This window comes from Dysgonomonas sp. ZJ709 (assembly GCF_011039195.1).
Classification (GTDB): domain Bacteria; phylum Bacteroidota; class Bacteroidia; order Bacteroidales; family Dysgonomonadaceae; genus Dysgonomonas.
The window spans coordinates 57,672-155,781 of record NZ_JAAKEM010000007.1 but is presented as its reverse complement, the minus strand read 5'-3'; the positions used below and the strand labels follow the sequence as shown (position 1 = coordinate 155,781).

66 protein-coding genes and 1 pseudogene (1 of these 67 running past the window's edge) are annotated in these 98,110 nt (G+C 36.6%); 36 read left to right on the top strand and 31 right to left on the bottom strand.

Translation table 11 applies throughout. The features are described 5' to 3' along the window. The first annotated feature begins 316 nt into the window (after positions 1-316). The 3 genes from G7Y56_RS07355 (at position 317) to G7Y56_RS07345 (ending at position 2,889) form a co-directional block, all read left to right on the top strand. On the top strand, positions 317-1,048 hold the full coding sequence (locus G7Y56_RS07355) for an alpha/beta hydrolase (RefSeq protein WP_165042346.1): 732 nt from the start codon (positions 317-319) through the stop codon (positions 1,046-1,048). A 104-nt stretch (positions 1,049-1,152) separates the two neighbouring features. Further along, positions 1,153-2,100, top strand: coding sequence for a hypothetical protein (locus G7Y56_RS07350; protein ID WP_165042344.1), 948 nt, complete (start codon positions 1,153-1,155; stop codon positions 2,098-2,100). Positions 2,101-2,187: 87 nt separating this feature from the next. Then, on the top strand, positions 2,188-2,889 hold the full coding sequence (locus G7Y56_RS07345; RefSeq protein WP_165042342.1) for a hypothetical protein: 702 nt from the start codon (positions 2,188-2,190) through the stop codon (positions 2,887-2,889). A gap of 38 nt (positions 2,890-2,927) precedes the next feature. On the opposite strand, the gene G7Y56_RS07340 is transcribed toward G7Y56_RS07345, so the two are convergent. After that, positions 2,928-4,532: a sulfatase gene (locus tag G7Y56_RS07340; RefSeq protein ID WP_165042340.1), complete on the bottom strand. Its 1,605-nt coding sequence runs from the start codon at positions 4,530-4,532 to the stop codon at positions 2,928-2,930. Positions 4,533-4,771: 239 nt separating this feature from the next. Between G7Y56_RS07340 and G7Y56_RS07335 the strand changes: the two genes are divergently transcribed. The 3 genes from G7Y56_RS07335 (at position 4,772) to G7Y56_RS07325 (ending at position 7,453) form a co-directional block, all read left to right on the top strand. Further along, on the top strand, positions 4,772-5,713 hold the full coding sequence (locus tag G7Y56_RS07335) for a hypothetical protein (protein WP_165042338.1): 942 nt from the start codon (positions 4,772-4,774) through the stop codon (positions 5,711-5,713). A 248-nt stretch (positions 5,714-5,961) separates the two neighbouring features. Further along, positions 5,962-6,708 (top strand): TetR family transcriptional regulator, encoded by a 747-nt coding sequence (locus tag G7Y56_RS07330; protein WP_165024258.1) that lies wholly within the window; start codon positions 5,962-5,964, stop codon positions 6,706-6,708. Positions 6,709-6,856: 148 nt separating this feature from the next. Further along, complete coding sequence (locus G7Y56_RS07325) at positions 6,857-7,453, top strand: acetate uptake transporter family protein (RefSeq protein WP_165042336.1); 597 nt, start codon at positions 6,857-6,859, stop codon at positions 7,451-7,453. A 206-nt stretch (positions 7,454-7,659) separates the two neighbouring features. Here the strand turns inward: G7Y56_RS07325 and fumC are convergent, their stop codons facing one another. Both fumC and G7Y56_RS07315 read right to left on the bottom strand, forming a co-directional pair. Next, positions 7,660-9,054 (bottom strand): class II fumarate hydratase, encoded by a 1,395-nt coding sequence (fumC, locus tag G7Y56_RS07320; RefSeq protein WP_165042334.1) that lies wholly within the window; start codon positions 9,052-9,054, stop codon positions 7,660-7,662. A 244-nt stretch (positions 9,055-9,298) separates the two neighbouring features. After that, complete coding sequence (locus tag G7Y56_RS07315) at positions 9,299-9,949, bottom strand: hemolysin III family protein (RefSeq protein WP_165042332.1); 651 nt, start codon at positions 9,947-9,949, stop codon at positions 9,299-9,301. A 246-nt stretch (positions 9,950-10,195) separates the two neighbouring features. On the opposite strand from G7Y56_RS07315, the gene G7Y56_RS07310 reads away from it, so the two are divergent. The 9 genes from G7Y56_RS07310 to G7Y56_RS07270 all read left to right on the top strand — a co-directional run bounded on the left by G7Y56_RS07310 (position 10,196) and on the right by G7Y56_RS07270 (position 27,788). After that, positions 10,196-11,527 (top strand): TolC family protein, encoded by a 1,332-nt coding sequence (locus G7Y56_RS07310; protein ID WP_165042330.1) that lies wholly within the window; start codon positions 10,196-10,198, stop codon positions 11,525-11,527. 25 nt (positions 11,528-11,552) lie between these two features. Continuing rightward, positions 11,553-12,803 carry an efflux RND transporter periplasmic adaptor subunit gene (locus G7Y56_RS07305; RefSeq protein ID WP_165042328.1) on the top strand — a complete coding sequence of 417 codons (1,251 nt, stop codon included), beginning with the start codon at positions 11,553-11,555 and terminating at the stop codon, positions 12,801-12,803. A gap of 27 nt (positions 12,804-12,830) precedes the next feature. Further along, the gene (locus tag G7Y56_RS07300) at positions 12,831-15,170 is read left to right on the top strand and encodes an ABC transporter permease (RefSeq protein WP_165042326.1); all 2,340 of its coding nucleotides are present in this window, start codon (positions 12,831-12,833) and stop codon (positions 15,168-15,170) included. Between the two features lie 41 nt (positions 15,171-15,211). Next, complete coding sequence (locus G7Y56_RS07295) at positions 15,212-15,892, top strand: ABC transporter ATP-binding protein (RefSeq protein ID WP_165042324.1); 681 nt, start codon at positions 15,212-15,214, stop codon at positions 15,890-15,892. A gap of 51 nt (positions 15,893-15,943) precedes the next feature. After that, positions 15,944-18,274, top strand: a complete 2,331-nt coding sequence (locus tag G7Y56_RS07290) for an ABC transporter permease (RefSeq protein WP_165042322.1) — start codon at positions 15,944-15,946, stop codon at positions 18,272-18,274. Between the two features lie 61 nt (positions 18,275-18,335). Then, the gene (locus tag G7Y56_RS07285) at positions 18,336-20,663 is read left to right on the top strand and encodes an ABC transporter permease (protein WP_165042320.1); all 2,328 of its coding nucleotides are present in this window, start codon (positions 18,336-18,338) and stop codon (positions 20,661-20,663) included. Positions 20,664-20,726: 63 nt separating this feature from the next. Beyond that, positions 20,727-23,093 carry an ABC transporter permease gene (locus G7Y56_RS07280; RefSeq protein WP_165042318.1) on the top strand — a complete coding sequence of 789 codons (2,367 nt, stop codon included), beginning with the start codon at positions 20,727-20,729 and terminating at the stop codon, positions 23,091-23,093. Between the two features lie 16 nt (positions 23,094-23,109). Continuing rightward, a complete protein-coding gene (locus G7Y56_RS07275; RefSeq protein WP_165042316.1) occupies positions 23,110-25,473 on the top strand; it encodes an ABC transporter permease in 2,364 nt (787 codons plus the stop codon). A 26-nt stretch (positions 25,474-25,499) separates the two neighbouring features. Further along, the gene (locus G7Y56_RS07270; RefSeq protein ID WP_165042314.1) at positions 25,500-27,788 is read left to right on the top strand and encodes an ABC transporter permease; all 2,289 of its coding nucleotides are present in this window, start codon (positions 25,500-25,502) and stop codon (positions 27,786-27,788) included. A 242-nt stretch (positions 27,789-28,030) separates the two neighbouring features. On the opposite strand, the gene G7Y56_RS07265 is transcribed toward G7Y56_RS07270, so the two are convergent. Both G7Y56_RS07265 and G7Y56_RS07260 read right to left on the bottom strand, forming a co-directional pair. Further along, positions 28,031-29,359, bottom strand: coding sequence for a PAS domain-containing sensor histidine kinase (locus G7Y56_RS07265; protein WP_165042312.1), 1,329 nt, complete (start codon positions 29,357-29,359; stop codon positions 28,031-28,033). 24 nt (positions 29,360-29,383) lie between these two features. Further along, positions 29,384-30,751: a sigma-54 dependent transcriptional regulator gene (locus tag G7Y56_RS07260; protein WP_165042309.1), complete on the bottom strand. Its 1,368-nt coding sequence runs from the start codon at positions 30,749-30,751 to the stop codon at positions 29,384-29,386. 206 nt (positions 30,752-30,957) lie between these two features. On the opposite strand from G7Y56_RS07260, the gene G7Y56_RS07255 reads away from it, so the two are divergent. The 8 genes from G7Y56_RS07255 to G7Y56_RS07220 all read left to right on the top strand — a co-directional run bounded on the left by G7Y56_RS07255 (position 30,958) and on the right by G7Y56_RS07220 (position 39,610). Then, positions 30,958-31,578, top strand: coding sequence for a TetR/AcrR family transcriptional regulator (locus G7Y56_RS07255; protein ID WP_165042307.1), 621 nt, complete (start codon positions 30,958-30,960; stop codon positions 31,576-31,578). A 10-nt stretch (positions 31,579-31,588) separates the two neighbouring features. Continuing rightward, a complete protein-coding gene (locus tag G7Y56_RS07250; protein ID WP_165042305.1) occupies positions 31,589-32,857 on the top strand; it encodes a TolC family protein in 1,269 nt (422 codons plus the stop codon). 10 nt (positions 32,858-32,867) lie between these two features. Beyond that, positions 32,868-33,767, top strand: coding sequence for an HlyD family secretion protein (locus G7Y56_RS07245; protein WP_165042303.1), 900 nt, complete (start codon positions 32,868-32,870; stop codon positions 33,765-33,767). Then, positions 33,764-34,663: an ABC transporter ATP-binding protein gene (locus G7Y56_RS07240; RefSeq protein ID WP_165042301.1), complete on the top strand. Its 900-nt coding sequence runs from the start codon at positions 33,764-33,766 to the stop codon at positions 34,661-34,663. The genes G7Y56_RS07245 and G7Y56_RS07240 overlap by 4 nt, the downstream gene beginning before the upstream one ends. An 11-nt stretch (positions 34,664-34,674) precedes the next feature. Next, on the top strand, positions 34,675-35,418 hold the full coding sequence (locus G7Y56_RS07235) for an ABC transporter ATP-binding protein (protein WP_165042299.1): 744 nt from the start codon (positions 34,675-34,677) through the stop codon (positions 35,416-35,418). A 32-nt stretch (positions 35,419-35,450) separates the two neighbouring features. Then, positions 35,451-36,557, top strand: a complete 1,107-nt coding sequence (locus tag G7Y56_RS07230; protein WP_165042297.1) for an ABC transporter permease — start codon at positions 35,451-35,453, stop codon at positions 36,555-36,557. A gap of 6 nt (positions 36,558-36,563) precedes the next feature. Next, positions 36,564-37,676, top strand: a complete 1,113-nt coding sequence (locus G7Y56_RS07225) for an ABC transporter permease (protein ID WP_165042295.1) — start codon at positions 36,564-36,566, stop codon at positions 37,674-37,676. Between the two features lie 287 nt (positions 37,677-37,963). Next, positions 37,964-39,610, top strand: coding sequence for a DUF4980 domain-containing protein (locus G7Y56_RS07220; RefSeq protein ID WP_165042293.1), 1,647 nt, complete (start codon positions 37,964-37,966; stop codon positions 39,608-39,610). A gap of 81 nt (positions 39,611-39,691) precedes the next feature. Here the strand turns inward: G7Y56_RS07220 and G7Y56_RS07215 are convergent, their stop codons facing one another. The 4 genes from G7Y56_RS07215 to G7Y56_RS07200 form a co-directional block, all read right to left on the bottom strand. Next, entirely contained in the window at positions 39,692-41,644 is a 1,953-nt protein-coding gene (locus G7Y56_RS07215) for a fimbrial protein (RefSeq protein WP_165042291.1), read from the bottom strand. A 52-nt stretch (positions 41,645-41,696) separates the two neighbouring features. Next, positions 41,697-43,085 carry a hypothetical protein gene (locus G7Y56_RS07210; RefSeq protein WP_165042289.1) on the bottom strand — a complete coding sequence of 463 codons (1,389 nt, stop codon included), beginning with the start codon at positions 43,083-43,085 and terminating at the stop codon, positions 41,697-41,699. Between the two features lie 31 nt (positions 43,086-43,116). Continuing rightward, on the bottom strand, positions 43,117-44,049 hold the full coding sequence (locus G7Y56_RS07205; protein WP_165042286.1) for a FimB/Mfa2 family fimbrial subunit: 933 nt from the start codon (positions 44,047-44,049) through the stop codon (positions 43,117-43,119). Between the two features lie 95 nt (positions 44,050-44,144). Further along, positions 44,145-45,170, bottom strand: coding sequence for a fimbrial protein (locus tag G7Y56_RS07200; protein WP_165042284.1), 1,026 nt, complete (start codon positions 45,168-45,170; stop codon positions 44,145-44,147). Positions 45,171-45,683: 513 nt separating this feature from the next. Between G7Y56_RS07200 and G7Y56_RS07195 the strand changes: the two genes are divergently transcribed. Further along, a complete protein-coding gene (locus G7Y56_RS07195; RefSeq protein WP_165042281.1) occupies positions 45,684-48,281 on the top strand; it encodes a hypothetical protein in 2,598 nt (865 codons plus the stop codon). A gap of 87 nt (positions 48,282-48,368) precedes the next feature. Beyond that, positions 48,369-49,430 (top strand): thiamine pyrophosphate-binding protein, encoded by a 1,062-nt coding sequence (locus G7Y56_RS18845; protein WP_165042279.1) that lies wholly within the window; start codon positions 48,369-48,371, stop codon positions 49,428-49,430. A 4-nt stretch (positions 49,431-49,434) separates the two neighbouring features. On the opposite strand, the gene G7Y56_RS07185 is transcribed toward G7Y56_RS18845, so the two are convergent. Next, positions 49,435-50,208, bottom strand: a complete 774-nt coding sequence (locus G7Y56_RS07185) for a LuxR C-terminal-related transcriptional regulator (RefSeq protein WP_165042277.1) — start codon at positions 50,206-50,208, stop codon at positions 49,435-49,437. A gap of 702 nt (positions 50,209-50,910) precedes the next feature. Between G7Y56_RS07185 and G7Y56_RS07180 the strand changes: the two genes are divergently transcribed. Beyond that, on the top strand, positions 50,911-51,942 hold the full coding sequence (locus tag G7Y56_RS07180; protein ID WP_165042275.1) for a TQO small subunit DoxD: 1,032 nt from the start codon (positions 50,911-50,913) through the stop codon (positions 51,940-51,942). Between the two features lie 78 nt (positions 51,943-52,020). Here G7Y56_RS07180 and G7Y56_RS07175 read toward each other — a convergent pair whose 3' ends face one another. Both G7Y56_RS07175 and G7Y56_RS07170 read right to left on the bottom strand, forming a co-directional pair. Beyond that, on the bottom strand, positions 52,021-52,494 hold the full coding sequence (locus G7Y56_RS07175; protein ID WP_165042273.1) for a glutathione peroxidase: 474 nt from the start codon (positions 52,492-52,494) through the stop codon (positions 52,021-52,023). Position 52,495: 1 nt separating this feature from the next. Beyond that, on the bottom strand, positions 52,496-52,669 hold the full coding sequence (locus G7Y56_RS07170; protein ID WP_165024179.1) for a hypothetical protein: 174 nt from the start codon (positions 52,667-52,669) through the stop codon (positions 52,496-52,498). Positions 52,670-53,054: 385 nt separating this feature from the next. On the opposite strand from G7Y56_RS07170, the gene G7Y56_RS07165 reads away from it, so the two are divergent. Further along, entirely contained in the window at positions 53,055-53,300 is a 246-nt protein-coding gene (locus G7Y56_RS07165) for an RNA-binding protein (protein ID WP_165024176.1), read from the top strand. Positions 53,301-53,411: 111 nt separating this feature from the next. After that, positions 53,412-54,485, top strand: a complete 1,074-nt coding sequence (locus G7Y56_RS07160) for a nitronate monooxygenase family protein (protein ID WP_165042271.1) — start codon at positions 53,412-53,414, stop codon at positions 54,483-54,485. 79 nt (positions 54,486-54,564) lie between these two features. Here G7Y56_RS07160 and G7Y56_RS07155 read toward each other — a convergent pair whose 3' ends face one another. Continuing rightward, entirely contained in the window at positions 54,565-54,924 is a 360-nt protein-coding gene (locus G7Y56_RS07155; protein ID WP_255498667.1) for a hypothetical protein, read from the bottom strand. A gap of 186 nt (positions 54,925-55,110) precedes the next feature. Between G7Y56_RS07155 and G7Y56_RS07150 the strand changes: the two genes are divergently transcribed. Further along, positions 55,111-56,118 (top strand): helix-turn-helix transcriptional regulator, encoded by a 1,008-nt coding sequence (locus G7Y56_RS07150; RefSeq protein WP_165042266.1) that lies wholly within the window; start codon positions 55,111-55,113, stop codon positions 56,116-56,118. Between the two features lie 35 nt (positions 56,119-56,153). Here G7Y56_RS07150 and G7Y56_RS07145 read toward each other — a convergent pair whose 3' ends face one another. The 9 genes from G7Y56_RS07145 to G7Y56_RS07105 all read right to left on the bottom strand — a co-directional run bounded on the left by G7Y56_RS07145 (position 56,154) and on the right by G7Y56_RS07105 (position 66,469). Beyond that, the gene (locus G7Y56_RS07145; RefSeq protein WP_221412544.1) at positions 56,154-57,008 is read right to left on the bottom strand and encodes a carboxymuconolactone decarboxylase family protein; all 855 of its coding nucleotides are present in this window, start codon (positions 57,006-57,008) and stop codon (positions 56,154-56,156) included. Between the two features lie 61 nt (positions 57,009-57,069). Beyond that, positions 57,070-57,879, bottom strand: coding sequence for an AraC family transcriptional regulator (locus G7Y56_RS07140; protein WP_221412543.1), 810 nt, complete (start codon positions 57,877-57,879; stop codon positions 57,070-57,072). Continuing rightward, a complete protein-coding gene (locus tag G7Y56_RS07135; protein WP_165042264.1) occupies positions 57,880-59,196 on the bottom strand; it encodes a TolC family protein in 1,317 nt (438 codons plus the stop codon). It abuts the gene before it with no gap. A gap of 27 nt (positions 59,197-59,223) precedes the next feature. Continuing rightward, positions 59,224-62,271, bottom strand: a complete 3,048-nt coding sequence (locus tag G7Y56_RS07130) for an efflux RND transporter permease subunit (RefSeq protein WP_165042262.1) — start codon at positions 62,269-62,271, stop codon at positions 59,224-59,226. A 2-nt stretch (positions 62,272-62,273) separates the two neighbouring features. Next, a complete protein-coding gene (locus G7Y56_RS07125) occupies positions 62,274-63,359 on the bottom strand; it encodes an efflux RND transporter periplasmic adaptor subunit (protein WP_165042260.1) in 1,086 nt (361 codons plus the stop codon). Positions 63,360-63,612: 253 nt separating this feature from the next. Beyond that, positions 63,613-63,825: a hypothetical protein gene (locus tag G7Y56_RS07120; protein ID WP_165024159.1), complete on the bottom strand. Its 213-nt coding sequence runs from the start codon at positions 63,823-63,825 to the stop codon at positions 63,613-63,615. Between the two features lie 12 nt (positions 63,826-63,837). Beyond that, positions 63,838-64,818, bottom strand: coding sequence for an alpha/beta hydrolase (locus G7Y56_RS07115; RefSeq protein ID WP_165042258.1), 981 nt, complete (start codon positions 64,816-64,818; stop codon positions 63,838-63,840). Positions 64,819-64,829: 11 nt separating this feature from the next. Next, on the bottom strand, positions 64,830-65,234 hold the full coding sequence (locus G7Y56_RS07110) for a hypothetical protein (RefSeq protein WP_165042256.1): 405 nt from the start codon (positions 65,232-65,234) through the stop codon (positions 64,830-64,832). 224 nt (positions 65,235-65,458) lie between these two features. Beyond that, positions 65,459-66,469, bottom strand: coding sequence for a L,D-transpeptidase (locus tag G7Y56_RS07105; RefSeq protein ID WP_165042254.1), 1,011 nt, complete (start codon positions 66,467-66,469; stop codon positions 65,459-65,461). Between the two features lie 280 nt (positions 66,470-66,749). Between G7Y56_RS07105 and G7Y56_RS07100 the strand changes: the two genes are divergently transcribed. The 5 genes from G7Y56_RS07100 (at position 66,750) to G7Y56_RS07080 (ending at position 75,285) form a co-directional block, all read left to right on the top strand. After that, entirely contained in the window at positions 66,750-67,340 is a 591-nt protein-coding gene (locus G7Y56_RS07100; RefSeq protein ID WP_165042252.1) for an RNA polymerase sigma factor, read from the top strand. Between the two features lie 42 nt (positions 67,341-67,382). Next, the gene (locus G7Y56_RS07095; protein ID WP_165042250.1) at positions 67,383-68,576 is read left to right on the top strand and encodes a FecR family protein; all 1,194 of its coding nucleotides are present in this window, start codon (positions 67,383-67,385) and stop codon (positions 68,574-68,576) included. 140 nt (positions 68,577-68,716) lie between these two features. Then, positions 68,717-72,124 (top strand): TonB-dependent receptor, encoded by a 3,408-nt coding sequence (locus G7Y56_RS07090; protein WP_165042248.1) that lies wholly within the window; start codon positions 68,717-68,719, stop codon positions 72,122-72,124. A gap of 20 nt (positions 72,125-72,144) precedes the next feature. Beyond that, a complete protein-coding gene (locus G7Y56_RS07085) occupies positions 72,145-74,082 on the top strand; it encodes a RagB/SusD family nutrient uptake outer membrane protein (protein WP_165042246.1) in 1,938 nt (645 codons plus the stop codon). 99 nt (positions 74,083-74,181) lie between these two features. Beyond that, positions 74,182-75,285 (top strand): SusF/SusE family outer membrane protein, encoded by a 1,104-nt coding sequence (locus G7Y56_RS07080; protein WP_165042244.1) that lies wholly within the window; start codon positions 74,182-74,184, stop codon positions 75,283-75,285. A gap of 68 nt (positions 75,286-75,353) precedes the next feature. Here the strand turns inward: G7Y56_RS07080 and G7Y56_RS07075 are convergent, their stop codons facing one another. Next, the gene (locus G7Y56_RS07075; RefSeq protein WP_165042242.1) at positions 75,354-76,463 is read right to left on the bottom strand and encodes a universal stress protein; all 1,110 of its coding nucleotides are present in this window, start codon (positions 76,461-76,463) and stop codon (positions 75,354-75,356) included. 622 nt (positions 76,464-77,085) lie between these two features. On the opposite strand from G7Y56_RS07075, the gene G7Y56_RS07070 reads away from it, so the two are divergent. Further along, on the top strand, positions 77,086-85,770 hold the full coding sequence (locus G7Y56_RS07070) for a GH36-type glycosyl hydrolase domain-containing protein (protein WP_165042239.1): 8,685 nt from the start codon (positions 77,086-77,088) through the stop codon (positions 85,768-85,770). A gap of 318 nt (positions 85,771-86,088) precedes the next feature. Here G7Y56_RS07070 and G7Y56_RS07065 read toward each other — a convergent pair whose 3' ends face one another. From G7Y56_RS07065 to G7Y56_RS07030, 8 genes and pseudogenes are all read right to left on the bottom strand, one after another. Then, positions 86,089-88,374, bottom strand: coding sequence for a glycosyl hydrolase (locus G7Y56_RS07065; RefSeq protein ID WP_165042237.1), 2,286 nt, complete (start codon positions 88,372-88,374; stop codon positions 86,089-86,091). Between the two features lie 100 nt (positions 88,375-88,474). Then, entirely contained in the window at positions 88,475-89,134 is a 660-nt protein-coding gene (locus tag G7Y56_RS07060; protein ID WP_165042235.1) for an alpha/beta fold hydrolase, read from the bottom strand. 89 nt (positions 89,135-89,223) lie between these two features. Then, positions 89,224-89,769, bottom strand: a complete 546-nt coding sequence (locus G7Y56_RS07055) for a DNA-3-methyladenine glycosylase I (RefSeq protein ID WP_165042233.1) — start codon at positions 89,767-89,769, stop codon at positions 89,224-89,226. Further along, on the bottom strand, positions 89,766-91,130 hold the full coding sequence (locus G7Y56_RS07050; RefSeq protein ID WP_165042231.1) for a HAMP domain-containing sensor histidine kinase: 1,365 nt from the start codon (positions 91,128-91,130) through the stop codon (positions 89,766-89,768). Before G7Y56_RS07050 ends, G7Y56_RS07055 begins: the two co-directional genes overlap by 4 nt. Continuing rightward, positions 91,127-91,810: a response regulator transcription factor gene (locus G7Y56_RS07045; RefSeq protein ID WP_165042229.1), complete on the bottom strand. Its 684-nt coding sequence runs from the start codon at positions 91,808-91,810 to the stop codon at positions 91,127-91,129. Before G7Y56_RS07045 ends, G7Y56_RS07050 begins: the two co-directional genes overlap by 4 nt. 41 nt (positions 91,811-91,851) lie before the next feature. After that, positions 91,852-94,956: pseudogene (locus G7Y56_RS07040) on the bottom strand (efflux RND transporter permease subunit). Between the two features lie 96 nt (positions 94,957-95,052). Next, entirely contained in the window at positions 95,053-96,147 is a 1,095-nt protein-coding gene (locus G7Y56_RS07035; protein ID WP_165042227.1) for an efflux RND transporter periplasmic adaptor subunit, read from the bottom strand. 4 nt (positions 96,148-96,151) lie between these two features. After that, complete coding sequence (locus G7Y56_RS07030) at positions 96,152-97,444, bottom strand: TolC family protein (RefSeq protein ID WP_165042225.1); 1,293 nt, start codon at positions 97,442-97,444, stop codon at positions 96,152-96,154. Positions 97,445-98,097: 653 nt separating this feature from the next. On the opposite strand from G7Y56_RS07030, the gene G7Y56_RS07025 reads away from it, so the two are divergent. Further along, positions 98,098-98,110: the beginning of a DUF1080 domain-containing protein gene (locus G7Y56_RS07025; protein ID WP_165042223.1), read on the top strand. It continues 776 nt past the right edge of the window; only the first 13 of its 789 coding nucleotides appear in the window; it begins with the start codon at positions 98,098-98,100; the stop codon falls past the right edge of the window.

Genomic DNA, 98,110 nt, shown 5'->3' with positions numbered 1-98,110 from the left:
TCCCCGTTACAAAACGTTTGCGACTATGGGGTATGATCAATACCAATATCGAATATGCTTTTGGTGCCAGATATATACTTACTAAATATCTTTCGGCATCGACTCATTACGACAGTGACATGAAATTTGGTGCTGGGATTACTTTAGCATATTGACACTTAACGGTAATTTATATATTTATTGCGAGCTACGAAGTGGCTCGCATTGTTTTTGTATATGTCGGTCGTCTTTAATTATATAAGGGTGTCTTATGTCTTCTTAAGAAAATAAAAGTCTTATCTTTATAACTAATAAACCAATTATTAGGGCGGCAAATATGAGCAAAACCAATTATTCGCTAAGTCTTCTCAAATCTTTATGGAAAAGGTTAAGGAGGAATGATGAGAAAATAGACATCAATGTTTATTTCATATCGGGTATGTGTTATAATTGTGCAGTATTCGATAATATTAAACTTCCCATAGGATATAAGAAAGTATATATCGAATGGCATACTCCGCGCGCCGATGAAAGTTTGACTGAGTATGCTCATACTATGGCTCAAAAAATAGATACTTCGTCTCCTTTTGCATTGGTCGGTTACTCGTTTGGTGCGGTAATAATGCAGGAAATGAGCCTGTTTCTCCAACCCGAAAAAAGTATTATTATATCATCTTTCAAACGAGAAGAGGAGATTCCGACACTGTTTCGTGCAGTTAAAAGAGTTAATCTGACAGAAAGGCTACCAATGAGTCTCTATTATTCTACCGATTTTATAACAAATGCTTTCAATCAGTTTGTATATCAGATGCCTACAAGTGAAGTTTCGCAATTTATGATTTATACAGATCCAGTGTATGTGAAATGGGCGGTGAAGGAGATTACTAACTGGACTCCCAATAATAATTGCAAGCACCTTTATCATATCCATGGTACGGACGATCAGATATTTCCTTACGAACTGATACGGAATGCTTTTCCTGTGCAGGGAGGCGATCATTTGATGGTACTCAAAAAAGCAGATACTGTAAGCCTTATTTTGGGCAGTATTCTACTGATGAATGAATAAACAGCAATATTTACAGTCAAGATTAATCCTTAATTTGCATTGGATAGTAAAAAAGACTAGTTAAAATATTTATCTTTAGCGGATATAACACAAAGTGAATTTTGATGAAAACATTGCTATACCTTATTATCGGATTAATACTTATTGGTTTATCCCCTAACTTAAAAGCACAATCAACAATTAAACCTCTTTTTTTTCACAACAAAGACAAGACTGATTTTAATTTACCTCAATTGGGCGTAAGCTTATCATTACCTGCTTTAGCCGGTTTTAAAACAATGCCGACTTCTAAGAAGAATGTCTTTACAGATATGCAAGATGACAGAACAGACTATTTCTTCGATATTACAAATCTGGATGAGTCGAATGATAATCACATCCTTTTTTCTCTAAAAGATAATTCTGTTTTTTTCAGAATGAGTATGATGGCTGGAGAAGCTAAGTTAACAAGAATGGCAGTATCTCAGCGACCATATTTCGTGGACTTTACATCTCCACTTAAGACCAAACTCGGGAAAACTACTTCTTATAAAATAAAACAAAAAGATGAAACACATGAGGTACATCTGCTTAATTATAATGGGTATTTATATGCTTTCAGCTTCAACTTCGATATTGATAACAATACCAAGAAAGAATTTGAAAAAATAATCAAAAATTTCCGTGCCGAGAAGTATAATCTTGGATTACTCACTTATGAAAATAAATTGAGAAACGGTTATTTCGATAAGGAAAGTAAGAAAGCTGAAAATTCCGATATATTCGATGAATTAGTGAATATGGAAGGCAGTGTATCTAAAGAAACTACATTCGATTTCGAAAAACTCAATTACAGTATTACGATCCCTAAAAAATGGGAATATAAGATTTCGGGTAAGCAGGTCGATAATCTGGATAAAGTATTTAATAGAATAGAATTAGATGGTGTGGATCTAATAAAAAACTCTATGATAGTAAATTGGTTCAGAAGTCCAAATTCTGAAATTGGGTTAATCTTTCGCAGCTATTTCTATAATACTACTTTCAACGTAGAAGAATTTGCACGAAAGTAGGCTGCCGACGCAATATATTCGAAAGAGGGAAACATAGTAATTGATGGAATTGAATTTCCTGCTATAATATATGGAACAAAAGATCAGGTGGCACTGACCTTTTATTATACTGATAATGATATCAAATACATTACTGAGATATTTGGTATTACAGAGAAAAATGCTTCAACTGCAGATAATCTCTTATCTGCAATGAGGATTGAAAGCAATAGCCTACCTCGTGCAAAGAGCAATACGAACAAACCTTTTTCTTCTGTCTTTAAGTTGGCTCCTCTCTCTTCGGTCAAAATAGGAAAGGTATTATTGCCTGAACCTGATTTAACGAATACATTTAAATGCAATCTGTCAGCTTTGGGTCTGGAGATGAATCTATATGGAGCCTCTGGTGACTATCAATCTTCAATTGGAGGTAAGGATAAGCAACTCCCTAAAAATGCAATAATATCTGATTTGCCCAAAGAAAATACTCAACTGAGTCTTTATTCGTTATCCAATTCAGGGGTATCTGTTACCATAAGAAAAGATCCAAAACCTATGGATTTGAAAATAACAGCAGAGGGAATGTTCAGATCTTTTTCAAGTAATAAGAATATTTCGATCTTCGAAAGTGGAATTAGTACTATAAAGTCGAAAAACTGGCATATCCTCTTATATCAGCAGGGCACTTACTATTTGGGTTTTATGAAAACATATAAGGACGATTATGAAGTATTAGTCACAGTAAGAGCCGACAGTAAGGAAGAACTCTTGAAAAAAGCTGCTATAATAAAATCATTTACGTTCAAGTAAGTAAATTTATAAAGTTGAGAATTTTAGAAGATGATCAATCAGAACTCGTCAACTTTCAAATCTTTTCTATACTTGTTTAATGTATCTTGCAGTTCTTTTGTAATTTCCTGATAGCCATTTTGCCCGTAAAGATTGTTTAATTCATTCGGATCACTCTTGAGATCATATAGTTCATTACAATTAATGTCTTCATCATCTGCCATCTCACCTTCTCCATAAAAATGGATTAGTTTGTAACGATCGGTTCTTACGCCGTCGTGCTTTCTCACATTGTGCACTGCCGGATAGTCATAATAATGATAATAGAGGCTTTCCCTCCAATCGGCGGGTTTCTCTCCTTCAAAAAGAGTTTCGAGCGACCTTCCACTCATTTCTTCCGGTTTTTCTATTCCTGCCAATGAAAGATAAGTAGGAGCATAGTCGATATTCTGTACCAAAGCATTGGTTTTAGACCCTGCTTTTATGGCTTTCGGATAGCGGATAATAAGAGGTGTCCGGAAAGACTCTTCATACATAAAACGTTTGTCGAACCATCCATGCTCACCCATATAGAACCCTTGGTCCGATGTATAAACGATGATTGTATTCTCTAATAACCCTTCTTTTTCAAGATATTGAATGAGTCGTCCTACCTCGTCATCGATAGATTTAATACAACGAAGATAATCTCTCAAATAGCGTTGAAATTTCCAGTCAAGCAATTCATTACCCGATAGCTTATCGCTAATAAATTTTTCATTCTTTGGGTGGTAAGCATTTTCCCATGCTGTGCGTTGTGAAGGAGTCATTCTCTTAAGTGAATTTTCGAATCCTTTTATGTTTCCTTCTTTGTTATAGGGAGCAGTATCTTTTAGCTCGATCACCTTGAGGTCGTGTACAAATTCCATAGTCTTATCGACAGTCATATCCTGAGTACTTGCGGCAGAGCATCGTGTGCTATAGTCGTCGTAGAACGTAGATGGTTTAGGAAATTCCACATCCTCATACAGATCGAGATATTTCTCTTCGGGCATCCAGTTGCGATGAGGTGCTTTGTGATGTACAAGCAAACAGAATGGTTTATCTTTATCCCTTTGTTCCAAGAATTCAATCGAATGATCGGTAGTGAGAGTTGTAGCATATCCCTCTTCTTTTATATATTTTCCGTTGGAATTCTTACTTCTGAATGCCGGATTATAATAATCTCCCTGATCCCATAGTATATGATAGAAATCGAAGCCTTTAGGTTCACATTGCATATGCCATTTACCAACAACACCAGTTTCGTATCCCTGCTCGTGTAGCAGTTCGGAGAAGAATATTTTAGTAGAATCGATCCCTTTTCCCAATTGACGTTGTCCATTTTGATGACTATATAAGCCCGTTATCAGACATGCCCTGCTTGGTGTAGATAATGAATTTTCAACAAATGCTTGCTGAAAAAGCATACCTTCATTCGCTAAACGGTCGATATTAGGAGTGGGAGCAAGCTTCGAGATAGGGTGTCCGTATGCACTGATGGTCTGGAACGAGTGGTCGTCAGTCATAATATGGATAATATTAGGACGCGATTTTTTAGTTTGTACATCTTGCTGTCCATATATGTAGGGGCTGAATAGAGTAATAGGGATGATGATTAATCCTGCTTTCTTAAGGTTGTCCATGGTATATGATTTTAGATTCAGCTATAAAGCTAAAAATATGTTTTGATAATTCAAAGGATATATTCAATAGTTTATCCATCTATTTAAATAACTTTATTATTGCTGTTTTTAACTTTTGCAAACAATAACAGAAGTTAATTGTTCTGATTGTAACAGTATACTATGGAAATACGAATTTGAAACAGTGTTTACATATTTCAAAGAAATTATCCCTTTGGTCAAATAAATACTTACCACTTATGAAACGATTCCCAATTTCGAAGAATGCCAGAAATGCACTCTTTGTTTTGTTAATGGCATTCTCTGCTTTCCTAGCATTCGAGCCTTTGTTTGAAAATCTCGGTCAAAAGGCAGCGCAAGAGTTCGCAGCAGCTATTTTCGGAACTATATTCGCTGCTGTTATAACAATGGTATTGTTGACAAAACAAACCGAAACAGAGCAAGAAAAAGATCGTAATGATAAAGTCTTCGAACAGAAGATACTGCTTTACAATCAGGTAATTGATACATTGCAGACTATCTTTGAGAAAACGGAAGACGGGTCATTGAAAATTACTCGGAAAGAAATAATGCAGATCGAATTTTTGCTGGCGAAGATGATGATGATTGGCAGCGATAAAACTATTTATGAGTTCAAGAGTTTTTATGAAACAGTTACAAATAACTATTCATCGGATACAGGAATCGTAAATCTTAGTTCGAGCGATAAACAGATTGTATTTCGCTTTGCCGACTATTGCCGTGAAGAACTGGGCTTGTCTACAAAGAATATAGAGAAAGATATATTAGAAGATATTATCCTTCAAAGTGAACTGCTATCTACTATGCAGCAAGTGGATGATATTGACTCTAATGCCATTGAAACAATAAAAGATATCTATGGATATTTGGTTTTTGATTTGAATATCCGTAATCAAAATATAAGTTTTACTTCAAATGGATTTAAGGCTTATATAAATAAAAAACAGACAGACGATGGTTGCTTCTTGAAGTGCGTTATCGATCGCGATCAGGTGTATCTGGTATTGAACAAGGAATATAAGACCAAAGAGTTCGAAAAGGGTAATTTAGATAATGAACCGGCTATAATATTAAAGTCATCGGATCGTAAAAATATTGAATTGCATTTTCCTGTTATAGAGAAGTTGATTAAAGAGAGCTTGAAAGAAACCATTGTATAAATTATGCAATAGATTAGAGAATACGATAGAAGTATTTCTATCGTTTGAGGTTAACAAATATTTGAGTGTTAAGCCAACTTTTTTTACGATTATATCGTCTCCAAAGAAGACTATTACGGCTGCAATGCTCGAAGTCTGTATAGATATATTTTAGGGCTATACGTTAATTCGTTCCCTAAAATAGCTGAAAATGTCTGTTCAGGGAAATAATATATTTATCTTCGTCTAGAATTTACAAACACAACGTCATGGAAGAAAAAGATAGAGAAAAAGGCAAACGTATTCGTCGTACCAATTACGAAGTTGAGCGGGATATAATGAATGCTGTGAAAAACTTAGTTGAAGAAAGAGGTTTTGGTAACGTAACACTCTCTGCTGTTTCTCAAGAAGCTAAAGTTGAACTTCCTGTTATTTATAGTAGGTACGGTAACTTAAATGGTATGTTTGAAGCCTTTGTTGAAAAATATAATTTCTGGTTGAATAGTATTCTAGAGAATTATATTGATGATTTCAAAAGTGGGAACTACGATATCTTTCTGACTAAATTTTTAAGGGATGTTACTTTCGAGTTGTATAAGGACAAGGGAATGCAGCAATTAATTCTTTGGGAAATATCCGAAAATAATGCGATAACATCTAAAACATCGAAGCTGAGGGAGGCAAACACCAATATGTTTGTGAAATTTTACGAAAATCTGTTCAAAGATACTGACATAAACTTCAGTGCTCTTACTGCACTTGTAATGGGAGGTACTTATTATCTTGTTTTGCACCGAGACAGTTCCACTTATTGTGGGGTAGACTTTAGCACAGATGAAGGCAAGAAGGAGTTGGTAGATACAATAGATAAGATTTACTCTTGGGTGTTTTCTCTCATTCAGCCGAATAAACAAATGCAGGAGGTTGCTTCTAAATTGAAGAAAAGAGGAGTGGACTTCGAAATAATTTCTGAATCTACAGGATTAAGTATAGAGGAAATATCCGAATTAGCATAAAAGGTAAATACTGCACATTCAATATATATTACCCTATTTTCGAACAATAATTTTCATTACGAAATTATATAATTCCTGATTTTGAGTAAAAGGTATTGCCGAGTCCTTTTATTTACTATTTTTGCGCCCGAATTATAAACTAGAAATAATGGAAATTAAAAAAGTAAAGGTAGAAGTTGCCGACCCTACTACTCTTGGTCTGTTCGGCTTGGCGATAGTAACGCTTGTGGCATCAACTCAAAAGTTAGGATTAACAGATGGTCTTGCATTTGTATTGCCTTGGGCTCTGTTCTTGGGTGGAGTGGCGCAGATCATAGCATCTATATTCGATTTTAAGCATAACAATCTTTTTGGAGCAACAGCTTTTAGCGCCTATGGCTTATTTTGGATTGGGATGTCGATGAGTTGGCTGATCAAGTTAGGGTGCTTAGGTGAAACCCTCGCTGCAACAGTTGATGTAAAACAGCTAGGAGCAGTATTTGTAGGCTATATGATTCTTACGATTATTTTGCTTATATCAGGATTAAAAATGTCGAAAGCAATGTTCTTTCTGCTTTTATTAATTGTAATTCTTTTTCTAGGTCTGGCTTTAGATGCTTTTGGTTTTGGTTACATATGGCATAGTGTTGCAGCTTATGCTGAAATGGCTATTTCTTTGGTGACTTTCTATGTGCTGGCTGCAAAGTATCTGAATAGTTTTTTCGGAAAAGAATTAGTGCCTGTTGGTACTCCATTTCTAAAATAAAAATGTAGGTATATAATAATAAAGCAGGAGGATGTAGCGTAAGTAATCTTTCGTATGATTCTGTCATCCTGAACGAAGAGAAGGATCTCTCAATCAAGAGTCGGGATTCTTCTCTTCGTTCAGAATGACAAAAGAGTAACACTTTGACTGTATTATTTTAGTTATGGCATACCCTCCTGCTGTTTCATCTGTATATTTTTACTTCATCATTTCAGACTGCCCACCATATCTTCGGGTTTCACCCATTCGTCGAATTGATCACCTGAAAGAAATCCTGACTTCACAGCTTCTTCTCTGAGAGTTGTACCGTTTTTATGTGCAGCCTTTGCTATTTTTGCCGATTTCTCATAGCCAATATGTGTATTCAGTGCTGTCACAAGCATTAATGAATTATCTACTAGCTCTTTGATGCGTTTCAGATTCGGCTCTATACCCGATACACAATGGTCGGTGAATGAAATGCAAGCATCACCCAATAATTGAGCCGATTGCAGGAAGTTGGCTGCAATAACAGGTTTAAATACATTCAACTCATAATTACCATTTGCTCCGGCAAAAGTAATAGCTGTGTTATTACCCATCACTTGCACACAAACCATGGTTAGGGCTTCGTTCTGTGTAGGGTTAACCTTACCCGGCATAATGGACGAACCAGGCTCATTCTCCGGTAGATTGAGTTCTCCGATTCCCGAGCGAGGTCCCGAACCGAGAAGACGTATATCTTGTGCTATCTTAAAGAGTGCGACTGCTAATCTGTTCAATGCGCCATGAGTACCCACTATTGCATCGTTGGAGGCCAGCGCTTCAAATTTGTTGGGTGCTGTAATAAACGGATGTCCTGTAAATTGGGCTATATATTCTGCTACTTTCGTATCATAGCCTTTCGGTGTATTAAGTCCTGTTCCCACAGCTGTACCGCCTAAAGCCAACTGTGACAGATGACCTAGCGTAGCTTTTATTGCTTCAATAGAATATTGTACTTGTGCAGCGTAGCCCGAGAATTCCTGACCTAAGGTCAAAGGAGTTGCATCCTGAAGATGAGTTCTTCCTATCTTTACAATATCTTTGAATTGTTCGGCTTTTGTAGCCAGAGCTTTTTGTAATTTTTCTGCTGCAGGTATGGTATGTTCAACTATTTTCTTGTAGGCTGCAATGTGCAGAGCCGTTGGAAATGTATCGTTAGACGACTGCGATTTGTTAACATCATCATTGGGATGGATAGGACTTTTATCTCCTAGATTACCACCGCTTAAAACAAGTGCCCGATTGGATATAACTTCGTTTACATTCATGTTAGACTGAGTGCCTGACCCTGTTTGCCAGATAACCAATGGAAACTGATCGTCAAGCTTTTCTTCCAGAATCTCGTCACAAGCCTTGGCTATCAGATCCCTTTTATCGGCAGGTAGAACACCTAATTCTGCATTAGCAAATGCAGCAGCTTTTTTAAGATAACTGAAAGCATGAATAATTTCCTTAGGCATAGATGCCACAGGGCCTATTTTGAAGTTGTTTCTCGAACGTTCGGTCTGTGCTCCCCAGTATTTATCGGCAGGAACTTGCACCTCGCCCATAGTATCTTTCTCTATACGATATTTCATAAGAATAGTTATTAGTGAATTATTTATATTATAGTATAGGTAAAGATCGCGAATAGACTGTGTTTTATCAATACCTATTAATGGTGATTTATAGATAACAAAATCACTAATAGGTTTGTTTGAATTTAGAAGAATCTGTCATTCCGAAACGCAGTGAGGAATCTGCTGTCTCTGTAGCAAAATAACAGCCATAGATTCCTCACTGCGTTTCGGAATGACAAACAGAAAGATATAAAACTCATGATTACAAGATACTATATATTGCCATTATATGACATATACTACCTCCCAAGACAAATAAATGGAAAACAGTATGCATATATCTCCTCTTTTTCCAAGAGTAGAATAAAGCACCAACTACATATGAAACACCTCCTGCAATTATCCAATAAAGGGTGCTCATCAATCCCATAGGGGCTAATGTCTCTTGCAAAGGTTTGAAGGCTACAAGAATACTGGCACCCATTACTACAAAGCAGATAGTTTCGAGATGGCTATGATCTTTCAGTTTTTTGAAACTTGCAATTAGGCCCAGAATGGCAGATACCCATACAAAAGCGAATAAAGACCATCCCCATGCTCCCACATCACGTAATATAAGTAAGGTAAACGGTGCATAAGTTCCGGCAATATGTAAGTAGATAGCACTATGATCGAATTTGCGGAGTAATGCTTTTCGCTTTTCATGCCTGCAACTATGATACCAGGTAGATGTAACGTAAGAAGCGAGCATACCGAACAGGTAAATGCTGACACTGCCTATAGCCCATGGGTCGCCGTTTTGTATTGCAGCAGCAATCATAAACCATCCGGCTATCAATCCTATCAGGATACCTACACCATGCGATATGGCATTTGCAGTTTCTTCGCTCTGTGTATAATTTCTTGTTCTCATCATTTATATTTTATATAAGAAATACAAATTTAGGGTTTAAAAGTAATAAACAGTTTAAAATTTCATTAATGCTGATATTTCGTCTCAAAAGTTATATGAAAAAATATACGAATTGTAAAGAAAACACCCTATAGTGTAAAAATAATTTACACTATATAATACCTTTTGTTTTGGTAATTAATTGATTATTAAATGTATTATTGTTTTGGCATGCTATTGGCTCAATAAATAGTAAAAGCACCACTTATGAGATACATCTACATTATCGTTTTAATTTTGATTAGCCAGACAGGTAAGGCTCAGGAAAAAGAATGGACACTGGAAGAGTGTATGCAATACGCCGTAGAAAACAGTCTGGAAAAGAGGAAACAAGAAGCCCAGAATACAATCTATCATCAGAATTATCTGGAAGCCATCGGAAGGTTATTGCCATCCATAAATGCTAATACGAATGCCAATTTTAATTTTGGTCGTGGTCTCGATTCTGAGACAAATACCTATACTGATGTGAACTCATTTAGTAACAACTACAATCTTTATTCGTCTTTAATATTGTTTGATGGACTGACGAGTATCACCAGAGTAAGATTACAACGGGTAAATAAACTGATGGGTAGACAGGAGCTTGAGGCAGTAAAAGACCTTATAGCTTACGAAACAATGGAATGTTTCTTCAATGTATTATATAGTACAGAATTAGTCAAATTAGCAGAGGCACAACTCGAAGAAAGTACCGAGACGCTAAAACAAATAACACGAATGGCAGAACTCGGTGTAAAGAGTTATCCGGATGTTGCCGAAATATCGGCTCAGGAGGCTGAGAATAATTATAATCTGACTCGTCAAAAGAATATACTGGCCATTGCAGTTATAAAACTGAAAGAGAAAATGAATTTTCCTATAGAAGACGTCCTTCATGTTTCAGATTCTGCTACTACACCACTAATAGTTAAATCGCAAGATACAGCGATCAGTATCTTTGAGCAATCTAGACTATTTATCCCAAAAGCTGTGGCGGCAGAGTCGAAACTGAAGTCTCAAAAATTAGCCTATAAATCGGCAAAAGGTGTATTGTTTCCAACACTCTCTGTTGATGGTGGCTATAATACAAACTTTTCACGTTATATGGATGGGAGTAACTATTCTTCATTTAATGAACAATTTAGAAATAAGGTAGGCCGTTATGTCGGTTTTACTCTCAGCATCCCTATATTCAATGGATTCTCTCGATCGGCACAAGTAAGGCGTGGTAAGGCTGAGGTTGTAATGGCGCAGGCTGAGCGCGATAAAACACTACGAACTTTGCATAGTGAAATAGAACAGGCTGTAGCCGATATGAATGGAGAAGCGGATCAATATTATCAGGCAAAAAAACAAGTAGATGCTATGGATATTGCTCATCAGGTAAATCAGCGTAAGTATATTGAGGGACTTATAAATGCTCTCGATTTGCATATAACAGCGAATAGACTACTTCAGGCTAGAGCAGAGGAATTAAATTCTAAACTTAGATTTCAGCTGAAACATAAATTAGTCGAATATTACAAAGGTGAGCCATTTATAATTATAAACGAGTAGAAATAAAATATAACAAACAATATATATGGATACAATTATTGAACAAAAAAAAGGACTGAAAAAGAAGCATATACCTTTTCTTATTGGCGGTCTCATATTCCTAATAGTTATTATATGGCTTGTATTTGGAAATCACTCTTCCAAGCTTAATGTAGAGAAGGATAGGGTGACTGTTCAGGAAGTTACACATGGTCAGTTTAACGATTATGTCCGTATTAGTGGGCAAGTGCAGCCAATCAATACGATTCAGTTGAGTGCAATAGAAGGTGGAATGGTTGCGGAAAAACTTATAGAGGAAGGTTCGGAGGTGCGTAGAGGAGACATCGTTATACAACTTACAAATCCGATGTTGAGTCTCCATATTTTGGATAGTGAAGCTCAATTGGCAGAGAAACAGAACTTTTTACGTAATACGCAAGTTTCGATGGAACAGGAAAAATTAAACCTTAAAAAAGAAAAGCTCCAACTCGATATGGATGTTGAACGAAAGAAGCGTAAATATGAACAATATAAACAATTGTACACTGAAAAACTTTCGTCTAAAGAAGAATATCTGCAAGCTAAAGAAGATTACGAATATGCGGTTAATGGCCGCAGTTTAGTTGTGGAACGTCAGAAACAAGACTCAATTTATCGTGGTATTCAGATCGATCAGATGGAAGAAAGTTTACACAATATTCGCAAGAATCTGATCTTAGTACGCCAACGTGTCGATAATCTGAATGTTAAAGCTCCTGTTGATGGACAATTGGGTTTGCTTGATGTTGAAATTGGTCAATCGATTAATAGCGGTGGACGAGTGGGACAGATTAGCGTTTTATCCGATTATAAGGTGGAAGCGATGATCGACGAGCATTACATAGACCGTGTGAAAGCAGGATTGGATGGTACATTTGAGCGTCAGGACAAAAACTTTGCTCTTCGTGTACGCAAGGTGTATCCGGAAGTTAGAGAAAAGCAATTCAAAACCGATTTCGTATTCGAAGGTGAGCGTCCCGATAATATCAGAGCCGGACAGACCTATTATATAAATTTACAACTGGGTCAGCCTGTTGAGGCAGTGCTTATACCAAGAGGTGTTTTCTATCAGACAACTGGTGGACAGTGGATATTTGTTGTATCGGCAGATGGAAGTAAAGCCGTGAGACGGAATATAACTATCGGTCGTCAGAATCCTAATTTTTATGAAGTAATCAGCGGACTTGAACCGGGAGAGAAAGTAATCACATCAGCTTACGATTCTTATGGAGATGTACAAGAGTTAATTCTGAAATAACCTTATTAATCTAATTAAAAGTAAAATATGAATATACTTAGATCTTTTAAACGAACACGCTTCTTTTTGTGGGTAAATATTATCGGCTTGGCTATCGGGTTGGCAGTAGCTATTATGTTAATCCTATTTGTCGTGAACGAATTGAGTTATGATAAACATTTCGCTAATAGTGAACGAATTATCAGACTAAATACAGTAAGAGAAGGTGTAAGTGGCAAAAACTATAATCCGATAAACCTTCGGACAGCTTATACTGAGCTTCCGGAGAAAATTCCAGGAATAGAATCGGCAGTGCAGATATTAGCGATGGGTAAAGTCGAAGTAATTCGTAATACCGAACGTTATCAGGATGTCGATTTACTTTCCGCTGACCCTGATTTTTTTAAGGTCTTCCAAATGAAATTTATTGAAGGCACGCCTCAAACGGCATTTAGTAATATAAACTCTATTGTAATAACACGCCAGCAGGCCGATGCTATGTTTGGCGGAGCAAGTAAGGCGATGGGCAATACTTTGCTCGTTAGAGAAGTAGAGTATACAGTTTCGGCAGTGGTTGAAAAACTTCCTGTGAACACACATTTTTCATTCGATATACTGGCTAATATGCAATCTCTCGATTATATAAAGTATTATACCGGGCTAGAGTTTTATACTTATTATCTCATAAAATCGGATGTTTCGATGTCTGATGTCGTAGCGTCTATAGAGAAAGAATATACCTCAATAATGAAACCTTGGGTTGCTAATTTTAATGGAAGTGAAAAGGGGTATGGAGTTACCGAGAAACTTACTGATATATATTTACATTCAAAAGCGACTTATAGTATTGGCAAAAGCAGTGATATGACTTCTATCTGGTTGTTGTCGGCACTGGCTTTATTTATATTGCTTTTGGCTGTTATCAATTTTATCAATCTATTTATAGCTCAGGGTGAGACTCGTATGAATGAAGTGGCTATCCGTAAAGCTAATGGAGCTACTATGATCGATATCGTTCGGCAGTTTTTCTCAGAAGTGTCGCTTATTGTTTTCATTGCTTTTATAGGAGGGTTATTTTTGGCTATGATTCTCGCACCTTATTTTTCAAAACTTATAAATAAGGATATTGATCTTATTCAGTTGATGAATCCTATATTCATTTTATGTATTATTGGTCTTTTTGTGATGACTGTTATTCTTTCAGCATCTTATCCTTCATTTTATCTAAGTCGTTTCAGTCCGTTAGACATACTAGGAAAACGACTCACATTTTCGAAACGCAGATTAACTGTTGTTCTTGTAGTTTTTCAATCGGCTGTTACAATTATTCTTATTTCTTATATACTGGTAATAAACAAGCAGGCTACCTATTTAGAAAATATTCCATTGGGGTATAATCCTAAAAATGTATTGGTTGTGTCAGCTAATGAAAGTATTGGTAAAAGCTACGAAGCTTTAAAGCAAGAGTTGCTTACTATACCTGATGTGAAGACAGTTGCATGCGGACGTCATCTTATCGGTAGTGGATGGAGTGGTCAAATTGTAGGACTGTTCGAAAATAAAGAAGAAACACATCCTATAAATGAGTATAGAATATCGTCTGGCCTAAGTGAATTGATAGAGTTTCAATTAACGGAAGGGGAATTCTTTAAAGAAAATACACCTGATAGTATCCGCCAGATTATTCTGAACGAAGCTGCTGTAGATATGTTGGGTTTGCAATACCCTGTTGTCGGGAAGGTGGTCGATTATAGTGGATCGATAGAGATTGTAGGTGTAGTAAAGAATTTCTATTATGCAAAACCTTCCGACAAGATTGAGCCTTTAGCATTAAGAAGAGTGGAAATACCTTCCAGAATATATATCAAGTTCGATGAAAATGTAAGTAGAACTAAAGCTCTGGAAATGGTTTTAGGTGCATTCAGAAAATTCGATTCCGGTTTTGTTATTAACCCAACATGGAGTGAAGACGTTTATACTCAAAAATTTGATAGTATTAAAACGCAGTCAAGGATTGTATTAATAAGCTCAATATTATCCATATTCATTGCTATGTTAGGTTTAGTGGCAATACATTTATATACTACTATGCGCAGAACAAAAGAGATTGGGATAAGGAGAGTGAATGGAGCTACCCATAGCGAAGTATTTGTATTGCTCTCGCGTGATATTGTCAAATGGATTATTATCGCCGGCGTCGTAGCAATACCTGTTGTATACTATATATCTTCAAATTGGTTGAACGACTTTGCCAATCGTACATCTTTAGATTGGACTGTATTTGTATTTCCTCTACTGATTCAATGTCTGATAGCAATTTTAGTTACATCGGGAGTCAGTTTAAAAGTCTTATCACAAAATCCGGTTGACGCATTAAAAACAGAATAAATAATAGAAACAAAATAATAACAATTTTAAATAGTACAATTATGATACAAATTAATGATTTAAGAAAAGTATTCCGTACCGAAGAAGTAGAAACAGTAGCATTAAACAATATATCATTGCATGTAGATGCAGGGGAATTTATTGCTATCATGGGCCCTTCGGGTTGTGGTAAATCTACCTTGTTGAATATACTTGGTTTGTTGGACAACCCTACATCCGGAAAATATTCGCTTAATGGTAAAGAAGTAGGCAATCTGAAAGAAAAAGAACGTACCCAAGCGCGAAAAGGCAATCTGGGTTTTGTATTCCAAAGTTTCAATCTGATAGAAGAAATGACCGTGTTTGAAAATGTCGAATTACCATTGGTTTATCTCAAAGTAAAAGCATCGGAACGAAAACAACGTGTTGAAGAAACGCTCCGTAAGATGAGTATCAGCCACCGTGCCAACCATTTTCCAAATCAGTTATCGGGTGGACAACAGCAGCGTGTCGCTATTGCTCGTGCCGTAGTTGCTAATCCTAAATTGATATTAGCCGATGAGCCTACCGGTAATTTGGATTCAAAAAACGGAAAAGATGTGATGGATCTTCTTACTGAACTGAATCAGGAAGGTTCTACAATCGTAATGGTTACTCACTCTCAGCATGATGCTTCTTTTGCACACCGTGTAATCAATTTATTTGACGGGCAGGTTGTGACAGAGGTTGAGGGTAAGATGTAAATAAGCTTATCGGAAAATTCTTATATCCATTCTAAGAAAATATATACGACTATGGGTTTCATATTTAAAAACTTTGTTTATCTGCTAAAGTGCTTCAGAGTGCCGTCTATTATTAATATAGTCGGTTTATCTCTCGCATTTGCTGTTTTTATAATTATTGGTATACAAACATGCTACGATGCCACGTTCAATAGACAATTTACAAAGTCTGATAATATCTATAATTTTAGTCGTTATTATCCTTCCGATGGCATACGTATATCAACTATTAGTGTTCCTGTGGCTGAAAGTATGGTACAAGAATTTTCCGAAATAAACAATTACTGCTTATTGCAAAGTTGGGATGAAAATTCTTTCGATATCTATGGTAAAGACAATAAGCATGTCACGCATACAGAGAATTTGGTCTTTACTACAAGCGGTTTTTTAGATATTTTCACTCCTGAAATAATATTAGGAGATGTTTCAAAAACGCTTGAAATCGATAACAGGGCTTTAATATCAGAAAGTGCAGCTAAAAAGATATTTGGAGATCAAAATCCTGTCGGTCAGGTTATATACGATCATTTTTCACAACAACCTATAACTATAGATGCTGTTTATAAAGACTTTCCTGAAAATTGCAGTCTGACAAATGGCATATATACAAAACTGGTTGATTATAATCAAAACAACTGGGCATACAAAGGCTATTTTGAACTCTTACCTGGCACTTACACCCAATTACAGGAAAAATTGAATGGAGCTGAATTTCGGGGCGAAGCCACTCTTAAAGCTCAGGATGAAGATCCGACAATCCGCGAAGATTATGAGTTATCTCCCCTGACTGACTTACATTTGAATCACAACACAGCCCGGAAAACTTTATTTTTATCATTGATAGCAATTGGAGTAGTTATATTGGTAATTGTATATACCAATTATATTAACTTCTCTATAGCTATGGCATCTTCACGTATCAGGAATATTAATATCCATAAAATATTGGGTATACGTAAAATGTTGTTGAGAATATCTATTTTATTCGAAGGCTTATTTTTAACTCTCATCTCATTCATGCTTGCTCTTCTGTATCTCTATTTTTTCCAGAAAACAACTTTAAGTAGTTTATTCGATGCCGATTTATCTTTTGATCAGAATATATATGTTATTAGTGCAGTAGGTGTAATCCTTTTGTTCCTGTCGTTTCTTGTCGGATTGTACCCTACGAAATATGTGACCTCATTCAACGAAGCAGTTGCACTGAATGCTTCTTTTGCTTTATCACCAAGAGGTGTTAAATTGAGAAATGTATTGATCACCATACAGTTTACAGCAGCTATGGTACTCATCGTAGTTTCCTCTTTTATGCAAATACAGAATAAGTATATGCAGAATTATTCGATAGGAATACAGAAAGAAAATATAGTATACCTCCCTGTTGCTGGTTTGAAAACCGATCTGAAAACCTTTGCTGAAGAACTTAATAAAAATCCGAATGTAAAAGGGTTTACGGCATCGGAGCATCTTCCGGGCTACATCGGGATGAGTTGGAACAGAAATTTTGAAGGGCAATTTCTACAGAAAGTCGTTGCATGGTCAGTTACTCCCGATTTTTTAGATTTTTTTGGTGTTGATATTTTGGCGGGAAATAATTTTACAAAAAATGATACGATCGGACAGGAGCAAATTATATTTAACGAGAAGTTTCTCGAAAAATACGGATTGGATAAAAGTATTGTAGGCAAAGATTTCGAGTGTTTTAATCCGGGTATTATAGTAGGGATAGCAAAGGATATCAATTTTCAATCATTGCACTATGCCATAGAGCCGATGGGCTATGTAGTACTTAATGATCAAAAAGGCTGGATTAAATTTATGTACATCAAAATATCAGGACAGAATACACCTGAAACAATCGATTACATTGAGAAGACTTGGAGCAAATTCAATGATGAGACTTTCGATTTGAATTTTCTTGATTCTAAAATGAACGATCTTTATAAAAAGGAAGAAAATCAGTCCAAATTAATAACGCTATTTGGATTTATTACAATCGTAATTGCTGTTATGGGGGTTTATGGATTAATCTTATTTAATACGAGACAAAAAAACAAGCAAATAGCTATCCGTAAAATAAACGGAGCGAGTGAAGCACAAATTGTTTTTATGCTTAATAAAGATTTGCTTTTACTTCTTTTTATAGCCTTTCTGATAGCGATGCCGGTGGCTTACTATTTTGTCGGAAAATGGCTTGAAAATTTCGCTTATAAAACTCCAATTTATTACTGGGTATTTTTTGCCAGTGGATTTTTAGTGTTTCTGATTACGATAGCTACAGTTAGCATACAGAGCTGGAGAGCAGCAAAAGCAAATCCTGTAGATTCATTAAAAACTGAATAACCACAATTAATATAAAAATAGGCCAATTGTATAATATCACTGATTTAAGTAAAGTATAAAAATGAGAACTATTATAAGAAATTTTTTAAGTACGCTGAAACGCTTCAAAATGGCTAGCATACTCAATATTTTAGGATTGAGTGTGGCTTTTGCCTCTTTTGTTGTAATCATGATGCAGGTGGATTATGATTATAACTTTGATAATTTCGATAAAGACGCAGATAAGATCTATCGTGTCGAATGGGTGAACAACGAAGGAGGAAAACAATCCATTATATCAAGAGGTCTTGCGGATGTCTTGTTCGAGTCGTCTCCTGCTATTGAAGCCGGTACACTTAAAAGTTTTGTTAAAAAGATATATTTCAGTATCGATATTGATGGAGTTCCTGTCCATTATTGGGAAAAGGATATTGCTGTTTATCCTTCTTATACCAAGATATTCGATTTTAAAATGATAGAAGGAACTGCCGATGCTTTGAATGAACCTGATAAAATACTCGTTCCTCAGAGCCTTGCAAAGAAAATATTCGGAAAAGAATCTGCTTTGGGCAAAATATTAAAGGGGCAATCACAAAACTTTATAATCGGAGGTGTATATAAAGATTTTCCTCGCAATTCATCTGTTGAAAATGTCATAGTGCGAACTATGCCGAAGGATGAAAATTTGAATAATTGGGGTAATTCAAATTATAATGTTTTTGTGAAACTAAATTCTTCGGATATCCCGAAAGGTTTAGGAGAAAATCTGAATGTACCCGAAGAGCAAAAAAACTTTTTGGAAGGTCATTTACAATTTACTCAGCTGAAAGATTTGCACACTGTTACAGGTATACAATATGATGAAATACCTAAAACGAGCAGTCAGACTATTATAGTACTTTTTACTATAGCTATTGCGATATTAATAATTGCCGGGGTTAATTTCACAAACTTTAGTATGGCTCTAGCTCCAATGCGTATTAAAAGTATCAATACACAGAAAGTTCTTGGAGCCGGCGAATCGGATTTAAGACGTTCGCTTCTGTTAGAGACTATTATAATCAGCTTTTTCGCATTTATCCTCTCTCTGGTCTGGATTCAGCTTTTCTCGATGTTTCCTGCAATTACTAAACTGATAAACGCCGAGATTCTTTTATCTTCCTATCCTTCGTTGATCGTATTAACAGGTTTATTGTCATTATTGCTTGGCGTTGTTTCCGGTATTTATCCTGCCTATTATATGACATCTTTTGAGCCTGCACTTGTACTGAAAGGTAGTTTTGGCCTTTCACCTAAAGGTCGCCAGTTGAGAAATCTGTTGATTGGTATACAGTTCAGTGTGTCGATTGCATTGATTATTAGTGCATCGTTTATGTATTTGCAAAATTACTATATGCAAAATGCTTCCTTGGGCTTTGACAAAGATCAATTGATCGTAACGGATTTGAATACCAAGATAAACGATAACAAAAGTGCTTTTACAAACGAGTTAAAGTCTTTTGCAGGTATTGATAATGTGACATCGGGGTTCGCAGTGCTTTCTAGTAGAGATAGTTATATGGGATGGGGACGAAAGTATAAAAATGAAATTATTGACTTTCAGTGTTTTCCTGTCGATCCTTCTTTTTTGGAAGTCGTAGGTATAGATATTACTGATGGGCGAAACTTCAGGGAAGATGATGAGAAGACGAATCATGGTGTTTATATATTTAATGAGGCGGCACGGAAAAAATATAATTTGGAATTAAATAAATTTGTCGATGAGGCAGAGATAATCGGTTTTATCCCAGATGTCAAGTTTGCATCTTTCCGTAATACTGTCACTCCTATGGCTTTCTATGTATGGGGTATCCATAATTGGGGAATGAATCCTAATTATGCTTATATACGTGTAGAAGCTGGTAGTGATATGTACGCGGCTATGGAACATGTTAAAGCATCTTTGAAACGTATCGATCCTGACTATCCTTTTGATGTTCGTTTTTACGACAATGTGCTGAATAGCCTCTACGAAAAAGAACAGAACCTAACCTCTCTAATATCACTTTTCAGCCTGATAGCGATTATTATTTCTATGGTCGGTGTCTTCGGTCTGGTTCTTTTCGAGAGTGAATATCGTCGTAGAGAGATCAGTATCCGTAAGGTTTTAGGAGCATCTATCAGCGAAATACTTATAATGTTTAATAAAACATACATTATTATTCTAGGTATTTGTTTTCTCATCGCTACTCCGATAGTTTACTATGCCATAGATATCTGGCTTGAAAATTTCGCATATAAAACCCCGATGCACTGGTGGGTATTTCTGGTTAGCGGTCTGATTATATTTTTTATTACAGTTGTAACTGTTAGTGTACAAAGCTGGCGAGCAGCCAATACCAATCCGGTAGATTCACTAAAAAATGAATAACTACAGTTAATACGAAAATAAACCAATTGTATATTGTATCAATGATTTAAGTATAGGATAAATATGAGAACTATTATAAGAAATTTTTTAAGTACGCTGAAACGCTTCAAAATGGCAAGCATACTCAATATTTTAGGGTTAAGCGTAGCTTTTGCAGCCTTTGCCATTATCATGATACAATTAAATTATGAGCGGCAATTTGATAAGGTGCACCCTACATCAGACCGTATATTCCGTGTAGATTTACCTAACGAAGAAGGTGTTTTCTCTATGATTCTTCCCCGACCTTTTATCGAGGATGTGATGCGGTCTTCGCCTCATATCAAGGCAGCAACCATTATCAATCCGTTTATAGGTCAGGTTTATTTTACAGTAAATGATCGTGGTGAAAAGAGAGGTTTTAGAAAGAAATTTACAACATGTAGCTCTGATATAACCAAGGTATTCGATTTTCCGATAATAGACGGAGATATTAATTGCTTAAAAGATCCGGATAAAGTTATTATACCATTGAGTGTTGCACATGCATTGTTTGGAGAAACTTCGGCTATTGGGAAAGCTATACATTGTGAAGAGCCGGTATGGAGCAAAACACGTACAGATATGGTGGTGGGGGGTGTTTACCGGGATTTTCCCGAAAACACTCAATTAAGCAATGATATCTATACAACTATGGATCCCGATTTTTCAATGGATAATTGGAGTGCAAGTAATTATTTATGTTATCTTCTATTAGATAATGCTAAGGATAGCCAAAGCGTAGTAGATAATTTTAATAAAAACTACGATTACTCCAAACTGGAATGGAACGATAGTAAAAAAGAAATAGGACTCACTTTGTTGACGGATATTTACTATGAAAATGAAAGTAAAGATGGTAATATAGTGCGTAGCGGGAGTAAAGAGTCTGCTAATCTTATTTTAGTAATAGGTATCTTGGTTATTGTTGTAGCTACTATAAATTTCATGAATTTTAGTACATCACTTGCACCACTGCGTATTAAAAGTATTAATACACAAAAAACGTTGGGTTGCTCGGATAGTATTTTACGAATCACATTAGTTAGCGAGGCTGTAAGTCTTGCCATAATATCCTATATGATAAGCATTCTGATAATATGGATATTAAATGAAACTACTTTATTGTCATTCTTTGATGCAGATCTTAGTATTAGCCATAATATCCCGTTGTTACTGATCTGTGGATTAGTGGCATTTATAGTTGGTGTGCTAGCTGGTTTGTATCCAGCATTCTACATGACTTCTTTTTCTCCTGCTATGGTGCTGAAGGGTAGTTTTAGTGTTTCCCCTGCGGGACGGCGATTGCGTACAGCACTGATAGGTTTTCAATTTATAGTATCGATAGGATTGATAATTGCCTCTTCTTTCGTTTGGTTGCAAAACAATTATATGCAAAAATACTCATTAGGTTTTGATAGAGATCAGATTGCTATAGTTGAACTGGGTATCGATTTTTATAAAAATTATCGTGAAACTTATACAAACCAATTGAAAGCCTATTCGGGGATAGAGGATGTAGCCTTTTCTAGACAGAAGCTAGGCTCACGAGATACCTATTCATCATCGTCTACCACTTATAAAGAACAAACGTTCAATTATTATATGCTGGATGTTTCGTGGAATTTTGCCGATGTAATGGGTATACCATTAGTAGGAGGTAGAAAAGCTTCTCCGACAGATGAAAAGGGAGCGAATATGTCTTTTATTTTGAACAAAGATCTCCAGCAGAAATATAATATAGAAACCGAGACACCCATACAGCCTTTTGAGAATTCATCTATTATTGGCTTTGTCGACAACGTTAAATTTACATCTCTTCGCCAGGGAAATGATAATATAGTGCTTACAATTAATAATCCATGGAATACTTTACCTGTTTCTTATATACGATTGAAGGCTGGAACAGATTATTTTGCTGCTGTAAATCATATAAGTAAAACGATAAGTCAACTTGATCCGACATACCCTTTCGAAGTCGAATTTTATGATTCTCTGTTCAATCAGCTATACCATAAGGAGGAGAACCTGCGTAAGATGATTACTCTGTTTAGCCTATTGACGATTATTATTGCTATTGTCGGAGTATTCGGCCTCGTAATATTCGATACCGAATCGCGACGTAAGGAAATTAGTATCCGTAAAGTGCATGGTGCTACAATAGGTGAGATACTCGTAATGTTTAATAAAACATATTTTTACATTATATGTACATGTTTTGCAATAGCGATACCACTTATTTATTATGGAATAACAAAATGGCTCGAAGGCTTTGCATATAGAACACCGATTTACTGGTGGGTATTTTTAGTAGGTGGTTTAGTGATATTTTTAATTACTGCAGCTACAGTTAGCATACAAAGTTGGCGGGCAGCAAGTACAAATCCGGTAGATTCACTTAAGACAGAATAAATAAGACAAGAAAGTGATGAAACAATTTATACGTAATTTTAAGAAACAAAAGACCGTCAGCATTTTAAATATATGTGGATTGAGTCTTGGTATTATGGTGTCTCTTACAGTGGGACTGTGGGCTGTGAACGAACTGACTTTTGATGATTTCCATGTCAACGGGGATAAAATGTATAAGGTTGTACAGTCTTTCGAGCTTAATAACAAACCTCTTAGGGCTGCTACTTCTTTCGAACCTTTGGGAGAAATAGCTGCTGCCGAAATTCCTGACATAGTGCAAATGTGTAGGGTATATAAAGAAAATAATGGTGTAACAATAAATAATAAAGTCAATTTTGGCTTAACAGCTATTATGACTGATTATGACTTCTTTTCTTTCTTTACTTTCCCGATGAAAGAAGGGGATGCCAAAACAGCTTTCTCTGCTCCCGATAATGTAATCATTACCGAGTCGACAGCTAGGAAATATTTTGCGAATGAAGATCCCATCGGACAGAAAATTAGTTATCATGGATATAATTTTTCGGTAAGTGGTATTATGTACGATATGCCACGGAATTCACATATTCAGGCGGATATTGTGTTCCCTTTATTCGGCTATTTTGGCGATTGGGGGTGGAATAGTAGTTTCTCGTATGATACATATTTTATCCTGTCGAACAATGCAGATATCCCCTCGATTCAAAGCAAGCTGACTCAAATAAATAGATCAGGCGCAGCTGCATTTTTAAAAGAAACATATAACAAAGTTGAGCTTGAGCCATTGAAAGATGTGCATTTCAGTAAGACTGATCCGACTTTCGACAGCGCGGTAAAAGGAGATAAAAAACTTTTAGGGATATTTATTATTACAGCTATAACTATCCTTGTCATCGCCTGTATTAATTTTACAAATCTGTTCATCTCTACATCTTTTATCAGGGCAAAAAGCATTGGTATAAGAAAGTCGCAAGGAGCAACTAAAGCATTACTGATGATTGATTTCTATAAAGAGACACTGTCATATGTTCTAATATCAGTTATCGGAGGCCTTGTATTGGCTATTCTGACATTACCGGTATTTAATAGCTATACAAGATCGTATATAACTATAGATTTTTCATCACCTCAATTGTATATATTTATTGTAAGTCTGATAATAGTAACAACTCTTATAGCCGGTTCTTTTCCTGCATTCCGGATGACACAGTTTGGAATTATAGAAACATTGAAAAGTAAATTCCGCGGAAAAAAGATGTCGGCATTTCAAAAGGTTCTTATAATTATACAATTTACTTCGTCACTTTGCCTTCTTATAGTCGTATTCTTTTTTGGCAGGCAGATAGACCATATATTATCACAGGATCTGAGGTTCGATACTCAAAATGTGATTTATGTAAATGGATGGAGAGACTTCGGTGCTAATTACAAAACATTGCGTAATGATCTGGTCAGAGACCCGTCCATCGTCGATGTAGCTATGAAACAATACAACTTACCTATTAGGATGGGCAACGGCATAGGCGCGAAGAATATAGAAACAGGCGAACAGATAATGATGGATATGTCGGAAGTTTCTCCTAACTATTTTGATTTTTTCGGCATGACATTCGTCGCAGGCGAAAATCCTTTGACCTTGGAAAGTGCTTTCGATCTTAATTATTGTGTTATAAACGAACGCGCAGCGGAGGTTCTTGGACTTAAAAATCCTGTTGACAATTCTTTTATTCTAATTTCCATCGGTGGGGCACGTATCGAGAAAGATGGGCAATCCTTTATTGTAAAAGGAGTTGTACGTGATTCGTATGTGAAATCTTTATATCAGGAACCCGATCCTCAAATGTATTTGAACTTATCGAGGGACGATCACAATCCGATATTTTTTAAGATTGCAGGTAATCCTCAGAAAGCGATAAAAGTAATAGAAACAAAATGGAAAGAAATGGTTCCCGATACTCCTTTCGAATATCATTTCTTAAACGAAACCTATCAGAATTTATATCTGTCCGAAATGAATACTCGTCATGTATTAAGCTATGCTTTGTTTATAACTTTTGTGATTACCGTTACCGGATTGTATGCCATGATTTTTTATTCTACACAACGCAGGATAAAGGAGATAGGTATCCGTAAAATAAATGGAGCTACTATTAAAGACTTGCTATTATTGCTAAATAAAGATATTTTACTCTGGATAATAATATCCTTTGTGATAGCTTGCCCTATTTCATACCTGTATCTGACGAACTGGCTTGACACTTTTATTGTGAAAACAACCTTAAGTCCTTGGGTATTTGTTTTAGCGGGACTAATAACTTGCCTAATAGCATTATTAACAGTTTCGTTTCAAACATGGAGAGCGGCAAATGCAAATCCGGTAGATTCACTTAAAAACGAATAAAGAGTATTTTTATAATAGAGCAAAATATGTATAATATTCCACTTGTAATAAGACGTTTTCTAAAAACTAAAAATCTTCGAATTGTAAATTTGTTAGGTCTGGCTCTTATGTTTGCATGTCTCCTCGTTTCGTATACTTATGTAAAAGCAGAGCTTAGTTTTGATAAGTTTTATTCGAAATCAGACCGCATTGTTCGTATGACTGTAAGTTATGACGGGCAACAGGCTGATGGACGTATATATGGCAGTAGCTTTAATCAAATATTCCAAAGTGTTGCTGAAATTGAGGGTGATCTGAGATTGTCAAAAATAAATACTGCAATACTCACTCTCAATGGAAAAAAGCAAGTAATAACCGAAATTTATTTTTCAAGTAAAAACCTTTTTGAGATACTTGATATCTCTTTACTCAAAGGAGATAGCAAAACAGTTTTCGAGTCACCGGGAAGCGTTGTTATTAGTGAGAAGCTTGCGTATCAGTTATTTGGGGAAATAGATGTTGTAGGAGAAAAGATAGAATTAAGTGGTCGTAAGTTTAATGATATGACATGCTCTGTAAGTGGTGTTTTTAAAAATATGCCCTATAATACCCATTTTCATACTGATATTATTGTCAGGGAAACCGATTTTGATGATTCCTTTTTCTATGCTTATCTCTTGGTCGCTAAGGGGCAAAGCTATTCAGACCTGGAGAAGAAAATATCAAATATATTCTTAAAGGAAAATCCACAGATACCCAGTGCTAAGATAAATCTTATACCGATGACCGATATTCATCTGTATAGCCATGTTTTGAGAGAAATAGAACCTAATGGCAATATCTATTATATCTATCTTATTATTGGAGCGAACATACTGCTTTTTATAATAGTGATGTTCAATTTATGGCTTAATGCGAGTGTTATTTTTTCTTACAACAAAAGGTATTATCAATTACTTCGATTTAATGGAGCCTCGTCTTCTGTGGTAGCAAAAGACGAGTTTCAGGTAGTGCTTTGGCTGGCTATTGTTGGTATATTAATAGGTAAATTAATTTCAATGTTTGTCGCTGATTATTTTTCCATATCCTTTAATTTTATTTCTATTGGAGAGGAAATAATTCTCTGTCTATTCTTCTTATTTATTACTGCCTTTGTTTCATTATTACCTATTTTGTCAAATATTTCATCAACATTCTTTTTCAATGACCGTATTGATCTCAGAGCTATCCGTTTTTCATTCTCGAATGTAAAATATATGCTTGTCATACAGTATAGTATTGTAATTTTTATAGTCATAGTAACTATCGGCATAAATAGTCAGATTACTTTGATAAAGAATACGCAGATAGGTGGTACAGAGAGTAACATTCTTGTTATTGACGAACAACCAAAGGAAGTAATCAATAATTATTTCTCACTGAAAAATGAATTGTTGAAACATCCCGAAATAGAATCAGTAACCGGAGCTATGCAATTACCGGGCTCTGCGGTAAGAGATATGGTTGGGGCTACTATTGACGGTAAGGAGCAAACATATCTGCCAGTATTGCTTGTAGGTGAAGATTTCTTTTCTTTTTATGGCATTAAACTAGTAGCAGGAACGTTATTTACTCCACTGAAAATGAATCTTAAGGAAGAGGAAGAACTCATATCCAAGCGGATAAATGAAAATATATTATCGAATATAAGAGAAGATGTTATTCTCAATCGCAAAGCTTTGCAAGTACTTGGATTTGCTTCACCCGATGCGGCTATCGGCAAAGAAATAAAAATAGAACATGGTATGCTTGATTATACCCAATCGGCAGTAGTATCGGGAGTTGTGGAGGATTTTACATATACCAGTGTCTACGAAAATGCTATCCCGATGATAATATTGCAACGCAATATGTTTATGAATTGTTTTATGATACGATTTGCTCCCGAACAAGAAACGCAGGCAATAGAAACATTAGATTCGGTTTGGAAAAAAATTAATCCAGATTATCCAATCGATTATAAGTTTCTGAGCGATACATATAATGTTGTATATAAAAATGAATTAAATGCCGGAAAGGTTATCAAATTTTTCTCAGTACTATGTCTTATAATTACTATTCTTGGATTGATTGTTTTTATGGCATTTATGATAAAAACACGTACAAAGGAAATTGGTATCAGAAAGGTAAATGGAGCAACTAACCGAGAGATTGTTACAATGCTTAATTTGAGTTTGCTGAAGTGGATTTTACTTTCTGTTTGTATCGCGATGCCTTTAGCTTGGTTCATTATAGATAAATGGCTCGAAAATTTGCATATAAAGCTGACCTTCATTGGTGGATGTTTGTTGGGGTAAGCGTTTTTGTCTCTTTGCTCTCTCTCGTCGCTGTTAGTGTGCAAAGCCGGAAGGCAGCAAGGATAAATCCAGTGAATTCAATAAAGAGTGAGTAAGATAATAGGAAAAAATCACGTTTTTTTAAGTAATCAAAGACAATTAATGACATATTTTAGCCTCTTCAATGGAGTTGTTACTCCCCGTAGGGGAGATTAAGAGGGCTGTAGATTGATAATAAATAAGTTTGTGAGTTTTAGTTTAGTTCAGAACACCATGCTAAAGACAGTCCATTGGTCTGAGGTATGGTGTTTTAGATTTCCACCGTGTAGCCTCATTATGTAACGTGAAACACTTAGCCCGATTCCTGTGCCTGTCTCTTTAGTGGTGAAGAAAGGAATAAATATATGAGGTGTAATATCGTGAGGAATAGGTTCTCCGTTATTCGATATATCGATTCGTATTTTATGATCTGTGTCTGTAATCTTTATTAAGATTTTGCCACCCTCTCTCTCTCCGATAGCCTCTATCGCATTCTTTATAAGGTTTACCAGAATCTGAGTGATTTGAGATTCATCCGCATTCAGTATATAATCTCCGCTATGAGGTATTACTTGTATATCGATCTTTTTTCTTTCAATTTCGGACGACTCCAGAAAAATAACCCTGTCGAGTAAAGGGATTAGTTCAACCTGATTGAACTGTGGTTTTGATACTCCTGTAAACTTGCGATAAGAATCGACGAACGAAGCCAAACCTTTTGCTGTGGAACTGATCGTTTCAAGAGCATCTATCGTATTTGCTCTAAGCGATTCGTTCGATAATTCTGCTTGATGTGTCTTATAAGAGAATAATAAAGTCTCCGTTAGGGATGTAATAGGTGCTATCGAGTTCATTATCTCGTGAGTCATTACCCGGATAAGCCGTATCCAGGATTCCATTTCCTTTGCCTCCAGTTCGTTACCGATATTGTTGAGTGTGATAATCCTTATTTCCCCTTTTTTAGATGTTATTTTCGAGACCTGTAAACTTATTTGTATTTCTTCCCGTTCGTTGCTTATCTTTATTTGTATGTTATCATTCGTATCTAGTTTTTTGAATAATTCGGGAAAGGTTTCATCAACAGTGGCTAACTGATTAAGGTGAGTAAATACAGGCAGTCCTAATAGCTTATTCGTTGCATTATTTACCGATCGGATATTATTTCGTTCATCTAATAATATAATTCCTGTAGAAACGCTTTCGATAATAAGGCTCAGAAACTTTTCGTTTTCGATAATCTCAGTACGAGCTCTACTTAATATCTCTTTGATACGGTTGAGCATCTGATTCAATTCCTTTTCTCTCTTGGATATTTTGCTTTCGGCAAAATTGAAAGAGTAATCGCCATTATCCAAAGCATTTAATAAAAAGACGATATTCTGATTAAATTTCTTATAATGATTTTGCAAACTTTTCAGCGAAAAGAGCGATAATAGAATAAACAAGCTGCTATATATGTATGCGCCCGATACGATTAATGCAGTTGTCGTTGCTACCGATACGATCAATAGTCCGACATAGAGGATGAGTTTATATTCGATGGATCTAAACATTCGTATTCAAGGCTTTAATCAGATTTATGATAATCCGTATTTTTTCATTTTGCTATATAGGGTAGGGCGTGTAACCCCCAGTTCCAATGCAATGGCAGATATATTTCTATCGTATTTTTGCAGTGCTTTTCCGATAAGTATTCTCTCCATTTCTTCCAGAGTTATAGCTTCTATGATAGAAGCTTTATTTTCCATCGACCGCATATAAAAATCAGATGGTTGCAATTCATTGTTGTCGCTTAATATTACCGCTTTTTCAATGGTATGCTGCAATTCCCGCACATTTCCCGGCCACGAATATTCTATAAGCTTAGCAATAGCTTTATCACTCAATATCAACTCTGGCTTATTATATTTTTTCGCAAATCGTCTGAGAAAGAAATTGGCTAACGCAGCAATGTCTTCACGGCGATCGCGCAAAGGTGGAACTTCTATCTGGATTGTATTGATGCGGTATAGCAAATCTTCTCTAAACTCACCATCCTTAACCGATTTAAATAAATCCTTATTGGTAGCACATATCAGTCGTATATCAACCGATATCGGGTTATTGCTTCCCACTCTGATTATCTGTCTCGACTGCAGGGCTGTAAGCAGTTTGGCTTGTAAGACATAACTTAGGTTTCCTATCTCATCGAGAAAAAGAGTTCCTTTGTCGGCAGCTTCAAATTTTCCTGCACGATCGGTTTTAGCATCAGTAAATGAACCTTTGGTATGTCCGAATAGTTCGCTTTCGAATAATGATTCAGTCACGGCACCCATATCTACTGTTACCAAGGTTTCGTTTTCACGCAACGATAAGTGATGTATTTTTTTTGCAATCAGTTCTTTACCTGTTCCATTTTCGCCGGTTATCAGAATATTTGCATCGGTTCGGGCTACTTTCTTTATAATCGCCAGCAGATTTTGCATAATTGCCGACTCTCCCCAGCATATATCATCTTCTTTGTTTAACTCGTGATTCAGTATATTCTGTTTTTCCCGCAATTTTTTCACTTCTTTCCTTGATTGGCGTAAAGAGAAGGCCGATTGAAGCGTTGCCAATAATTTCGTATTATCCCATGGCTTAACCACAAAATCACTGGCACCTTCTTTAAGTGCTTTTACTGCCAGTTCTATGTCTGCATAAGCTGTGAACAAAACAACAGGAAGTTCAGGATCGACTTTTTTTATTTCCGATAGCCAATATAAGCCTTCATTACCTGTATTTATTCCTGCCGAAAAATTCATATCGAGCAAGACAACATCGGGACTTTTCTCTCTTAATGCTGATATTAGCATATTCGGGGAGGCTAAGAGGTGTACCTGTTCAAAATAAGTGTCTAATAAAATGCGTAAAGCATTTAAGACATTTTTATTATCGTCGACAACTAATATTGTTCCTGTTTTCATGTATGAAGTAGCTAAAACTTATATTACAAATGTAATTATTTATAAGTTACTATGCGATTCTATTAGAAGACAATTCTATCAATATAGTTCACTGTTACGATGTGATCTATTTTTATCACTGGTCAAAATGTTTAAAATAATTATTTAATCATTTGTTTAAATCAATATATTAATTACATTTGCATTATCGTAATACTTTATGCAATATGGAAAAAGATATTTCAACAGAAAAAAAAATAAAAGAAGCCGCGCGAAAAGTCTTTCACGAAAAAGGATACGGACAGGCACGTACACGTGATATAGCAGACGAAGCAGGAATAAATCTGGCACTACTCAATTACTATTTCCGTAGTAAAGAGAAGTTGTTTGATATTATAATGGAAGAAAGTCTGATAGAGATATTCTCAGTTATTATAGATATAGTGAACGATGAAAGTACGTCTTTAGATCGCAAGATCGATATAGTTGTCAATGGATACATCGATTCGCTACTTGTAAATCCCAATTTACCATTATTTGTATTAAGCGAAATACAGGCAAACCCTGAAAAGCTAATGAAAAAAGTTGGTGTGCCCAAAAGCATGATTCTTAACAGCTATTTCTATAAGCAGATGCAAGATCAGTTGGATCTGAAGGATATAAAAGATTTTACCCCTTTGCATATTTTTATCAATCTGGTGTCTATGACAGTGTTTCCTATCGTAGGTAAACCTTTGCTGATGGCATTACACCACCCAATGAACGAAGATATGTATATTACATTTATGAATGAGCGAAGAATATTTGTACCGATGTGGATCAAAGGAATGTTGAAAATAGACCAATAAGCTAAAGATTATGAAAAGGAATATGTTTATAATTGCTTGTGTGTTTGCAGTTCCGCTCGTGGTTTCTGCTCAGAATACGGCTCTAACATTAGAGATGTGCCACCAGAAGTCGAAGGAAAATTATCCGTTGATCAAGCGCTACGAGCTGATAGAGAAATCGAAAAACTACAATCTTGAGAATGCAAGCAAAGGATACTTACCGCAAGTTTCACTATCGGCAAAGGCATCTTATCAATCGGAAGTAACCGCAGTTCCAATCTCTGTTCCGGGGGTAGATATACCGAGAATCAGCAAAGATCAGTATCTGGCAACACTCGATGTTACCCAGACTATCTGGGATGGAGGAGTAATCCGTTCAAAGAAAGAGGTTACAAAGACATCGGCGCAGGCAGATCAGAAGCAACTCGATGTGGATATGTATGCGATTAACGATCGTGTAAATCAGCTGTATTTCGGCGTATTACTTCTGGATGAAAAGTTAAAGCAAAATAGTTTATTGCAAGAAGAACTTCAGCGCAATTACAATCTGATAACAAGTTATATCCAGAACGGGGTAGCCAATCAATCCGATCTTGACGAAATAAAAATAGAACAACTAAAAGCGATACAAAACCAAGGGCAATTACAATTGAGCAGAAAATCATACATGAATATGCTGGCTATATTGCTTGGCGAATCTTTCGGCGAAGGAACAGCATTGCAAAAGCCTAGCAGTAACGATTTGCTTATTCCGTCTCAAATTAAACGCCCCGAATTGGAATTATTCGATACCCAATTAAATAATCTTGAATCCCAGAAAAAAATGATTAAAACAACTTATATGCCGAAACTCGGATTGTTTGTTACGGGAGGATATGGCAGACCGGGCTTGAATATGCTGGAAGATGAATTTTCGCCTTATTACATAGGCGGTATCCGTTTATCATGGAATTTTGGTAGCCTTTACACACAAAAGAATGATAGGAGATTGATTGAAATAAGCCAGAATAATGTACTGGCTCAGCGAGAAACTTTCCTTTTTAATACTAATATAGAGACAACGCAGGAAAATAACGAAATAAAAAAGAATCGTGATTTGCTGAAATACGATGATGAAATAATATTGTTACGCAGTAATGTGAAGAAAGCCACTGAAGTGAAAGTTGCAAATGGTATATCTACGATAACTGATCTTTTGCGGGATGTAAATGCCGAAGATATGGCAAAGCAAGATAGAATACAACATGAAACAGAATTGCTGCTATCTATTTACAACTTAAAATTTACAACAAACAATTAAACGAATATATATGAAAACGATAAAGAATGTATTTTTCATCGGCTTTATACTACTTATGGTTTCGTGTGCCAACAGAAATGGCGATTACGATGCTTCGGGTGTATTTGAAGCAACAGAAGTGATTGTTTCGGCAGAGGCCAATGGTAAGATTATGCAGTTTAATCTGGAGGAAGGACAGGAAGTTTCACCCGAAAATATTCTTGGCTATATAGACACAACTCAACTGTATTTGAAGAAGATACAATTATTGACGAACGTAAAAGCCGTGAAAAGCCGACAAACGAATGTACCGCAACAAATAGCTGCTATAAAACAACAGATAGCGACTCAAAAGAATGAGCAAAAACGTTTCGAGAGTTTGGTAAAAGCCAATGCTGCCAATCAAAAGCAACTGGATGATATAAGCGCCCAGATACTTTATCTGGAAAGGCAATTATCTGCACAAACAGAAGTATTGGAAAACTCAAATAGAGGTGTAAGCGAAGAGAGCTCAAGCATAGATATACAAGTGGCACAGCTAGAAGACCAGATACAAAAATCTAAGATTACAAGCCCTATTCAAGGTATGGTGTTGACTAAATATGCAGAGCAGGGAGAACTTGCCACACAGGGCAAAGCTTTGTTTAAGGTGGCAGATATGAATAATATGTTTCTGCGTGCCTATATTACAGCCAGTCAGCTTACACAAGTGAAGATAGGGCAGGAGGTAAGAGTATTTGCCGATTTCGGAGAAAGTGGTGCTAAAGAATATACAGGTACAATCACATGGATCTCAGATAAATCGGAATTTACTCCTAAAACGATTCAGACCCGTGATGAACGTGCTAATCTTGTATATGCCGTCAAAATAGCCATAAAAAATGACGGTTATCTGAAAAAAGGAATGTACGGTGAATTGAAATTACAATGAAAGCGATATCGGTAAAAAATATAAGTAAGAAATATCGGAATGTGCAGGCTTTGAACGATATTAGTTTCGAAGTCGAACAAGGGGATATCTATGGTATTATCGGTCCTGATGGGGCAGGTAAGACCAGCCTTTTCCGTATTCTTACCACTTTGCTTTTAGCTGATAGTGGTACAGCCGTTGTAGATGGTTTTGATGTCGTGAAAGACTACAAAAAGATACGTAACAATATCGGCTATATGCCCGGCAGATTTTCGCTTTATCAGGACATGACAGTAGAAGAAAATCTGGAGTTTTTTGCGTCTGTGTTTAATACAACTATTGAAGAAAACTATTATCTGATAAAAGATATATATCAGCAAATAGAACCGTTTAAGCATCGTAGAGCAGGGAAGCTGTCGGGTGGTATGAAACAGAAATTAGCCCTTAGTTGTGCGTTGATACATAAACCGTCTGTACTTTTTTTGGATGAACCGACTACGGGGGTTGACCCTGTTTCACGTAAAGAATTTTGGGAAATGTTGCGAAAGCTGAAAGAGCAAAACATCACTATTTTAGTTTCGACCCCCTATATGGATGAAGCTACATTATGTGATCGTATAGCTTTGATTCAGAATGGCAAATTTTTGCAAGTCGATACGCCACACAATATTATCAATCGGTTCTCCGAAATCTTATGGTCTGTGAAGAGTAACGATATGTATAAATTACTCAAAGATTTAAGAGGATATAATAAAATAAAAACGTGTTTCACATTTGGCGAAACACATCATATAACGGTAGATCAGGATCTATCTGCTAATATATTAAAAATCTATCTGACTGAAAAAGGGCACACAAATATCGAGATACATACAATAGAACCAAGCATAGAAGATTGCTATATGCAATTCTCGTAAATAAAAAAACAATGAGCGAATCCGTAATACTTACAGAAAACCTGACAAAGAAATTCGGTAGTTTCACCGCTGTGGATAATATATCTTTTAGTGTCGATAAAGGCGAGATATTCGGGTTTCTCGGTGCAAACGGTGCAGGGAAGACAACGGCGATGCGTATGCTTTGCGGCTTAAGTCATCCTACTTCGGGCAAAGGTACTGTTGCAGGGTTCGATATTGCACGTCAACAGGAAAATGTAAAGAAAAACATCGGCTATATGAGTCAGCGATTTTCTTTGTATGAAGACTTGAAAGTATGGGAGAATATTCGCCTTTTTGGCGGTATCTATGGCATGAATGAGAAACTAATTACTTCTAAAACAGACGAAATATTATCCGAACTGGGTTTTCAGAGTGAAAAAAATACATTGGTAAAAGAATTGCCTTTAGGTTGGAAGCAGAAATTAGCATTTTCAGTTTCTATTTTTCATACACCGAAAATCGTTTTTTTAGATGAGCCGACAGGCGGAGTGGATCCCGTTACCCGTCGTCAGTTCTGGGAATTGATATATCAGGCAGCGGATAAGGGGATAACGATTTTTGTAACTACACATTATATGGATGAGGCGGAATATTGTCGTCGGGTTTCTATAATGGTAGACGGACGGATAGATGCACTGGATACGCCTAAGAACCTGAAAAATCAGTTTAATGCAAAGAGTATGGATGAAGTCTTTCAGCAATTGGCTCGTAAAGCAAAACGCAGTGATAACTAATCAGAATATGATAAATCTAAAGATTTAATCGAATGAAACAATTCTTATCATTTGTAAAAAAAGAGTTTTATCATATTTTCCGTGATAAACGTACCATGCTTATTGTCTTGGGTATGCCTATCGTACAGATTATTCTTTTCGGATTTGCCATTACTACCGAAGTGAAAAATACGCGTGTCGCTGTTTTCGATCCATCAAAAGATGTTTCCACACAACATATTATCGACCGATTGGAAGCCAGTGAGTATTTTACGGTAGTGGACAATCTGAATAACCCGGACGATATAGACAGGGTATTTAAAGATGGGAGAGCAACCTTAGTCGTAGTATTCAGTGATAATTTTAATGAGAATCTCATACATACAGGCGAAGCGAGCATACAATTGATATCTGATGCTACCGATCCCAATCAGGCGATAATGATTTCGGGATATGCTTCTAATATTATAGCTGCCTACCAACAGGAATTAGTGCAGCAACAGAATATACCGATTCAGATTGTTCCCGAAGTAAGGATGCTCTACAATCCGCAGATGAAAAGTGCCTATAACTTCGTGCCGGGTGTTATGGGGCTTATTCTGATGCTTATATGTGCTATGATGACGTCTATTGCCATCGTTCGAGAAAAGGAAACAGGAACAATGGAAGTGCTGTTGGCTTCGCCTATAAAACCGATCTATATTATTCTGGCAAAGATGGTTCCCTATTTTACATTATCGCTTATCAATTTGTCGACTATTCTATTGCTATCAGTCTTTGTATTGCAGGTTCCCGTAGCAGGTAGTTTGTTTTGGCTGATGATTGTTTCGTTGATGTTTATTTTTGTGGCATTGGCGTTAGGACTGTTTGTTTCCACCATTGTGGAGACTCAGGTGGCTGCCATGCTGGTTTCGGGTATGGGATTTATGATGCCCGTAATGTTGCTATCGGGTATGATATTCCCGATAGAGAGTATGCCTGTTGTACTGCAATGGTTCTCGAATATAATCCCTGCCAAGTGGTATATATCGGCTGCGAGGAAACTAATGATACAAGGGGTAGATTATATCTATATATGGAAAGAGTTGACGGTTTTGGCAGGAATGGCTATTCTTCTGGTTGCCGTTAGTCTGAAGAAGTTTAAAATAAGACTTAGTTGATTGGTTATGATAAAATTTCTGATAGAAAAAGAGTTTAAGCAAATCTTGCGGAATAAATTTATTCCCAGATTAATTGTCGGATGGCCTATTATGATGATGCTCATCATGCCTTGGGCTGCCAATCAGGAAATAAAGAATATAAACCTTAGTGTTGTAGATAATGATCACAGCACTTATTCCGAACGCTTGATACAGAAAGTCGTATCGTCGGGTTATTTTAATCTTGCCGACGTATCATCGTCTAACGATAAAGCGCTCGAAAGCATAGAATCGGCCGATGCCGATATAATTCTGGAGATTCAGCCCGATTTTGAGAAGAATCTTATTAAAGAAGGATATGCCAATGTTATGATATCTGCCAATGCCGTGAATGGTACAAAAGGTGGTGTAGGTTCTTCTTATCTTGCATCTATATTGGGTGACTATGCAAATGAAATTCGTAGCGAATGGATACAATCTTCGGACGAAAATACGATCCCTGTTATAACTATCGTTCCACAATACAAGTTCAATCCATATTTAGATTATAAAATATTTATGATACCTGCACTAATGGTTATGATGATGACTATGCTTACGGGTTTCCTTCCCGCACTGAATATTGTGGGTGAGAAAGAGGCAGGAACAATTGAGCAGATGAATGTTACTCCCGTCAGTAAATTTACATTTATACTGGCTAAACTGATTCCTTATTGGGTCATCGGTTTTATTGTGCTTACCGTCTGTTTCATATTGGCGGCATTGGTATACGGGCTGTTTCCTTCGGGAAGTTTGCTGACAATATATCTTTTTACAAGTATTTATATTCTTGTCGTATCAGGTTTGGGACTAGTTATCTCAAATTATTCGAATACGATGCAACAGGCAATGTTTGTTATGTTTTTCTTTATGATAATATTCATACTTATGAGTGGGTTGTTTACTCCTATAAATAGTATGCCCGATTGGGCGCAAAAGATTACGGTGATTAACCCGTTGAAATATTTTATTCAGGTTATGCGCATGGTTTATCTTAAAGGCAGTTCATTCGTTGATTTATCAACACAAATGTTTGCGTTGATAGGTTTTGCTTTGTTCTTTAATGTTTGGGCAATAATTAGTTATAGGAAAACTAATTAATATGAGTTTGATATACCTGCCATCCTTTCGTACATTCTGTCATCCCGAACTGAAAGGAGGGATCTATTATGAAATAAGTCAGTAGCTAATAGCCTCAAGAATGAGCAGATCCCTCCTTTCAGTTCGGGATGACAGATTTGAATGAAGATTTACTATTGAACTTAGGTAAGATAGTAAATCATGCAACATAATTACAAATATTTGCACCAATTATTATAGTGTATTCATTATCTTATTCTTAAACTTGTAAAAACTTTGAATCGAATATATACTATAAAATAATTACTATGAATCTAATTCTAAAAATTACACTTGCAGTTAATCTTATGCTGTTTGGATGCCTCTCATCATTTGCGGGAGATATTTCGATTAAAATCACTAAAAAGTATTTGAATTTACCCGTTTCTCAAAAAGAGAACAGAAGTAAAATGACGTTTGAAACCGATGGAAAACAAGAACGATCTTTTGTAATAAGGCTTGCCGGCGATGCGCCCGATTATTGGGTATTCGTTGATGTATCGGCATTGAAAGGAAAAACTATAAAGATAAGCTATGATGGAAATCCTAATGGATTGGCTAAAATATATCAGGATGATAAAAAAGCAGATGAGGATACTTTTTATAAAGAAAAGAACCGTCCACAATATCATTTTACAACCCAAAGAGGCTGGATCAACGATCCTAATGGATTAATATTCTATGAGGGTGAATACCATCTTTTCTATCAGCACAATCCATACGAAAGAGAGTGGGAAAATATGCACTGGGGACATGCCGTGAGCAAAGACCTTGTACATTGGCAACAATTGCCCGAAGCCTTATATCCCGATCATTTAGGTACTATGTTTTCAGGTTCGGCAGTGATCGATTATGATAATACAGCAGGCTTCAACAAAGGGAATACTCCGGCTATGGTTGCCTTTTATACTGCTGCTACTCCTGATAAACAAACGCAGTGTGTTGCGTACAGTTTAGATAAAGGGCTTACATGGACCAAATATAATAAAAATCCGGTAATAGATTCGAAGGCGAAATGGAATAGTGTAGATACCCGCGACCCTAAAGTATTTTGGTATAAACCGGATGGACATTGGGTAATGGCATTAAACGAACGTGATGGTCATTCTATCTATACTTCGAAAAATCTGAAAGACTGGAATTACGAAAGCCATGTTACAGGCTTCTGGGAATGCCCCGAATTGTTTGAATTACCGATAGACGGAGACAAAAATAATACAAAGTGGGTGATGTATGGGGCAACAGGTACTTATATGCTCGGCTCGTTCGATGGTAAAGTATTCACACCCGAAGCCGGAAAATATTTTTATAGCACAGGAGATATTTATGCTGCTCAGACTTTTACCAACATACCTGATAGCGATGGCAGACGCATTCAGATAGGATGGGGCAGAATACAGCAAGCCGATATGCCATTCAATGGTATGATGCTTTTACCGACTGAATTAACTCTGCGTACGACCAAAGAGGGTGTACGGCTATTTAATGTTCCGATAAAAGAAACTGAACAACTGTTCGAACCTATTCATCAATGGAAATCTCTATCGTCCGACGATGCTAATAACAAACTGAAAGAATTTTACGCTGCTGATCGTTTACGAATAAAGACTACAATCAAACTATCTCATGCCACAAGCGCAGGATTCAATCTTTTTGGTCAGCGGATAATAGATTACGATATGAATGGCAATACCATAAACGGTGTTTTCTATTCACCGCAAGATAGAACCAGTATGGAATTAACTGCCGATATTTTTATTGACAGAACCTCTATCGAAGTATTTATAGATGGAGGTATATATTCTTACTCTATGGAACGTAAACCAAATAATGACAACAAGGAAGGATTCCACTTTTGGGGTAATAATATTGAAGTGAAAAGTCTGGAAGTATATGCTGTAAAATCAATCTGGTAAAATTTTACGGATCGTAAATTATATAATACGATAACGCCCTGTATTCGATATCAGGGCGTTATTTTATTTTGATCTGATCTTTTATAAATCATGTACACATCTAACTAAAGCACCGGATGCTCTGTTAATGGGGAAAATAAGATACGTTCCATTGGCAATACTCAATATCTCTGTAACATCTCCGAGGGGATTAACATCACTTGCCCAATAATGACTGTTGCTACCTGCACTCTCTAGTCCTCCTGTTGTATTTCTCGTACCTCCGGCAGGGAAGAACAATGCATTGCCCGGATTTTCGAAAGTGGCGGCTACTGCTTCTGCCTGTGTAGGTGCAAACCAAACTCCCGGATAATTGTATTGGTCTGAAACAATCCGCCAATCTCGACCTTCAGAGTCAAGTAAAGCTTGCAGTTCTGCTCTGGTCGGGATTCTCCAACCATCCGGACAAGGGCTTGTCGACCAATCTGTACCTATAGCACCTGTTGTATCCCAGCCTGTTACTTCGCCGGTACTGGCCCATGCAACGTTTCTGTTCCATTGGTAGAATTTACCTATCTGTGTCTGGTCGGCAAAGGTATATGGTAAATCGACATTTGTTTCGGCCCATACTACGCCTCCCGGTCCCGGTTCGGGAGTCGGGTCAACCGTTTTTTGGATGATAGTAATAAGTAGTTCCAAGGCTCCTCCTCTGACTAGTACAAATCTAACCACGTCATCATCATCGTCAGCCGAATTTTCCTCGATGGCCGTGATTGATATCGTTGATCCGTCTGACGATCTAATGATTTGGAAATGGCCGTCGTCCAAGCCTGTAGAAGACGGGTCACCGGATGGATTACCTTCTACATCCGCCCAAGTCAACGTATAGGTTGATAGATCTGTCTCTGTAAGTATATCGTAAGACGATCCGGCCTCTCCTGGTAATCTTATATAGGATTCTGATACACCAAGATAGTTATTAATATCGAACACGACGTGTTTTATATAGTCTTGCCACAAAACAATTCTAGTATCCATCGATGAAGATATATTGTTTGCAGCTTCTAGCGCAGTTGCATAACCACTACGTGCCACAGAAGTTATATTAAATTCATAGCGGGTATTCCGCAGTATTTGTCCGAGCGGATTTCCCGCTGTATTAGGATTAAAATCGAGCCTGTAATAGCTTACAGTTTCCCCTTCATAGCGACCTCCAATTACAATACAAGTAGCATCGTTTACCAAGTTGCCCGACGATGGAGTAGGTGATTCCGGTAAATACAGCTCTGAAACAGAAGATGTTGTAGCAGCAGTTAGTATAGGGTCGGTATTTATAGTATAACTCGTCCCTGTAGGGACGCTGGGATCGGTAACACTCGGTGTTGTTGTAGGATCATTCGGTATGATTTGCATATTGTTTGCTACGCGAAAAGCTTGTATGCTAACCAATTCGAAGTTTGTTACAGCACTATTTACTATAACATCGACACGAGCCACAGAACGAAGCATCCGTATGTTATTAATCGTATTTTCTGTTGTGGCAGATAATCCTGATGGAAATTCGTAGGTGCCCCACATAGATAAATTGCCACTTATTGGACTTGCAGAAATTATCTTGCTCAACCGAGCCTTTACGGCAGCTTTGCTTTCGCCCGCTTGTGGCTCATTAGTATTGATTTCTGCATCTGCATTTGCAACTATATAAATAGTTGTCGGTTCGTCACTCGATAGTAAACGGGCTTTGAACGTTGCGCTATAAGTGCCGCTATTTATAATATTTGTACCATCTACACGATATAAGTAGTTATCATTTTCAAATACAAGTATTTGTATTTCATTAATAGTACTTTCTGAATCTGTTTGTCCCGATTTTACTAAAGATTTAGGAGGAGTGGCATTAGTAGTCATTACTCCGAATTGAATATAGGTCTCTGCACCGTTCCCATTGTTTTTATTTGTGATTGTTTCATCGGAACATCCATAGAATAAGCCCGCAATTACGAATAAAGATAATTGCAGGATATAGGTTTTTGTATGTTGTGAAAATATTCTCATTCTATTTATCTATAAAATTCTGTTGTTTAATTTGCTAAAGAACAGAATGGATTTATGATGTCTCTTGTATTACTTTAACAAGTATATGCGCTCTTTTAGCCACTATCAGAAAATATACTTCTATATTGGTTCCTGATGTGTTAGCTGTCAAAGCATCGACTATAATAATATTACGTGATTTGGTAATCCTGAAAAAACCGTCATCAATGTTTTCTCCCGGTGTTCCTAATGGTGTTCCAGCCGCATCAGACCATTGTATAGTATAAACAGGCACATCGGTTGATATCGAAGCATAACCATACGCAGTTATCGGTGATTTCAAAGTTATTGTCCTTGTCGATATCCTGAAATAATCTGTTCCATCCATCCCTACGTTCATATTTTCATTCGCCCAATCTTGTATGGCAACTTCGATATTAGTAGGTATATTTTCCGCCGCTTCTTCGGGTGTAGGCCAGCCGGGTGATGTCACATTTATTATACTGAATGTATAGTGATGATTGCGCAGTATTTGTCCAAGTGGATAATTGACAATGTTTGGTGCGAAGTCGAGTCGATAATAGGTTATATCACTACTGCCGTTATATCTTCCGCCTACGATGACACATGTTGCATCTGATACCTGATTGGCTACAGCCGGTGCTTCAGATTCGGGCAGATATAATTGTGATTCGGATATATTGTCTGTAATGGTAATAGGGGCAGTATTAATTGTTGCAGAACTACCTGTCGGAATACTAGGATCGGAAACCAGTAATGCACCAGTATAAGCATTGGGTGCTACTTGTAAATTATTATTGACTCTGAATGCCTGAGCACTTACCATTTCGAAGGTACTTGCGGTCTCTGTTGTGCTAATATCCACCCGTGCTACTGCCCGCAATACATTTAGCTGTACTACCGTGTTATTAAGTGTACTCGCTATCCCCGATGGTAAAAGGTATTCACCCCACATAGGAAAATTACCTGTAATATTGGCAGATGTTACCGATTGTGTAATCTTCTGTTTCACTTCGCTTTCGGTATCGCCCACCATCGGGAGGTTATTGGCAATAGCATTATTTGCATTGGCCACAATGTATATTTTAGCAGGCTGACCTACAGTATAAACAACAATATCGAAAGATGTAGAAATATTATCGTCGGAATTTATAGATGTCGCTGTTGCTCCATAACTGTATCTGTAACCGTTTCCATCGTTTATGAATACTAAGGCCTGTATTTCACTAATTTGATTTTCGCTGGCTGTTTGTGCTGCAAAGGTGATATTTTTAGTGTGGAATTCTACTTTTATAGTCTTCTTACTTGTATCTGTGGTGTTATCCTGTTCCTGATCGCTGCACGAAACTAATACGCACATTATACCCAATAGTGTATAAACCCGAAGTAAATATTTTACTTTAGGGATTACTATCGATTTATATCGGCTAATTAGTATCATGAGTATTTTTTTATTTTTATCTATCTATCAATTACCATTCAAACCAGTGATATTCATTATCCCAGTCGGTAACTTTTATATTTACAGTTAATGAACCTCGTAAATCTATCAATATATTAATAGTACCACCAATGATTGGTATAATGTCGGTTCCATCGCTGTTTGTTTCTGCTATGGCTATCAATGTATCGCCTTTATATATTGCAATTGTCAGGCGATTGCCATCTGATAAAGGATACATCGTAAACGGATAAGAAATGAACTGTGTATTTGAATCATTAAATTCACCTCCTTGATTATAGGTTATAGAATTGCCTGTTAGGTTTCCCTTAAAATTATAAGCATCTTCTTTAGTCCCGGTAATTATGAAATGATAATCGGATGCAGCTTTAGTAATCGAACTTGCGAGTACTGGTGCATCCAGACCTTTTACCATAATATTGACCAGAGCTGTTTTTCGGTGTATGGTTACATTATCTTCTATTGTTACGTCTGCATTTGCAGTTCTTTCTTTAATATTAGTAATACCATAAAATAAGTCGTCGGGATTTTGGGCGTACGCTTCAGTATCTCTTTTCAATTGTACTAGGGCTTGATCCATACTGATACCTTCATTTAAGCTACTTACTTCCTGTTTACCGTTCAAATTGCTCCACACAACAACGGAGAAACTATCTCTTCCTTTATAAAATATTTTGACCGGCACTTTATTCTGTATATCATTAGCTGATACAGCTATCTCCTGAACAAAACGCTGATTTTTGTCGAATATATAGACGTGTGCTCCACCAGCTTCACCGCTTGATGTTATATCTTGGCCGGCTGGATTAACAGCTTTTATATTCATGGAAAGCGTTGTGTCGCAAGTCGGGAAATCATCGTAAATACAAGCTGAAAAACACAAGGATACAAACAACAGAATTGTACAGTATTTGAGTTTTCGGGCAAATATTAAATATTTCATATAAGAGGTAATCTATTTTGTCTTTTGGAGCGTCTGTTTTTTATATTAAGTAGAGAGAACTATCTAATTTTCGTTCTCTCTACTTTCTTGTTTTTTTACCATTCTACTTCTTGAGTAGGTACAACAACCCAGTTTTGTGGAGTAATTGTTACAGTCAAAGTTGCAGGATCACTAGGAGTCTCAGGATCAGGAGAGCCTGTTCCTAAACGACGAAGAGTAATATCAACCGTATGTTGTGTGTTACGGGCTATAGCAGGTAGACGAAACGGGAAATACATAATTTCGCCATCGTAAGTACCTTCTAATGTAAGTAGAGTTGCTTCCTCATCATCGCCACCACCATCTGAATTTACAAAAACATAGAAAAACCTTTCGTCATGATCTGTTAAAGTAATACTCTCATACAGATAAGGTTTGATATATATCCCATCAACAGTCATACCTTCAATCCCGCTGTAAAATGGTTGTGCTGTAACAACAGAAGGTATACCTACGGAAGATAAACTTTTGGCCTTGATGATAGCTACCCCTGTTAACTCAAACAACAAAGGGTCTACTCCTGCAGCAGGATCAATTGTAATTTCGCCGAGTATAATTTTAGCGACTATACGGCTGATAGGGATAGTTACATTATTAGTACCTGTAGCCTCAGATTGAAGAGTTACATCAGCTTCGCCACTCATCACTAGATTATGAGTTGGGCCGGCTGTTTGGTTATCCAAATTAATATAATTTGCTGCATTTGCCAGATCGCTGTACGGATCACCTTCTTCGAGGATAGGGTTAGTATATCCGGCTGGCGTATTTGCAATAACAACTACTTTTTTCGTCCCTGTAGTAAGTCCATCTACAAATAACGATAAACCGGTAGATCCTATTTCTGCCTTTTCCAGTCTGTTATTGGCAAATACATAAACAGTAAAAGTATTAATTGTATTTTCTTCTACTTGGGTAGGGTTACCAACACCACGGGTTTCATTACTTTTGGTTCCACCCAAGGTAACCGTAAGAGAAGCTTTAGCTCCTGTTTCGGGCGAGCCTGGAGAACTATTGTCATCGTTGCTGCTACAAGCAGAGCACAATAGTGCTACAATGCTCGTTAAGAAAAAAAGTCGTTTCATTCTAAATTCAATTTTTAAATTACTATTCTAATTATTTCTTGTTTTTCGTTAAGTTTACCTATATTTAGTTCATTGTTTTTTGAGTTCTATTAATGTATAGTGTACATCGAAGTGCATTAGTTATTAATCCTGTTTTCGGGGAAAATCCATTGGTAAAAAAGTGGATAGATGCCAATAGGAGTGTAAGTTTATGCATTAAGATTGTTTTCATAGGAGAGAAAATATATTTCTCGTTATTTAGTGAATAATTTTTCCAGAAGCTAAGATTTAACTTCTCATCTGGGCTTTTATTAAAAACAAGTTAATGTAACTTTTGTTCATATAGAAGATATCTATCTTAGGAAAGGGTAAATGATGGGTGTTAATGAGGTTTGTGGGATAAGTTTGCTTAATTGTTAGATGAAAAATGAACTATCCTATTTTTAACAGTTAATATGTATCTGTTTAATCTATATAGCCTCTATACAGAACAATCCCTTATCTGTAGTTGTTTATATTTAAACCTTTTCCTGAATGAAAGATAAAAACAAGTTTTCTTCTAAATATATAATACTATTTCTTCTACTTATCATATTTCCTGTATTTCATGTAGATATACTGAAGGCTGCGGCATTTCCTTTGGCAAAAGATACAGCCTATACCGATACTATACCTTTATATTCGGATAATGTAATACAAAAATCTATCTATTTCCAAAAACTAAAGAAAAGGAGTAAGTTATATGACCGTCTATGGGGTAAACATTATAGAGAATTATATTCGACTCCTATTACTGTAAATTCTATATCATTAAAATATCTTTTTAGTGAAGTTACAGTAACAGGGCAAGCTAATGACTTTGGTGGGGTATATATAAAAGACAAAAATGAATATTCTTATTTACTGAAACCTTTAGGAGGATCTACAAGCTTTTTAAAATCTGATTTTTTTCAGGAAATGTATAACAAAAGGGATTTCGAAGATACTTATCTGGACGAATTTATAGGTGATGCGTATACAATCATCAATCCATATACATTTATTACATCCGACTATTTAGCTAAAAAGGTCGGTCTAAATACAAATAATCCTCATCTTTATTACATCCCTAAAAATGCGACATCAGATACTATTGCCGATGGTGGCAATATTCAAGATAAGTTGGTGAGTATAGTAGAGATGCCGGACTTGAATTCTCAAAAGAGTACCTTCGTTACAGAGGAATTATTCAAAATGCTTCAAACAGATAAATTGCAGATGGTCGATCAGCAACTCTATATAAGAGAGCGTTTGTTTGATATATTGATAGGCGACTGGAATAAAATACCGGAGAATTGGAACTGGGTATCCCAAAATGAAGGCGATAGTGTGATATACCAGCCCATTGTTATAGACAGAAGTCATGCTTTTACGCGAGTAGATGGATTGTTATTCAAACAAATGCTAAGTGTACTTGGGCTAGGTTTCATTTCTGAATATAAGGGGGAATTGAAAAATGTGAAAAAAGAAAATTCCCTTGGATTTACATTTGATGTAGCTTTGAGTGCTCAGAGTGACGAGTCTTTGTGGCTAAAGCAAGCAGATTATGTGAAGCGTGAATTGACAGATGAAGTGATTGATAACGCTTTCAACAAGTTGCCAAAAGAGATCCAAGCTGCTCCTGAAACTCTCAATCTGAAAGAGAAACTGAAAAAAAGGCGAGACTCACTAAATACTATTGCCAGAGAATATTATAAGGCATTGCAGGAAAATCCGGTTTTAGTTGGAACAACCCAAAGCGATAGTATTATTATCGATAAATATAGCTCAGATAGCCTTCAAATAAGAATGTATAGTCCACAAAATAATACACCATTATTTGATCGTAGATATGCAAAAAAAAATACAAAAGAAATCTGGATATATGGATTGGATGGAAATGATAAATTTGAGGTGAAAGGCAAAAACAAAATGCCTGTATTCTTCATAGGGGGAAAAGATGATAATACTTATAATATAGAGCAAAAAAGCAAGGTACGGATATATGGGTATCATTCGCAGAAAAATGCTTTAGATTCTGTCGATAATGCTCGGATTATTCTTTCGGATAATGATAATACTCATGATTACGATTATAATAAGAGTCGGTACAGAGACATTTCATTTAGTCCTTGGGGTTTTTATGATTCTGACTGGGGGCTAAGCCTAGGTAGTTTTGTTACTTACACACAATATGGTTTTAAGCGTGCCCCGTTTTCTTATCAGCATCGTTTGGGATACAATTACCTACAAGGATTTCTTTACAGAGGAATTTTTCCTACATACGATGAAAATAAGAGTATGCATATCGATGCCTTTATCGGTTCACCCGAAAACTTCAATAATTTCTTTGGATTTGGTAATAATACCAATGGGTACAAGGACGAAAGGAACGATTTTAACAGGGTGAATATCGGTCGATATAGCCTGACTCCCTCATATCATCTTGGTATTGATAATCAGCAAACATTTATCTTTTCAACTTCTTTCGAAATGTATAAGGTTAAATGGAAAGAAGGCCGCTTTGTCAGTCAGTTCTTTGGAAGTGATGATCATATTTTTAATATGAATTACTTTGCAGATTTTGGCGTGACTTATGATCTAGAGAAAGCGCTATCGCCTTTTATCCCTGTATTTCGTTCGACTATAACCGCCGGTTGGAAAATGAATTTGGCTGACCTTAATCGGAACTTTCCTTATTCACAGGCTGATATTATGTTAAATTTTCAGCTTATAGATCGTGTGATTCTTGCCACTAACATAAAAGCAAAAGCCATATTTAACAATAAATATGAATTTTATCAATCGGCATCTACCGAACTGAGAGGTTATCGTGATAGTCGATTTATAGGGCAGTATTCTTATTATCAATTGTTCGATGCGAGAGTGGATATGGGTAAAATAAAAAATCCGTTCACACCTCTTAAGTACGGTCTTTTTGTGGGGTCAGATTTCGGTCGTGTTTGGTATCCGGGCGAGTCGTCAAAAAAATGGCACACATCTTATGGTGGAGGCGCATGGTTAACTATAATAAACAAAATTACAACTAAGTATTCTATTTTTGGTTCGGGCGATAGTGTCCGTTTTATGTTCGAATTGGGGATGGGATTCTAGATTGTTGATCGCTATTGCAATAGTTATATATAGCTATTGTACATCTTTCTTATTGAAGATATTTTTGTCTGCATAAAAGATAGAAAGATGAATAATCCGATTACAGGTGCAGAGATATTATTACAATCCCTTTTGAATCATGATGTAAATACAATCTTCGGTTATCCGGGAAGTTGCGTTATGCAAGTATTAGATTGTTTGTATAGTCGCAAAGAATTGATGAATCATATTTTGGTACGTCACGAGCAAGGAGCTGTACATGCAGCACAAGGATATGCGGAAGTATCAAAAAAAGTTGGGGTTGCTTTATTAACTTCTGGTCCGGGTGCCACTAATACCGTGACCGGTATTGCCGATGCAATGGCGAATGCTATTCCGATTGTTGTAATAACAGGACAGGTAAATTCAAATCTATTAGGCACAGATGCTTTTCAGGAAGTTGATATTATAGGTATCACCCATTCCATTACAAAATGGGTATATCAGGTTCGTTCGGCAGGTGAAATTTCTTCGGCAATAGCACATGCTTTCTATATTGCGTCCACGGGTCGTCCCGGTCCCGTGCTTTTAGATATAACAAAAGATGCTCAATCAGAGAAAGCTATGTATATATCACAACAAACCAGTTTTATTCGAAGTTATAATCCAACTCAAGATTCGGAAAAATGTGAGAAATTAACTCCTACTGATACTGCGGACATGAACAAAAATATGCAGAACCGAATAATAGGTATTATGCAAGATATGGATGACGATTTAATCATAGTTTTAGACTTTGCTCGTCTCTCTAACCTAAATGAACCCATTTCTCATGAGATTGTAAAATCAGAAAAATTTGGAACGCTCGGATTTGGTTTACCGGCGGCAATAGGAGCAAAGTGTGCAGCTCCGGATAAAATTGTTTGTCTTATTGTTGAGGCAGCTCAATTTCAGGCTACAATTGAGGAATTAGGGGTCGTTATGCAATCGGGAATTGATATAAAAATATTCTTATTGAATCATCCGCATGAAGATAATCCGGATTTTATCCGGTTAGTTGATGCCTATAATATTAAAGGAGAGGTTGTTTTGGAGCAAAAGTATTTGAAGAAGGACATTCAAAAGGTATTATACTCAAAAGGAGCTTTTGTACTGGAAGTGAGGATATAAATAGTTATTTTAGAATGCCTAATATTCTGGCACGATTTACAGCTTCAAACGAATTGTCAGCATTCATTTTATGGAGAATATTTTGTCGATGTATGTTAACTGTATTTATGCTGATTGCTAATTGATCGGCAATTTCTTTACTTAAAAGCCCTTTTTGGATCAATTGCAAAATTTCTTTTTCACGCGAAGTTAATTGAATAGTAATTTCACCTGATGAAATAAAATCGATTCGTTCGCCTGTTTTAAGATTGATAAAAAAACTTTTGAAATCGTCTGTATTAATTTGATCAGATAGAATATTAATAATCCCAAGCATTAACCAGAGATTACCTAATTTATCTGTTTCTAATGCTTGTCGTTCCCAAGATAATCGAACATAGTTCCCTTGTATATTTTGTACTCTCAGTTCGAAGATGTGTTTATAATTTATCCTCTCGTCTTTAGGTTGTTGCATAATGAATTCTCCGACCTTTAGTTGTATTTCTTTATATTTCAGAAAATCATCAGAATGAATTCTGGAATCTAGGAATCGGTTGTCAGACGGATTTCTAAAATCATCTTTTGTCGGTACATATCCAACTATATTCTTAAAATTATCAGATGTAAATATGTATTCGAATTTATGTAAGTCTACAATAAAGAAACAGCAGTTATTCAGTTCAGACAATCGGTTTAAATCATCTTTATACTTATTCGCAATGGTATAATCTAAATCTGTTTCTTTCAGATTATGACCTGTGTAGATTTCTTGCAATATTTCTCTTATTTCTTGATTCATATCATCATTGTACTTATCACAAAAGTAAGATAATATTTGGGTGAAGTAATAATGATATTTTAATTATATTTGTTCGTTTCTCTAAATCTAATTGTGCAATAATCGGTTTTGATTAAACTTGCTATTCCATGTTGATAAAACGAATACAAAATAAAACTTAAAAAAAGTGATAATGCTCCAATGATTAGAACTAAACTATTTTACTTGTGTTAAGAATAGTAGAGTTAGACTTTTTATTTTAAATTGATTATATGTATTGTTCTAAACGGATTTATTTGATGTTCTTGCCTTTATTCATCTTGCTTTGTTTAACATGCCCGGTTAAGCAAGAGATAAAGCGATCATTAAATATTCCGATCAATATACAGCTCGATTTAGAGAAAAGCAATAATTTCAGATCGTGCATATCAACATTCCAACAGAACGATTTAACTCAAAAAAATAAAAAGCAGGCAGAAGAAAGATATTTCTTATTTACAGATAAAAATCATTTAGATTATCGGGGCAATTTTACTTCTACAAACTTATATCCGCATCAACCTGTAGAGGTTGACATTTTATCCGTTCCACTATTCATATATCACAGGAAATTAATTATTTGATTTGCACTTATACGCAACTTTATAATGTCAGATTAATTAGAGATAATTAGTTTGCCATATTCTTTATATAGAAAATATAACACTCAATATTCAAATAATTATGATACAAAATAATACGAAAGAGATGCAGCAAGCATACTCTTTATCGGGCACTTTTGCCCTTGCTTTACGCTTAGTTGTGGGTTGGACTTATTTTTCGGCTTTCTGGCGACGATTAATCCTTGAAAACAAACTGAATCCAGATGAAGCCGGATATATTGGTGAAAAATTTAATCATTTCTTACCAAATGCACTGGGAATAAAACCTATTATAGAGTATCTGGTATCTAATCCCGAATCGCTATGGTGGGCTATGGTAGCATTTACAATTATTGAAGGTATTGTCGGTCTGCTTATAATGCTGGGATTCTTTACCCGGTTGATGAGCTTGGGGGTACTGGGGCTAGCTACAGGTATATTGCTTGGGTCGGGCTGGCTTGGGACAACTTGTTTAGATGAATGGCAGATAGGTATACTTGGTATGGCTACAGGATTCACCCTGTTATTTACAGGTGGAGGAAAATATTCCATAGATAATTATTGGCTTGCTAAAAAGCCTGTTGCAAATACAAAATGGTTCAGTTGGGTTGCTTCCGGAATATTACCTATTGGCGAAAAGAAATTGAACCTGATAGTTATCTCGGGATCGGCAGTTATTTTGTTTATGACTCTCTTTACCAATCAATATTTTCACAATGGAGTCTGGGGACCACTGCATAATAAGTCTGTAAAACCGATTGTCGAAATATCTGATGCAACACTCAACAATGAAGGTTTGGTTTTTACTGTTTTCAGAACAGAAGGGGCAGATGTATATGGCTCATTCTTAATAGGTATTACATTGAAAGATCAAGATGGAAAAATTGTCTTACAACAAGATGGAGATAAATTGTCTAAATTTCCGTTGTTAAATATCGAAAACAGTTATGTAGCCAAAGTTAAGCCGGGTAAACATAGTCTGGTTATTCCCTTGGGAAGTAAGGCCAAATTAAGAATTAAAGACGAAAGTATTGTCAATCTCCGTAAAGGCGATTATGAATTAATATTGACTGATATTAGTGGTATAACATGGAGTGAAAGAATTACTTTTTAAATATAAAAATAACAGAAGCAGAAAATTCTTTCTGCTTCTGTTATTTTAGTTCTTATATAATATGGTTACTTCTTAAACTTAAAGTAGCGGTTCTATATCCTTCTCTATTTTAGATGGGTTCGTGGTAGGAGAGTAACGTTTAAGTATCTTCCCATCACGAGAAACCAGAAATTTGGTGAAGTTCCATTTTATAGCATCGAATATAAATCCACCTTTACTCTTTTTTAGTAATTTGAAAAGAGGATCAGCATCCTTGCCATTTACATCAACTTTAGCAAATGTGCGGAAAGTTGTTTTGTATTTCATCTCACAGAAACTCGCTATTTCGTCATTTGTTTCCGGAGCCTGATTCCCAAATTGATTGCAGGGGAAATCAAGGACTTCGAATCCCTGATCTTTATATTTGAGATATAAATCCTGTAAATCTTTATATTGTGGTGTAAATCCACACTGAGTGGCAGTATTGACAATTAGTAATACCTTTCCTTTATAATCTGCCATCGAAACATCGTTATCTTTGGCATCTTTTACAGTTATATCGTAAATATTCATATCAGAACATGATAATAAGTTTCCATGTTGCACTTCTGTTTGCGTGCTGAGGCATTTTATTCCCTCTGGAAACAGACATTGTTATCGACTCTAGCGTTCCAACTACTTTCCAAACACCACTCTTAGGACATTTGTCTCCTGTACGGGCAGTCATACCCAGGCGAGGCTTCATCATATATTTAGCTTTATTTAATCTTGATATTTTTACAACTGAATTGAATTTCAGCGTGTAAAGGTACAATAAATAGGCTACGTTTGAAAATAAGACTTGTATTCGCTCCTATATTAAACCGTTATTCCCTATAGAATGTTCATGTTAATAGATGTCATCCAAACTATATAAAATATAAGATATTCATTTAAAAGCAAAATAATAGAAGATAGATGAACGAGATACAACATATTAACCTTACATTTAACAGATAAAATAAATGGGTTCATTTTGCTCTCTATCTTCAGTTCTATTTTCTTGGTATTATGTATTAAGACATCTTATCGTCGAAATTGACCATCCTAGACTCCTTTGTTTAAAATCATTTACATTTTAATTTAGTATTTATATGAATATTTACATTGGAAACCTCAGCTATGAGGTAAAAGAGTCTGATTTGCACAAAATCATGGAAGAGTATGGTAAAGTAATTTCTGCAAAGCTTATTGTTGATAGAGATTCTAACAGATCGAAAGGTTTTGGATTTATCGAAATGGAAAATAATGCGGATGGTCTTAAGGCTATTCAGGAACTTAACGGAAAAGATTATTTAGGACGTCCTATCGTTATAAAAGAAGCTATTCCAAGAGATTGATGGTCTCTTGCCACCGTAAGTGCAAAGCACTATTGAAAATAAAGCCATAAACATAACATTAAACAATGCAGATGGGTTCTTGTATGAACTTATCTGCTTTTTTGCATTATTATGAAATCATTTTATCTAGGAAATATTGAAATAAAACTGCCTGTTATTCAAGGAGGAATGGGAGTTGGTGTCTCTCTCTCAGGTCTGGCTTCAGCTGTGGCCAACGAGGGTGGAATAGGTGTTATATCATGTGCCGGTTTGGGATTGATATATCATAAATCTCAAGGAAATTATCTCGAAAATTGTATTTGGGGTCTGAAGGAAGAATTACGTAAAGCCAGAGAAAAAAGTAATGGGATTATTGGAGTCAACATTATGGTTGCTCTAACCAATTATGTGGATATGGTAAAAACATCGATAGCCGAAGGAGTGGATGTTATTTTTGCAGGAGCAGGCCTTCCATTCGATCTGCCCTCATATCAGACTCCAGGTAGTAAAACAAAGCTGGTACCGATTGTTTCATCGTCGAGGGCTGCCAAGATACTTTGCGACAAATGGAAAAATAATTTTAACTATCTGCCTGATGCCATTGTAGTAGAAGGTCCAAAAGCCGGAGGGCATTTAGGTTTTAAATTAGAACAGATTGATGATGAAAAGTTTTCACTGGAGCAATTAGTACCTGAAGTTTTAGAAGTTGTAGCTCAATATAAAGATGAGAAGGTTATACCTGTTATTGCAGCGGGTGGCATATCATCTGGATACGACATGTATCGTTTTATCGAAATGGGTGCAGCCGGCGTACAGATGGGAACAATATTTGTTACTACCGAAGAATGCGATGCCGCTACCGAATTTAAAAAGATATTTATTGATGCAGAACAAGGGGATTTACAGATAATACAAAGCCCTGTCGGTATGCCGGGTAGAGCTATTACTGGTGAGTTCATTAAGAGTGTCGAAAAAGGGCTGGAAGTGCCTAAAAGTTGTCCGTTCCATTGTATTAAAACCTGCGATTATAGCAAAAGTCCTTATTGTATTATACAAGTTCTTTATCAGGCAGCGAGAGGCAATATGAAGAAAGGATATGCCTTTGCCGGAATAAATGCGCATCTAGCGAAAAAAATAATAAGTGTAAAAGAAACTATAGCTACTTTGCAAGCCGAATTTTCATTGGCGAAGCAAGGAGCGTTGTAAGAAAAACAAGAAGCAATATTCTTCATCCGAAAATGAAGAATATTGCTTTCTATAAAAGATAATAAAATGGGGCTAAGTTTTAGGTCAATTTGCTAGGGACTTGTTTAATCACCCATTTTTTCAATCCTCCAATCAGATATAGTAGCCCTATTATTAAAGCTCCCGATGAGTTTATACTTTCGAGTAAAGGGGGCGTATCTGTAATTATTATTTCCACGACACCCGCTAATGCTCTGAGTATATATATTGCAGCAATCGCAAATACAGCTACTTTTAATAAAGGTAGTTTTCTTATCTTCCCATCGGCAGACAATCCATATAGTCCAAATACGAAAAATCCTCCTGAAACTGTTACTGTAAGTATATACGGCAATAAAGGATGTATCTGATATAATTCATTTATTTCTTTGCTCAAACCATATATTTCAAAGATTTTCATTAACCATATTAATGCGATTAAATGCCCTGCTGCTAATATGAAATTTAAAGTACTCCCAATTTTGAACATGATTTTTCAGTTTTTAATTAATTATTACTAACTGATTGCAAATATAAATCTAAGGTTAGAGTTATTGATTGAAAATAAAGCCATAAATTTGTCCAAACGCGACAAGCGATATTTATTATGTATATAGCAGCTGGGTTATTTAATATTTTCTTGAAACAATTTGAAGATATCCAAATTGGTATTTCTAAAATATTTTCTGAGTTTGCAACAGATCTTAAAATATTGGATAATCCGATTGCTAAAATAGATGCCAATATATTCGGTCGATATATGGAACAGGTTGTTGCCAAGAAAAATAATCAACGAATTGGATTGGAAATCGGCTTTATTATTCCGTTTACCTTAACTGGTACAATTTTCAATTTATATCATAACAGAGCTACGGTCAGCGATATATTCGAAGACTTGGATTTATTAGATCCTACAGAGAATGATATAATTCACTATACGACAAAGACAGAAGGTGACCTATTCTATTATGAAATATCTATTAGTCAAGAATTTGTAGATAAATATCCTGTTGCTGCCAGACAATGGTACGAGATGCAATATGGTATCTCACTTCAATATAGCTATAGTTTTACGGGAAGATACCTATACCCTGTTTCAGCTCATTCTGTTTATAAAAAAGAGGGCAAAACGGATAAATTAGAAAAATATCTGAATTGTCCTGTCGAATTTGGACAGAATAAATTGGCCTTAATTTTTAACAAATCTGTTCTCGATCTACCTGTAATAACAGCAAGTAGAGATTTCTTGCCGATTTTTGAAAACTTCATAGCTGAGATACAAGATAGTAAACTTAATAATGTACTGTCGGGAGCTGTTCGAAGATATCTTTTACATAGTATCTCAACAATTAATCTGGATTTGAAATTACTTGCTGAACGGTTCAATATGAGTGAACGTAATATTCAGCGAAAACTAAAGTTAGAAGGGACTTCCTATCAACTTATTCTTAATGATCTTCGTATAGAATTATCTCGAAAATATCTAAAGGAGAAGATTTCTTTAACAGAGATTACTTTTCTTTTGGGTTTCGAAAGTCAAAGCGCTTTCAATAAGTTTTTCAAGAAACATTTCGGCTGTACACCAAGCCAATATATGAGTAAACTCAGTTCTTAGAACTGAGTTTACTATTTCGAAACAAGGTGTCTTTATTATTTGTTAGACTCGTTGACGATCTCTTTCAATATATTTGTTCCGTTTATTGCTGCCGGAAAACCTGCATATACTGACATTAGTATCATGATCTCTTTAATTTCTTCTGCTGTCAATCCGATATTTAGGCCTGCATTCATGTGAAACTTTAGTTGTGATGGTGCATTCCCTAATGTTGTCAGTACCGAAATGCTTGCTATCTGACGATATTTTTTGTCTAAACTTTCTCTGGAGTATATATCCCCATATCCATACTCAATAATAAATCTCGCTAGATCGGGGGAGAAGTCTCCGTAAGCATCTTGTATAACTTGTTCTTGATTCTTATCGAGAATCGCCAGATATTTCGAACCTAAATTATATCTGTCTGTTTCATTATTTGATAATATTTCTATTCCTTCTTCGTCAAGAATCCCATTGTTTTTTCGCTCTTGCAGCACTTCTTTCAATGTGTTCATTGCATTGATAGTTCTGGGGAACCCAAGGTAACCAGTAAGATGCAGTATTAATTCTTTTACTTCAATAATCGAACTGCCTGTATTTAAAGCACCATTCAGATGTACTTTCAATTGAGGTATTGCGCCTTGAGCAATAAGAGAAGATACAGCCGCTATTTCTTTCGATTTATTATCTAATCTGTTCAAATTGTATACATCACCAAAAGAATATTCTATGATGAATTTGCTTAACTCCGGAGAAATATCTTTCAATCCGTTTACAACATTTTCACCTGCTTCTCCGTCGATTTCCATCAATTTGTTCCAACCGCGCTCATAACGTTCCGATTTCTCCATTTGTCCGTAAGAATTTAGTACCAACAATAGTGTCAGTATAATTAATAATATCTGTTTCATATCTATCTTTATTTTTGTTTGAACAAAGGTAGATGCTTACGATACTAATGATCGAGGACTTTTAAATGTGTTTTCGGTACTTTCTTGAAAAGTTAGTTGGAGATAAAGTGGTTTTTTTCTTGAAAATTCGTGCAAAGTACGATGAATCTTCAATGCCAATTTGATTTGATATCTCATTAATATTTTGATCAGAGTATATCAGCAGGCGCTTAGCTTCCGTTATCTTAAGATTTAGTGAATATTGTTTTGCAGATACTCCTGAAATCTGTTTTGAAAGGAAATTAAGTTCATCTGCTGATATGGCTAGTTTTCGCGCATAATCTTCTATTGACTGATTCTTACTGAGATTATTCAATATAGATAGCTTGAATTTTTCAAATATCGGATTTGCTGTAACTGAGATTGTATTATTTTCTTTTGCGTAGAGCTTAATCTGCTTATAGAGGTATTGTATATCAATTCTGATCTCGTTATGGATTTCATATTCTGAAATAAGCTTTTTAAAAACGGGCTCAAGAAATAGTTTTGTAGCATTGTCTAAATCTATGTAAGGGAATTGAAAATCTATACTTAATTCGGTACCTAGCGTAGTATCAACAATTAAGATATATCCCTCACTATTTTCAGAATAGTCCCAATTATGTACTTGCTTCGGATTCACAATGAATATTCTGTTTGGTTTTATAACATATTCTTGAAAATCTATAACATAAAAACCCGAACCTTGGGTAAACCAAACCAATGAATAAAACGAATGACGGTGTGGCCATTCAACATCAGTATCTTCTGTATCCTCAAAAGTTCCTGCGTAATATGGGATATGTTGAGGCGGTACAGCTAACAGATCGGATATAGAATATTCTTGTAACACTTAATAGATATATGCTAGTATTTTACCACTTATTTGAATCAGAGATATTTCGCAGAGTTTAGTATTGTATTGGGCTTCAACAAGACGGTCTTCGGCCTCTAATAAACTATTCTGAGCTTCGCGCAATTCTATCCCCGATAAATCTCCGAGTTTATAACGTTCAAGGGCAATTCCGTAATTGTCATGTGCCGTCTGAAGATTTTCCTGTTCAAGATTTGTCAGTTCCATATTATTCTGGTACGCCATCCATATATTAGAAAGATCTGTTCGTAGAGATAATTCTAACTGTTGGTATTCCAGTATTTTATTCTCGACTTCAATTTTGGCATTTTTCTTTTTTCGTTCACGATTGAAACCGTCAAAAATATTGAAACCGACCGTAAAGCCGTAATTAAACCCCAGATTTCGCTGTCGATTATAGTTTCCTACATCATACATGTTCTGAGTATATCCATAACCGGCATTAAGTCTAAGATAAGGATAGTATTGGCTTTGTATTGATTTGAGATCGAGAACACTAATGTTTTTATCTCTTTCGTATAATTGGAGGAATACATTTGATGCTTGCAGGTTATGCCAAATATCATCTTTATTAAGTAGCGGATTGAATTCAATGATCGAATCAGGGACAAGTAGAGGTTGTTCTACATTGTCCATTGCCATCAATTGATTGATATGCACCCGAGATTTAAATATAACTTCATGTTGTTTGATCAGCATAGAACTATCAGCATTGAAATCGACCTTAGCTTGTTGCATTTCAAGCCGCGAACCGGCACCAATAGTATAACGGGCTTCAACAATCCGAAGCCGCTCTTTCGATAATTTAACTGCATATCTAAGATTGCTCAGTCTTATATTCTGTTGGATATAATTGTAGTATTCTCCTGTAATATTTAAAATGAAATTCTCAATAGCGAGGCGTGTATTCAATTCTCCTGCTTTTTGCAGTTCTTTCAGCTTACCATAATTCGCCTGAATATTAAATCCGTCAAAAACCATCCAGTCCATATTAACTCCGGCATTCAGAGCTTGATTATGCACCCCATTGTTTTTACTTATTTCCCCCGATGTAGTTCGTTGTTCGGTATCATTTATAGTTCCCGAATAACCGCTGATCAAATTGAGGTAAGGTAAATAGCCGGCATTACCTCGGGTTAGGTTATTATTCGCTATTTCTTCATCATTGCGGGTTATTCTTATTTCATAATTGCGATCAAGTCCTATTTCTATGCAGCGTTTAAGATCGAAGACTTCTTGTGCGGCAATATAGTATGGTAGTATAAAGAATAATATAATGATGTAATACTTTTTCATAATTATGTAGTTTGGGGTTATCAAACATCAGTTGTTTTCTTCCGTTTTCTTAGGTTTTTTATCTCTATCCGTCGATATATATAAATACATACAAGGAACAATGAATACAGTAAGGAATGTAGATACTAACATACCACCAATCACGGCTACACCCATTGCTATACGTCCGTTCGAACCCTCTGCACTGGCGAGAACCAGTGGTAGTAACCCAAGTATTGTAGCAAAACTGGTCATGAGGATAGGTCGTAAACGTTGCACCGATGCTCCTTGAATAGCTTCAAGTCTGGTCATTCCCGATTCTTGTCGTTGGTTGGCAAATTCAACGATCAGAATTCCATTTTTGGCTACCAGCCCGATAAGCATAATAATACCGATCTGACTGAATATGTTCATCGTTATATCGAAAATATACATAAATAAGAGTGCTCCGGCAATCGCCAAAGGTACGGTAAGCATTATTACAAATGGATCTTTGAAACTTTCGAATTGGGCAGCTAATATAAGGAATATAAGAACAATCGCTAATAAGAATGCAAACATCAGACTCGAAGAGCTTTCGCGGAAATCTTTAGAGTCTCCGGCTAATGCTGTACGGAAACTTTCGTCCAATGTTTCTTTAGCTATACGATCCATCTCGTCGAGGCCTGCTCCAATAGTTACACCCGGTGCAAGTCCCGAAGATACGGTTGCTGAATTGAAACGGTTGTATCTATAAAGTTGTGGAGGGGCAACACTCTCTTCAAGTTCGACAAGGTTATCTAGCTGAATCATATCTCCATTCAGATTTTTGAGATATATCGATTTTAAATCTAATGGTGTATTTCGTTGCTGGCGGTTTATCTCTCCTAATATCTGGTATTGTTTACCATTCATATAAAAGTATCCCATACGCTGACCACTGAGGGCGTATTGCAGCGTCTGTCCAATATCACGTGTACTTACACCGAGTAAAGCGGCTTTATCTCTATCGATCTTAATTCGTGTCTCGGGTTTTGTAAACTTGAGGTTTACATCTGCCATTTGAAACATCGGGCTTTCATTTACCTTTTGCATGAACAGAGGAATAAATTCTTCCAGTTTAGCAATGTTAGGGGCTTGTAACACATATTGGATAGGCATACTGCTTCTTCGTCCGCCGAATGTAGATTGTTGTTGGACGAAAGCTCTGGCCTCTGTTTCTTTACGAAGGATGGGAGCAAGGGCATCAGCTATTTGCATCTGACTTCGTTCGCGATCTCCGATATTGGGTAAAACAACTGTGATATTACCGCCACCACTTCTAGCCCGGACGATGTTAGATTCTCGCTCGGGTGCGATCGAGTCTACTACTTGAGCAATTTTCTCGGTATAGTCTCTGTAAAATTCGTATGTTGCCCCTTCCGGACCACTAACCCTGATCGATACTTGGGAACGGTCTTCTAAAGGAGCCATTTCAGAGGGAATATTTTTACCAAGATAACCGATTGCAATAATGGTTATTAATATAATCGGCCAAACAACTATTTTATGTCTTAAGAAAAATTGTAATGCTTTGCTGTATCCATAATTAAGTCCTTTGAAGAACGGATCGGTTTTTCTGTAAAACCACCCCGGTTTATCGTTTCTCTTTAAAAGCTTAGTTGCTAACATTGGTGTAAAGGTTAAGGCAACAAAGGACGATATGAGTACTGATCCTGCTATTACGATACTGAACTCACGGAACAAACGTCCAGTCATCCCTTCGAGGAATACGATAGGGAAAAATACAGCTACGAGTGTGATTGTGGTAGACACCACAGCGAAAAATATTTCTTTGGATCCTTCTATACCCGCTTGCAGAGGAGCCATACCATCTTCTATTTTCAGATAGATATTCTCCGTGACCACAATGGCGTCATCAACTACCAGTCCTACAGCTAAGACGACGGCAAGCATCGACAATACATTGATGGAGAATCCGGCAACGTACATTACGAAGAATGCTCCGATTAATGATATAGGGATAACGACGCATGGTACTAACGTAACACGCCAATCGCGTAGAAAGACAAATATAATTAGTACAACGAGTAAGAATGCTATATAAATAGTTTCTTCCACTTCATATATCGATGTTCTGATAAATTTTGTATTATCGAAAGCAATGCCCAATTGTACATCATCGGGTAAATCTTTCTTCATTTGCTCGATTCGGATCATTGTTTCGTCCGATATTTCGATCTGATTGGCGCCCGGTTGAGGTATAATAACGGTTGTAACCATTGGTATACCATTTTTGCGCATAATGTTTCTTGGGTTTTCGGTACCTAACTCGGCTGTTCCAATGTCCCCAAAGCGCACGACATTGTAATTGTCTTCCTTTATAACCAGATTGTTAAACTCTTCGGGAGTCTCCATCAAACCAAGTGTGCGGATCGATAATTCTATCCTGTCACCTTCTATACTTCCTGATGGTAATTCTACGTTTTCTTTGTCAATGGCATTTTTTACATCCATCGGTGTGATGCCATAAGATGCCATTTTTACAGGGTCTAGCCACAAACGCATAGAGTAGCGGTGTTGTCCCCACAATTCAACAGCACTAACATTTGGAATCGTTTGAAGACGTTCTTTGATTGTTAGCTCGGCAATCTCACTTAACTCGAGCAATGAGCGTTTTTCGCTTTGAACTGTAATCTGTATAATTGGATTGGCATCGGCATCAGCCTTCGATACTGTTGGAGGGTCGCAGTCGCGAGGGAGGTATCTTTGTGCCCGTGATACTTTGTCTCGAACATCATTGGCAGCGGTTTCGAGATCAACACTTAATTCGAACTCAACAGTGATATTACTCGATCCCTGACTACTGCTACTGACAAGCGAGCGTATACCGGGAATCCCGTTGATATTTTGTTCAAGAGGTTCTGTTATCTGGCTTTCGATAATTTCGGCATTAGCCCCCGGATAAGACACACTTACCGTAATAATAGGATTGTCGATGTTAGGATATTCACGTACTCCCAGATAGGTATAGCCAATCATCCCCAATATGAAGATAATCAATACTAATACAGTGGATAGTACAGGGCGTCGTATGCTTAATTCGGAGATTGTCATAGTTAATTTATATTGTCGAGTGTGACAGGTATTCCATCACGCAATTGCATAACACCACTTATTAATAATGTATCTCCAAGACTTAATCCGTCCAGTATTTGTACAGACGAAGCTGTTCTCATACCTTTCTTTACAGTTACCTGACGTGCTACACCATCCTTATATACATAAGCAATATCACGCCCCATTTCGGCTATTGTAGCGAGGCTTGGCACAACAAGGGTGTTGCTGATCTGTTGCAGTTTTATTTCGATATTAGCAGAATGGCCGGGTTTTAGTCTCCCTCCCGGATTCTGATAGATTGCACGGGCTTTAAGCGTAAGTGTTTGCCTGTCTAAGTTAGACTCGATAGCGTATACATTTGCCTGATATTTGTTTAAATCATTATCTAAAGAAAATGTGAGAACTGTTCCCGGTTTTATTTCATTAGCTTGTCTTTCATTCACCGAAAATTCAATTTTGAGAGGAGAAACTTTTGTTAGCTTCGAGATTATTGTAGTGGGAGATACATAAGTACCTTCGCTAATGAAGCGTAGACCAATAATTCCACTAAAAGGTGCTCTCAATTCAGTCTGAGCTATTTTCGATCGAACCAGTTCTATATCGGCATTCAGTTTTCCTAATTCAGTATTTACCGATTCATAGGCTTCCTGACTTACAGCGTCTTTTTCCAATAGGGATTTTTGACGAAAAACACGATCCTCAGCCAATGGTTTCTGTGCTTCCAGCTTTTTCAATTCGGCTTGTAGAAGTTGATCGTTTACTTTAGCCAGCAGATCTCCTTTATTAACAATGGTTCCTTCTTTGAAATAGATATTCGTGATCTTACCGGAAGTTTCAAAAGATAAATCGACTTCTTCGTCAGGCATCAGTATCCCTTTTGTTCTGAAAATGTCATCCAGATTTTCGTATTTTAATACCTGTGCATTTACATTCAGCGACCGTTGTTCTCGGTTTCCATTGCTTATTGGTATTTCTAGTTTTCCATCTTTAATTGGAAGCATGTTTTTTATATTCGGATAAAAAGCCATTCCGGCAATTATCAGTACAATAACTATTATCAGTACTATTTTCGCCTTTTTATTCATAGATGCAATTCATGGATGTGTATATTATAGATAACTGTATAACTAACGTAAGTGGTTAGACATAATAAATTGTAAAAGGTTTAATCTGAAAATAAATAATATTTAAAGTTAATAATATTATATTGAGCTTTCTAAAATATGAAAAGATTTTCGGCCGTAGAAATATATGTAGATTTATTGCTTCATACATGATATGTAATAACAAAGGAGGATAATATATCCTCCTTTGTCAATCAATCTAATTTCATTTGCATCATTTTTTTCCAACCATGTCTTCTACACGATCTTTCAAATATTCTGCTTCATTTTTTGCAACGTCTGCTACATTTTTCAGATTTCTCTTCGATTTACTGAGGAATTTGTCAGTGCAGTCGCAGATGCAGTCAAATTGTCCATCATCTTGTAGTTTTCTGATTGCATATCCAACTACCGCACCAACTGCTAAACCTAATAATACTCTTTTCATAATAATATAATTTTATTGTAAATACTGTTTCAATATTGCAGATGAATAGGTGAATAAGGATCGCGTGGTAGGAAGAGTCGCAAAACCATTCAATAAGCCAAAATCATGGATTACACCATTGTAGCGTATAGTTGTTACTTCTACTCCGGCTTCGTCCAGTTTGCGTCCAAGAGCTTCTCCTTCGTCTCTCAAAATGTCATTTTCTGCTACCTGAATAAGGGTAGGAGGCAGACCTTTTAACTCATTGAGGGACGCTTGCAAGGGTGCAACATAAATTTCTTTACGTTGTTTCGGATCTGTGGTATACTGATCGAACATCCATTTCATTAACGAAGTAGAGAGGAATCTTTGTTCTGCATAAATTTTATAAGAATCCGTATTGAAGGACGAATCTGCGACTGGCCACAATAGAATCTGGAGCTTAATATGCGGCCCTTTGTTCTTTTTAGCCAACAAACTGGTTGCTATTGCCATATTTCCACCTACACTATTGCCTACCAAAGCCAAATTCTTTCCATCCACATTAATTTCGCTACCATGTTCTGCAACCCACTTTGTAGCTGCATATATCTCATTGATAGCTTGCGGATATTTTGCTTCGGGAGAAGGTGTATAATTAACAAATACAGCTGCATAACCCGATTCAACGACTAAATCGCGAACCATACGTTTGTGCGTATCATAGTCGCCCAATATCCATCCACCTCCATGTATAAAAATAAAAACAGGTAGTTTCTCTTTTATACCTTTTGGTCGGACGATATTCAACTTAACAGGATAATCTTTATTATTAATTATCTTTTCTGATTCCTCAATTCCCGATAAGTCGACTTTCACCCCTTTTTGTACTGTAACCAATACATTACGGGCGTCTTCTTTTGATAATGCTTCAACCGGACCTCCTGAGTTTAGCACTTTCAAGTACTCTTTGACTGCCGGGCTTAGGTGCGGATCTTTCAAATAATCAGGTGCTTTTTGAACATTCTCTCCCATAATATTATATTTTAAATTGGAATTTGAAGTTCTACTTGTTTCACATCATTTCTTTTTACCGTTACAGCGGCAGTACCTTTAACGCCTTCTGTGTCACCAATAGTATAAAATACAGCAAAATAGAGTGATGTCTGAGATTCAAGAATATTTAATTCGGTAAAATTAAGTTTGAATGTCGCTACGCCGTTTTCATCAGTTACAACCTGTCTATCAGCATTGGCACTTTCTGTATTATCGTCAATAGCTTTATCTTTATACATATAAACTGTTGTACCTTTTTGAGGAGTTCCCAATAGATTTTTCACTGTAACTTGTACATTTGCTCCTAATGCAGGAGCTTCATCATCATCGCTGCTACATGAAGCGAAAGCGAGCATTGTCAAAATTGATATGCTTAAAAACAGTAACTTTTTCATAAATCTAAATTTAATTGAGCCAACAATCTTGTTTAATGTGGTTGGTTGGCATTTCCCGCAAAGACTACAATTTAAAATACAATAGAATGTACTAAATATAGTCTCTTAGGTATAAAACGCACTGGAGTTATATATAGTTCCTGTTTTTAAGAAATATACATTATTATCTAACAATTTTTATGGAAAAGCTTTTTCTATTTTAAAATATTAGGATTTTGTTTTGTTTAGTCAATTACGAATACTATTGTTGATTCTAACTCCACCCAATCGTACATAAACTTGGCATGAGATGTGGCATTTCTAACACACATATGTGAGCGGGGAGTCGTTCCCAGCGATGCACTGAACTCTATTTGCTTGGTATGTGGCACATTTACGGGAACACCATGCAGGTAGCCACCATTGGTAAAACGACTGGCATAAGGTGCATATCCCCCTGTTTCCTTCGATCCATCTGCCAGATAAACCATCTTTGTCTTTTTTTCTTGTACGACAAACATACCAAGAGGTGTCTCTTGGGCATAAGGAGGATTATGCAGCCCTGTGGTTGCAGGGTTCATACTTCTTACGACCCATTTTGAATCTTCTTTGTCAAGGGTCATAATATTTTGATTAGTGCGATCGACAATAATAGCTTTTTTGAATACGACAGTGTCTCCGATAACCTTAATATATTTTTGTGGCACAAGCCATTCTCCTGTAAAATATACAGTTGCTATTTTGGTGAAATTAGAACTGTCTTTAATAATCTTTACAAGCGCCCCATCCCTGCCATAGCGGAGTGGAGTAATTGAGTCATTTGGCAAGTATAGTGGTATACCTTGATACCGTTCTACCCCCAGTGTATCGGATATACGTTTATATTCGTCTCGTTTATAAGTTTTCACAAGAGGTGCTTCGCCGTTTTTATTCTTGTAATTTTCCAGAATAGCCCATGTAGCTGGAGTTTGTTGTATAGAATCAAGTAAAGCCAAACGTTTGCGTATCTTATCCCATTGAAACATACGTGTTGTATCTTTATAAGGATAACTGTCTTCTAGTGTATACTGATCATACAGAAAAGCTTTTTCTATTTTTATGTCTTCCGGGTTAATAGAGATTGGCTTTGAGTCTTCCACTGCCAACGAGTCTGTAGTGGCACTATTGCTTACAGGGTCTTTTTCTTTATTCTGAGAACAGTGACTAAAAAAGAATATGCTAATAAATAGAAGAATAGGGATTATTTTATTTCTCATTTGATGTTAATGTATTTATATCTTAAACGAAAAAGTTATGTTATTGTTCCCTAAAAAGCGGATTAAATGTTAAATTGAATAGATATTGATAGGAACAGCCTTCATCATTTGGTTTGTAATTCTTTTCTATTTTATCCTATATAAAATTCCATTATATTTATGTAATTTGCACCCGTCTTATTCAACCTGTGTAAAATATTGATAATGTATTGAATAAGTACTATTTATCTAGAATATGTAATAACCTTTTATTTAATGCTTAAAAACACATTGTGGACAAATGTTAACAAAAAATACTTTTGAGAATGATTCTTCATTGTGGGATAGTTTCCTTAAGGGAGATGATGATGCATACAGCTATATTTATAAAAAATACTCTAAAAAATTATTTATTCAGGGCTTACAATTTACTGCCGACAGAGAATTAATAAAAGATTGTATTCACGACGTATTTGTGAGAATATACCACAATAGAAACAATCTAAGTGCTACAAATAATATTAAACTGTACTTGTTTGTGGCATTGAAAAATAGCCTCTTGAATGCTTTTAAACTGCAAAAAAAATATACTGATTCTATTGATGATCTGGAAGCTGAAGATTTTCTTATAGAAACTGAAGATACCATCGAAGAACAATTGATAAATAAAGAAACTGAAAACCACCTTAAATATAAAGTAACTCATCTGCTTTCTACTTTGACTTCCCGTCAGAAAGAGGCTATTCATTACCGTTTTATAGAGTCAATGAGTATAGATGAAATATGCATCCTAATGGATATGAATTATCAATCGGTACAAAATCTTCTTCAGAGATCTTTAAAAAAAATAAAAGATTCTTTGATAATTGTTGAAAAAAGTGAGTATAAATAGTAAGAATGATTGTTTCCTTATATATAGAACGATATGCAAAATATGCCAGAAGAACATTTAAATAGAGATTATACCCAATATACATTCGATGATTTTTTACAGGATGATTTTTTTATATCCTCTATAAAAAATCCGACAGAAGAGTCTTTAGAGTTTTGGTGTAAACTTGAAGAAACTTGTCAAGTAAATGTAGTGGAGTATAATTTAGCTAAAGAATTTATTTGCTCAATGCAGTTAGAAGATCCCATGTCGGATACCGAGGAACTCGAACTATGGGATAGGATAGTTACTTCTAACCAAATGATTAATAAGAAAAGAAACAAACGAAGACAACTTGCCTTCGTTGTCGGCATAGCTGCATGTATTGCTATAGTTGTATTTAGCTTGCCATATATAACCGATAAATCTTATACTGAATCAAGCGATATACTGAATTATGCAGCGGAAAATCGTGTGGAAAATATTCAAACGGAAATCCAACTAATATTATCTAAGGAAAAGACAATTCAGCTAACCGAAGAATCTGATATAGCTTACGACTCCACTGAAATAAAAGTTTCAGAAAAAGGAATTTCTAAAAATGAATCAGCTGCATTTAATCAGCTTTTAGTCCCTAGAGGTAGAAGATCAAAGCTAACATTGGCCGACGGAACAAAAATGTATGTAAACTCGGGTACACGAGTTGTTTATCCGATTGAGTTTGCAGGAGAAAAGAGAGAGATTTATGTAGATGGAGAAATCTTTATAGAGGTTCATCCGGATTCTAAACGTCCGTTTATAGTGAGAACAAGCAATATTGATGTACAGGTTCTAGGAACTAAATTTAATGTTATGGCTTACGAATCAGACAAAAATAAGCAAGTTGTACTAGCAAGTGGGTCAGTCAAAATATTAGCTAGAAATAATGCTAAAGATACATTTCTATCCCCGACACAAATGTATGAGTATAGTAATGGAAAAGAACATGTGGAAACCGTAGATGTTCAGAGGCATACTTCTTGGATAAAGGGTCTTTATTATTTTGATGGTGAAAAACTAGAAGTAATTATAGCACGTCTTTCGAGATATTATGGTGTGGAAATTAACTATGAGAGTGAAATTGCAAATCTAAAATGTTCAGGAAAATTAGATATGAAAGATAATTTGGCCGATGTCTTAAACGGGCTGGCCTTTACCTTACCAATAAAAGTAGAGTATAATAATGAAAGTTATAATCTAATAAAAACCTCTATGTAAAACCTAAAATAAATACACTGCCTATGAAGAACACGTGAAATTTAAGTGCTGAAAAGATCGGGCGACATCGCCAAACACCACCCGATCAAGATTCAGAAGTTAAAAATGTATATGTCTAACCTTTAAATCATTACAAATGTATGATAAATATCAATAGATTTAGCATAAAATGTGCTAATACTAGGAGACTATTTAAAATTTTGAGGGTAATATTTTTTACCTTTTTTATCAGTATTAGTGCATGTTATGCCAGTAACAGTTATGCTCAAAATGCTCTTCTTACACTAGAAATAAAAAATAAACCAATAAAAGAAATCTTTAGCGAAATAGAAAAGAATAGCGAATATGTATTCTTTTACTATGATGAAATTTTAGATGGAAACAAAAAAGTCTCTGTTTCTATCCATAATGAACCTGTAAATAAGGTGCTGGACGAAGTTTTCAAAGATACAGACAACACATACCGTATATCTGACAAGCAGATATTCGTATCGAGAAGAGCCTCGGTTAGTGTTAATAACATAGAACAACAGAAGGATCGCCTTTCTATCAGAGGAAATGTTACAGACAAAAAAGGAGAACCACTTATCGGGGTATCTATCGTGTTGAAAAGTGATCCTAAAGTAGGTACTATAACAGATATTGATGGTAATTATTCAATTTTGGTTCCTGATAGATTTGCTGTTCTCCAATATAAATATATAGGTTTTATACAAAGAGACGAAGAGGTCGGTAATCGAAAGATTATTAATATTGTTCTCGAAGAAGACATTGGTCAGCTCGAAGAAGTGGTTGTCGTAGGTTATGGTTCCCAGAAAAAAGCATCGGTAGTAGGTGCTATATCGACTATGGAACCATCTAAACTGCAAACGGGAACTACTCGTTCATTAAGTAACAACTTAGCTGGAAACGTCGGTGGGATTATTGGTGCCCAACGCTCGGGTGAGCCCGGTAACGATCATTCCGATTATTGGATACGTGGTATAAGTACCTTTGTTGGAGGAAATGCCCGTAAACCATTGGTATTAATTGACGGTGTAGAGCGTTCGTTAGACAATATTGATGTAGAAGAAATAGAAAGTTTCTCGGTATTGAAAGATGCTTCCGCCACAGCTGTTTATGGTGTGCGTGGAGCCAACGGAGTAATTCTAATTACCACAAAACGTGGGAAAGCAGGGCGAACAAATGTGAGAGTAAATGTCGAACACGGAATTACAGAACCTGTGCAGGTGCCGGAGTTTTTAGGTGCAGCCGATTATATGCAACTATTAAACGATATTAGTACGCAGAATGGTGGTAATGTCATGTTCGATCCCCGAAGGATTGAGAATACCAGACTTGGCGTCGATCCGGATCTTTATCCGGATGTGAATTGGCTCAAAGCTATATCGAACGACCGTGGATCTAATACACGTGCATCTGTCGATATATCGGGTGGTACTGAACGCCTTCGCTATGCATTTGTTACTGCCTATTATCACGAAAATGGTATGCTGAAAAGAGATGAAGATCAGGAATGGAATTCATCGCTAAGACTGGATAGGTATAATGTGCGCTCAAATGTAGATCTTGATGTGACATCTACGACTCTCTTGAGAGTTAATATGGGTGGTTATTTACAAAAAAGGGTTTCTCCACCAGGTAGTATTGACGACTTGTTCAAGGATGCTTTCCGTACTCCACCCTTTGTGCATCCAACCCGCTATTCGTCGGGTCAGATACCAAAAGTTCCTGAGCAGACAAATCCTTGGGCTATTGCAACGCAGAGAGGTTATGAACGCGACTCTCAAAGTAAACTGGAGACGCTAATATCTGTTGATCAGGATTTGAAAGATATCTTGCCCGGACTGAGGGCAAAAGTAACTTTTGCATTCGACAACTTTTCGCGCAATGGAGTTAAGCGATCTAAAGATCCTGATTACTACGCTGTCGCAACAGGAAGAGATCCCGAGACAGGAGCATTACAGACAATTATCACTTCTTACGGGCAAGAATTTCTAGGTCAGGAACAAATAAAACATTGGGGCGATAATAGTACATATCTGGAAGGTAATATTACTTATAACCGCACCTTTGCTTCTAAACATGCAGTGGATGCACTCCTTCTTTATAATCAAAGAGATTATGATAATGGCGACAAATTGCCTTATAGAAATCAAGGGTTTGCAGGCCGTCTTTCTTATACGCTAAGTGGAAGATATATTGCAGAGTTTAACTTCGGTTATAACGGATCTGAGAATTTTGCTAAAGGACAACGCTACGGTTTTTTTCCCTCAATAGCTGCGGGTTGGATTATGTCGGAAGAACCTTTTATGCGTCCGTTAAATAAAACATTTTCCAAAATAAAGTTCAGAATATCGCATGGGTTAGTCGGAAATGATCAACTTGACGGGCGGCGTTTTGCATATATAACAACCATCAGTGATGGAGGTGGAAATGATGGTTATTATTGGGGAAATTTTGCAGATTTCCATCGGAATGGTAAATGGGAAGGAGATATAGGAGTACCCGGATTAACATGGGAAACTGTGACAAAAACCAATCTGGGTCTAGAACTTGGTTTATGGAATATGCTCGAATTGCAAGTTGACTATTTCGATGAAAAACGTCGTGATATTTTTATGCAACGCAAGAACTTCCCTAACTCAGCAGGTTTTGCAAAATTGCCTTGGGCTAACTTTGGAAAAGTAGATAACAAAGGTATTGATTTGACACTGGATGTAAATAAGCGAATTAACAAAGATTGGTTTATTTCGGTGAGAGGTACGCTGACTTACGCTAAAAATAAGATTATAGAACAAGACGAAGATATGGGAGTAATTGGTACAAACCGATCTTCTACAGGATTACCCGTAGGACAAATATTCGGTCTGATAGCTGAAGGGCTTTTTACTGAACAAGATTTCGCTGATGTAGCGGAAGGCCAATTAGCAGAAGGTATTCCTGTTCATACTTTTGGCTCGGTGCGTCCGGGAGATATAAAATATCGGGATGTAAATGGTGACGGAGTAGTAGATTCGAAAGACAGATCTCCGATAGGAGGAACTGTTGATCCTCAGTTGATATATGGATTCGGATTAAATATGAATTATAAGAATCTCGACTTTGGATTCTTATTTCAAGGCAGCGGAAAAACTTACCGGACGATTGGTCGTGGTGCTTTCTTTTTACCGGGTTCTACGCAAGGGGCAACAGGAAACATATATTCTAATGCTTATGATCGTTGGACACCTGAAAATCCGAGTCAGGACGCATTCTATCCAAGATTATCGATAGGAAGTAATGCTAATAATTCTCAAGAGTCTTCGTGGTGGCTGAGAGATATGAGTATGATGAGACTCAAGAACCTAGAGATTGGATACTCTTTCCCCAGAAAAATGCTACGTAAAGCAGCGATGCAAAATGCCAGAATATTTGCACGAGGAACAAATCTATTTTGTCTTTCTGATTTTAAACTGTGGGATCCCGAATTAAATACACCTGATGATAATGGTTTGAGATATTCTATAATGCGATCATATTCAATAGGATTGCAAGTGAGTTTTTAATAAAATAAGATGTTGAAACTATGAAATATAATATATTAACGTATTTATTGATTGTAATACTCCCTGTTTTCACGGGTGCTTGTTCCGATTATCTCGACAAGTCGCCCGATGATGAACTAACCCTTGAAATGGTTTTTAGGGACAAGACGAGGACTGAAGATTGGTTGGCCGGTGTATATTCAAAAATACCGAATCCTTATCTGGAAAAGGTAAAACATGTCGATGCTCTGGCGGATGATTATTCTCCATCTAAAGGGTGGGAAACATACGGCTGGGATTGTATCTCAAAAGCACAAGGAAACTGGAGTTCATCGAGTAGCTGGGGGGCTGGCTATTGGGGTGATTTTCCTCCTAAGATAAGAGCAGCTTATATCTTTATTAACAATGTAAAGGCTAATCCGCAACAATTGGTAACAGAGCAGGAGGTTAGCTATATGAAAGCCGAATGTCGTTTTTTGATAGCATATTACTATTATATAATGGTTACCAATTATGGAGCTATTCCGTTACAAACATGGCTGTCTGACTTCGATTCATCATCGGAAGAGCTGATGATAGGGCAAACTCCGTTTGATGAAGTAATTGCCTGGATCGATAACGAGTTGCAAGAGGTTGCTAAAATACTGCCTCCTTACTATACCGATTCTCGTAAATATGGACGGGTTACATCAGTTATGTGTATGGCGGTAAGAGCTCGCATGCTCCTTTTTGCTGCAAGCCCATTGGTTAATGGAAATCCTTATTACAAAGGATATGAGAATAATAAAGGAGTTGAAATATTTAATACGACCAGAGATGATCAAAAATGGGTAAAGGCAACTACAGCATGCAAAGAACTTATTGATTTTGCTCATGCTAATGGTCATCAGTTATACTATGAATATAATGATGATGGCTCGATCGATCCATTTTTGTCGTATCAGAATATGTCATTCAAAAGATACGATGAGGGTAATAAAGAAATTTTATTTGGTCGCCCTAGTACAGGTGAAGGGGGCTCAAATAATAATGAGTCTTATGATTACGATAAGCATGCACAGCCTAGGGGTACAGGAGGCAACGGTGGTTTAGGTGTTTCTCAGGAATTAGTGGACGCCTTCTTCATGGCAAATGGCCAAAGCCCTATAACCGGTTATAATGGGGACGGAAGCCCAATTATAAATTTGGCTTCAGGCTATAGTGAAAGTGGTTTTTCCGAAGCTAACGATGTGAGGAAAACAAAGTGGATAGAATCGAAGGGAGATATTGCGAATGTAGAAAATCCAGTTACACTGGAAGGAACATATAACATGTATTGTAATCGCGAGCCACGTTTCTATGTTTCGGTTTTATATAATGGAAGCTGGTTCAGGAGAGATAATCGTGAGACTAAGTTTTACATGAACGATGTGGACGGAGGTCCTACACACGATGCCCCTCAGAACGGGTATTTAGTGAGAAAACGTGTACACCCGGATCATGATCCTCGAAATAATATCAGACCTTATCGTCCCGGAATCCTTTATCGCTTGGGAGAAGTATATCTTAATTATGCTGAAGCGTTGAATGAATCGAATCCTGCAAATCGAGCTGAAATTTTGTTATATCTGAACAAAATCAGAGAAAGAGCCGGCATACCTATTTATGGCGGTGGAGTGGGCGAAATTCCTGTACCGACTAATCAGGATGATATGCGTGAAGCAATCCGTCGCGAGCGCCGTGTCGAATTAAATTGTGAGTTTTCTATCAGGTACGACGATTTGCGTAGGTGGATGATTGCAGAGAGTACGCTGAACCGAACATTCTATGGGATGAATTATGAAGGAACAGAAAAGAGCGATGATAAAAGTAATTCAAAAGCATTTTTTACAAGAAAACCATATTTGAAACGTGTTTTTACAAAGAAGAATTACTGGGCGCCGATTCATCAGAATCAGATTGATAAAAATCCGAATCTAAGACAACTTCCCGGATTTTGATTATGGCTAAACAATTGAAGAATGATGTAATAATGGATTTGTCTAATAGTCATTTTCCATACCAATCATTCAAATTAATTACACAGAAATATAATATATATGAGAGCAATTTATAAAATAATTTTCATTTTTTTATTGGCTGTATTTTCAATTGCTTGTAGCGATGATGACAATAATGATGGTCCAGTCGATGCTTTAGTTTTGAAATCATCGAATGATACCATTGTTTTGGATGAAGATAAAGCAGATGAAATAGCAGTTACTTTCTCTTGGAACAAAGGCATAGATAGAGGGCCTGAAAATACAATTGTCTATATTTTCAGACTGGATATATATGGTGCAGATTTCGAAACATCAACCGATCCTATTGAAATCCCTGCCGATGGCGAGCGGGCTATAGTTTATACAAATAAAGAATTAAATGATTTATTAGTAAAAAAATGGGGATATTATCCGGGCGACGAGGTAATGCTTCAGGCAAGGGTTGTAGCAAAAGTTGCAGGCCCGAAGTTTATTTATCCTGAGATATCTGTTGTCGAAGTAGACGTTAAGAGCTATATTATTGCTCCTAAGCCTTTATATTTGTTGGGGAGTGCGACTCAAGCAGGTCTAGATCCAAGTAAGGCTACTAAGATGACAGAAGCAGAGAATGGCGTATTTTACCACTGGAGAGGAAATTTGAAAACCGGTGGGTTCAAGTTCATAATGTCAACGAATAGTCTCTTACCATCTCTGAACAAAGGAACTGATGACGAAGCATTGGTAGAGAGACTTAGTGATAGCGATCCTGATAACATGTTTACAATAGAGCGCGAAGGGCTTTATGCAATTGCTCTATTTAGAGAAGAATCGAAAATTATTTACCACTATGTACCTTATCCGACTCTCTATATGATAGGCAATGCCACATCTGCCGAATGGAGTATCGATAAAGCGCTTGAGATGCAATGGGATCCTGCTAATCCGAATACTTTTACATTTGAAGGTGACTTAAAAGCCGGAGAATTAAAATTACCGACCTTGAGAAGTTGGGATGATGATACATTCAGGCCACTGGTTGCCGATGGATCGATCAACGATACTAGATTGCAGGTTTATAAAGGAGGAGATGATCTTAAATGGAAAGTGAATGATGATGAAGCAGGGAAATATAAAATCACTGTAAATACTGAGAAAATGACAATAAAATTCGAAAAACAATAATTATTTACCCTTAATTTAAAAAACGCTATCAGGCTTGAACTGATAGCGTTTTTTTTATTTTCGTAAGATTAGCCTCTTAAAACCAATAAGGCAATATTCAGATTCGAAAGTATTTTGCGAGAAACACTGGGGATGAAAATCCGTCCTAAGATATTGCGCTTGCGCGTATTTAAAGCTACTATCTGTACATTCTCTTTTGCCAAAAATTCACTAACGCCGTTTAATGCATCAGGAGTATCTATCAATTTATAATCGAATTTCAAATTTGGATATAGTCCTGTATAATAATCTCGCATTACTATTAATTCTGATTCTGCCCATTTCTCTTTTTCTTTAGCCCCTGAGTTGACATGGACTAATGAAATTCTGACATCATGAAACGGTTTTAATATTGAAACCATCGTATTAAAAGATGGGAAATCTGATTTTCTGTAATTAGAAAAGAAAGCGATATGCTTAATCGTAGACACATTGTCGAAGGGTGAGTCTTGTGGTACAGCCAAAACCGGTACATTATTCATTTCTATGATATCAGCCGTAACATTCCCTAACATGCTTGCTTTATTCTGATGTTTTCCTTTTGTCCCTATTACTACTAATGTCGGATCATACTCTTCGATGAATTCGGAAATCTCATCTTCTACAATTCCTTCCCGAATAGAATAGGAATAGTTTATCGATGGGAATTCTTTCTTCATTATCCTACTATCTATATCGCAGCATAAATCGAGCATTTGTTTTCTGACCTTATCAAGAAGGCCTACATCATCTTTATCTTTCAATTGATCAGCGAAAGGAAAAGGGGATGGATAATATATTTTATAAAATACATGAAGGATTTTTACTTTAGCATTTAAATCTTTTGCGATGTTAAATGCTACCCGGCAAGCATTGAGTGAATAGTCGGAGAAATCGACTGCAACTAAAATGCGTTTTCTTCCATCGTCTATTTTAGAAATTTGCTGATCGCTATAGTCAAACGGTTTATTCTCTTCTACAATTTGCAGGGCTTTATTTAGATCAGAGTCTTTTATGCGCACAATTATCCCTGTTGAGGGGTTATTGTTTTCTTCTATCGTTTCAAGCAAGACTTCAATGCCGTTTTCTTCCAATAGATGTTTAAGAATCTGTGCTTTTGGAGTGGTATGTATTGCGAATGTTATCAAGTTGTTTTGCATCTCTCTCTATTTTAGTTTAATAATATATTTCATGTAATATATTTGAAGTGAAAAATAAAGTATTCTACTTCGTTATCGAATAGTTGTTCTCTATTCTTAGATGTTAATTGCCAATGGCTTTCCATGTTAATGATTTGATTTTAACATGAGCTTGCGATTATAAGTGTTACCCAAATTTACATAAAAATATAGGATAAGCAATGATTCTTTAGGACTAAAATATATCGTGATATTCTCTTTGGCATAAAAATTAACAATGACTAATAATAGTTAAACGCAAAGCAAGTGATTTTCTCGTTTCCTGTTTCCATTTTGCTAATTTTATGGTTTTTAATATATTATTACGACAGTGGAAGTTCGAAAATTCGAAACAATACAAGGCGTCTGTTGTTTATATAACATAGCCTTTCCTTATTTTTTTAGGCTATTTCATTTTTTTATTGAAAACACATATTAATATTTGAAATCCATGAATAAACATTCTGCATTATTCAGGATAGGAAATTTAAAATCAATATAATGTAGGCTATAGTATAAATAAATTCCTCTCGGGCAAAATGAAAGTCTGATTAAATCACATATTATGGCAGTATTGGTTATTTAAAACGTAACTTTAAGAGATATGGACATATTAAAGTATTTAGATCGTAAATCTGTAGAACTGCCCTTGCGTGATGAACTATTCAATATTGAACAACTCATTCAGCATGCAGAAAAACTTGCAGGAGAAGAACAGCTGACAAGTGGACGAAAAGACAATTTTCTACTCGAAAAGCTTAATCGTAATGATAAGGTATTGCGTAATTTTAATAAAGCGATACTGATACAAAAGAAACCGAATAATTTAACTCCTGCGTCTAAATGGCTGGTTGACAATTTTTATTTGATAGAAGAGCATATTCAATTGGCTCGCCGACATTTTCCGGAGAAGTATAGTAGGGAGCTACCTTGTCTTGCAACTGGAGTATCCAAAGGATTACCTCGTGTTTACTGCCTCGTTTTAGAACTAATATCACATGTGGACGCTCAGATAGATAAGGAATCCCTTCGTGCATTTATTGAAGCATATCAAACAAAGTCGCCATTAACATTGGGCGAATTGTGGGCTGTTCCTATTATGCTCCGATTGGCACTTATCGAAAATTTACAACGTGTAGTTTCTCGTCTACAAGAGAATCAATCTCATCGAGATATTGCAAATCAGTGGGTTGATAAATTGCAACAAATGGCAAAGAAAAGGCCATCGCGGCTTATAGAAGTCGTAGCAGACATGGCTAAGTCTAATATACCTCTTTCCAGCTCTTTTATTTCAGAATTCTGTCAACGCCTGTCGTCTCAAAATCCGATGCTTCATATAGCACGCAGATGGCTCGAACAGCGGCTGGCTGAGGACGGCTTGTCTATTGAGGAACTTATACATGCTGATAGTCAATATCAGGCAGCAGATCAGTTATCAGTTAGTAATAGTATTAGCAGCCTTCGTGCCCTAGGTGTAACAGACTGGAAAATATTTGTAGAAACATTGAGCGTTGTGGAAAATACGCTGAAAAAAGATCCTGCGGGTATATACCATTTCATGGACTTCACCACACGTGATCATTATCGGCATACGATAGAAAGGGCTGCGAAACAGAACTCATCTTCGGAGGTAGAGGTTGCTCAAAAAGTTGTCCGTTTGGCAGAGGAAGCTCAAAGTCAGCAGCTCGATAATGTAAAAACGCATGTTGGCTTTTATTTGGTTGGGGATGGACAAATGAACCTTAATCTCGCACTTAGTGGAAGGGAATCATTCTCGACAAAATTTATAAGAGCGGTTCATCGCTATCCTCTGATCTCTTACGGAGGTGCTATTACACTACTCACTCTAATCGGTGGTGGAGCGCTTATGACCATATTACAGGCCAGAGGTGTTGCTTTTGATAACTGGAAGTCTATTACATTGTCCATTATATTTCTATTGTGTGTGAGTCAGCTGGTTGTAGATCTGGTCAATTGGCTATCTATGATACTTGTAAAACCCAATGTTCTGCCACGACTTGACTTTTCAGATGGCATACCGTCCGAATATCGTACTATGGTCGTTATCCCAACTATGCTTTCGGATGAGGACACAGTAGACAGGCTCGTCAATAATTTAGAACTTCATTATTTAAGTAATCGCGACGAACATTTACACTTTGCTTTGTTGACAGACTTTCTCGATGCAGATCAGGAGATAATGCCATCAGATGATTTTTTACTCGAGCGGGCCAGATCGGGTATCGAAGCTTTGAATAAAAAATATGTATCGATCACTAGCTCAATATTCTATTTATTACATCGCCCCCGTCGCTGGAATGCGAGCGAGAGTAAATGGATGGGCTATGAGCGTAAACGCGGAAAACTGATGGAGTTTAATGCTCTTCTCAGACGAAGAGACACGAATGCTTTTACACTTATAGAGGGCGATACTTCTTTTTTTACGTCTGTAAAATATGTAATAACACTAGACAGTGATACACAACTGCCCGGAGATACAGCTTATAAACTGGTAGGAGCAATGGCGCATCCGTTGAATCGTCCGGTTATAGATCCGAAACGAAATATTGTAACCGAAGGTTATGGTATTCTACAACCCCGAGTATCTATTAATCTGGTTAGTAGTCAACGTTCGATATTTACACGTCTTGTTTCGGGCGACCCGGGAATCGACCCTTATACCCGTGCTATTTCGGATGTATATCAGGATGTCTTTCGCGAAGGTTCTTTCGTCGGAAAAGGTATTTATGATGTAGATGCTTTCGAGCAGGTATTGGCTGATCGATTCCCTGAAAATAAAATTCTTAGTCACGATTTACTGGAATCTACATATGTTCGTTCAGCACTTATTAGCGATATAGAGATGTATGAGGCCTATCCTCCGGGTTACAATATGGACGCTATTCGTCGTCATCGTTGGATTCGTGGTGATTGGCAGATTATCCAATGGTTATTACCTTGGGTACCTGTATTTGGAGGAAAATCAGAAAGAAATCCCATATCTAGATTAGGTGTTTGGAAGATGAGCGATAATCTTCGTCGAAGTCTTATTCCACCTGCTTTATTAGTGTTTCTTATTTTATTCTATACTTGGTTTCCTCAGTCAGCATGGTTAATGCCTCTATTGGTATCAGTCATCCTAATGTCTCCTGTTATTTTAAATTTCTTCACTAATATTGTTCGCAAGCCGATAGATCAATCATGGTCAATGCACTTGGGAGAAAGTCTACATAAAGGCTGGAGACAACTAAAGCAGGTTTTGCTATCGTTAATGCTATTACCATACGAGGCTTATCTGAACCTTCATGCCATAGTATCTACTTTAGTCCGGTTGTTGATAACACATAAATATTTATTAAAATGGAAGACTTCGGTTGATACGGAACAAACTTCAAGCGATTCACTGGCGGGATTTTATTCATTAATGTGGTTTTCTCCTTTCTTTGCGCTTGTTTGTGTGGCACTATTGGCTTTTTGTGACCCAATGCTATTATTATGTTCGTCACCTATTTGGATAACATGGCTTGCAGCTCCTTGTATCGCATGGGTTATTAGTTGTCCGATAGAACCGAAAATCCCTAGTTTTACGGCTGAACAAAGTTTACTTCTGCATCGAATTGCCCGTAAGACATGGTCTTTCTTTGAAACATTTGTAACGGCTAAAGAAAATTGGCTGCCACCTGATAATTATCAGGAAATACCAGTTCCAATTGTGGCCTCGAGAACATCTCCGACCAATATAGGCTTAGCTCTCTTGGCTAATTTGTCAGCATACGATTTTGGATATATTCCTGCCGGAAAAGTAGTTGAACGTACACAACTTACGTTTGCGACTATGAATAATATGAAGAAATATCGTGGTCATTTATATAATTGGTACGATACCCGTACGCTCGAGCCATTACCTCCTCTATATGTATCGAGTGTAGATAGTGGGAATTTAGCCGGTCATTTACTTACACTAGGTCAGGGGCTAAGGGAGCTTTTAGATGCACCTGTCTATGATTCTGTCATATTTAGTGGATTATTAGATACTGTGCGTGTAATGAAGCGCTATACTGCTAAGAATACGGGAATATTGCACCTCGAAAAAGAATTGGAAATAAATAAACCCGAAACATTGCAGGCGGCATTCTCATTTCTCAAAACCATAAAACTTCAGACTGAAAAAATAATTGAATCTTTAGCTCCTTCTAATGCAGAAGTACATGCATGGGCGCAGACCTTGATTATTAATATTGAAGACCACATAGAGGAACTATTATATCTGGCCCCGTGGTTGCAGATACAAAATACATTGTCAAAAGGGCTGGATGATAATCTGGATTATATTATTAATAATATACAAGCTCTTGACAACGGTTTTACATTGCGTGAACTATCTAAACTAGGGCATGGACTTTGTCCGTTGATTGAGTCAGCTCAATTAAGACTGGTTGATATTCGTGATGCGTCTGTCAAAGAGAGATGTGCAGTATACCTTAATGCATGGTTAGCAGATATTCATACAGCGTCTAAACACGCTATTCAGCGAATACAGATTTTGGAATCATTAACGGAGCAAAGCGAATCATATGCCGAAATGGATTTCGCTTTCCTATATAATCCGTCTAAGAAATTATTTGTTATCGGATATAATGTTACTGAGCAACGTGCTGATAATTCGTCGTACGACATGTTGGCATCCGAAGCCAGGCTATGTAGTTATATCGCTATTGCCCAGAGACAAGTGCCCCAAGAGCATTGGTTTCTGTTGAGTCGTCTGTTAGTTGTTTCTCATGGAAAGCCGGTATTATTATCATGGAGTGGCTCTATGTTCGAATATCTTATGCCTTTGCTGGTAATGCCTAATTTTAAGCAAACGCTTCTTGACCAGACTTACAAAGTTGCTGTAAAAGCGCAAATAGAGTATGGTAAAACACTTGGTGTTCCATGGGGTATTTCCGAATCAGGATATAACAGAACCGATACATCATTAAATTATCAGTATAAAGCATTTGGAATTCCAAGTCTTGGTTTGAAACGAGGATTGTCCGAAGATCTCGTTATTACACCCTATGCAACAGTAATGGCTTTGATGGTTTCACCGAAAAAGGCATGTGAAAATATGCAGCGTCTTACAGCCGAAGGACACGAGGGAGCTTATGGCTACTACGAAGCTATTGATTACACACCATCACATCTGCGTCCCGATCAGACGAGTGTAAATATCCATTCGTTTATGGTACACCATCAGGGAATGAGTCTTTTATCGTTAAGTAATTTAATAAAAGACAATTCTATGCAGCGACGTTTCATGGCTTGTCCGATGCTGAAGGCATCTGAATTATTGTTGCAAGAACGTGTACCTCATAATATAACGGATAATGCTATTTCTGACGATTCTGAATTCGAAATAAAAGGCTTGCATCCGCTTCTTAACGATAGTACAGAAGTAATGCGTATTGTCGGTGATATGGATATTAAGCCCGAAGTCAATTTATTGTCTAACGGTCGTTACCACGTAATGATAAATAATGCCGGATCCGGATACAGCCGTTGGCATAACATAGCCGTTAACCGTTGGCGTGAGGATGCAACTTCCGATAGTTTGGGGATGTTTGTTTACTTGAGAGATGAAGATACAGGTGAATTCTGGTCTACGACTTATCAACCAACCTCCCGGAAGACTAAAAATGATGAGGCAATATTTACACAGGCATATGCTGAGTTTCGTCAAAGGCAATCAGATCTGGAGATCCATTCATCTATTTGCATTTCACCCGAAGATGATATTGAAATAAGGCGTATTCGACTGATTAATCACTCCAATAAGCTGCGTAAGATAGAACTAACAACTTATAGTGAGGTAGTTATTGCCCCTCAGGCTGCAGATGAAGCTCATCCTGCATTTAGTAATTTGTTTGTTCAGACAGAATTTGTACCCGAAGATTCGGCAGTATATTGTACTCGCCGAGCACGATCTGAAGATGAAATTCCCCCACATTTAGCTCATTTAATGTTAGTTCCGGATGATCAACAAGGAGGAATATCGTGTGAAACAGACAGATCACTCTTCATTGGTCGGGGACGCTCTTTGGCAAACCCTTTAGCTATGGATAATAGAGGATCGTTGTCTAATAGTAGCGGATCGGTTCTTGACCCTGTTATCTCTTTGCGCCGTACTGTCACTGTACCTGCAGGTAAAACAGTCACCGTATGTGTTTTGCTGGGAATGGCTGAAACAAAAGATACGGTGGTGGCATTAGCACATAAATATCAAAGTATACGCATGACTGATCGGGCTTTCGAACTGGCTTGGACACACAGTCAGGTTGTACTCAATCAGCTTGGTATTGCCGAAACGGAAGCACAGATATATGGTAAATTAGCAGGTGCTTTAGTTTATGCTAATTCGTTGAGGCGTGCATCGCAAATTATTTTGAAAAATAACAGACGTGGACAGGATGGTCTTTGGAGTTATAGTATTTCGGGTGATACGCCTTTGGTATTATTACGCATAGGTGATGTGTCGGGAATAGAACTAGTAAGGCAATTGGTTTTGGCTCATGCTTATTGGCGAATGAAAGGTCTTACAGTCGAACTAGTAATACTCAATGAAGATGTTTCTGTTTATCGTCAGTCTGTGCACGACGATATCGTTAATCTCATATCATCAGGTATTGAAGCTCCGTTATTAGAAAAAGCCGGAGGAATATTTGTTCGTCGTATAGAACAAGTGCCTCGCGAAGATATGCTCTTGCTGCAAGCAGCGGCACGTATTGTATTGAGTGATGAGCTGGGAACATTGAACAAGCAACTCCAATCATTGAATATTTCGGAGTTGAAAATTCCTTCTTTTCAGCCGACACATTCAGTATCGCCGAGAATTGAGAAACCTTTACCATCGCGCGATCTGATCTTTAAGAATGGTTTGGGAGGCTTTACTCCCGATGGACAGGAATACGTTATTACGCTTCAATCGGGACAAACCACACCTGCTCCTTGGAGTAATGTATTGGCTAATCAGCATTTTGGAACAGTAGTTTCAGAAAGCGGAAGTTCATATACGTGGGCAGAAAATGCCCATGAGTTTAGACTTACCCCATGGAATAATGATCCTGTAAAAGATACATCAGGCGAAGCATTCTATATCCGAGATGAGCAAACCGGAGAATTTTGGTCACCTACGCCATTACCGGCAAAGGGAGCAACTCCTTATGTTGTAAGACATGGCTTTGGATATACGGTATTTGAACATACCGAAAATGGAATCTTTTCGGAGTTGACAGTATATGTAGCAATGGATGCACCGATTAAATTCGGTGTGTTGAAACTTCGTAATATTTCGGGGAAACCTCGGAAACTATCTGTAACCGGATATTATGAATGGGTATTGGCAGATCTCCGTCAGAAGAGTTTGCTACATATTCAGACTGAAATAGATGTGAGAACAGGAGTTCTGTTCGCCCGTAATTTTTATAATATCGGTTTTGCCGGAAAAATAGCTTTTATAGATGTCGGAGAATCGCGGACACTGACAGGTGACCGAACAGAGTTTATAGGACAAAATGGTAATATTTCGCAACCTGCATCCATGAAGCGTAGCCGTCTTTCGGGCAAAGTCGGAGCAGGGCTTGATCCTTGTGGAGCTATGCAAGTAGTATTCGATTTGCAGGATGGGCAGGAGAGGGATACCCGTTTCCGTTTGGGTTTTGCGCATAATAAAGAGGAGATGCGTGATCTTGTTTTGCGTTTCCGTACAACAGGTGCTGCAAAAGAGGCTCTCAAAGGTGTATGGGATTATTGGAATCGTACACTTGGAACTGTAAATGTGGATACTCCCGATGCATCGGTAAATGTGATGGCTAACGGATGGTTATTGTATCAAACATTGAGTAGCCGTGTATGGGCACGATCTGGATATTATCAATCCGGCGGAGCCTATGGATTCCGTGATCAACTACAAGATGTTATGGCGTTGGTACATGCCGAGCCTTCTATTGTTCGCAAACAAATACTTCGTGCTGCAAGCCGTCAGTTTCTAGAAGGTGATGTGCAACATTGGTGGCATCCGCCTATGGGACGAGGGGTAAGGACACATTTCTCCGACGATTACCTATGGTTGCCATACGTAACTTGCCGATATGTGACAAGCGTTGCAGATACAGGTATTCTTGATGAAAAGGTATCCTTTATTGAAGGAAGAGCATTACGAGCTGATGAAGAATCGTATTACGACTTGCCCGGACGTTCGCAAGAATCGGCAACACTCTATGAGCATTGTGTAAGGAGTATCAAATACGGATTGAAATTTGGAGTTCATGGCCTACCTCTAATCGGTTGTGGTGATTGGAATGATGGTATGAACCTAATCGGAAAAGATGGACGTGGCGAAAGTGTTTGGCTGGGTTTCTTCTTATACGATGTATTGATTAAGTACTCTAAACTGGCAATCTTACGAAATGATACTGCATTTGCAGATCACTGTATAGAGGAAGCCCGTAAATTGAAAGAAAATATAAAAATTCATGCATGGGACGGAGAATGGTATCGCCGTGCCTATTTTGATAACGGCGAACCTTTAGGATCGAAAGTGAATGATGAATGTCATATCGATTCTTTACCGCAAAGCTGGTCAATCATAAGTGGGGCAGGAGACCCCGAGCGATCTTTGATGGCTATGGAACAAGTGGATAAACAACTTGTTCGTCGTGATGATAAACTGATCCAGTTATTTACGGCTCCGTTCGATAAGTCGGCTCTTAATCCCGGATATATTAAAGGATATATTCCGGGAGTACGCGAAAATGGAGGACAGTATACACATGGTGCCATATGGACGGTTTTGGCTTTTGCTCTTATGGGTGAAACCGAAAAGGCATGGGAGCTTTTTGGATTGCTTAATCCTGTGAATCATAGTGATAATGCTGAACGGGCAGCTATTTATAAAGTTGAACCTTACGTTATTGCAGCCGATGTATATGCAGCCGATCAACATAGAGGTCGGGGAGGATGGACTTGGTATACCGGCTCTGCAGCATGGATGTATCGTCTCTTGGTCGAAACTTTACTTGGGATAAATATCGAGGGGGATAGACTGCATTTGTCTCCTCAGTTACCGAAGAAGTGGAATGGTTATAAAATACATTATCGATATAAAGAAACTGTGTATCATATAACTTTCTCTCGTATATCGGATAAGTCATTACCACGACTCATACTTGACGGACAAGAACAAGAAAACAAAGATATCCTCTTTATGATAAATGATAACAGAGAGCACTTTGTGGAAATGTGGATAGGGTAAGAACTTAACTTAATATTTAAAATAACGTGAGTTCGCTATAAGCATCATATTATTGTGAGTTATGAATCAGCATCTATCTTTTGTCCATTCTGTCATCCCGAACTGAAAGGAGGGATCTATTATCTCTTGAGGCTATAAGCCAATAGCTATTAGCTAATGGCTTATTTCAGAGTAGATCCCTCCTTTCAGTTCGGGATGACGAATTCGGATGAAGATTTTATTGTTCCTTTTCTTACTTCGAACTCACGCTAGAATAAAGGAAGGAGATAATCGATAGACTATCTCCTTCCTTTATTCTAAATATTCTTATACACCTTATTATATCGATACTGCGAAAACAGAACTTACGGGAGATAAAACTAAATGGATACGGGTATATTTATTTCCGTCCTTATCCTTTATTGATTCAGTTTTAGACCACTCTTGTATTGAACCTGTATGAGGATTCCATTCTTCCAGATTTAATGATCCTCTAATATCGACCCATGTATCTAATGGACGATCAGTTGTGTTGGTAAAGAAAAAGATGTCTTTTCCATCTTTTTGTTTATGAATGTAATTTACATAGCCAACACTTTTGTCAGAGTGTATATCTGCGAAATTAATATCTGCGGATATATTCATCTTAGCAAATGTAGTTTCCATATTCTCTTGTGTTGTATTTGCGATAAAAGCAATTTGCCCACCCTTCATATTTGTTTTGAATATGTCGGATGGAATTCCTTGTTTCGGATCAATGCCAAATAATTCTGTTATTATGTGTTGAACTTCACTATCGGCACTAAATTCGGCAGATTTAAACGGCAAAGAAGCTGTCGCAATAACACTACCACCATTGTCATAGTATTGTTTTATACTCTTTAGTGTCGATAATGAGATCACATCACCTCCCGGCATTATCAATACTTTAAAATTCTGAATATTTGTAGTATTGTTTAGTTTCAATTCTTTACCGTTACTTGTGATTTTCCCGTTACATAAATCTTCAGGATGAACAAATGTGAAGTCTCTACGGATATCATTTGTTAGTAAATTACTTAAAACATGATGATTAACGTGTGCGGGAAGCCAATTAGCCACAGGCAGACCTGATGTAGCATCTCTATTTATATAGGTTTCACCTTGTATAGCTGTTATAGGCCACAATAAAGCTATATCTGATACCCGATTACCACCTTGCAACATCATACAAGAACGCCCGACATAAGCACTATAGTTTGGTAAACAATCTCTAAGTAAAGGATTTTCATGTGAAATAAGTGGAGGTATACGGATTTTATCGGCATCGGTTGTATACCACATGCCATGAGGCACTGCAAAATTTACTCCGCGTGCCATTGCATCCATTACGGTTCTATACAAGGTGAGGGAGTCCATATCGGCAGGGAATGCTCCGCATAATTCAGCCCCTACTATTGGTTTGTCTCCTAAATCGGCAGCCGAACTTATTTGTTTATATCCATGTATTCCACGACCGTAATAGAATATTGCATCCATTAGCGGTATTTGGGTATGTCTATAGTATTTTAAGATATCACCATGAGCTACAACCGAATTAGGACTATAATTTTCAGGCGGATGCCCCATGCTTCTCAAATTATTTTTAGCTGACCATTCGGCTACCGATTTGACATAACCTTCGGCCATTAGTTCGGAACGTATATCGAAAAATGCTACACGAGCCTGATGGGTTTCGGGACCGATGTCGTAATAAAGAGCAGGGTAATACAATGCCGGATTTTTTCCATATTTTTCTTCAAAAATCGTGCTTATAGCTGGTGACCATACATTTTCCTGATGTACGAAACCAACATCGTCATAAAATGTTTTGGTTATTACATTTCCAAAATATTTGCCGAATCTTTTACCATATTGGTCGTAAGTCATTTCCAGCACTTTCGAAACGGCTTCAGGCTGCATATAATCGACTGCATCTGCTGTATTATATTTACAGGAGAAGAACATTATACGCCATTCTCCCTGAGGAACATTCCATTCTAAATTCTTACTTTTCATATACGGCTTAAGATCTACTACTTCGAGGCTCTTTGTGTTCATTGCCGAAACAGCAAGAAGTAAGGATGTTGTGTCTGGTGCTTGTTTCTTGAAAAGTTGTTTTCCTTGTATTAAAAATTCATCTTTATTTAGTTCCTTTCTTGTGTATTGAGGATATTCCTTTTGTAGCCTTCCTCCGGCGCTACCGCTCGGAAAATCTATATCATCGTATAGAATGACTTCCATGTCTTGTTTTTCAGATATACTAAGAATGTCTGCATACCGGTTAAAATACTCTTCGCTCAGGTAGGCGGGCTCAGTACCCGGGCAGGGGTATCCTGTTTGCCATTGAGTGTTTGGATTGACGGGAAGTACTGTGACACCACCGAAACCCGATAGAGTTCTGGCTTCGGTTATACGCTTATCGATACCCTCGGTTGTCAAATTACCGTTGATGTGCCAGAAAGGCATCGGACGATATTTATTTGGCGGATTTTTGAAATCGGCTTTTAAGCTGTTGTCAAGCGAAGAATTACTGCACGAATAAGCGTAAAGTGCGACTGTCAGAATAAGTAAACAGCCGAAAATCTCTTTTTTCTTGATTCTCATAATATAAAATTTTAAGGTCGTACACAGTTGTCTTTTACAATCGCTATGTAAAATTTTGATTCTAAGGTTGAAACGTAATAGTAAATTATCTAGTTCAGTCTCATTCTTTTAAGAAGTTTTCTAAATATGGGTATAAGATATCTTTATTTATGATATAACTACCATGATCGTGTCCTTTCATTATTTGTAATCTCGCATTTGGCATAATTTTTACAATATCGTCAAAGCTTTCTTCTTTATATATGTCATCTTCACCTGCAATCAATAATGTGGGCGTATGTATATCTTTCAATTGTTCTAGCTCGATATTTGGTTGTTCCAGCATCATTTTTATCAAAGGGTCTTTTGTATTTTCATATTCGTCTACTAAGTAATTGTAGATATCGGTTTTGAAGTCTGTCGGTTTTAAATTCACACCCAAAAGCACCATTTTATGGAATAAATTATCATGGTCTATAGCCAATAGCAAACTTAAGATTGCGCCATCGCTAAAGCCTATTACAGATACATTTTTTAGTTCGAGTTTTTCTGTAAATTGATAGACATCCTCAGCCATTGTTTCATAAGTAAAATCTTCGGTTTTTGTGCTGCCACCATGATTTCGGCTATCAATAGCATATATGGTATAGTTTTCTTTTAATTTCTCGGTCAGTTCGTTGAAGATGCCTGAATCTTCTCCATTCCCATGTAGTAAAATTAGCGGATTACCTTGTCCTTCTGTTATATAATTCAGCGTAATATTGTTAACTTCTATTTTCATATTTGTGTATTTATAAGATTTCGTATTACTCTCTTGTGCATGTAAATTTACTATATGTATTAACAGAAAACTAAGGAAAATTAGATTTTTCATTTATTCCAAGCTGGTTTAGCATTTAATATCTTTTGATAAATAGGGCAATCTGCTGTGTGGGCACCAGATAGGTAACCACTGCTCATTAAGAATTCATTGACAATTTCTCCACCTACGAATTTGAAGTTTTTCTTAAATAATTTTACCCATTCATCTTTTGTAAGAGGATGATTCATATCGAGCCAATTTTTAAAAGAGCCATGTGCTTTTTGCAGTTCTAGTATTACATTGGCATTGTGTATTGCAGCATTTATTTTTAACTTGTTACGGATAATTCCCAAATCATTCAGCAGGCGCTCGCAGTCTTTTTCTCCATAAGATGCTACAGTAAGAATATCAAAATTATTGTATGCTTTTTGAAAATTCTTCTGTTTTTTCAGAATGGTTATCCAGCTTAGCCCGGCTTGGTTGATTTCTAAAACAAGTCGTTCAAAAAGCTCATTGTCATCATCGATAGGGAATCCGTAATGATTATTGTGATAATCAATATTGGGATTTGTATCTTCGGTAGATAAATTATTTACGTATTCACAATAGGTCATAGATATGTTGTATTTTGTAGTATTATAGTGATTTTTGTCCCCTTATTTAATTCAGATATGATCTCATATTTGATGTTATTTTTTTCAAGTATTCTGAGTGCAATAGAAAGGCCTATACCGCTACCCTGTATCTGATTAGCATTGTCGGCTCTGTAAAAAGGCTTACTTATGTTCTCCAATTGTTCGGGAGGAATCCCAATTCCATAGTCAGTTATTGACAGGCATAAAGCATTGTCATTATTTTTATAAATATGGATATCGACTGTATTTCCATGAGAATATTTTACCCCATTTTCTATCAGATTGAATAAAGACATAAATAGCTGAGTCTTATCTCTACTGATTGACAACAAATGTTCGTCCTCGGACTGAATATCTGTATTGACTTTTATTTTTGAGCTTGGATAATGCTCTGTTATTTTATTTATTATTTCCCATATCAGTTCGTCAGTTCTTACCAATGTTGTTATATCTGAATCTTTTCTGAGATCGGAAACAACGATAAGGGTATCTAAAATTCCTTCCAACTGATATATTTCCTGAATTAATTTTTTCGATAAATTCATATATTCTTCGGAAGTACGCTCTTTCATAGAAAAGACCTCGAGATTGCCTAAGATGGATGCTAAAGGTGTTTTGAATTCGTGTGAAACATAACTGACAAAATTTTTCTGAATGATGAGAGTCTCCGATATTTTGGTCAAGAGTTTATTAAATGTATCAATTAGATCCTGTAACTCATCTTTTGTTTCGGGCGATTCGATCTGTACATTTAAATCATTTGTCGATATACTATTTACTTGGTTTATAACTTTCTGAAATGGACGGTATGCAACATGCGAAACCCATCTGCTAAATCCTATAATTGCAATAAGCCCGATAAAAAATGATGCGGAAAGTATCCATAATAAGATATTCATTTGCATGGACAATTCCTCTTCTTTATTTTTTGTAATAACTACAAAGTTTCCTTGGTTATCTTCGTAAAAGATACCATAGCATCGAAACCCATCCGTTTTAAAAGAGAGAGATTTTTCGTTCCTTATTTTATCTAGAATATCGGTAGGTATGTTGGGTTGTTGAGTTCCATAACAAATATTGTTCTCTTTATCATATATCTGATAAGAAGCATCTGAAACGAATTCATCGAACTGATCCTTTACCTTTTCGAAATCTTTGCTGTTGAGCTCATCTTCTTCTAAATAGAAGATTGCCGAAATATAAGCTGTTTTTTTGAGGTTGTTATATATTTGTTTCTCTGTATTCTGGTAAAACAAGCCATAAATAAGGAGGGATATAATTGCAAAAATCACCCCGAATACAATAGAACAAAACAAAGCCAGACGAGTTTGTACTTTCATTCTCTTGTTCGTATTAAATAGCCTCTTCCTTTTACCGTATCTATCAGTTTAGTGGCATCTGCTGTGTCTATTTTATTGCGGAGATATGATATGTAAACATCAACAACATTGGTATTTGTATCATAATTTATTCCCCAGACTGTATCCAGTATTTGAGTTCTGGAAAGTACTTTGTTAGGGTGTTCCATCAACAGTTTTAAGAGTTTAAATTCCTGAAAAGTTAGTTTTATTTCTCTTCCGTCTCTTTCTACACGATGTTTATCGATATATAATTTTAGACCCTCACATTCAAGTATTTCCGAGGGAGTGTTGTAATCGAGTTTCGCTCTGCGGGTGAGAGCATTGATCCGGGCAATTAATTCTTTGAAATGGAATGGTTTTGATAAATAATCATCTGCTCCGTAATCGAGGGCTTTTACCTTATCTTCTGGTTCACTTAAGGCGCTGATTACAAGAATAGGTGTATTAATCTTCTTATAGCGGGTGTATTGTAGAAGTTCTATACCGTCAATATCAGGAAGCATGATATCCAGTAATATAAGATCCCATTCTTTGTTGGCGATAAAGCTACGGGCATCGGTTCCATTTTCAGCCAACACAACCGAAAACCCGCTTTCTTCAAGACCTTTGACAACAAACTCACTAATTCGCTTATTGTCTTCTACAAGAAGTAATTCCATATATTCCTATATTTTTAGACTATAAAAATAAGGATTATTTATCAATCCTGATCTCTTTTCAATCTCTTATCTCGGCGATATGCAAAATAGAATACTTGTGGTAAAACAGTAAATGATAATATCATACATGTAATAATTCCCCCAACGATCATTATTGCCAATGGTTTTTGGATTTCCGATCCCATTCCACTCGATAAGGCAGCAGGAAGCAATCCCATCGATCCCATCAAAGCGATCATTAATACAGGTCTTATCCGACTTTTTACAGCACTGTCAATTGCCACGCGCAGATTACGGGTTTGTTGCATTTTGTTTTTCATCAAAGCTATCAGCAGAATGCTATCTATTGCCGTTATACCAAATAAAATAATAAATCCTATTCCGGCCGATATTCCAAAGATTGTCCCCGTTATCCATAGCGAAATAAATCCTCCTATTAAAGCGTAAGGCATAGCACTTGCAGCAATCAGGGTATCTTTTACTGTTCCAAAATTGAGGTACAATAAGAATAATATTAGTAGCAATACTGCGGGAACGATAAGCATCAGGCGGTTTGTTGCCCGTTGTTGACTTTCGAACTCACCTGCCCATACCATTTTGTTTTCAGTTTTGAGTTGTATATTCTGATTTACTTTTTGCTGGGCTTCTGCTATTGTCGATCCTAAATCGCGATCGCGAATACTGAATCCGACACCGATATAGCGGCTGCTACCGTCGCGATACACAAATGTGGGACCGGTTATAAACGTAATATCGGCTATTTCTTTTAACGGAACATATTTCCCGTCCATTGTAGGAATGAGTATGTTTCCTATTTTATCTTCATTATCCCGATGTTCTTTCTGAAAACGTACTTGTATATCGAAGGTGCGCTCTCCTTCATAGAATTTTGTTGCAGCTTTTCCTCCTATGGCCATTTCGACTACAGCCTGAGCATCAGCCATTGATACTGCATAACGAGCCATGCGTGCTTCATCTAACTTTATTTGCAATTCGGGCAAACCAATACTTCTAAACACATTAACATCTTCTACACCGTTCACATCTTTTATTATTGCCGCAGTTTGATCTGCGAGGTCTTCCAATTGTAAGAGATCGTCTCCGAATATTTTGATTACAAGTGCACTTTTTACTCCTGCAACATATTCTTCTACATTATCTTGGATGGGCTGACTGAAACCAAATATTACACCGGGATATATATCGAGAGAATCTTGCATTTGCAGTATCAACTGATCTTTTTTGACTTTTCGTTTCCACTCTTTCTCCGGCTTAAGCTGGGCATGAAATTCTATATTGAAAAAGCCGGTAGGGTCTGTTCCATCATTCGGTCTTCCTGTTTGACTTAATACAAATTCTACTTCATCGAAATTTCGGAGTTTAGACTTCATCTGTTTGGTTACTTCAACCGATTCGTCAAGATTTATACTATTGGGCAATGTTGCCCGAATATAAATTGCTCCTTCATTCATACTTGGTATAAATTCAGTACCCCAGAAGCAGAAACGAACGATGCAAACGATCAATAATACACTGAACGATATAATAGCACCTTTGCGGTAACGAGACGCAAACTCATATATTTTATATAATGTGCCGATGAAGAATCGGCTGATAAAATTAGTTTTACTTACTACCGGTTTCTTCAACAATATCTTGCATGCTACCGGTACATAAGTCAGTGATAATATAAGAGATCCTAATAGTGCATACCCTAAAGTAAATGCGAGTGGTGAGAACATTTTACCTTCCACTTTCTCGAAAGAGAAAATTGGTATCATTGCCACTACCAGAATGATTTGAGCAAAGAATATATGTGAAGCTACACTTCCCGCACTCTTTTTGATAAGCCCGCTTTTAGATGTTTTAGTGAAGCGTTCGCCAAGTTGGAGCGATCGTTTTTCCATCGCAACAAATACTATTTCGACAATCACCAATGTGCCTTCGAGCAGAAGCCCGAAATCTAAAGCACCCATCGAAATAAGATTGGCAGGTAAACCTTGTATTCTCAGCATAATTATCGCAAAAAGAAACGAAAGTGGAATCACAGACGCAACAATAACTGTTGTCCGCCAGTTGAATAAGAATATGAAGACTACAATGGAAACCAAAATGATTCCTTCCAGCAAATTTTTGATTACTGTATGCACTGTAGAATCCACCAACGTTGTGCGATCTAAGAACGGTTCTATTTTTACGTTCTCGGGTAAAATCCGTTCATTTAATTCGGTTATTTTATCTTTTAGGTGATTGATTACTTCACTTGGGTTTTGTCCTCGTAGCATAACAACGATACCTTGTACAACATCGTCCTGATCGCCAAGACCAACTTGTCCTAATCTCGGTTTGGATGAGATGCTGACAGATGCGACTTGTTTTACCCGAATAGGTGTACCGCCTTTTACTTCTATGAGAATATTTTCTATATCCTCTATACTTTCAAGTAGTCCAATGCCCCTTACTACAAAGGCTTGGCTACCTTTTTGAATAATGTCTCCTCCGACATTAATATTACTATTCGATACTGCTTCATATACCTCTAGCGGAGATAAGTTGTAGTTATTTAGCTCGGTAGGATCGACTTTTATTTCAAATATTTTTTCTTCGCCTCCAAAACTATTTATACTGGCCACGCCCGGTACAGATAGTAGTTCGCGTTCTATTACCCATTCATTTATAGCTGCAATCTCTCTAATTGGTAAGTCACTCTTCAATACATAGCGGTATATCTCGCCGGTTGCTCCCGAAGGAGGCTCGATGGAAGGGTCGGCACCATCGGGTAGACCGAGATCTTGCATACGGTTAGATGCATATTGCTGAGCAAAAAAGTCATCCACATCATCTTCGAAAATTACGGTAACAACTGATAACCCAAATAAAGAAGTTGATCGTACATCACTTTTACGAGGTATGGTGTTCATCTCTCTCATAATGGGTAATGTAACGAATTTTTCGATTTACTCAGCGCTTCTTCCCGGCCACTGCGTTATAATCCGTACACGCGTATTTGTTACATCAGGATAAGCCTCGATAGGGGTATGGATGTAGCAGACTATTCCTACAACAAACATTAGTCCTGTAAGAAAAAGAACAAGTATATGATTACGTAGCGCAAAGGCTATAATATTTTCTACAAACTTATGCATTGATTAATAGATCTTTAATGTAACAAATCCAGTTTCTAATGAAGAGAAACTTAGTTTAGGTTGCTGGTTTTGGCTTTAGACAGGCTATTGGCGAAATTAATTTTCTTTAAGTCCCGAATAGATAAGGAGTTGGTTCTTGATTACGATATATTCTCCTTCTAGTAATCCGGATGCTATATAACTAGTATCCTTATTGTGTCCTTGAACGGCAACTTCTTTAATTTTGAAATTGTCGGCAGATTCTTCAACAACAACGAAATAGCGATTAGCATCAAAAATTAGTGCATCGGATGGAATGGCTACTAACCGATTATTGGTCTTGTTCTCCAATCGGACAAGAACCGACATTTCGGGTTTGAGTTTCAAATCTTTGTTAGGCATGACTATTCTGGCTTTCAATACTTTTTCTTCGGGATCAAATACTTGTGACAGAGTATTAATCTTGCCTGTAAAAACTTCTCCGGGATAGGAGAGGGAAGTTATTTTCACATCCATTCCTTCTTTGACAAATAATAGATTACTTGCATATACATTTACCGTTATCCATACAGTACTTAGGTCGGCAATAGCGAAAAGAGGATCACTGTCGGGTGAGACGGGGGTGCCTGATGACGCATTTTTATTGATAATGTATCCAGATATCGGGGCTTTTATCGAAAATGAGCCATTGCTCTTGTTCGATCCCCAAAATGACATATCTGTCCGAACACGATTGAGAGCTGCTTGTGCTTGATCGACCTTCCCTTGCGACTCCATCAGTTCTTTTTCGGATAGCATATTGTCTTCAAACATAGCCTGTGCTGTTTTCAACTCTCGTTGAGCTATTTTTACTTCTGATTCTAAGGTTACTAATTCAGCTTGTAAAGAACTTAGTTCGATACTTCTAATGTCAATCAACGTTTGTCCTTTCTGCACTTTGTCACCTAACGCAAAATACGAACGCTCAACAACTCCATTGATAAGAGGCACATAATTAATCATATTGTCGGGGTCATATTCGACTTTTCCGGTGAGTGTTAGTTCCTCAAGCTGATCACTTAATGTCGCCGTCGTTGTTTTTACATTTCTTAAAAATGCCTTATTGATGTCTAACGAATTATTCGTGTTTTCTTTATCTGTATTTCCAGAGCAAGATGTCGCAAATAAGATAGCCGATATAATTAATGTTGATGTAATGTGTCTTTTTATCATGATTTTATTTTATTTCTGTACCTACTGTATATTGAAGTTCTTCGAAAAGTGTACTGACTTTCTTTCGTGCTGTAAGAATGGTTTCTTTATTTGCTTTATAGGTATCCATAAAGTCGATATATTCGAGCATACTCACATTTCTATTCAATAAATTCTTTGTGTAAATTTCAAGCATGCTATCAATATCGGAAAGCAAGTTGTTATCATTTATTTTATTATAAAATTTATATGCCATCGTATAATTACTATATGCTTCTACCACTTCGTGTTGAGCCATGTTTTGCTGCTGTTGAGCTAAATATTGACTTTGATCTCTACTAATTTTTGCAGCTTTGATATTGCCTTGATTACGATTGAAAAAGGGCAAGTCGAAACTAACTCCGAATCCAACGAAATCTTTCCATACACCACCATATCGATCATAGTTTGCATTAACTGTCAGATCTGGAATTCGCTGGGCTTTTTCGTAGGCCAGCGATTTTTCGTAATACTTAGTTTGCAATCGTTGTCTAGTTACATCTGGACGAAACTCAGAAGCTTGCTCCAATAGGTTAGCTAATGATACTTCATCCGGATTTTTAGCATTAATACGAACGTCTTGTATCTCTATAATTAAAATCGGTTCGATATTTAATAAGGTTTTAAGCGATTTTTCCTGCTCATTTATTTCTATTTGTAAATCATTATATTCATTCTCTATTTCCAGAAGAGAAGATTGTAATCTTAGTAATTCACTTTTCGCAATATTACCTTGTGCTACTTGATTTTTATATCCTTCAATTAGTTGAGAGAATGATTCACCCTGAGATTTTAAAACCTTTTGGTAAGATTGTAGATATATTATTTCATTGATCGATTTTCGCAATTCGACTTTTAGTCCTCGCAATACATCCTCAAATTCCTGAATGGCTATTTCTTTCGATACTTTTTCTTTATTTACTAATTTTCCACGTTTACCAGCTGTTTGTATCAACTGGCTAAGTTCTATGGTGAATTGAGTATTTCTTGCAAATGATCTGAATATGGGAGGTATAGCTTCTTTTTCACCTTCACGTTGAGTATCTGTACTCCATAAGTTGATCTGCCCAATTTCGATAGAAGGGTTGTTCCACAATTTGGCTTGTGCAATTTCTGCGTCTGCAATACTAATATTCAGATGTTCGGCTATTAGCTGTAAATTATTTTCTAGAAACAAAGCTTCGATTTGTTCAGGAGCCAACTTCAATATTTGCCTTTCTTGTGCCAATAAATTAGTGAGGATAAAAAAGCTTACAAATAGTAATAGATGTTTTTTCATTCTTCGAGATCAATATTTTTCTATTGCAAATGTATCTTGTATAGATTACAGACATTTTAGAACTGAATTAGAAATAGATTAGAAATATTTGAAGAGTTTATATTAATACTTTTGGAATATATATATGAATACAATTATAGAATAAGAATTATGGAATTATTGTCCATTCTTTCGATAATGAAATATAAAAGTATAATACTCCATTATTTGTTAAATCTATGCTTAACTTGCCCTATCTAAATACGGGTTTTCAATATAAATTGAATTAGCAATAATAATCCATTGTTTGTGCAAGATTTATCTATTTTTTCGTCATTGCTATTATGTAAATTTGTTACTACCTAACTAATACCTAAAATTACAATATAATTGGTAAATCTGGAAAGAAAGAAACTTTACTAGAATTGATATTACATATTGTACTATTTAGATTTATATTTGTTAGAGGAGGAAGTCGTCTTGACTTTTTGTTTTTCGTATTATTTTGTCATCCTGAGGAACTAAGGATCTCGGTTAGGAGATGCTTCACTATCGTTCAGCATGACAAAGAGAGTAAAAACAAACAAAAAGAAAATCTTTTGAAAAGTCAAGACGACTTCGTGGTTTAAAACAAGTTTGGAATATAATAATATTGATAATTAAATGAATGTATTATGAAAAACATAT

Coding starts and splice junctions, on each gene's coding strand:
- G7Y56_RS07035 (WP_165042227.1), bottom strand. CDS start 96,147: ATGATAAAAAGACACATTACATCAACATTAATTATATCGGCTATCTTA.
- G7Y56_RS07325 (WP_165042336.1), top strand. CDS start 6,857: ATGGAAATTAAAAAAGTAAAGGTAGAAGTTGCCGACCCTACTACTCTT.
- G7Y56_RS07215 (WP_165042291.1), bottom strand. CDS start 41,644: ATGAGAATATTTTCACAACATACAAAAACCTATATCCTGCAATTATCT.
- G7Y56_RS07125 (WP_165042260.1), bottom strand. CDS start 63,359: ATGAATAAAAAGGCGAAAATAGTACTGATAATAGTTATTGTACTGATA.
- fumC (WP_165042334.1), bottom strand. CDS start 9,054: ATGAAATATCGTATAGAGAAAGATACTATGGGCGAGGTGCAAGTTCCT.
- G7Y56_RS07030 (WP_165042225.1), bottom strand. CDS start 97,444: ATGAAAAAACATCTATTACTATTTGTAAGCTTTTTTATCCTCACTAAT.
- G7Y56_RS07350 (WP_165042344.1), top strand. CDS start 1,153: ATGAAAACATTGCTATACCTTATTATCGGATTAATACTTATTGGTTTA.
- G7Y56_RS07335 (WP_165042338.1), top strand. CDS start 4,772: ATGAAACGATTCCCAATTTCGAAGAATGCCAGAAATGCACTCTTTGTT.
- G7Y56_RS07055 (WP_165042233.1), bottom strand. CDS start 89,769: ATGACCTATTGTGAATACGTAAATAATTTATCTACCGAAGATACAAAT.
- G7Y56_RS07240 (WP_165042301.1), top strand. CDS start 33,764: ATGAAAGCGATATCGGTAAAAAATATAAGTAAGAAATATCGGAATGTG.
- G7Y56_RS07170 (WP_165024179.1), bottom strand. CDS start 52,669: ATGATGAAGCCTCGCCTGGGTATGACTGCCCGTACAGGAGACAAATGT.
- G7Y56_RS07355 (WP_165042346.1), top strand. CDS start 317: ATGAGCAAAACCAATTATTCGCTAAGTCTTCTCAAATCTTTATGGAAA.
- G7Y56_RS07210 (WP_165042289.1), bottom strand. CDS start 43,085: ATGATACTAATTAGCCGATATAAATCGATAGTAATCCCTAAAGTAAAA.
- G7Y56_RS07080 (WP_165042244.1), top strand. CDS start 74,182: ATGAGAGCAATTTATAAAATAATTTTCATTTTTTTATTGGCTGTATTT.
- G7Y56_RS07310 (WP_165042330.1), top strand. CDS start 10,196: ATGAGATACATCTACATTATCGTTTTAATTTTGATTAGCCAGACAGGT.
- G7Y56_RS07265 (WP_165042312.1), bottom strand. CDS start 29,359: ATGTTTAGATCCATCGAATATAAACTCATCCTCTATGTCGGACTATTG.
- G7Y56_RS07090 (WP_165042248.1), top strand. CDS start 68,717: ATGATAAATATCAATAGATTTAGCATAAAATGTGCTAATACTAGGAGA.
- G7Y56_RS07200 (WP_165042284.1), bottom strand. CDS start 45,170: ATGAAACGACTTTTTTTCTTAACGAGCATTGTAGCACTATTGTGCTCT.
- G7Y56_RS07160 (WP_165042271.1), top strand. CDS start 53,412: ATGAAATCATTTTATCTAGGAAATATTGAAATAAAACTGCCTGTTATT.
- G7Y56_RS07300 (WP_165042326.1), top strand. CDS start 12,831: ATGAATATACTTAGATCTTTTAAACGAACACGCTTCTTTTTGTGGGTA.
- G7Y56_RS07175 (WP_165042273.1), bottom strand. CDS start 52,494: ATGAATATTTACGATATAACTGTAAAAGATGCCAAAGATAACGATGTT.
- G7Y56_RS07260 (WP_165042309.1), bottom strand. CDS start 30,751: ATGAAAACAGGAACAATATTAGTTGTCGACGATAATAAAAATGTCTTA.
- G7Y56_RS07195 (WP_165042281.1), top strand. CDS start 45,684: ATGAAAGATAAAAACAAGTTTTCTTCTAAATATATAATACTATTTCTT.
- G7Y56_RS07180 (WP_165042275.1), top strand. CDS start 50,911: ATGATACAAAATAATACGAAAGAGATGCAGCAAGCATACTCTTTATCG.
- G7Y56_RS07185 (WP_165042277.1), bottom strand. CDS start 50,208: ATGAATCAAGAAATAAGAGAAATATTGCAAGAAATCTACACAGGTCAT.
- G7Y56_RS07060 (WP_165042235.1), bottom strand. CDS start 89,134: ATGAAAATAGAAGTTAACAATATTACGCTGAATTATATAACAGAAGGA.
- G7Y56_RS07315 (WP_165042332.1), bottom strand. CDS start 9,949: ATGAGAACAAGAAATTATACACAGAGCGAAGAAACTGCAAATGCCATA.
- G7Y56_RS07105 (WP_165042254.1), bottom strand. CDS start 66,469: ATGAGAAATAAAATAATCCCTATTCTTCTATTTATTAGCATATTCTTT.
- G7Y56_RS07305 (WP_165042328.1), top strand. CDS start 11,553: ATGGATACAATTATTGAACAAAAAAAAGGACTGAAAAAGAAGCATATA.
- G7Y56_RS07130 (WP_165042262.1), bottom strand. CDS start 62,271: ATGACAATCTCCGAATTAAGCATACGACGCCCTGTACTATCCACTGTA.
- G7Y56_RS07205 (WP_165042286.1), bottom strand. CDS start 44,049: ATGAAATATTTAATATTTGCCCGAAAACTCAAATACTGTACAATTCTG.
- G7Y56_RS07050 (WP_165042231.1), bottom strand. CDS start 91,130: ATGAAAGTACAAACTCGTCTGGCTTTGTTTTGTTCTATTGTATTCGGG.
- G7Y56_RS07340 (WP_165042340.1), bottom strand. CDS start 4,532: ATGGACAACCTTAAGAAAGCAGGATTAATCATCATCCCTATTACTCTA.
- G7Y56_RS07095 (WP_165042250.1), top strand. CDS start 67,383: ATGCCAGAAGAACATTTAAATAGAGATTATACCCAATATACATTCGAT.
- G7Y56_RS07110 (WP_165042256.1), bottom strand. CDS start 65,234: ATGAAAAAGTTACTGTTTTTAAGCATATCAATTTTGACAATGCTCGCT.
- G7Y56_RS07070 (WP_165042239.1), top strand. CDS start 77,086: ATGGACATATTAAAGTATTTAGATCGTAAATCTGTAGAACTGCCCTTG.
- G7Y56_RS18845 (WP_165042279.1), top strand. CDS start 48,369: ATGAATAATCCGATTACAGGTGCAGAGATATTATTACAATCCCTTTTG.
- G7Y56_RS07225 (WP_165042295.1), top strand. CDS start 36,564: ATGATAAAATTTCTGATAGAAAAAGAGTTTAAGCAAATCTTGCGGAAT.
- G7Y56_RS07085 (WP_165042246.1), top strand. CDS start 72,145: ATGAAATATAATATATTAACGTATTTATTGATTGTAATACTCCCTGTT.
- G7Y56_RS07100 (WP_165042252.1), top strand. CDS start 66,750: ATGTTAACAAAAAATACTTTTGAGAATGATTCTTCATTGTGGGATAGT.
- G7Y56_RS07270 (WP_165042314.1), top strand. CDS start 25,500: ATGTATAATATTCCACTTGTAATAAGACGTTTTCTAAAAACTAAAAAT.
- G7Y56_RS07230 (WP_165042297.1), top strand. CDS start 35,451: ATGAAACAATTCTTATCATTTGTAAAAAAAGAGTTTTATCATATTTTC.
- G7Y56_RS07295 (WP_165042324.1), top strand. CDS start 15,212: ATGATACAAATTAATGATTTAAGAAAAGTATTCCGTACCGAAGAAGTA.
- G7Y56_RS07120 (WP_165024159.1), bottom strand. CDS start 63,825: ATGAAAAGAGTATTATTAGGTTTAGCAGTTGGTGCGGTAGTTGGATAT.
- G7Y56_RS07165 (WP_165024176.1), top strand. CDS start 53,055: ATGAATATTTACATTGGAAACCTCAGCTATGAGGTAAAAGAGTCTGAT.
- G7Y56_RS07045 (WP_165042229.1), bottom strand. CDS start 91,810: ATGGAATTACTTCTTGTAGAAGACAATAAGCGAATTAGTGAGTTTGTT.
- G7Y56_RS07245 (WP_165042303.1), top strand. CDS start 32,868: ATGAAAACGATAAAGAATGTATTTTTCATCGGCTTTATACTACTTATG.
- G7Y56_RS07285 (WP_165042320.1), top strand. CDS start 18,336: ATGAGAACTATTATAAGAAATTTTTTAAGTACGCTGAAACGCTTCAAA.
- G7Y56_RS07150 (WP_165042266.1), top strand. CDS start 55,111: ATGTATATAGCAGCTGGGTTATTTAATATTTTCTTGAAACAATTTGAA.
- G7Y56_RS07135 (WP_165042264.1), bottom strand. CDS start 59,196: ATGAAAAAGTATTACATCATTATATTATTCTTTATACTACCATACTAT.
- G7Y56_RS07280 (WP_165042318.1), top strand. CDS start 20,727: ATGAGAACTATTATAAGAAATTTTTTAAGTACGCTGAAACGCTTCAAA.
- G7Y56_RS07275 (WP_165042316.1), top strand. CDS start 23,110: ATGAAACAATTTATACGTAATTTTAAGAAACAAAAGACCGTCAGCATT.
- G7Y56_RS07145 (WP_221412544.1), bottom strand. CDS start 57,008: ATGAAACAGATATTATTAATTATACTGACACTATTGTTGGTACTAAAT.
- G7Y56_RS07290 (WP_165042322.1), top strand. CDS start 15,944: ATGGGTTTCATATTTAAAAACTTTGTTTATCTGCTAAAGTGCTTCAGA.
- G7Y56_RS07330 (WP_165024258.1), top strand. CDS start 5,962: ATGGAAGAAAAAGATAGAGAAAAAGGCAAACGTATTCGTCGTACCAAT.
- G7Y56_RS07065 (WP_165042237.1), bottom strand. CDS start 88,374: ATGAGAATCAAGAAAAAAGAGATTTTCGGCTGTTTACTTATTCTGACA.
- G7Y56_RS07220 (WP_165042293.1), top strand. CDS start 37,964: ATGAATCTAATTCTAAAAATTACACTTGCAGTTAATCTTATGCTGTTT.
- G7Y56_RS07115 (WP_165042258.1), bottom strand. CDS start 64,818: ATGGGAGAGAATGTTCAAAAAGCACCTGATTATTTGAAAGATCCGCAC.
- G7Y56_RS07155 (WP_255498667.1), bottom strand. CDS start 54,924: ATGAAAATCTTTGAAATATATGGTTTGAGCAAAGAAATAAATGAATTA.
- G7Y56_RS07075 (WP_165042242.1), bottom strand. CDS start 76,463: ATGCAAAACAACTTGATAACATTCGCAATACATACCACTCCAAAAGCA.
- G7Y56_RS07250 (WP_165042305.1), top strand. CDS start 31,589: ATGAAAAGGAATATGTTTATAATTGCTTGTGTGTTTGCAGTTCCGCTC.
- G7Y56_RS07235 (WP_165042299.1), top strand. CDS start 34,675: ATGAGCGAATCCGTAATACTTACAGAAAACCTGACAAAGAAATTCGGT.
- G7Y56_RS07255 (WP_165042307.1), top strand. CDS start 30,958: ATGGAAAAAGATATTTCAACAGAAAAAAAAATAAAAGAAGCCGCGCGA.